This is a genomic window from Acetatifactor aquisgranensis (genome assembly GCF_943193215.1).
Classification (GTDB): domain Bacteria; phylum Bacillota; class Clostridia; order Lachnospirales; family Lachnospiraceae; genus Acetatifactor; species Acetatifactor aquisgranensis.
Genome location: NZ_CALPDH010000002.1, coordinates 1 through 115,343 on the forward strand (window position 1 = coordinate 1; position 115,343 = coordinate 115,343).

95 protein-coding genes, 1 tRNA gene, 7 pseudogenes and 1 riboswitch are annotated in these 115,343 nt (G+C 51.6%); of the genes and pseudogenes, 80 read left to right on the forward strand and 23 right to left on the reverse strand.

The window, feature by feature from the left end; translation table 11 throughout:
• Window positions 1–87 precede the first annotated feature (87 nt).
• The 20 genes and pseudogenes from NFS35_RS01705 to NFS35_RS01800 form a co-directional block, all read left to right on the forward strand.
• A complete protein-coding gene (locus tag NFS35_RS01705; RefSeq protein WP_251205421.1) occupies window positions 88–1,938 on the forward strand; it encodes a recombinase family protein in 1,851 nt (616 codons plus the stop codon).
• Window positions 1,939–2,041: 103 nt separating this feature from the next.
• Window positions 2,042–3,172, forward strand: a complete 1,131-nt coding sequence (locus NFS35_RS01710) for a hypothetical protein (RefSeq protein ID WP_330639939.1) — start codon at window positions 2,042–2,044, stop codon at window positions 3,170–3,172.
• Between the two features lie 134 nt (window positions 3,173–3,306).
• Entirely contained in the window at window positions 3,307–4,533 is a 1,227-nt protein-coding gene (locus NFS35_RS01715; protein WP_251205422.1) for a phosphoadenosine phosphosulfate reductase domain-containing protein, read from the forward strand.
• A gap of 28 nt (window positions 4,534–4,561) precedes the next feature.
• Window positions 4,562–4,915: a hypothetical protein gene (locus NFS35_RS01720; RefSeq protein WP_251205423.1), complete on the forward strand. Its 354-nt coding sequence runs from the start codon at window positions 4,562–4,564 to the stop codon at window positions 4,913–4,915.
• Between the two features lie 229 nt (window positions 4,916–5,144).
• Complete coding sequence (locus NFS35_RS01725) at window positions 5,145–6,089, forward strand: Rpn family recombination-promoting nuclease/putative transposase (RefSeq protein ID WP_251205424.1); 945 nt, start codon at window positions 5,145–5,147, stop codon at window positions 6,087–6,089.
• Window positions 6,090–6,229: 140 nt separating this feature from the next.
• Window positions 6,230–10,948: a DUF3849 domain-containing protein gene (locus tag NFS35_RS01730; protein ID WP_251205425.1), complete on the forward strand. Its 4,719-nt coding sequence runs from the start codon at window positions 6,230–6,232 to the stop codon at window positions 10,946–10,948.
• Between the two features lie 4 nt (window positions 10,949–10,952).
• Complete coding sequence (locus NFS35_RS01735; RefSeq protein WP_251205426.1) at window positions 10,953–11,159, forward strand: transposon-transfer assisting family protein; 207 nt, start codon at window positions 10,953–10,955, stop codon at window positions 11,157–11,159.
• Window positions 11,160–11,523: 364 nt separating this feature from the next.
• Window positions 11,524–12,183: a hypothetical protein gene (locus NFS35_RS01740; protein WP_251205427.1), complete on the forward strand. Its 660-nt coding sequence runs from the start codon at window positions 11,524–11,526 to the stop codon at window positions 12,181–12,183.
• Between the two features lie 188 nt (window positions 12,184–12,371).
• Entirely contained in the window at window positions 12,372–13,013 is a 642-nt protein-coding gene (locus tag NFS35_RS01745; protein WP_251205428.1) for a TetR/AcrR family transcriptional regulator, read from the forward strand.
• Between the two features lie 85 nt (window positions 13,014–13,098).
• Window positions 13,099–13,833: an ABC transporter ATP-binding protein gene (locus NFS35_RS01750; protein ID WP_251205429.1), complete on the forward strand. Its 735-nt coding sequence runs from the start codon at window positions 13,099–13,101 to the stop codon at window positions 13,831–13,833.
• Window positions 13,826–14,533, forward strand: a complete 708-nt coding sequence (locus NFS35_RS01755) for an ABC transporter permease (protein ID WP_251205430.1) — start codon at window positions 13,826–13,828, stop codon at window positions 14,531–14,533. The genes NFS35_RS01750 and NFS35_RS01755 overlap by 8 nt, the downstream gene beginning before the upstream one ends.
• A gap of 8 nt (window positions 14,534–14,541) precedes the next feature.
• A complete protein-coding gene (locus NFS35_RS01760) occupies window positions 14,542–15,162 on the forward strand; it encodes an alpha/beta fold hydrolase (RefSeq protein ID WP_251205431.1) in 621 nt (206 codons plus the stop codon).
• A gap of 78 nt (window positions 15,163–15,240) precedes the next feature.
• On the forward strand, window positions 15,241–15,702 hold the full coding sequence (locus tag NFS35_RS01765) for a MarR family winged helix-turn-helix transcriptional regulator (RefSeq protein WP_251205432.1): 462 nt from the start codon (window positions 15,241–15,243) through the stop codon (window positions 15,700–15,702).
• A gap of 23 nt (window positions 15,703–15,725) precedes the next feature.
• Window positions 15,726–16,904 (forward strand): alpha/beta hydrolase family protein, encoded by a 1,179-nt coding sequence (locus NFS35_RS01770; RefSeq protein ID WP_251205433.1) that lies wholly within the window; start codon window positions 15,726–15,728, stop codon window positions 16,902–16,904.
• 85 nt (window positions 16,905–16,989) lie between these two features.
• A complete protein-coding gene (locus NFS35_RS01775; protein ID WP_251205434.1) occupies window positions 16,990–17,376 on the forward strand; it encodes a tyrosine-type recombinase/integrase in 387 nt (128 codons plus the stop codon).
• A gap of 211 nt (window positions 17,377–17,587) precedes the next feature.
• Window positions 17,588–17,758, forward strand: a pseudogene (locus tag NFS35_RS01780) (coproporphyrinogen dehydrogenase HemZ); the annotation flags it as partial.
• Between the two features lie 152 nt (window positions 17,759–17,910).
• Window positions 17,911–18,242, forward strand: a pseudogene (locus NFS35_RS01785) (pyridoxamine 5'-phosphate oxidase family protein).
• Between the two features lie 27 nt (window positions 18,243–18,269).
• Complete coding sequence (locus tag NFS35_RS01790; RefSeq protein ID WP_251205435.1) at window positions 18,270–18,749, forward strand: GNAT family N-acetyltransferase; 480 nt, start codon at window positions 18,270–18,272, stop codon at window positions 18,747–18,749.
• Between the two features lie 319 nt (window positions 18,750–19,068).
• Window positions 19,069–19,203, forward strand: a pseudogene (locus tag NFS35_RS01795) (chloramphenicol acetyltransferase); the annotation flags it as partial.
• A gap of 512 nt (window positions 19,204–19,715) precedes the next feature.
• A pseudogene (locus NFS35_RS01800) lies at window positions 19,716–20,027 on the forward strand (hypothetical protein); the annotation flags it as partial.
• Between the two features lie 277 nt (window positions 20,028–20,304).
• Here NFS35_RS01800 and NFS35_RS01810 read toward each other — a convergent pair.
• Genes NFS35_RS01810 through NFS35_RS01835 form a run of 6 tightly spaced genes read right to left on the reverse strand, consistent with a single transcriptional unit; the run spans window position 20,305 to window position 24,918 of the window.
• Window positions 20,305–21,660, reverse strand: coding sequence for a sensor histidine kinase (locus tag NFS35_RS01810; RefSeq protein ID WP_251205437.1), 1,356 nt, complete (start codon window positions 21,658–21,660; stop codon window positions 20,305–20,307).
• The gene (locus NFS35_RS01815; protein WP_251205438.1) at window positions 21,651–22,310 is read right to left on the reverse strand and encodes a response regulator transcription factor; all 660 of its coding nucleotides are present in this window, start codon (window positions 22,308–22,310) and stop codon (window positions 21,651–21,653) included. The genes NFS35_RS01810 and NFS35_RS01815 overlap by 10 nt, the downstream gene beginning before the upstream one ends.
• Before the next feature lie 47 nt (window positions 22,311–22,357).
• Complete coding sequence (locus NFS35_RS01820; RefSeq protein WP_251205439.1) at window positions 22,358–22,717, reverse strand: YccF domain-containing protein; 360 nt, start codon at window positions 22,715–22,717, stop codon at window positions 22,358–22,360.
• A gap of 17 nt (window positions 22,718–22,734) precedes the next feature.
• Window positions 22,735–23,487: a lantibiotic immunity ABC transporter MutG family permease subunit gene (locus NFS35_RS01825; RefSeq protein ID WP_251205440.1), complete on the reverse strand. Its 753-nt coding sequence runs from the start codon at window positions 23,485–23,487 to the stop codon at window positions 22,735–22,737.
• On the reverse strand, window positions 23,480–24,211 hold the full coding sequence (locus NFS35_RS01830; protein ID WP_251205441.1) for a lantibiotic immunity ABC transporter MutE/EpiE family permease subunit: 732 nt from the start codon (window positions 24,209–24,211) through the stop codon (window positions 23,480–23,482). Before NFS35_RS01830 ends, NFS35_RS01825 begins: the two co-directional genes overlap by 8 nt.
• A complete protein-coding gene (locus tag NFS35_RS01835; protein ID WP_251205442.1) occupies window positions 24,211–24,918 on the reverse strand; it encodes a lantibiotic protection ABC transporter ATP-binding protein in 708 nt (235 codons plus the stop codon). Before NFS35_RS01835 ends, NFS35_RS01830 begins: the two co-directional genes overlap by 1 nt.
• A 175-nt stretch (window positions 24,919–25,093) precedes the next feature.
• Here NFS35_RS01835 and NFS35_RS01840 point away from each other — a divergent pair, with 175 nt between their 5' ends.
• From NFS35_RS01840 to NFS35_RS01865, 6 genes are all read left to right on the forward strand, one after another.
• On the forward strand, window positions 25,094–25,408 hold the full coding sequence (locus NFS35_RS01840; protein WP_251205443.1) for a hypothetical protein: 315 nt from the start codon (window positions 25,094–25,096) through the stop codon (window positions 25,406–25,408).
• Between the two features lie 411 nt (window positions 25,409–25,819).
• Window positions 25,820–26,419, forward strand: coding sequence for a recombinase family protein (locus NFS35_RS01845; RefSeq protein ID WP_251205444.1), 600 nt, complete (start codon window positions 25,820–25,822; stop codon window positions 26,417–26,419).
• 136 nt (window positions 26,420–26,555) lie between these two features.
• On the forward strand, window positions 26,556–27,818 hold the full coding sequence (gene hisS / locus NFS35_RS01850) for a histidine--tRNA ligase (RefSeq protein ID WP_251205445.1): 1,263 nt from the start codon (window positions 26,556–26,558) through the stop codon (window positions 27,816–27,818).
• A gap of 119 nt (window positions 27,819–27,937) precedes the next feature.
• Window positions 27,938–29,719: an aspartate--tRNA ligase gene (gene aspS, locus NFS35_RS01855; RefSeq protein WP_251205446.1), complete on the forward strand. Its 1,782-nt coding sequence runs from the start codon at window positions 27,938–27,940 to the stop codon at window positions 29,717–29,719.
• A 107-nt stretch (window positions 29,720–29,826) separates the two neighbouring features.
• Window positions 29,827–30,435, forward strand: a complete 609-nt coding sequence (locus NFS35_RS01860; protein ID WP_251205447.1) for a 4'-phosphopantetheinyl transferase family protein — start codon at window positions 29,827–29,829, stop codon at window positions 30,433–30,435.
• Window positions 30,436–30,479: 44 nt separating this feature from the next.
• Window positions 30,480–30,929 carry an 8-oxo-dGTP diphosphatase gene (locus NFS35_RS01865; protein WP_251205448.1) on the forward strand — a complete coding sequence of 150 codons (450 nt, stop codon included), beginning with the start codon at window positions 30,480–30,482 and terminating at the stop codon, window positions 30,927–30,929.
• 29 nt (window positions 30,930–30,958) lie between these two features.
• On the opposite strand, the gene NFS35_RS01870 is transcribed toward NFS35_RS01865, so the two are convergent.
• A complete protein-coding gene (locus tag NFS35_RS01870; RefSeq protein WP_251205449.1) occupies window positions 30,959–31,345 on the reverse strand; it encodes a hypothetical protein in 387 nt (128 codons plus the stop codon).
• 170 nt (window positions 31,346–31,515) lie between these two features.
• Between NFS35_RS01870 and NFS35_RS01875 the strand changes: the two genes are divergently transcribed.
• The 4 genes from NFS35_RS01875 to NFS35_RS01890 all read left to right on the forward strand — a co-directional run bounded on the left by NFS35_RS01875 (window position 31,516) and on the right by NFS35_RS01890 (window position 36,559).
• The gene (locus tag NFS35_RS01875) at window positions 31,516–33,336 is read left to right on the forward strand and encodes an ABC transporter ATP-binding protein (RefSeq protein ID WP_251205450.1); all 1,821 of its coding nucleotides are present in this window, start codon (window positions 31,516–31,518) and stop codon (window positions 33,334–33,336) included.
• Window positions 33,323–35,098, forward strand: a complete 1,776-nt coding sequence (locus tag NFS35_RS01880; protein ID WP_251205451.1) for an ABC transporter ATP-binding protein — start codon at window positions 33,323–33,325, stop codon at window positions 35,096–35,098. The genes NFS35_RS01875 and NFS35_RS01880 overlap by 14 nt, the downstream gene beginning before the upstream one ends.
• A gap of 293 nt (window positions 35,099–35,391) precedes the next feature.
• A complete protein-coding gene (locus NFS35_RS01885; RefSeq protein WP_251205452.1) occupies window positions 35,392–36,324 on the forward strand; it encodes a hypothetical protein in 933 nt (310 codons plus the stop codon).
• A gap of 25 nt (window positions 36,325–36,349) precedes the next feature.
• Window positions 36,350–36,559, forward strand: coding sequence for a hypothetical protein (locus tag NFS35_RS01890; protein WP_251205453.1), 210 nt, complete (start codon window positions 36,350–36,352; stop codon window positions 36,557–36,559).
• A 63-nt stretch (window positions 36,560–36,622) separates the two neighbouring features.
• Here NFS35_RS01890 and NFS35_RS01895 read toward each other — a convergent pair.
• Both NFS35_RS01895 and NFS35_RS01900 read right to left on the reverse strand, forming a co-directional pair.
• Window positions 36,623–36,695 (reverse strand) — tRNA-Gly (locus NFS35_RS01895).
• Window positions 36,696–36,807: 112 nt separating this feature from the next.
• Complete coding sequence (locus tag NFS35_RS01900; RefSeq protein ID WP_251205454.1) at window positions 36,808–37,836, reverse strand: acyltransferase family protein; 1,029 nt, start codon at window positions 37,834–37,836, stop codon at window positions 36,808–36,810.
• Window positions 37,837–38,081: 245 nt separating this feature from the next.
• Here NFS35_RS01900 and NFS35_RS01905 point away from each other — a divergent pair, with 245 nt between their 5' ends.
• The 5 genes from NFS35_RS01905 (at window position 38,082) to htpG (ending at window position 45,132) form a co-directional block, all read left to right on the forward strand.
• Window positions 38,082–39,683 (forward strand): MBL fold metallo-hydrolase RNA specificity domain-containing protein, encoded by a 1,602-nt coding sequence (locus NFS35_RS01905; RefSeq protein ID WP_251205455.1) that lies wholly within the window; start codon window positions 38,082–38,084, stop codon window positions 39,681–39,683.
• A 31-nt stretch (window positions 39,684–39,714) separates the two neighbouring features.
• Window positions 39,715–40,206 (forward strand): dihydrofolate reductase, encoded by a 492-nt coding sequence (locus NFS35_RS01910; protein ID WP_251205456.1) that lies wholly within the window; start codon window positions 39,715–39,717, stop codon window positions 40,204–40,206.
• A 77-nt stretch (window positions 40,207–40,283) separates the two neighbouring features.
• Entirely contained in the window at window positions 40,284–41,309 is a 1,026-nt protein-coding gene (locus tag NFS35_RS01915; protein WP_251205457.1) for a branched-chain amino acid aminotransferase, read from the forward strand.
• Between the two features lie 187 nt (window positions 41,310–41,496).
• Entirely contained in the window at window positions 41,497–42,615 is a 1,119-nt protein-coding gene (locus NFS35_RS01920; protein ID WP_251205458.1) for a peptidylprolyl isomerase, read from the forward strand.
• 336 nt (window positions 42,616–42,951) lie between these two features.
• Window positions 42,952–45,132: a molecular chaperone HtpG gene (gene htpG / locus NFS35_RS01925; protein ID WP_251205459.1), complete on the forward strand. Its 2,181-nt coding sequence runs from the start codon at window positions 42,952–42,954 to the stop codon at window positions 45,130–45,132.
• 451 nt (window positions 45,133–45,583) lie between these two features.
• Here the strand turns inward: htpG and NFS35_RS01930 are convergent.
• Window positions 45,584–46,168, reverse strand: a pseudogene (locus tag NFS35_RS01930) (peptidoglycan-binding protein); the annotation flags it as partial.
• Window positions 46,169–46,465: 297 nt separating this feature from the next.
• Between NFS35_RS01930 and NFS35_RS01935 the strand changes: the two are divergent.
• From NFS35_RS01935 to NFS35_RS01950, 4 genes are all read left to right on the forward strand, one after another.
• Window positions 46,466–48,214, forward strand: a complete 1,749-nt coding sequence (locus NFS35_RS01935; RefSeq protein ID WP_251205460.1) for a CHASE2 domain-containing protein — start codon at window positions 46,466–46,468, stop codon at window positions 48,212–48,214.
• 8 nt (window positions 48,215–48,222) lie between these two features.
• The gene (locus tag NFS35_RS01940) at window positions 48,223–49,020 is read left to right on the forward strand and encodes an MBL fold metallo-hydrolase (protein ID WP_251205461.1); all 798 of its coding nucleotides are present in this window, start codon (window positions 48,223–48,225) and stop codon (window positions 49,018–49,020) included.
• A complete protein-coding gene (locus NFS35_RS01945) occupies window positions 49,017–50,471 on the forward strand; it encodes an HD domain-containing phosphohydrolase (protein ID WP_251205462.1) in 1,455 nt (484 codons plus the stop codon). The genes NFS35_RS01940 and NFS35_RS01945 overlap by 4 nt, the downstream gene beginning before the upstream one ends.
• A gap of 319 nt (window positions 50,472–50,790) precedes the next feature.
• Window positions 50,791–52,491 carry a recombinase family protein gene (locus tag NFS35_RS01950; RefSeq protein WP_251205463.1) on the forward strand — a complete coding sequence of 567 codons (1,701 nt, stop codon included), beginning with the start codon at window positions 50,791–50,793 and terminating at the stop codon, window positions 52,489–52,491.
• On the opposite strand, the gene NFS35_RS01955 is transcribed toward NFS35_RS01950, so the two are convergent.
• On the reverse strand, window positions 52,418–53,161 hold the full coding sequence (locus tag NFS35_RS01955) for a carboxypeptidase-like regulatory domain-containing protein (RefSeq protein ID WP_251205464.1): 744 nt from the start codon (window positions 53,159–53,161) through the stop codon (window positions 52,418–52,420). The two genes, NFS35_RS01950 and NFS35_RS01955, sit on opposite strands and share 74 nt — an antisense overlap.
• A 184-nt stretch (window positions 53,162–53,345) precedes the next feature.
• On the opposite strand from NFS35_RS01955, the gene NFS35_RS01960 reads away from it, so the two are divergent.
• The 10 genes from NFS35_RS01960 to NFS35_RS02005 all read left to right on the forward strand — a co-directional run bounded on the left by NFS35_RS01960 (window position 53,346) and on the right by NFS35_RS02005 (window position 66,469).
• Window positions 53,346–53,726, forward strand: a complete 381-nt coding sequence (locus NFS35_RS01960; protein ID WP_251205465.1) for a GntR family transcriptional regulator — start codon at window positions 53,346–53,348, stop codon at window positions 53,724–53,726.
• Window positions 53,719–54,420 (forward strand): ABC transporter ATP-binding protein, encoded by a 702-nt coding sequence (locus NFS35_RS01965; protein WP_251205466.1) that lies wholly within the window; start codon window positions 53,719–53,721, stop codon window positions 54,418–54,420. Before NFS35_RS01960 ends, NFS35_RS01965 begins: the two co-directional genes overlap by 8 nt.
• Entirely contained in the window at window positions 54,414–55,226 is an 813-nt protein-coding gene (locus NFS35_RS01970) for a hypothetical protein (RefSeq protein WP_251205467.1), read from the forward strand. The genes NFS35_RS01965 and NFS35_RS01970 overlap by 7 nt, the downstream gene beginning before the upstream one ends.
• 118 nt (window positions 55,227–55,344) lie before the next feature.
• The gene (locus tag NFS35_RS01975) at window positions 55,345–58,917 is read left to right on the forward strand and encodes a DUF5717 family protein (protein WP_251205468.1); all 3,573 of its coding nucleotides are present in this window, start codon (window positions 55,345–55,347) and stop codon (window positions 58,915–58,917) included.
• Window positions 58,918–58,929: 12 nt separating this feature from the next.
• A complete protein-coding gene (locus NFS35_RS01980) occupies window positions 58,930–60,231 on the forward strand; it encodes a DUF5716 family protein (RefSeq protein ID WP_251205469.1) in 1,302 nt (433 codons plus the stop codon).
• Between the two features lie 30 nt (window positions 60,232–60,261).
• A complete protein-coding gene (locus NFS35_RS01985; RefSeq protein ID WP_251205470.1) occupies window positions 60,262–61,116 on the forward strand; it encodes a hypothetical protein in 855 nt (284 codons plus the stop codon).
• Window positions 61,117–61,129: 13 nt separating this feature from the next.
• Window positions 61,130–62,344: a hypothetical protein gene (locus tag NFS35_RS01990; RefSeq protein WP_251205471.1), complete on the forward strand. Its 1,215-nt coding sequence runs from the start codon at window positions 61,130–61,132 to the stop codon at window positions 62,342–62,344.
• Window positions 62,345–62,429: 85 nt separating this feature from the next.
• Entirely contained in the window at window positions 62,430–63,929 is a 1,500-nt protein-coding gene (gene purB / locus NFS35_RS01995) for an adenylosuccinate lyase (protein WP_251205666.1), read from the forward strand.
• Between the two features lie 107 nt (window positions 63,930–64,036).
• The gene (locus NFS35_RS02000) at window positions 64,037–65,443 is read left to right on the forward strand and encodes an amidophosphoribosyltransferase (protein ID WP_251205472.1); all 1,407 of its coding nucleotides are present in this window, start codon (window positions 64,037–64,039) and stop codon (window positions 65,441–65,443) included.
• 270 nt (window positions 65,444–65,713) lie between these two features.
• Window positions 65,714–66,469 carry a lysophospholipid acyltransferase family protein gene (locus NFS35_RS02005; protein WP_251205473.1) on the forward strand — a complete coding sequence of 252 codons (756 nt, stop codon included), beginning with the start codon at window positions 65,714–65,716 and terminating at the stop codon, window positions 66,467–66,469.
• Window positions 66,470–66,890: 421 nt separating this feature from the next.
• On the opposite strand, the gene NFS35_RS02010 is transcribed toward NFS35_RS02005, so the two are convergent.
• Together NFS35_RS02010 and NFS35_RS29575 are read right to left on the reverse strand one after the other, a co-directional pair.
• Window positions 66,891–67,766, reverse strand: a complete 876-nt coding sequence (locus NFS35_RS02010) for a phosphoribosylaminoimidazolesuccinocarboxamide synthase (protein ID WP_251205474.1) — start codon at window positions 67,764–67,766, stop codon at window positions 66,891–66,893.
• A gap of 431 nt (window positions 67,767–68,197) precedes the next feature.
• Window positions 68,198–68,347 (reverse strand): sensor histidine kinase, encoded by a 150-nt coding sequence (locus tag NFS35_RS29575; protein ID WP_334303546.1) that lies wholly within the window; start codon window positions 68,345–68,347, stop codon window positions 68,198–68,200.
• On the opposite strand from NFS35_RS29575, the gene NFS35_RS02015 reads away from it, so the two are divergent.
• Window positions 68,291–68,443, forward strand: a complete 153-nt coding sequence (locus NFS35_RS02015) for a hypothetical protein (protein ID WP_251205475.1) — start codon at window positions 68,291–68,293, stop codon at window positions 68,441–68,443. The genes NFS35_RS29575 and NFS35_RS02015 overlap by 57 nt on opposite strands.
• A gap of 229 nt (window positions 68,444–68,672) precedes the next feature.
• Here NFS35_RS02015 and NFS35_RS02020 read toward each other — a convergent pair whose 3' ends face one another.
• Window positions 68,673–68,960, reverse strand: a complete 288-nt coding sequence (locus tag NFS35_RS02020) for a hypothetical protein (RefSeq protein ID WP_251205476.1) — start codon at window positions 68,958–68,960, stop codon at window positions 68,673–68,675.
• 342 nt (window positions 68,961–69,302) lie between these two features.
• Between NFS35_RS02020 and NFS35_RS02025 the strand changes: the two genes are divergently transcribed.
• Both NFS35_RS02025 and NFS35_RS02030 read left to right on the forward strand, forming a co-directional pair.
• A complete protein-coding gene (locus NFS35_RS02025; protein ID WP_251205477.1) occupies window positions 69,303–70,181 on the forward strand; it encodes a hypothetical protein in 879 nt (292 codons plus the stop codon).
• Between the two features lie 127 nt (window positions 70,182–70,308).
• Window positions 70,309–70,483: riboswitch (Lysine riboswitch) on the forward strand.
• Between the two features lie 289 nt (window positions 70,484–70,772).
• Entirely contained in the window at window positions 70,773–72,362 is a 1,590-nt protein-coding gene (locus NFS35_RS02030; RefSeq protein ID WP_408629622.1) for a Na+/H+ antiporter NhaC family protein, read from the forward strand.
• 176 nt (window positions 72,363–72,538) lie between these two features.
• On the opposite strand, the gene NFS35_RS02035 is transcribed toward NFS35_RS02030, so the two are convergent.
• Together NFS35_RS02035 and NFS35_RS02040 are read right to left on the reverse strand one after the other, a co-directional pair.
• The gene (locus NFS35_RS02035) at window positions 72,539–74,422 is read right to left on the reverse strand and encodes a family 43 glycosylhydrolase (RefSeq protein ID WP_251205479.1); all 1,884 of its coding nucleotides are present in this window, start codon (window positions 74,420–74,422) and stop codon (window positions 72,539–72,541) included.
• Between the two features lie 112 nt (window positions 74,423–74,534).
• A complete protein-coding gene (locus NFS35_RS02040) occupies window positions 74,535–75,902 on the reverse strand; it encodes a family 1 glycosylhydrolase (RefSeq protein ID WP_251205667.1) in 1,368 nt (455 codons plus the stop codon).
• A gap of 210 nt (window positions 75,903–76,112) precedes the next feature.
• On the opposite strand from NFS35_RS02040, the gene NFS35_RS02045 reads away from it, so the two are divergent.
• A complete protein-coding gene (locus NFS35_RS02045; protein WP_251205480.1) occupies window positions 76,113–77,597 on the forward strand; it encodes an MFS transporter in 1,485 nt (494 codons plus the stop codon).
• Between the two features lie 11 nt (window positions 77,598–77,608).
• On the opposite strand, the gene NFS35_RS02050 is transcribed toward NFS35_RS02045, so the two are convergent.
• Window positions 77,609–78,829 carry a helix-turn-helix transcriptional regulator gene (locus NFS35_RS02050; RefSeq protein WP_251205481.1) on the reverse strand — a complete coding sequence of 407 codons (1,221 nt, stop codon included), beginning with the start codon at window positions 78,827–78,829 and terminating at the stop codon, window positions 77,609–77,611.
• A gap of 226 nt (window positions 78,830–79,055) precedes the next feature.
• Here NFS35_RS02050 and NFS35_RS02055 point away from each other — a divergent pair, with 226 nt between their 5' ends.
• From NFS35_RS02055 to NFS35_RS02065, 3 genes are all read left to right on the forward strand, one after another.
• Window positions 79,056–81,347, forward strand: coding sequence for a glycoside hydrolase family 2 protein (locus NFS35_RS02055; RefSeq protein ID WP_251205482.1), 2,292 nt, complete (start codon window positions 79,056–79,058; stop codon window positions 81,345–81,347).
• Window positions 81,348–81,454: 107 nt separating this feature from the next.
• The gene (locus tag NFS35_RS02060; protein ID WP_251205483.1) at window positions 81,455–82,330 is read left to right on the forward strand and encodes a sugar phosphate isomerase/epimerase family protein; all 876 of its coding nucleotides are present in this window, start codon (window positions 81,455–81,457) and stop codon (window positions 82,328–82,330) included.
• A 90-nt stretch (window positions 82,331–82,420) separates the two neighbouring features.
• A complete protein-coding gene (locus tag NFS35_RS02065; protein ID WP_251205484.1) occupies window positions 82,421–85,138 on the forward strand; it encodes a family 78 glycoside hydrolase catalytic domain in 2,718 nt (905 codons plus the stop codon).
• A gap of 48 nt (window positions 85,139–85,186) precedes the next feature.
• On the opposite strand, the gene NFS35_RS02070 is transcribed toward NFS35_RS02065, so the two are convergent.
• The 3 genes from NFS35_RS02070 to NFS35_RS02080 all read right to left on the reverse strand — a co-directional run bounded on the left by NFS35_RS02070 (window position 85,187) and on the right by NFS35_RS02080 (window position 87,792).
• Window positions 85,187–86,002 (reverse strand): ABC transporter permease, encoded by an 816-nt coding sequence (locus NFS35_RS02070; protein WP_251205485.1) that lies wholly within the window; start codon window positions 86,000–86,002, stop codon window positions 85,187–85,189.
• A gap of 70 nt (window positions 86,003–86,072) precedes the next feature.
• Entirely contained in the window at window positions 86,073–86,876 is an 804-nt protein-coding gene (locus NFS35_RS02075; protein ID WP_251205486.1) for an ABC transporter permease, read from the reverse strand.
• A gap of 79 nt (window positions 86,877–86,955) precedes the next feature.
• A complete protein-coding gene (locus tag NFS35_RS02080) occupies window positions 86,956–87,792 on the reverse strand; it encodes an ABC transporter ATP-binding protein (RefSeq protein WP_251205487.1) in 837 nt (278 codons plus the stop codon).
• Between the two features lie 540 nt (window positions 87,793–88,332).
• Here NFS35_RS02080 and araA point away from each other — a divergent pair.
• From araA to nrdG, 10 genes and pseudogenes are all read left to right on the forward strand, one after another.
• Complete coding sequence (gene araA, locus NFS35_RS02085) at window positions 88,333–89,820, forward strand: L-arabinose isomerase (protein WP_251205488.1); 1,488 nt, start codon at window positions 88,333–88,335, stop codon at window positions 89,818–89,820.
• 57 nt (window positions 89,821–89,877) lie between these two features.
• A complete protein-coding gene (locus NFS35_RS02090; RefSeq protein ID WP_251205489.1) occupies window positions 89,878–90,717 on the forward strand; it encodes a transketolase in 840 nt (279 codons plus the stop codon).
• A complete protein-coding gene (locus tag NFS35_RS02095) occupies window positions 90,705–91,643 on the forward strand; it encodes a transketolase family protein (RefSeq protein WP_251205490.1) in 939 nt (312 codons plus the stop codon). Before NFS35_RS02090 ends, NFS35_RS02095 begins: the two co-directional genes overlap by 13 nt.
• 28 nt (window positions 91,644–91,671) lie before the next feature.
• Window positions 91,672–92,094, forward strand: a pseudogene (locus tag NFS35_RS02100) (alpha-N-arabinofuranosidase); the annotation flags it as partial.
• 369 nt (window positions 92,095–92,463) lie between these two features.
• On the forward strand, window positions 92,464–93,405 hold the full coding sequence (locus NFS35_RS02105; RefSeq protein WP_251205491.1) for an ArsR/SmtB family transcription factor: 942 nt from the start codon (window positions 92,464–92,466) through the stop codon (window positions 93,403–93,405).
• Window positions 93,406–93,637: 232 nt separating this feature from the next.
• Complete coding sequence (locus tag NFS35_RS02110; protein WP_251205492.1) at window positions 93,638–95,167, forward strand: Y-family DNA polymerase; 1,530 nt, start codon at window positions 93,638–93,640, stop codon at window positions 95,165–95,167.
• Between the two features lie 22 nt (window positions 95,168–95,189).
• A complete protein-coding gene (locus NFS35_RS02115; RefSeq protein ID WP_330639955.1) occupies window positions 95,190–95,867 on the forward strand; it encodes a hypothetical protein in 678 nt (225 codons plus the stop codon).
• A gap of 125 nt (window positions 95,868–95,992) precedes the next feature.
• Window positions 95,993–96,451: a hypothetical protein gene (locus NFS35_RS02120; RefSeq protein ID WP_251205493.1), complete on the forward strand. Its 459-nt coding sequence runs from the start codon at window positions 95,993–95,995 to the stop codon at window positions 96,449–96,451.
• A gap of 267 nt (window positions 96,452–96,718) precedes the next feature.
• Entirely contained in the window at window positions 96,719–98,845 is a 2,127-nt protein-coding gene (gene nrdD / locus NFS35_RS02125; protein WP_251205669.1) for an anaerobic ribonucleoside-triphosphate reductase, read from the forward strand.
• A complete protein-coding gene (gene nrdG / locus NFS35_RS02130) occupies window positions 98,842–99,375 on the forward strand; it encodes an anaerobic ribonucleoside-triphosphate reductase activating protein (RefSeq protein ID WP_251205494.1) in 534 nt (177 codons plus the stop codon). The genes nrdD and nrdG overlap by 4 nt, the downstream gene beginning before the upstream one ends.
• A 63-nt stretch (window positions 99,376–99,438) precedes the next feature.
• Here the strand turns inward: nrdG and NFS35_RS02135 are convergent, their stop codons facing one another.
• Window positions 99,439–99,987 (reverse strand): TetR/AcrR family transcriptional regulator, encoded by a 549-nt coding sequence (locus tag NFS35_RS02135; protein WP_251205495.1) that lies wholly within the window; start codon window positions 99,985–99,987, stop codon window positions 99,439–99,441.
• Between the two features lie 195 nt (window positions 99,988–100,182).
• Here NFS35_RS02135 and NFS35_RS02140 point away from each other — a divergent pair, with 195 nt between their 5' ends.
• Window positions 100,183–100,506 (forward strand): HEAT repeat domain-containing protein, encoded by a 324-nt coding sequence (locus NFS35_RS02140; protein ID WP_251205496.1) that lies wholly within the window; start codon window positions 100,183–100,185, stop codon window positions 100,504–100,506.
• Between the two features lie 130 nt (window positions 100,507–100,636).
• On the opposite strand, the gene NFS35_RS02145 is transcribed toward NFS35_RS02140, so the two are convergent.
• Together NFS35_RS02145 and NFS35_RS02150 are read right to left on the reverse strand one after the other, a co-directional pair.
• Window positions 100,637–101,767 carry a hypothetical protein gene (locus tag NFS35_RS02145; RefSeq protein ID WP_251205497.1) on the reverse strand — a complete coding sequence of 377 codons (1,131 nt, stop codon included), beginning with the start codon at window positions 101,765–101,767 and terminating at the stop codon, window positions 100,637–100,639.
• On the reverse strand, window positions 101,757–102,311 hold the full coding sequence (locus NFS35_RS02150) for an RNA polymerase sigma factor (protein ID WP_251205498.1): 555 nt from the start codon (window positions 102,309–102,311) through the stop codon (window positions 101,757–101,759). The genes NFS35_RS02145 and NFS35_RS02150 overlap by 11 nt, the downstream gene beginning before the upstream one ends.
• A gap of 292 nt (window positions 102,312–102,603) precedes the next feature.
• Between NFS35_RS02150 and NFS35_RS02155 the strand changes: the two genes are divergently transcribed.
• From NFS35_RS02155 to infB, 13 genes and pseudogenes are all read left to right on the forward strand, one after another.
• Window positions 102,604–102,984 carry a metal-dependent transcriptional regulator gene (locus NFS35_RS02155; RefSeq protein WP_251205499.1) on the forward strand — a complete coding sequence of 127 codons (381 nt, stop codon included), beginning with the start codon at window positions 102,604–102,606 and terminating at the stop codon, window positions 102,982–102,984.
• A 219-nt stretch (window positions 102,985–103,203) separates the two neighbouring features.
• A pseudogene (locus tag NFS35_RS02160) lies at window positions 103,204–103,563 on the forward strand (hypothetical protein); the annotation flags it as partial.
• A 128-nt stretch (window positions 103,564–103,691) separates the two neighbouring features.
• Window positions 103,692–103,901: a FeoA family protein gene (locus NFS35_RS02165; RefSeq protein ID WP_251205501.1), complete on the forward strand. Its 210-nt coding sequence runs from the start codon at window positions 103,692–103,694 to the stop codon at window positions 103,899–103,901.
• Between the two features lie 13 nt (window positions 103,902–103,914).
• Window positions 103,915–104,136 (forward strand): FeoA family protein, encoded by a 222-nt coding sequence (locus NFS35_RS02170; RefSeq protein WP_251205502.1) that lies wholly within the window; start codon window positions 103,915–103,917, stop codon window positions 104,134–104,136.
• Window positions 104,137–104,297: 161 nt separating this feature from the next.
• Window positions 104,298–106,721 carry a ferrous iron transporter B gene (gene feoB / locus NFS35_RS02175; RefSeq protein WP_251205503.1) on the forward strand — a complete coding sequence of 808 codons (2,424 nt, stop codon included), beginning with the start codon at window positions 104,298–104,300 and terminating at the stop codon, window positions 106,719–106,721.
• A 242-nt stretch (window positions 106,722–106,963) separates the two neighbouring features.
• Window positions 106,964–107,686 carry a glycosyltransferase family 2 protein gene (locus NFS35_RS02180; RefSeq protein WP_251205504.1) on the forward strand — a complete coding sequence of 241 codons (723 nt, stop codon included), beginning with the start codon at window positions 106,964–106,966 and terminating at the stop codon, window positions 107,684–107,686.
• A gap of 385 nt (window positions 107,687–108,071) precedes the next feature.
• Window positions 108,072–109,130, forward strand: a complete 1,059-nt coding sequence (locus tag NFS35_RS02185; RefSeq protein ID WP_251205505.1) for a hypothetical protein — start codon at window positions 108,072–108,074, stop codon at window positions 109,128–109,130.
• Between the two features lie 39 nt (window positions 109,131–109,169).
• The gene (locus tag NFS35_RS02190) at window positions 109,170–109,340 is read left to right on the forward strand and encodes a chorismate--pyruvate lyase (protein ID WP_251205506.1); all 171 of its coding nucleotides are present in this window, start codon (window positions 109,170–109,172) and stop codon (window positions 109,338–109,340) included.
• A gap of 235 nt (window positions 109,341–109,575) precedes the next feature.
• Window positions 109,576–110,040 (forward strand): ribosome maturation factor RimP, encoded by a 465-nt coding sequence (locus NFS35_RS02195; RefSeq protein ID WP_251205507.1) that lies wholly within the window; start codon window positions 109,576–109,578, stop codon window positions 110,038–110,040.
• Between the two features lie 64 nt (window positions 110,041–110,104).
• A complete protein-coding gene (nusA, locus tag NFS35_RS02200; protein WP_251205508.1) occupies window positions 110,105–111,385 on the forward strand; it encodes a transcription termination factor NusA in 1,281 nt (426 codons plus the stop codon).
• Window positions 111,386–111,393: 8 nt separating this feature from the next.
• Window positions 111,394–111,666 carry an RNase P modulator RnpM gene (gene rnpM, locus NFS35_RS02205; RefSeq protein ID WP_251205509.1) on the forward strand — a complete coding sequence of 91 codons (273 nt, stop codon included), beginning with the start codon at window positions 111,394–111,396 and terminating at the stop codon, window positions 111,664–111,666.
• Entirely contained in the window at window positions 111,653–111,973 is a 321-nt protein-coding gene (locus tag NFS35_RS02210) for a L7Ae/L30e/S12e/Gadd45 family ribosomal protein (RefSeq protein ID WP_251205510.1), read from the forward strand. The genes rnpM and NFS35_RS02210 overlap by 14 nt, the downstream gene beginning before the upstream one ends.
• 19 nt (window positions 111,974–111,992) lie before the next feature.
• Complete coding sequence (gene infB / locus NFS35_RS02215; RefSeq protein ID WP_251205511.1) at window positions 111,993–115,214, forward strand: translation initiation factor IF-2; 3,222 nt, start codon at window positions 111,993–111,995, stop codon at window positions 115,212–115,214.
• Window positions 115,215–115,343 lie beyond the last annotated feature (129 nt).

The following is a 115,343-nucleotide window of genomic DNA, read 5'->3' on the forward strand; positions in this document are numbered from 1 at the left end:
CTTCAGCTATTCATCAGATATGACTTTGTAACTTATTAACTGTATAGCTCTTGTGGCTATATCATCATTATACTAGGAGGTATCACGATGGGAACGAAAAAAGACAGCACCATTTATGACGTGGCGATTTATTGCAGACTGTCAAAAGAGGACTTGAAAGAGAACGGCGACCGGGACGAGAGCGCCAGCATTGGGACGCAAAAGGCCATCCTCACCGACTATGTGCGTCAGCGGGGCTGGCACCTTGTCCAGACCTATGTGGACGACGGCTATTCTGGAACGAATTTCCAAAGGCCCGGTTTCCAGAGCATGATCCGGGACATTGAGGCCAAGCGTATCAACTGCGTCATCACCAAAGACCTGTCCCGGCTGGGCCGGAACTATCTGGACTGCGGGCTGTATCTGGAAGTGTTCTTCCCGGAGCATGGGGTGCGCTATATCTCTGTCAACGACGGGGTGGACACGCTGAACAAGAGCGCCATGGACATCACCCCGTTTCGCAATATCCTGAACGAGATGTACGCCGCCGACGTGTCCATGAAGGTGAAATCGGCCCTCCGCGCCAGGTTCAACAGCGGCTTGTATGTGTCCACCTCTCCCCCCTACGGCTACCTGAAAGACCCCGCCGACCACAACCACCTTATCATCGACGAAAAGGCGGCCCCGGTGGTGAAGCTGATTTTTCAAATGGCGCTGGATGGGGCTGGCATTGGCAAGATACGCAACCACCTCAACGCCAGCCATATCCTCCGCCCCGCCGCCTACGCCGCCGCAGAGCGGGGTGAGAGCGGCTATGAGCGGCACTTTGAGGGCAAGGAGGATAACCGCTACCAGTGGAGCAACAACAGCGTCAGGGCCATTCTACGCAGCCCTGTGTACGCCGGAAACCTTGTGGGGTATAAGCGGGTGGCGGTGAGCATGAAAAGCAAGAAGCGCCCCTCCAAGCTGCCGGAGGAATGGGAGGTGATACCCAACACCCATGAGGGCATTGTCACCCAGGCGCAGTTTGATACCGTCCAGCGGCTTATGACCAGCAGACGGCGGGACAAGGGCGGGAGCGGATTTGACAACATCTTTTCCGGGATACTGAAATGCGCCGACTGCGGCTACGCCATGCGGGCCATGAGCGCCAACCGCCGCAAACGGCCCGATCCCATCGACTGTGTGCAGTATGTGTGCAACAACTACGGCACCAACGGCACCGGGGGCTGTTCGGCCCACACCATCGAGGCCAGGGACTTGTTTGACGCTGTGCTGGCCGATATTCGCCATTACGCAAGGCTGGCGGTGGAGGGGGATGAAAAGCGGGTGCGCCAGCTTCAGCAGCAGCTATCCTCCATCGGGGCCACCGAGCAAAAGGCGCTGGAACGGGAGAAGCGCAAGCTGTCCAAGCGGCTGGGTGAGTTGGACAAGTTATTTTCAGCCCTGTATGAAGATAAGGTCATGGAGCGTATCACGGAGCGCAATTTTGACATGGTATCCCGGAAGTACGAAACGGAACAGGCCCAGCTTTCGGGCCGGATAGAGGAAATCAACGCTTCACTGGCTGAAAAGGAAACCTCCGACAATGGGGTAACGGACTTCTTCTCCCTGATTGCCGGGTACGCCGACGCCGCCGAGTTGTCCGCCGCTATGGTCAACGCCCTGATTGAGAAAATCACGGTGGGAGAGCGTGTCCAGAAAGAGGACGGCACAGTGGAGCAGACCATCAAAATCTACTACAAATTCGTTGGAGTTCTCTCCAACGAGTTACATATCAAGGTCACAAAACGCTATGCGGCCCCCCTCTCCCCCAGGCGGTGCCAATGCTGCGGGGCAGAGTTCACGCCCGGTTCAGCGGTGGCAAAGTATTGTAAGCCCTGCGCCAAGAAAATCCATATTCAACAGTGTTCGGAAAGCACACGGCACAGACGTGCCGCCGCCCGGAAAGCGGCATAGCAGATAGATTGTCCGCAAAGTCTGTCCGTCCGACATTGAACAGCAGGAGGGACGCATTTTAAGGCAGGGCAACCTTAATCCAAAGGTGAAGATCTTCCGGTATGTGACGGAAGGCACATTCGACAGCTATTCATGGCAGCTGATCGAAAATAAGCAGAAGTTCATCGGGCAGATCATGACGAGCAAATCCCCGGTGCGTAGCTGTGAGGACGTGGATGAGGCGGCGCTCACTTATGCGGAGGTGAAAGCCCTGGCTACCGGGAACCCCTACATAAAAGAAAAGATGGATCTCGACATTCAGGTGTCAAAGCTGAAGCTGATGAAAGGGAACCATACCAGCCAGAAGTACAAACTTGAGGACAACATCGCAAAGCATTACCCGCAGCAGATCGCCATCCTGAAAGAGCGGATCAGCGGCATGGAGGCTGACATTCAGACCGCAAAAGCAAACCTCCCGGCAGATAAGGAGCAGTTTTTGATGAAGGTCGGGGATAAGTTTTATACGGATAAAAAAGAAGCCGGGGCCGCACTTGTGGAGATGTGCAAGGAGATGAAAACGGTCAATGTACCCGCAACGATTGGCGAGTATGCCGGGTTTAAGATGGCGGTGTCCTTTGATTCGTTCAACCACAAATTTGTGATGAACTTAAAAGGGCAGCTTTCCCATAACCTTGAGGTCGGCTCTGACCCGCTCGGCAACATCGCCCGTATCAACCACGCCCTGGAATCCATGCCGAAGCAGCTTTCCGAAGCGCAGACGAAACTTGAAACGGTGGAGCGCCAGCTTGAAACCGCAAAAGTGGAGGTCACAAAGCCATTCACACAGGAAGCGGAGCTTGCGGAGAAGCTGGAACGCCTTTCTGCTTTAAATGCCCTGCTCAACATGGACGAAAAGGGCGATGATGCGCTCGGTATGGACGATGCGCCGGAGGAAGAAAACGAGGGGCAGGAAACTTCTGGACATGATGTCCAGAAGCCGGGACAGGAGGAAAATACTTCTGAAAAACCGGAAACAGGTGAAAAGGCCGCCAATGCACCGATACCCTACCCAGTAGAGAACGCAGGGCATGATTATACAGCGGACAGTAGAGGGTTGAGAGTTGTGGCGGCAATGGCTGACAAGCCTGTGCAGAGGACATCGTTAAAAGAGAAGCTGGAAGCGTTCAAAGTGAAAGCTGCGGGGGCTGAAAAGCAGGAGAACCATAAGGAAAAGGGGAAACAGGAAATTTTATAACAGTGTGGAGGACAGGCAGCGGATAAAAGCTGCCCGTTCCCATTTTTTCAGGGAAAAAGGAGATTAAGATGAATAAACATACAATCAGTGATCTGTACTAGATGCAGTCTCTCCCGCTTTCCGCCAAAATACGGATGACGCAGTACCGTATCCGGGAATGGGTGGACTATTATGGGGATGACGGCGTTTATATCAGTTTCAGCGGGGGCAAGGACAGCACTGTCTTATTGCATATCGCAAGGGAGATGTACCGGAACATTGGGGCGGTCTACGTGGATACCGGGCTGGAATATCCGGAGGTCAGGGAGTTTGTGAAGCAGCATGGGAATGTGGAGATCATCAAGCCTAAAATGAATTTCCGCCAGATCATCATAAAATATGGATACCCGATGATCGGAAAGGAAGTAGCCGCCTGCGTATATGGCGCAAGGCGGTATCTGGAAAAACTGGCAGAACAGGAGAAAAGGGCAGGAAACGGTGAGATCATTCCCAATTACAGCTATATGGCGGACTTGGTGGGCATAGACCGCCGGGAGGATAAAGGGAATACCGCATACCGGAGCCTGAGCCGGGGGGAGATACCGAGTACGGAGATTAAGATGCCTGTCCGTTACCTTATCCTGCAGGGGAAATATATACATAAAGAGAATGGGGTGGAAACATCGGAATATTCCAAAATGTATAACAAGGAGAGGTACAAGTTCTTCCTGGATGCGCCTTTTGAGATATCAGACCATTGCTGCTCCATTATGAAAAAAGCCCCCATGCACAATTACGCAAAGAAAACAGGGAAAATGCCAATGACAGCGCAGATGGCCAGCGAAAGCAGGCTCCGGGCGATGAACTGGCTGAAAAATGGCTGTAACGGATTTGACATGAAAAGCCCGATCAGCAACCCCATGTCATTCTGGACAGAACAGGACGTATTGGAATACATCTACCATAACCGTATCCCGATCGCGGATGTATATGGGGAAGTAGTGGCAGATCATGGGAAAGGGGAGGCGCAGGGCAATTCGATGGACTTGGGGATTTTTGATGTTGGCAAGCCTGTCTTTGAGACTACCGGATGCAACAGGACAGGATGCGTCTACTGCGGCTTCGGCTGCCACCGGGAGAAATCACCGAACCGGTGGGAGCTTGCCGAGAAGCTCTCAAACCCTGCAATCATAGATTATATGATGCGTGGAGGGGCGTTTGATGAAAAAGGCATCTGGAAGCCGGATAACCGGGGGCTTGGCTTCTGGTTTGTGGCAGAGTGGATCAACGTGCATGGGAAGCTGCATATTGTCGTGCCGCACAGGGAGGAATATCTTGGGCGGTATATGACGGAAGATACAGAGAAATATCTTGCAGCATAAAAATAAAGACATGGGAAGGAGAACCATAATGGGAAAAAAGAAAGCGGATCAGAAAACAATCCTTACATTTACAGTGGCGGAGTGCGGGGAATATCACAGCCTTGGAAAATACTATGAGGGCATTCAGACATTGGAGGAAGCAGTCAATCTATACCAGCGGATACCGCCGGAGCGCATGAACGGTATCCCTGCCTTTGGAATCAATCTCCATGTGGAGGGTACGGATAAGATGGAGGACGTGCAGGCGGACGTACTCTCCGGTGATGAGATAGACACGGGCTTTATCAGCCTGATACCGGAGCTTTGCGGGAATCCGGAAGTGCAGGAGGCGATAAAGGAGATCATCAGGAGGTTTCCGGATAAAGAAGTCATTGATTATTAAATCCAAAGCGCAGACTGGCAGAAAAAAGTGCTGGAGCCAGATATGGCATGGAGGGGAGAAAACGCAGTAATCGTCATAAAGTCAATGAAATCACAACAGTGTCCGGGCAGGCTTTTAAAAAAATCTGATTGATTTAGCCGGGATTTCGGGGTATAATGGCATTGAGGTCATATACCTTTTGGGAATGGCTTTTGCGTTTCCTACCATACAAAAAGGAGGTTTATGGCTGATGGATATGGAAATAAAAAATGCGGTCAGCGCAACAGACCAGGACGCACAGTATGATGATAAGGCAAAACGTCTGTTGGGAAATAAGATTATTCTGGCGCATATCCTGGTAAAGACGGTTGACGAGTTTCGGGGAATGAACCCGAAAGATGTGGTATCCTATATCGAGGGAGAGCCGTTTATCAGCGTGGTTCCGGTGGAGCCGGGGTTGACCAATGTGGAAAAAGAAGAAAACGGGCAGCGCATTGTCGGGATGAATACGGAAAATACGGAGATAAACGAGGGGCTTGTAAGGTTTGACATTATCTTTTATGTGCGCATGAAAGACGGTATTTCACAGGTTATCGTAAACGTGGAGGCACAGAAAGATGAACCGTCAGGCTACCATATCTTAAACAGGGCAGTTTTCTATGTGAGCCGCCTTGTTTCCTCGCAGAAGGAACGGGATTTTGTCAAGACAAACTATAACGACATCAGGCGTGTATTTTCCATTTGGGTGTGTATGAACATGGACGAAAACAGCATGGCTTATGTGCATCTTGCGAAAGATGATATTCTTGGTTCCTATCCGTGGAAAGGCGGGCTTGACCTGTTAAATATTGTCCTGATTGGTATATCAAATGAACTTCCGGAGCATGATGAAAAGTATGAGCTGCACCGTCTGCTGAGTACGTTACTTTCGGCGGAATTGACCGTTGATGAGAAATTAGGGATTATTAAAACTGAGTACAGTATTCCGGTAGATGAAAAATTGAGAAAGGATATGAACGCTATGTGCAATCTTTCACAGGGAATCAGAGAAAATGCAACAGATAACGCCATAACGGGCGTGATAATGACTATGTATGAGAATAACTTTACGCTTGAACAGATAGCCATTGCAACAAAAAAGAGCGTAGAGGAAGTTAGAACTATCATCAAAAAGCGTGAGCCTGTACTGGCATAATCACAGCAACTTAATAACACAAGCAGTAAAGCAGTGAATTGTTTTTATTAGAGAAAACAATTCGCTGCTTTTTCTGTTTTCGGAAAAAAGACAGTCGTAACAGATTGTCTTTTTTTCATGCAAAGAAAGGAAAATCAAATATGGCAGATGCAAAAACAGAAAAGCAGAAAGTAAAAGAGATCACGGACAAGCTGGAGGAAGGCTTAAAAGAGCTTTTTGAGAGCGAGAAATACAAAAGCTACCTCTCCACCATGTCAAAATTCCATAATTACAGTTTCAACAACACGCTTCTGATAGCCTTACAGCGCCCTGACGCCAGTCTGGTCGCAGGCTACCAGGCATGGCAGAAGAATTTCAACCGCCATGTAAACAAGGGGGAGAGGGGAATCCGTATCCTTGCCCCGGCCCCTTATAAGATCAAAGAGGAAAGGGATAAGTTAGACCCTGTGACCGGGGAGGTCATGCTGGATAAGGACGGTATGCCGCAGACGGAGGAAGTCGAGGTTAAAATCCCCGCTTTCCGTGCTGTGTCCGTCTTTGATGTCAAGCAGACATCGGGAGAGCCAATCCCGGAGCTGGAGGCAAAAGAGCTTCTGTCCACAGTGGAGGGGTATGAGGACTTTATCAAGGCAATCACCTATGTTGCCCCGGTTCCGGTCAGTTTTGAGGACATTCCCGGCGATTCCAAAGGGTTCTTCAGCCCCACAGAAAAGCGGATTGCGGTGCAGGAGGGCATGAGCGAGAGCCAGACCTTAAAGACGATGGTGCATGAAACCGCCCATTCCATGCTGCATGATAAAGACGTAAACAAGGATATCCTTGCGCCCGCAAAGGACAGGAACACCAAAGAGGTGGAAGCCGAGAGCATTGCCTACACCGTGTGCCAGCATTTCGGCATAGATACTTTGGATTATTCCTTTGGGTATATTGCAAGCTGGTCAACAGGGCGTGACATGAGGGAACTGAAATCTTCCCTTGACACAATCCGCAGGACTGCATCGGAGTTGATCACGGGGATTGAGGGGCAGCTCCAGGAATTGCGGCGTGACCGGGAACTGATGCAGGAGCAGGAGAAAGAGAGCCTTTTGCTGATACAGAACAGCGATCTGTCCGAGTACAGCCTTGTAAATGTCCGTGGAATGGATGCAGCGGAGGTTGTGGAGGCCCTGTCCGCCATGAATGACAATGACAGGCTGAATATTGCCGCATACCTGGAGAGCAGGGGCGCATGGACTACGGAGATTGCCAATCAGGATACAAAAGAGTTTGGGGAACACCATTTGGATGTCCGGTATAATACTGACACAAACGAAGTCATTGACATAAAGGCGGAAATGGAGCTGAACGAGAGGGCAAAGGAGCCTATTGGTGCGGATGATGTGATTTTGAAAATATCACATTCGCACGGTTTTGAGGTGGAGCGCATTACCAGCAAGACACCGGAGGAAGTGCAGGAGATCATGGCTGCGCTTACAAAGCTGGAAGATAAAAGCACGCAAAATATCCGTGACTGTCTAAAAAGCTGTGGGGCTGACTATATCCCTGTCATTGTAGGCGGCGGCAGAAATTCTGGTATGCCGCAGTTCAATGACTTTGAGATCGATCTGGATAAGAAAGAGGTAACCATGATGAGCCACCTTTCCCCGGCAAAGCAGGCAGAGGGCATCATCAACCGCCTGGAATTTGCCAAGACCGCTTTTTCCGATGATGAGCGGAACCTTATCGTGAATTATGCCTTTAAGTTGAATGACATGAAAAAGACAAGGGAGCTTGCGGAGCATATCTATTATGAGGAAACGGAAGGCAGCCAGGGAGCCGCCCTTGCAGTCATTGACGCACAGGCAGAGATTGACGCTCTCCCTGACCCGATGATCGGTTTATGGGAAATGGAGGAATATGGTTACACATGGGGTGAAATGCTGCCGCTGACGCAGGAGAAGGCATTGGAGCTTTTTGACCATGACCTGCCTGTGTACCTGCTCCATGAGGACGATTCAGAAACAACGGTGAATGACAGGAAGCAGATCATAGCCCATGAGGGTATTTTCGGTATTGAAAAAGGCGATTGGGAGAATGAAAAAAGCCTGCGGGCGTTGCAGGAGGAACTTGCGGAAGGAAGGGCGAATAAGGAAGCGCAGCTTTTATATGGGGATTCTGATAAGTATGGCATTTATCAGTTAAAAGATATTCCCGAAATGCGGCAATTCCAGTTTGCCGGCACGGAATCCTTAAAGCGCAGGGGAATTATAAAAGATAATCTCGATGCCATTAAGCCGGAGAATTACAACCTTGTTTATGTGGGTGAGCTTTCCGAGCTGCAAGGGCGGACGCAGAGCGCAACACTGGAAGCGGTCTATGAGAAATTCAATATAGACCACCCGGCAGATTATAAGGGGCATTCCCTTTCTGTCAGCGATATTGTAGTGCTGCATGAGGACGGGAAGAACAGCGCACACTTTGTAGATTCATTCGGCTTTACCGGGCTTCCTGATTTCATGCGGGAACTGGAAGGCGTGGAAGAACGGGAAAAGGGAGAAACAGAGCCGGAAGCGCCACAGGAGGAAGTACAGGACACTTCTGGACATGATGTCCAGAAGTCAGAAGCTGAAAAGGCAGAACAGAAAAGCTATCCGGATTTCTATGGGCATACCCTGGTATATGCGATGGAACATGGGGAAGTGGACAGGTATATGGATTCCCGGAAACTTGACAGGGAGTGCAAAGAAGCGGTTGAGGGAACAATCCGACAGAATTTTGACGGTATGCACTTAAAACATGATATTGTGAAGCCTTTAGCGGAGCAGTACGGTTCAGACCGTATCGCCTTTGTCCTTGCCAACACGCTCCAGCAGGAATCATGGGATGGACGCTTTTCAAGGGATAACAAAGCATGGGCGGAGGAGTTTTATATTCCGGAAAATCTTGTGCATGGGATAGATGTAAACCGTGAACTGATTGTAAGCAGCCACCCGGCAGTATTGGACGGTTTTATTGATATGTTCCGCAGGGAAGTTTTGGAGAAGGAAAAAGAAATGTCTGCCGCACAGGAGAAAGGGCCGGCCACTTCTGGACATGATGTCCAGAAGTCAGAACCGGGGCAGTCAGATATGGAACAGCCGAAGCCAGAACCAGCGCAAACAGAACAGGCAGAGCCGCAATCCGAACAGGATAAGCCGGAGAAAACGGATAAAACACAGCTATTTGAGGATTTGGAGGATGAGGACGAGATCATTGACCTTGGAGATGAAAAAGACCAGGTGCTTGCGCAGATGAAGAAATCCTTAAAAGGGGAGCAGGAAACAGAGCTTGCTTTCCAGATAGCAGACCGCTTCATCAGTATCCAGGAGGTTGACGGGGGCTATGATTATTCCATTATGGGCGTTGACTATAAGGAGATAGACGGGGGCGTATATGATAATCCCGATGTCAGTATCAGAGAAGCCCTTGACGTCATTCTGACGGATTTGAAAGAAAATCCTTTTGACAACGGCACAAGGGGAAATATCCGTGATAATGATGAGCTGATACCGATTGATTATGATGGATTGATGGAAAAAGTGGAAGCGGCAAACCGCATCGAACCGCAGGCACGGGGAAACGTGGTGGAAAATTTCAAGGCAAAGACCAATGAGCTGTTCCATGAGATCAGCGAAATGAACCCGGCAGAGATTGAAGAAACCGTAAAATGCCATGTGCAGGCGCAGATAGATGAATCCGGCATGGATGCGGAGATTGTGGACGTGGCAGTAGTGGGGAGCCGCTGCCGGGGATTGGAGCAGGAAGGCTCTGACCTTGACGTGGTGGTGGAGCTTTCCACAAGTGAGCGTGAGGATGTCCTGTTTGATACATTTAACGGGGATGCGCTCCATATCGGCGGTGTGAAAGTGGATATAAACCCGATCACCGCACAGCGGACGGGAACGCTTGAAACCTATCTCCCGCAGGTGGAGGACTATCTGGAGGGAGTGCGTGAAGCCAGGGAAAAGGAGCTTGTGACCTTATCCCAGGAGCAGGCAGAAACGGAAGTGACGCTGACCGTTGCGGAGTGCGGCGAGTTCCATAATTTAGGCGAGTTTTATGAGAATATCCCTACTGTGGAGGAGGCTGTCGCAATCTGGAAACAGATACCGCCGGAGCGCATGAACGGAATCCCCGCAATCGGCATCAATATCCATACGCCGGGAACGGAGGTATTTGAAGATGTGGAAATTGATATTTTAACCGGGAAGAGGATTGACCTTGACATTTTAGAGTATATCCCTGATATAAAGGGGAATCCGCAGGCAATGGAAATGATCACGGAGCTTGTGGCGAAGCTGCCGGAAATGGAGATAGACGGTCATCTGGACGAGGAAATGGAGGCAAAGGTATGGGAGAAGCGTATGCCTGACCTGACACCTGCAGAACGGCTTGCGGTGGAGATTGACCGTTTTATCTACGGCTATGACACAGCCCTCTACCATGACAATAACCAGAGCATGACGGAGAACGTATCCGAGATTGCGGAAGCCTTAAAGCAGAGGGATACTCTTGATATGGCGGTGTGGTTTGCGGAGGTGTGTGCGGATTCAACGGAGCCGGAAGAAAAACAGCAGGTCATGGAGATCGCTAAGAAGCTGGCGGAGTACAAGCCTCTTGCACAGACCTCGGAAATGGAAGAACAGAATTACAATATGGTCGATAATGTGCTGAATAACGGCGCAGGGGAGAAAGCGCAGAAAGAGGAAAACAAAAAGGCACAGGACAGGCCAGCAGCAAAACCGTCCTTAAAAGCCCGCCTTGCGGAGAAAAAGGCACAGGTGGCAGGACAGGGCAGGGAGCAGGAAGAAAATAATAAAAATAAGCAGAGGGAGATGTAAGGATATGGATACGAGGTTTACCGTGGAAGAAAGCAATTTAATCTGCATATTTGCAAGTGAAAGCAGGAGACAGGTCATAGAGGATATTGAGAGGACTTTGCCGTATCTGGAGGATATGGATATGCTGGAGCTGTCCGTCAGGGTAGTCGGAAAGCTGCGGGATATGACCGATGAAGAATTTGAACAGCTTGAGTTGACAGAAGCGGAATAAAACAAAGAAAAACAGGTTTTCCTTACCCGGTTTCCATACGGGCAGGGGAAGCCTGTTTTTTATTCATGACAATAGAAAATCCGAGAAACGTATTTTCTGTTGTATGCGTCAGCCGGGGTAGCATATCCGGCATAAAGAATTTCTAAAATAACCCACAGCTATCTTTGAAGTTTTGGCGGTTCACTGTATAATAGGTGCAGGAATGGAGGAATCTGCGATGTCAAAGAAGAAAAACCGCCCACACGGGCATTACTGTAAAATATGCGGCGAATATAAAGCAAATGAAAAATTTTCCGGGAAAGGCCACGCAGCTCATATCTGCAAAGCCTGCTCCCGTTTAAGCGCTGCGGAAAAAGCGGCGGCAATGGATATAAATAGGCTGATGAATTTCCCGATGCGTCGGCTTTCAGAGGGCGAGAAGAAATGGCTGAAAGCCAAAATGAAAGATGACTGCCCGGAAGTGGCGGACACGGCCAGGGAGATTTATAACGTATGCTTTCCCCATGCGGAGCGCAATGCCATGAAAAAGCAGCTTGTTATCAATACATTGTCTTTTGAGGTACATACAGAGGTTTATGATGGATACGGCGATATGGAGCTGGCAGATCGGCGTTTTACCATTGACTGGAAAAGCCGTGTGCTTACCATGACGGATTTTCATACAGGGGGTGTGGAGCAGTCAGTCACGCTGGAGGGCGGGCAGATAGCGAAGCTGCTGCGGTACATCGTGCATACATTGGAAATCTTTATGTGGGAGCAGGACTATTCCCTGCGTCCTGATGAGGGGGATTATGACCCGCTTTTTGACGGGGAAGAAGACTTTTTCATGGAAGATTTGGAGGACAGACTGGAAATTCAACTCCCAAAAGAGTCAGAGGGCAATCCGTCATGGCGGGTACGGGTGGAATACACAAACCATACAGAGCAGGATATTTGCAGCTATGAGGATTACATGCCAGATCGTCCAGAGGAATTATATCTTTCACTGTTAAAATATTTTGAGCCAGAGGAGGAAGAATTTTGATGTTCTGTTAATGAAAAGTCGGGGTGGCTGGAATTCCAGAAAAATAGTCGTTCCGTGCCAGCGGGTGAAAAATAGAAACTTTTTATATCTGATTGCTGTTTATAGTTTTACAAACCTCTATCTTGACAAAAGCCTTTATCATCGCTATACTTATACATACCGAATGAATGTATGGAGATGATTTGAATATGGCTCGCAACAAATATCCCGAAATAACAGTAGAAAAAATATTAGAGGTATCACAACGGCTTTTTCTTACAAAGGGATATGACAATACTACCATTCAGGATATTGTAGATGAACTGGGAGGGCTTACAAGGGGGGCAATCTATCATCATTTTAAGTCAAAAGAAGAAATCATGGACGCCTTAACAGATAAAATGTTCCGTGAAAATAATCCATTTGATACTGTGAAAAGCCAAAAGGATTTGAACGGGCTGCAGAAAATGAAAATGGCAATGTCATTGAACCAGTCAGATAAGGAAAGGGTGAATCTTTCATTACAGGCAATGCCTATTCTGAAAAATCCACGCATATTAGCTGGGATAATTGAATCTAACAGACAGGTGCTTAGTCCGTTTTGGCTGGAACTTCTCACAGAGGGCAACGAAGACGGTTCTATCCATACGGACTATGCCAGGGAATTATCTGAATTGATACCTTTGTTTGATTTATGGATGACGCCGTCAATTTATCCGGCAACCCCGGAAGAAATATATCATAAATTTGTATTTATCAAAGAATTATTTGATAAAATGGGGCTTCCGCTGATTGATGATGAAATCATGGAGGATGTAAAGAAAACATTGGTAAGCATGGGCAAAAACTAATCAGAAGAATAAAACCGCCTTTTTATGGGCAGTTTTATTTTTCACCATATACATACAATTAGTCGGTATGAAAAGGAGGGCAATTATGAGGAATGAATTAGCTGTATCAACAAGGCAGCTCACAAAAACTTTTAGCGGAACAGAAGTCATACGAGGTTGCAATATATCTGTTGAGAAAGGAACTATATACGGCTTTGTAGGGAAAAACGGCGCAGGAAAAACAACGATCATAAAAATTCTGCTGGGTTTATTGAAACCGACAACAGGAGAAGTTGCCGTATTAGGCCTTAACCCCGCCCAAAATAATCTGGAAGTGTTACGCCGTACAGGCAGCTTAGTTGAAACGCCGGTTTTTTATGAGCATCTCTCTGCTGCCAATAATCTACAGATACATCTTGAATATATGGGAGTGGGAGATACAGACATTGAACATATTTTAAAAATGGTAGGTTTAGTAAATGTAGGGACGCAGCCTGTTTCAACGTTCTCTTTAGGTATGCGCCAACGTTTGGGGATTGCAAGGGCATTGGTGCATAAGCCGGAATTATTGATTTTAGACGAGCCAATAAATGGTCTTGATCCTGTTGGCATTAAGGAAATGAGAGAGCTTTTTTTATGCCTTGCAAAGCAGAAAGGCATTACCATTTTACTGTCAAGCCACATACTGTCAGAAGTAGAACAAATTGCAGACAGAATAGGCTTTATCGTTGACGGAATCGTGGTGAAGGAAATAAGTCCTTTGGGAATCAGGGAGAACTATCCGGCAGGACTGGAAGATTATTTTATGCAGATTGTAAGTGGAGGAAAAGTAAATGAATAAATTAGCCCGGTTAGAATTAAAAAGAAACAGCTTGAAACCATACCATTTAGCCGTTAGCATCATCAGCGTTGTTATATTAAGTTTTTTATATTTGCTGGCGGTAATCCCCCGAATGGACGCAGCCGATGCGGACGCAGAAATGTTTATGTCATATGATTTTATCGTAGGGCTGGACAACATTGTCAGCATGGCAATCTTTTCAATTATGTCTGCCGCTATGGCTTCAAAATTTATTGTTGATGAATACGCAGGAGAAAAGGTAATCATGTTGTTTTCCTATCCCGTTGACAGAAAAAAGATATTAGACGCAAAAATAATCACCGTATTTTCCTATACCGTTATTTCCATGCTGCTATGCAACGGTATAGCATTCACTATTTTTTTGGTTACTGAAAGTTTATTTCCACTATGCCAGGATACGATAGATATAGGTCTGATATTGAATTGTGTATCGTCTATGCTTTGCTATTCGGTATCAGCCGGGCTGTTAGGGATTATTTCTCTCTGGTTTGGATTTAGGAAAAAATCTACGATTGTTACCATTATTTCAGCGTGTATTGTTGTATCAGTTTTATGTCAGGTTATCGCTATGACGCTTTTTGCTCATTTTGTCCTTATTATTATTCTTGCAGTAATTTTCCTGGCTGCAATGCTGGCATGGACAAGTCTGCGCTATCAAGTAAAAAACATGGAGGTATAAAACCGGAAATGAATGTGGTTTTTTTGCATGGGTTAGGGCAATCCCCCTCAAGCTGGAATGAAACAATTTCATGCCTGTCCGAAGATATAAAAGCATACTGCCCTAACTTGTTTGATTTCAGTACGGACAGAGCGATAACATACAAAAATATATATCTCTCCTTTGAAGAATATATTGATAGGTTTTCCGAACCTGTAACGATTTGCGGCATTTCATTAGGTGCGGTTTTGGCATTAAACTATTGCATTAACCATGCTGAAAAAGTTTTAGCTTTGATATTGATTGCACCACAATACAAAATACCAGGGCTGCTTTTAAAATTTCAAAATATTATATTCCGTATCATGCCGGAAAAATCTTTTGGGGGAAGCGGTATAAAGAAACAAGATATGATTCACCTGACCAGTTCAATGGTGACATTAAATTTTGAACAGGATTTAGGAAATATATTGTGTCCGACTTTGATTATTTGCGGGGAACGTGATTTAGCTAATGTAAAAGCAGCAAAGACACTGGCAAAAAATATTTTAGGCGCCAAATTATGTTTGATTGATAATGCCGGGCATGAAATAAATGTAACTGCTCCCAAAAGGTTGGCTAATGCCATGAGTGATTTTATGTCTCAATAGGCATTTCCTGTTAAGCTGCTTGACACTCTTCCTTGCCGAGGTTATAATGTTAAGCAGATTAACAGGAGGTGAGCTGCTATGGCAGGTGACGACAAGTTAGATGAACTTTGCGATTTATTTAACCAAATAGTAAATCAATATGGAAAATTTGAAAAGGAAGTACATGCTTTTGGTGCTGATATTCCATTGCATTTATCAGATACACATACGATTGTTGCCATTGGAAAACACTCGAATATCAATATCGTAAATCTCTCACGGCTGCAGGGGATATCCAGAAGCGCTGCTTCTCAAATGGTAAGTAAGCTGGTGAAACGTGGGTTTGTAAAAAAAGAGATTTCTCCCAAAACCGATAATGAAATTATATTGACTTTGACGGAAACAGGGAAAAATATTTATGATACCCATGAAAAGCAGCACCAGCAGCTAAAGGCAAAACTGGCAGAGATTTTCGAGAAATATCCGACAGGCACTTTGGACACATTGATGAAAATAGGCACAGACCTTATCAGCATATGGGAAACAGCATCAAAACAATAAAAAAATTTAGGAAAGAATATCTTATGAGTTATGAAAAGATCAATCCGATACGACAGTTTAATTTTCAAATTAACCGGATATTGACTTATGGGGAAGCTGCCGCTGATATCAATGCAGTAAGGGAAAAAACAGCGAAGATACGTACTTTTGATGAGTGGGAAAATGTATGGGACGATATGGGGAAACAGGCTGAACAAAAATCGGAATTTCTCCGGGCGGCTTATAGCTATCGTATGGCAGAATTTTTTTTGAAAGAGGACGATAGTAAAAAAGATTTACTCTATCAAAGGTGCGTCAACTGTTTTTATAAAGCTTTTGATATGGAATTACAGCTCGCTTATGAAAAATACGATATTCCATTTAAAGGAAAATATTTAAACTGTATAAGAATGAAAGCCCCACGCTCAAAAGGGACAGTTCTTGTTTGCGGTGGTTATGATTCATTTATCGAAGAATTTGTGATTCAGGTTCACCGTCTGGCATTGAAAAATTATGATGTTATCCTGTTTGAGGGGGGAGGACAAGGACGCTGTTTGAAACAAAACCTTTATTTTCAATACGATTTTGAAAATTTTACTTCTGCCATACTGGATTTTTTCAATATTGCGGAATGTGCCATAGTAGGCATTTCATGGGGCGGCTATTTTGCCATGAGAAGTGCCGCTTTTGAAAAGCGAATCAAAGCTGCTGCAGCCTATGACGTAATGGATAATGGGTTTGAAGTTATGACACATATATTTCCATCTGTTATATGCAAAATCATTCGGGAAGCATATGTTCACAAAAATGCAAAGGCAGTAAATGGGCTGGTGAACAAAATACGGAGGAAAAGTATTTTAGCGGATTGGGCTTTTTCACAAGGAATGTATATCACAGGAACGGCAACACCCTATGACTTTTATGCGAACATCTCCCGCCATACCTTAAATGGAATTACACCGCAGATCACGCAGGATGTCCTGTTGTTAGCAGGAGAAAAAGACCATTACATACCATCCCGGCAATTCTACCGTTTAAAGACAAATCTGCCGAATGCTCATTCCCTGACTTGTCGTATGTTTACCGAAAGCGAAGGAGGCGAACAGCATTGCCAGATTGGAAATCATCTTATCGCAATAAATTATATCATTGATTGGTTGGATAAATATTTCAAAGCAGGAATGCCCATATACGGTAAAGAAACAGCCGAAAAAGAATTATGAATTTTTTCTTAACACTACTGCAGTAGTGTTGGCAGCCCGGTAAAAAAGGCGTAATGTATAACCATGCACAAACTACTGCGGTCTTATGGAAAGGGAGGAAGAAGGAACGTTTTGTGTATCTGCGGTTGATGATATGTCGGGTTTTATCTTTTGCAACAGATTCCGTGAATTGTATGTGCCGGAGTCTATCAATAGAAATCTACGCAGAGTGATTGAAAATCATAATGCAATGGAAGAAGTCAGAGCTGCAAAGGAAAAGAGGGAGGCGGTTATTTTGCCTCAGTTCTCCTGTCACCATTTAAGGCATACCTTTTGTGCAAGATTGTGTGAAGCGGATGTGAATATCAAGGTCATTCAGTCAATCATGGGGCATAAGGATATTCAGACAACGATGGATATTTATGCCGAGGTTACCGGGGATAAGAAAAAGAAGTCCTTAGAACAGGTTTTTAATCAAATGAAGTTATTTTAATTCAATATTGAGTGAGAGGTTCCTTAGGGGGCTTCGAGATGGCATAAAGGTCGGGGTTCGATAAAAGGCTAGTCCAACACAAAATGAGCTAGTCCAACAAAACTCCAACAAATGACCTTTGCATGGTACAATATAATACTCAATAATAGAATTTTGAAAAAGTGGAAAAATCAAGTAATACACGATAATACACTGTAATGACCGATTTGGCGTTATTATGGAGGAGAAACAGACCATAGTCGCCTGCGGAGCTGGTAGTATCTCGAAAAGGGTATACCCTGACGGACGTATCGAAAGATGCGAAAATGTCAAGGATGTAACGTCTTTCATAGAAAGAATTGACGAAATGATTGAGAGAAAACGGAAACTTCTTGAGGATTAAAAAGAGTTTTTGTTGTACATCAAAATAGGGTTATGTATATTGATATATGCCGGAGTTTTCTTATGTAAGTATATTGTAGCTGTATGTATTGATTTATTTTTATAGAAAAGTACAGGATAATCTTAGAGATGGGCTGTCGGAAAGTGATGTGTATGAAAAAAATGTGTGAAGAAGCTGAAAAAATAATGACAGAGCGATTTGGAAAAGATATGGTGATTGCGCTGGCAACAGTAGAAAAAGGAGTTCCGAAAACAATCCTGTGATTGCAATAGCCGGTGAGTGGTTTACCGCACATGGCAAGGGGATAAATTTAGGTTATTTTGGAAAGGAAGAAAACCATAAGATTGCAAAAAGGCTGAAAGAAGTGTTCTCTGAATGGATTGATAACGGGCATACGGATCTTGAGGATGAGAACACGGTTATTTTATGTGTGGAATTGACAGACGGGCTTTTGCTTTCACATGGGACAAGGTACGAGTTTTAGGCTTTCAATTTCCGGAGGGATTTTATTATGAAATTTCAAAGAACAGATGGCAAAAATAAAGATTTTATAGAAAACTGCAGGCTTCTTGATATGGATTTGGACAGACGTGTCGGGAAGAAGATAGAAAGAGACAAATACAAAAAATATAACCAGTTGGATGAAATTAAGGAAGCAATCGTTGTGTATGAAGGGAAGCGGGTAATTGGCGGCGGAGCCATCAGAAGATATGATGATGAAACGATAGAATTGAAGCGGGTGTTTGTACATACGGAATATCAGGGACGGGGCATAGGCAGCAGGCTTGTCGCCCTTTTGATGGAATGGGCCATAGAACTGGGATATAAGAAAATGGTTCTTGAAACCGGGGAGTTATTGGCTGAATCCTGTGCCGTATATAAAAAGCTGGGTTTTCAGGTGATTCCGAATTATGGTCCGTATGAGGATATGCCGGAATCATTGTGTATGGCAAAGGATTTGAAAAGCTGGAGGCAGGCAGATGCAGGATAAAGATTTTGGTATGCGGCTAAAGCGGGCGGAATGTCCGGTAAAGGTTGCGTAAATCGTGGAGAAGACAATAAGGACCGTCTATCCCCATTATTATCCTTCCGGGGCAGTACAGTTTTTCTGGATTTGCATAACGAACAGAGGATATGGGAAGCGCTTGCCAGGGAAGATATTTATTTTGCGGAGGTGCAGGGGAAGATTGTGGGAACCGGGAGTATCCGGGGGAATGAGATCTGCAGGCCGTATGAGAGATGCTTTCCGGGGATTAAAGGAAAGCGGGAAACTGCATGAAATGTGTGGAAATGGAAAGGGAGGATCTGGAATGAATACTTATCAGGTGATAGACGAGAAAAATTGGGAGAGGGCCATGCACTGTTTGGTTTTCAGGGGAAGCGTGGAGCCTGCTTTCTGTGTGACATTTGAGGCGGATATCACAAATTTCCGGCGGAAAGTGAAGGCGCAGAAGTGCTTGCTTTTGACAGGGCTGATGGAGAATGGGAAGAAATAAGTACGCAGGCAATTCCTATCCTGAAAGACCCGCGCATTCTGGCGGCTGCGGTGGAGGCGAACCGGAGGGTGCTGACTCCTTTATGGCTGGAACTGATTGAGGAAGGACGGGTGACGGTTCTATCCGGACGGAATATGCAAAAGAGCTTTCCGAACTGCTGCTTCTTGTCAATTTCTGGCTGCTGCCGTCCGTGTTCCCGGCGGATGCGGAAGAAATCCGGCATAAGTGCAGGTTTGTAGCGGAGGTTCTTGCGGCAATGGGGCTTCCGATTATAGAGGATGAGATGCTTGGACGGACAGAGAGGATACTGGGAGGTTACAGGGGAGAAAGGAAGGAGTAGCGTTTGTTTGGCAATTATATCCTGCGTCAGCTGTGTTCGCAGGGATTTTATCTTTAGCGGCAATCCCGGCGATTCTTTTATCGCCCATTTATCGGCTTTTGCATATTTGTGGAAACAGAGAACAGGTGAGGATATTGAGCGGCTAAAGATAATACGGTCACTCCGATGTGCCAATTACTCACTGGAAGCAATCCTGCGGATGCTGAGTGCCCTTGAGCATGACCCACAGGCAGATATTGAACAGATGTTGAACACGCCGAAAGAGGACACCGATATTATTTCCGTTTGTGACAGGCTGATCGTATCTTTGCAGGCAGCCGAAAAGATGATAGAGATTCTTATAGATATGAAAAAGAAATTTTCTTATCTACATTTTAACACCACCCTTTTTTTCGCTGTTAAGATAAGAGCCACAACAGCAAAAGGAGGATAAGACAGATGAATGAAATCATCAGCGTAAAGCAGCTCTCAAAATCGTATGGCGGACTGACTGCTGTACAGAGTCTGGATTTGTCAGTCATGCAGGGGACGGTTTTCGGGCTGTTCATAGCGGCATCCTCCTATGTGCCGCCGGTGGATATAAAAATGGCGGCTTTGAATAATCAAAACCGCCGCTGGAAAGAGCGTTTGGACATGGGGAATCGGCCTGCCCAGCAGCGTTTTTTCTTTTCTGCCGCTGGGCAGATCATTTACTTTAGCCACCCATCCTATCAAAATGGAATTTTCAAAATTACTTTTGCACCGCCTGTACTTTTGGAGTTTTCTAAGACAAGCTCACCACTATGTTGTTCCATAATGGATTTTGCAATATATAGGCCCATACCAAAGTGCAGCTTTGAATTACGGCTTTGATCGTCCATAAAGAATTGTTCTTGCGCGTGCTGCAACGCTTCGTTAGAAAATCCTTCCCCCTCGTCCGTGACTGAAATTTCAACGAAATTGTCTTTTCCGCAGACATCTATATGAAGTGTTCCAGCTTGCGGGGAATAGTCCAACGCATTATTTACCACATTTTGAATAGCACGTCCTAACAAAACCTTATCTGCGGTTAGTTGCATCGGGATGTCCGACGTACTCATTCGCAAATGAATTTCTTTTGTCCTGCACAAAGCATCTATTGATACTTTCACTTGCTTTAGATAATCAGGAAGATGAAAGATTTCTTTATTCAGCTGATACCCTGTTGAAGCCGTAGACAGGTCTATCAGGGTTTTGACATAAACTTGCATCTGCGTATAGCTGTCTGTGATGTAGTCAGCACATTCCTGTTGTTCTATTGTTAAGTCAGTATCGTACAACAATTCCGTATTGCCTCGGATGATGGTTAGCGGTGTCTTGAGATCATGGGCTAATGCAGAAATCTGTTCTTGCCGCAGTTTGTCGGCCTGCCATTGCTCTGTAAGCGATTTTTTTAGTGCCAGTTTCATGTGATCCAGTGCGTCAAGAGTTAAGTCGATTTCATATAACTGGCTTTTTTCAACCTCAAAATTCAAATCCTGCTGTTCAATTTTCTTTACAGCAGTCAGCAATTTATCCATTTTGTTCCCAAGATATTTTCCGAATAGATATGACAAAACAATCAAGAGAAGCAGGATTTCCAATATAATGACAGCAATCAAAACCCAGTCTGCCGAAGGAAATATTCTATGCAGCAGTGGATTGCTGAACTGGGCTGTCATTCTATACCTTAAAATCAGTATTTCGTCAGTCCTGTCTATCACAGCATACAGATAAGGCTTGCTGCTTGTCTGATTGTTCACGATGCACATTTTCCAAACGGAAGCTGGTTCTTCCTGATCGAGCGAACCGCCAATATACTTTCCGTCTTTTGTGAAAAGGGCATATTCACAAAGGGGTGGTATTTCATTTTCTGTAATCCGATCTGTGGATTGTAAACTTCCCCTCGCATTTTCTATTTCTGCGCTCATTCTATTTATTGGGTATATAAATCCAATTTCAACGCCAAATAGATAGAAGGCTATGTTGACAAAAGCAACCAGAAAGACACCAAGCGCAAGAAATATCGCATACTTCATAAAAACAGTACGCAGTTTTCTTACACCCATTTATAGCCAACCCCCCAAATTGTTTCAATCGTTGACAAGTGAAATTCAGCTAACTTCCCGCGTATATTCTTGACGTGAGTAGAGATAACAGAACTATCACTTTCTCCGTCAAATCCAAAGACCGCCTCATAGATTTGCTCCCGCGTAAATGTTTGTCCATGATGCCGCGCCAGATATTCGCATATTTCGTACTCACTTTTTGTCAACGGAACCTTTTTTGAGTTGATTTCAGCTTCTTTTGCATTGAGGTGGAAAATGATGCCGGATATTGAAAAGCTGTTTTTCTTTTCTCTTACATCACGCCGCAAGTGAGCATTTACCCGCGCTCTAAGTTCGTTTGTCCCAAAGGGCTTCGTAATATAGTCATCTGCTCCAAGTCCTAATCCCTGAACAATTTCACTTTCCTGCGTTTTTGCAGTAAGGAAAATAATTGGGCAATCCACACGGTCACGGATTTGATTGCAGAGGTCAAAACCATCAATTTCCGGCATCATAACATCCAGCAAAATCAAGCCAAACTTTGAAAAATCCATTTCTGTGACTGCTTTGGCGTTTGATTGCAGTGTAACTAAATGCCGATCTTTTTCTAAAACGCGCCTGACAAGCTGGAGCATAGCCATATCATCGTCCACTACCAATATATGCGCCATTATCTCACCTCTTTGTTCTGATTTATATATTTGCGCTCCAAGGATGTCTACATTACTGTTGCGCCAAAAGGCATCAACGCCAGTTTTGCCATTTTGAAGCACTGTACTCCGAAAGGAATACCGATAATCGTACAACACAAAAGCAACCCATTCAGCAGCGCCACCAACGCCAAAGGGATACCGCTGATAAGCAGCCACAAGATATTGGCAATCGCAGACATAGCACCGCCGCCATAATTCACATCTTTTCCAAAAGGGAAGAAAGCAAGTGACGCAAACTTAAAGCATTGACGGCCAATCGGAATACCGACAATGGTAATGCTCCATAAAGCACCGGCAACCAGCCAGGAAATTCCCTGCCACAGTCCGCAGCAAAAGAACCAAATAATATTGCCCAACCAATTCATCCGTTCTACCTCCGCTCTCAATCGGCTGACCGATTTCCGCTATATCTGGAAAACCAGAGGACTGCAATTCCTATTATAGCACAAGTTGACAATATGCAAAAGAGGATGCCAAAATCCATACCTGTTCTGTCTGGCGGCATTAGGCCAAAGGTCGTTTCCAGAACGTAAGAAGAAAAACGAATACCCCAACCATAAGGGATGACGAACCAGATGCCCGTGCCCAATCCTGTTTGGAGAAGCGCAGCCAAAAGGCTCCCGAACACGCCAATCCCTATTCCCAAATTTTTACCAAATCGAATTGCTAATACGAAATGAATACCATACAGCAAAATGTTGCTGCCCCAAAGGACAAGGGGAATTACTGTATAAAATCCGGAAGGAATTTCTGTTGTGCCGCCAACCAGTGGAAATAGCACGCCAAATAGCACACTACTCAATACGGTTGCCAAAAGTCCGGTCACAAGCAAAATAGTCAATTTGGAAAGAGCGGCTTTTGGTCTGTACGGAAGTGTCAATATATTTTGAAAATGCCCTGCTTTTGCTTCCTGTTCTGCTGCAACATAGCAGACAATCCCGATTGCAAAGGGAAAAGCAACGGCCATGACCTGAAAATAAGCAGCCAGCTTATTGATGTCATCGCTTTGGGAAACGCCTGCATACAGTAACATCATAGCCGCCCCGCATACGGCAAAAATAACGTGCAGAAGGAAAAAGCAGGAATGACATAATTTGTATAAATCACTTTTCAAATAACAGATATAGTCAGCCATTGGACTTTCCCCCACTTCCAAGCAATTTAGAGCAAATCCAAAAGGCGGCAGCAGCTAATGCCAAGCTAATGGCAAGAGCGGGAAAAATATGCTCAACAGCCAATAATGGGGAACCGTCCTCAATGGGAAGTCCGTTAGGACGTATCTTGAAAAACGGGCAGACTACACGGGCCGGAATAGCGTATGGATTAAGAAAGAACCATGCTTTTTCTGCGCCAATAGTAGATGAAACAATATTTGCCACAAAAGTTATCAGCACAGAGGGAAGATACCCTGTTTTGCTTGCAATCAGCATAACAAAAGGAAGTTGCCACAAGCAAGTAAGGAACAGCAGCATACAGCCGATTATGCTGTCCAGCGGCGAAATGTTCATAGTCGTAAAACTGGCAATTCCCGTAGTAAATAACCACATGAGCAGATTGCTGATAAAAAGCACAGCAGTTAAGGCAAGTCCTTTGCCAATCCATATTTTCGCAGAAGGGAACGGCAAACAAACAATGTTTTGCAGCCCTGTATTTTTCTCACGGATCACAGTGCCTGCGGCCCACAGTGCGGTCACAACAGGAAGAAGCATAGTGTACCACCAGTTGTAAGCTGAATATTGTACTGCATGACTGCTCAATAAAAAGCCGACAAGTACAGTTGCCAACGGCGCACCAAAAATCAATTTCATCAAGAAGCTGTGCCGCATTTTAAGGAGTTCCGAACGTACAATTCCGAACATTATTTCTCACCCCTTTCCCTGTGTGCGCCTACAACATCCATAAAAATACGTTCCAGATCGTGGTTCTTATGGATTTCGTTTTCATAGCCTAAATGTCCGGCAGAAATAATGCCAATGTGGTCAGCGATTTGCTCAACTTCGGAGAGTATATGACTGGACAATATGACGGTGATCCCTTTTTGCGGAAAACTTCTGATAAGCTCACGCAAATCTTGAATACCAATCGGGTCTAACCCATTTGTCGGTTCGTCCAGGATAAGCAATTTGGGCTGTGACAACAGCGCCAGGGCAATTCCAAGCCGCTGTTTCATTCCCAGCGAAAAATGGCCTGCCCGTTTTTTCCCAGTATTCTCAAGCTGCACAATACCAAGCACCTGTTTGATGCGGCTTTCTGGAAGCCCCAGGGCCAGTGTTCGGGCTTTCAGGTTTTCATAGGCCGAGAGATTTTCATAGAGCGGAGGCATCTCAATCAAAGCGCCAATGTTTTCCAAATCCGCCCGGCTCCACGGATGGCCGTCAAATTCAATCGAGCCAGAGGTGGGACGGAGAATACCTGTAATCATTTTCAAGATGGTAGATTTCCCCGCACCATTCGGCCCAAGCAGCCCATAAATTGAGTTGCGCTGAATATTCAACGATACATTGTCTACCGCCATTTGTCCTTTGAAATTTTTGCAGAGATTTGTTGTTTGCAAAATATAACTCATATCAGACACATCCTTTCTTGAGATTGTGGTCTAACGATACCAAATGATTTTGAAGATTTCTTGAAGATTTGACAAAAACTTCGGAACCCTAAAAAGTGCCGAAGTTGCATTTTATCAGAGCAATTCTCAAAATTGCCTTAGATGTATATTATATTGCTTAACGATTTCACTTGCCGTGAAACCAATTGGTTGGTGCGGCGAAAGCCCGCAGCCCGGTCAGGATACCGATGTGGAAAGCGAAGAGGGGGATGGGACAGAAAAAAACCGGGCAGACGATGTGGGATTGTCTGATGTGGGTGCAGTGGAGACCAGAGAGGACTTCCTGAATCTTGACGCAGAAGCCGTGTTTACGGAGGAACTGTTGGAATCTATAGAAACGGCTGATATCGAAAATTTCCAACCCCATATGGCCGGATTCCCCATTTTACCGAGGGGAAACAGGCAAGCATTAACTTTGGCGTGGCAGACGGGGGTGGCAATCAACGGATAGGCTGACACAATGATGCGCCAGCCCTTTTCTGTCTAAAGAAATCCTACTGGTTTTACAGTTCCTCAGGCCCTTCATCCGCCCAATAGGAATAAAGCTGCGCGCGGCCTTATGCCAGTCACGGATGTCCCTGACAAAAATGATGTTGGCCTCCCTGGTGTACTCGGTGAAAGGATGAGCAAAGCAGCGTTCCCGGGCCGTCTTGATGCGGATGGACTTTCCGTTTTGAAAGATTGGGGGGTTTCATAGTATTTTCTTCCTTTCCATGTGTGCATCACCTAAACTCCCAGGCTTTTAGGTATGGTAGTGAGACTGGCTGCATGGGTTCCCGTCAGGTTGTTGACTTGCGGCCGGGAAAAAGGTAGTATACGTCCACCGATGATAGGAATCTGCGGGAATACAAAGGAGAAACATATGGGAAATCAATATGGATATGTACGGGTGAGCACAAAGGAACAGAATGAGGACAGGCAACTGATTGCCCTGAACGGGGCGGAAGTGCCGGAACGGAATATCTATGTGGACAAGCAGTCCGGCAAAGATTTTAACCGTCCCATGTACCAGAAGCTGCTGCGGCGCCTGCGGCCGGACGACCTGCTCTATATCAAGAGCATAGACCGCCTGGGCCGGGATTACAGGGAGGTGCTGGAGCAGTGGAGGATTCTGACAAAGGAGAAGAAAGTGGATATCGTGGTGCTGGATATGCCCCTTCTGGACACCAGGCGGGGAAAGGATCTGGTGGGGACCTTTCTGAGCGATATCGTGCTGCAGGTGCTGTCCTTTGTGGCGGAGAACGAGCGGAAGAATATCAGGGAAAGGCAGCGGGAGGGAATCGAGGCAGCGAAGCTGCGGGGCGTGCGCTTCGGCAGGCCCGAAAAGCCTCTGACGGAGAATTTCGAGGAGGTCTGCGGGAGGTGGCTGGCAAAGGAGATATCGGGAAAGGAGGCCGCAAGGCAGTGCGGCATGCCGTCTACATCTTTCTACCGTAAGGCTGAGAAGTGGAAGAATCGGTAAAGTGCGGGAGCGCAGGGATTTTCTTATGGCTTTCTTCCTTAGAAAGGATTGACAGTTATCCAAAAAAAATATATGATTATCCCTGTAAAGGAAAGCTGAGAGGAGGAAGTCGGGCCAAAGCGGCACGACAGGAATTATGGCACTGAGCAAGAAGCCTGTGACAGGCATGAGGGATATTCTGCCGGAAGAGATGCGGATCCGGGATTATGTGATCAGCGTGATCAAGGATACTTACGGCAGGTTCGGGTTTGCTTCGATAGAGGCTCCCTGTGTGGAGAATATCGCGAATTTGACGAATAAGCAGGGCGGAGACAATGAGAAGCTGATATTCAAGATTTTGAAGCGGGGCGAGAAGCTGAACGTGGCGGAGGCCGCCACGGAGGAGGAAGTGGTGGACGGCGGCCTGCGCTATGATCTGACGGTGCCGCTGGTGCGCTATTATTCCAATAACGCGGCGCAGCTGCTGACGCCCTTTAAGGCGTTGCAGACGGGCAATGTGTGGAGGGCTGAGAGGCCCCAGAGGGGACGGTTCCGCCAGTTCACGCAGTGCGATATCGATATTTTCGGAGAGGCCTCCAATCTGGCGGAAATCGAACTGATATTGGCTACCACCACCACCCTGGGGCGGCTTGGCTTTCAGGGATTTGAAATCCGTATCAATGACAGGCAGCTGCTGAAAGCCATGGCTGTGGCCGGCGGTTTCGCGGAAGAGGTCTGCGACAATGTGTTCATTACCCTGGACAAGATGGATAAAATCGGGATGGACGGTGTGGAGGCCGAACTTCTGGAGAACGGCTATGCAAAAGAGACGGTGGACAAGTATCTGGAGCTGTACCGGGGACTGGAGCAGGCGGAGAACGGCATAGCTTTCCTGGCAGGAAAGCTGGAGGGCGTGCTGGACGTTAGCCTCATGGAGGGGCTGCAGGAAATCATCGACAGCGTGAATGCGGCGAAGACGGCGGATTTCAAAATGGTATTCGATCCTACGCTGGTCAGGGGGATGTCTTATTACACGGGGACTATCTTTGAGATTGCCATCCCGGGTTTTGGCGGCAGCTGCGGCGGTGGCGGCAGGTATGATAAGATGGTAGGGAAGTTCACCGGCAAGGATGTGCCGGCGTGCGGATTTTCGATTGGATTTGAACGGATTATCATGCTCCTGATGGAGAGCGGATTCCAGATTCCTGACAGGCCGGCGAGAGTGGCTTATCTGGTGGAAAAAGGCGTAGAGGGGCAGGCGCTTTACGATGTGATGGCCAGGGCGCAGGCGGCCAGGGAGAGCGGCGCCCAGGTGCTGGTAGTCCGGATGAACAAAAACAAGAAGTTCCAGAAAGAGCAGTTGGAAGCCCAGGGGTATGAGGAATTCGTGGAATTCTATAAGGAAGCGCTGAAAAAGTGAGAGCCATGGAATTTGAAAACGGCCCCGCCGGCAGGGAGAGCCTGTACGGGCAAAAACAGACAGAAGACTACATAATAAAGAATGCCCTATAGAAAAAGGGACAGAAAACGAGGAACGATATGGCAGAGTCAATGAAAGGATTGAAGAGGACACATCGCTGCGGGGAAATTTCCGCGGCAAATGCGGGGGAGAAAGTCACCGTCATGGGCTGGGTGCAGAAGCAGCGCAACAAGGGCGGCATCATTTTCGTGGATTTGCGTGACCGGGCAGGCATCCTGCAGGTCATTTTCGAGGAGGCCGACTGTGGCCGGGAGAATTTCGCCAAAGCGGAGAAACTGCGCAGCGAGTTCGTAGTGGCAGTGACGGGCAAAGTGGAGAAGCGCGCAGGCGCGGTGAACGCAAACCTGTCTACAGGAGAGATTGAAGTGAGGGCGGATGGATTAAGGATTCTGTCCGAGGCGGAGACGCCGCCATTTCCCATTGAGGCGGATTCCAAGACCAAGGAGGAGCTGCGCCTGAAATACCGCTACCTTGACCTGCGCAGGCCCGATCTGCAGAAGAATCTCATGCTGCGCAGCAGGATAACGGCAGCAGTTCATGCCTTTTTATCGGAAGAGGGCTTTCTGGAGGTAGAGACGCCTGTTTTGAACAAATCCACGCCGGAAGGGGCAAGGGATTACCTGGTGCCCAGCAGGATTCATCAGGGCTGTTTCTATGCGCTTCCTCAGTCGCCGCAGATTTTCAAGCAGCTGCTGATGTGCTCGGGATACGACAGGTACTTCCAGATTGCAAAGTGTTTCAGAGACGAGGATCTGAGGGCGGACAGGCAGCCGGAGTTTACCCAGATCGACCTGGAGATGTCCTTTGTGGATACAGAAGACGTGATCGACGTCACGGAGCGGATGGTGGCGAATGTCTGCAGGGAGGCTGTGGGCCTGGAGGTGCCGCTTCCCATCAAGAGGATGACCTGGGACGAGGCTATGAACCGCTTCGGCTCCGACAAGCCGGATACCCGATTCGGCATGGAGCTGGTGGATGTGTCGGAGGCGGTAAAGGGCTGTGGATTCGGCGTGTTCACTGGCGCGCTGGAGGCCGGCGGCAGCGTCCGGGGCATCAATGTCAAGGGACAGGCCGAGATGCCCAGAAAGAAGATTGACGCTCTGGTGGAGTTTGCCAAAGGATACGGCGTGAAGGGACTGGCATATCTGTCCGTGCAGCCGGACGGCAGCTATAAATCCTCTTTCGCGAAGTTCATGACGGAGGAGGAGCTGAAGAAACTGGTGGCGGCCATGGCCGGTGAGCCGGGAGACCTGCTTCTCTTCGCGGCGGATAAATTGAAACTGGTATGGTCCGTGCTGGGCGCGCTTCGCGTGGAGTTGGCAAAGCAGCTGGGGATGCTTGATGAGAACCGGTACAATTTCCTGTGGGTGACAGAGTTTCCTGAGTTTGAGTGGAGCGAGGAAGAGGGACGGTATATGGCCATGCACCATCCTTTCACCATGCCCATGGAGGAAGATCTGGAATTCCTGGAGACTGAGCCCGGCAGAGTAAGAGCGAAAGCTTACGACATTGTAGTCAATGGAATGGAGCTGGGCGGCGGCAGCGTCAGGATTTTCCAGAGCGATGTGCAGGAGAGGATGTTCGAAGCTCTTGGCTTTACGAAAGAGAAAGCCCACGAGCAGTTCGGCTTCCTGCTGGACGCCTTTAAATATGGGGTTCCGCCTCACGCCGGGCTGGCCATTGGACTGGAGCGTTTCGTCATGCAGCTTGCTCAGACGGACAATATTCGCGATGTCATAGCGTTCCCTAAGATTAAGGATGCGTCCTGTCTGATGTCAGAAGCGCCGGGTACTGTGGATCCTAAGCAGCTGGAGGAGCTGCATCTGCAGGTGACGGAGTAGGGATGTATTCTGCGAAGTATCTCTTATCTATAGAAGAATTTGATGAGGCCCTCTTGCAGAGGGCCTTTTCCAGAGTGGACGAGGCGAGGCGGAAGAAGGCTGAGCGGATGAGAAATGCTAAATCCAGGGCGGCATGCCTGGGAGCGGGGCTTCTGCTGCAGCTGGCAGTGGGGGAAGCGCTCTGCGGGACAGGCGCGGACTTGAACTTCCTCAAAGAGAGGAGAGATGGTTTGCCGAATGGAATAAGATGTTATTCCGTGCGCGAATTGCTGGAGACTCTGGGGGAGACGCCCTGTATTCCCGTTAAATACAGATATAATAAGAATGGGAAACCGTATTTCGCGGAACTTCCGTTTTATTTCAATCTGTCGCATTCCGGCAAATATGTCCTGTGCGGGCTGTCTGAGGAGGAAATAGGCGCAGATATCCAGCAGCACTGTGCCTGCGACAGGAGACGGCTGGCTGGCCGCTTTTTCTCCGAGCAGGAAAAGGGGGCATTGGAGGCTTGCGGAGAGGAGGAAGCCTTGTTTTTTCGGATATGGGCGAGGAAAGAAGCCTATGGCAAGCTGACAGGAGAGGGCGTCGCGCATGTGCTGGACATGAATCTGATGATGGAAAAACGGATGGTTGTAAACGGCAGAGGAGTGGAGTTTGAGGAGATTGACGGCATTGCCGGATACAGCATTGCTTTCTGCCGATATTCAAAAATGGATTGACATGACCTGCCGCAAAAGGCGGGCAGAGGGGACATAGGAGAAAAATGGAACGGTCAGAAAATGTGATTCTTACGAATATGTGCATGGTCTGTGAGGGCAGGAAAGTGCTGGTGGAAGAGAAGATATTTGAGGACGGCAAGGGCATTGTCTTTCCCGGCGGGCATGTAGAGATGCATGAGCCCCTTGTGGATTCCGTAATCCGCGAGATTTACGAGGAAACGAATCTGACAATAGAAAGCCCGCGGCTTTGCGGCGTCAAGGACTGGGTGGAAGAAGACGGGAGAAGGTATGTAGTCTTTCTGTTCAAGACAGACAGATTCTCCGGGGAGCTGAAATCTTCTGATGAGGGGCAAGTCTTCTGGACGGATATCGACACTATTCTGGAATTGCCCGTCATATGGCATATGGACCGCATGCTGCGCATTTTTGATAAAGAGGAATTCGCGGAGCTGTTCCTTGAGGTGGAGAATGGCTGGAAGCCGGTGCTGAAATAAGGTGTCATTTCTCAAAGGAATTCGTTTCCCTAGTCAGCCGTGAACGGGTCGCCGACGTCCAGCCGGAAGGGCTGCGCGGAAGACGGACCATTGGCCGCCGGAGCGGAATCGTCCCTGGGCGGGACTGAAATGTCAGGTGCGGCCGTAGCCGGGGACTTACATGTCATCGGAACAGAAGCGGAGGGCGTAAGCGTAGCCGGGCGTGAGGGTTTCAGTGCGGCCGGTACGGACGGACAGGTCGGCGGTTCGCAGATTTGTCCGAACTGTCTGCCGAATTGCAGATTTGCCTGAATGAGATTATACTGCATCAGGATTTTCAAAGTCTGGGAAAGGCATTCCGGTGTATTGCAGTTCACCTCGCAGATATCTTTCAGGGAGTGTGAAAGGTTCAGGATATCCTGGGATGTAATCGCCATAACGGTCTCCGGCAGGATTCTTTTCTTTATATTATATTCCGGCAGAGCGTTTTGGTTACCGGGGAAGCGCGATGCGGGTACAAAGGAAAGAGCAGAACGCGAAATAGAATCAGACAGGCATGAAAGCCGGATAAATACAAGGAAGTAACGGAAAGGCATGGTAATGAAGTATGAAAAAGCTGATGAAATTCTTGAGCGACTACAAAAAAGAGTCTGTCCTTGCGCCGCTCTTTAAGCTGCTGGAAGCTTTCTTCGAGCTGCTGGTGCCGCTGGTGATGGCCAGCATCATCGACAGGGGCATCAATGTGGGCGGTGCCGGAGGGCCGGACACGGCCCATATCTGGCGGATGGGCTTATGTCTCCTGGCCCTGGCAGTGGTGGGGCTGGTGTCCTCCATCACGGCCCAGTTCTTCGCCGCCAAGGCGGCGGTGGGCTTCTCCGCGAAGCTCCGCCAGGCCCTGTTCGACCATATCCAGGGTCTGGATTTCACCAATGTGGACAAAGCGGGCACGTCCACCATGATCACCCGCATGACCAGCGATGTGAACCAGATCCAGTCCGGCGTGAACCTGGTGCTGCGCCTGTTCCTGAGGTCTCCCATCATTGTGTTCGGGGCCATGATCATGGCTTTCACCATCGATGTGAAGAGCGCGCTGGTGTTCGTGGTGGCGATACCGCTTCTGGCCATCGTGGTGTTCGGCATCATGATATGGACCATGCCTTTGTATAAAAAGGTACAGGCCAACCTGGACAGGGTGCTTGGCGTCACAAGGGAGAACCTTACAGGCGTCCGCGTCATCCGGGCCTTCCATCAGGAGGAAAAGGAAGAGGAGCGTTTCAGGGGGCACACAAAAGCCCTTGCGGACAGCCAGGTCTTCGTAGGAAAAATCAGCGCCGTGATGAATCCGGTGACCTATGTGGTGGTGAACGGCGCGATTATCGTTCTGATTTATATCGGCGCTCTTCAGGTGAACGTGGGGAACCTGACTCAGGGCGAGGTAGTGGCCATCATCAACTACATGTCCCAGATTCTGGTGGAGCTGGTGAAGCTGGCAAACCTGATCATCACGGTCACAAAGGCGCTGGCCTGCGCAGACCGGGTGGCGGGCGTATTTGAGATTCAGAATGAGGACTGGATGACCGCAGGGCGACAGGTTTCCGACGGGAAGGCACAGACGGTACAGCCTGGAAGCGGTACCGGCGAGACGCCTTTCCTGCAGTTCGACCATGTATCCCTGACATACGCCGGAGCGGGTGCCGAGACGCTGCATGACATCGACTTTACGGTAAACAAAGGCGACACCATCGGCGTCATCGGCGGCACGGGTTCCGGCAAGTCTTCCCTGATCAACCTGATTCCCGGCTTCTATCCCGCCACGGAGGGATGCATCCGGCTGGAGGGCAGGGACATCCGCCAGATGCCGGAGAGCGAGCTGCGCCAGATAGTGGGCATGGTGCCCCAGAAAGCCGTACTGTTCAAGGGAACCATCCGCAGTAATCTCCAGTGGGGCAAGCCGGACGCCACGGAAGACGAGATGTGGCAGGCCATCGACACGGCCCAGGCCAGGGAAGTGGTAGAGGGCAAACGGGACGGCCTGGACGCGGAAATCGCCCAAAACGGCAAGAACCTGTCCGGCGGCCAGAGACAGCGGCTGACCATCGCCAGGGCATTGGTGCGCAAGCCCCAGATATTGATTCTGGACGACAGCGCCTCCGCACTGGACTATGCCACGGACGCCAGGCTGCGGACAGCGCTTAAGAAAGTGGAGGGCGGCACCACCACATTCATCGTCTCCCAGCGTGCCTCCTCCATCCGCCATGCGGACAAAATCATCGTGCTGGACGACGGAGAGATGGCGGGCATAGGAACCCATGACCAGCTCCTCGAGAACTGCGATGTGTACAGAGAAATCTATTTCTCCCAATATCCCGAAGAACGCTTGAAAGCAGCCAAAACAGAGAAAGGAGGCCAGCAGCATGGCAGCAGATAAGGAACAGAAAAAGACGGCAAAGAAGAGCGGCCAGATGGCCGCCATGCGCCAGGTGCTGAACTACATCCGCAGATACTGGCTGATGGTAGGCCTGTCGCTGGCGCTGGCGGCAGTGACGGTGGTGCTGACCCTCTATATCCCCATCCTCACAGGGGACGCGGTGGATCTGCTCCTGGGGAAAGGCGCGGTGGACTTCGCGGGCGTCTTCTCCGTCATGAAAAAGATTGCCATTGCCATGATTATCACAGCGGTGGCCCAGTGGGTGATGAACACCTGCAACAACCATATCACCTATCATGTGGTAAAGGACATCCGAGAGGACGCCTTTGAGCGTCTGGAGAAGCTGCCGCTGAAATACCTGGACGCTCATGCTTACGGCGATATCGTCAGCCGCGTGGTGGCGGACGTGGACACCTTTGCGGACGGTCTGCTCATGGGCTTTACCCAGCTCTTCACCGGTGTGCTGACCATCATCGGCACCCTGATTTTCATGCTGATAACCAATGTGCCCATCGCGCTGGTGGTAGTGTGCATCACGCCGGTGTCTTTCCTGGTGGCGCGGTTCATCGCAACCCGGACTTACTCCATGTTCAAGCTCCAGTCGGAAATCCGCGGTGAGCAGACGTCCCTGATCGAGGAGACCATCGGGAACCAGAAAATCGTGAAGACTTTCTCCCGGGAGGAAGCAGTGAAGGCCCAGTTCGGAGAGATCAACGGCAGGCTCCAGGACTGCTCCCTGAAAGCGATTTTCTTCTCCTCCATCACCAATCCGGCCACCCGCTTTGTCAACAGCCTGGTGTACGCGGGGGTGGGCATCTTCGGCGCTTTCGTGGCCATCCGGGGCGGCATCAGCGTGGGACGGTTGTCCTGTTTCCTGAGCTATGCCAACCAGTACACCAAGCCTTTCAATGAGATATCCGGCGTGGTGACGGAGCTGCAGAACGCTCTGGCCTGCGCCGCCAGGATTTTTGAGCTGATAGAGGAGGAGCCACAGGTGCCGGACGCGGCGGACGCCAAGGTGCTGACGAACGCCACAGGCAACGTGGCGCTGGAGAACGTACATTTCAGCTATGTGCCCGACAAAAAACTGATTCAGGACTTTAACCTGACGGTAAAACCCGGCCAGAGGGTGGCCATCGTAGGCCCCACCGGCTGCGGCAAGACCACGGTGATCAATCTGCTGATGCGCTTCTATGACGTGGACAGCGGGCGGATTACGGTGGACGGCACGGATATCCGGGACATCACCCGGGGAAGCCTGCGGACCAGCTACGGCATGGTGCTCCAGGAGACCTGGCTGCGCAGCGGCACCATCCGGGACAACATCCGCATGGGCAAGCCCGAAGCCACGGAGGACGAGGTGGTTCAGGCGGCCAAGGCGGCCCATGCCCACAGCTTCATCAAGCGCCTGCCACAGGGGTACGATACCGTCATCACAGAGGACGGCGGCAGCCTGTCCCAGGGACAGAAGCAGCTGCTGTGCATCGCCAGGGTGATGCTCTGCCTGCCGCCCATGCTGATCCTGGACGAGGCCACTTCTTCCATCGACACCCGCACGGAGATGCGGATCCAGAACGCTTTCGCCAGGATGATGGAGGGCAGGACCAGCTTCATCGTGGCCCACAGGCTCTCCACCATCCAGGAGGCGGACATTATCCTGGTGATGAAGGACGGCAACATCATCGAGCAGGGGAACCACGAGAGCCTGTTGGCGAAGAAGGGATTTTATGCGGATCTTTATAATTCACAGTTTGCGATTTAGACGTCCTGTTGTGGGCGAATGCGCCATAGAACGATAGGGGGCTGACATCTCGGTTTTCTGCCGGATGGCTTTGGGCTGTCCGGCAGTTTTCGCGTTTCTGCCGGGGCGCTGTGAGGGGCGGAGGCTAATCCGTGTATTTTTCAAGATAATGTTTTGAAATATGAGAGACGCTTAAGAATCGACGCCAATCAGCCGATACATACCTATATAGGAAGCATCGAAACCGTTGTCGCTGGCAGCCCGGCATTTCGTATGTTTTGCTGTCAGTTGGAGAAAATAAGCGAGGGGGAGCCATGAACGTACAGAATAATATAACCGTTTTCAGCGGAGACACAAGGAACAACGCGCAGGCGGAGTGGGCGAATAAGGAAGCCACGGAGTCCTGCGACAAAAAGAGCAAGACCATATACGCGGGAGATTTCCTGAAGGAGTTCCCTCTGCGGGAGAGGATACAGCAGAAGAAGTCCGAAGCCCAGCAGCGGGCCCTGAAGATCGTGAGCGATGCCTGGGGCATGGACAAGCAGATTGACGATGAAATCAAGGTGCGCGAGGAGGAGTCCAAGGTGCTTCAGGAGGATAACCAGGAGGCCCTTGAGAACCTGAAGGACGTCAACCAAAGGATGGAAGAGCTTCGGGACGCTTTCGGCATAAGCCCGGACAGCGAGGAGCAGCAGGAGCTGGAGCGCATCATGCAAATGCGGAAATCCCCCACGGTGAGCCTGGAAGAGATGGAACTCACGGAATATCAGAAGCGCGCGCTGGCGCTGGAGGACGAGGCGACGTTTTACAGGAAGCAGATTGCGGCCAACAACGGCAAGATTCTGGAGAACAGCGAGGTAAATGCGGCTATCCGGAAAGAGCGCGTCAAGTCCCATGCCATGGTGGACGCCCGGAAGGACGCGGAGGAGGTCATGGACGCCTCACGGGATACCGCCATCGGCCTGGTGATGGAGGAGGCCAAGGAGCATCTGGACGAGGAGCAGGAGAAGCGGGAAGAGCAGGCCGAGGCCATCGAGGAGAAGAAGGAAGAGCAGGAGGAGATCCAGGAGAAGCGGGACGAGAGAGAGGAAGAGCTGGAAGAGCTGATAAAAGACATGCCCGTGGAGGAGATGACGGATCTGCAGCAGACCATGGATGAGGTCAAGCAGCAGATTCAGAAAGTCCTGAACGAAGTGAACCTGGCGGCGGAGGACATCAAAGGCGCGAAGGTGGACATGACGGTGTAGTGTAAGCGCGGCGTAGAGACGAGACGTGGAATCTCCGGAGAGGGACGGACTGGAAATACGGAATAACGTCACGATTTTTATGGGAGATGCGCATAGCGGCGCGGGCAGAGACAGGGAAGGAAAGCAGGCTTTCCGGTGGGAAGAGCAGGGGGTAGTCCTGAGAATGGGAAGACGAGCCGGAAGAACGAAATTCCTGAGTTTCAGCCCGCAGTCCGTGGAAATGAAAATGAGATAAAATGCATATAATAAAGAATTAAAAAGGAACCCCATTTTATGGGATTCCTTTTTTACTAACCAGAGCGATAGACGGGACTCGAACCCGCGATTTCCACCTTGGCAAGGTGGCGCTCTACCAACTGAGCCACTATCGCATTCATAAAACATATTCCCTACGAACAAAGAGAATTATACTATGGAAATATTCATCTGTCAACCGCTTTTTTAAAAAAATGATATAAAAGTATAAAAAAGTATATGCCTGTGTCAATGCAGGAGTTTCCTGCGCAGCCAGCCGGAAAACTGTTTTTCGATAAGCCTCCAGCTGATCAGAGACAGGCCTGTGCTGACAGCGAATGCCACGGTTACCCCCAGAAACGTCCATGGGCTAAGCGCTGAGAAATCGAACAGGAATCTGTCCAGCAGCATCACGGGGTAATAATGCACCAGATAGAGGGAGAAGCTGATATCGCCAAGCCGGACCAAAGGGCCGGGAATCCTGTCATGGTACAGACCTGTGAGAAAGGCGCATAATACAATCACCATGGCGGGCAGCCCCCATATGAGAGGTCTGTAAAAGCCAAGGACATTGATATAATTCTTGGTAATCACCAGCCCCGGAAATCCCGCCAAAAGCCCCCCGATTCCCAGAAAACTGCAAAATCCGGGCAGTTTTCCAGACTGGTATCGCCTGTACAGGCGTCGCGATATATAATAACAGAAAATGCCAAAGATAAACTCCAGCATCACAGGATTTCCATAAAAAGTTAAAAATATCGGAGGGGCAGGCACCAGGTGGGCAGCCGCGATGACTCCCAGCAGAAACAGACTGCAGATAAGACCTCTGAATTTGTGGCTGATCCGCATGGAAAGAAGAAACAATAGATAGAAGAAAATTTCACAGTTTACCGTCCACCCGATGCGCATCAGAGGCTGGATCGCCCCATTACCAATATCAAAAGGAAGAAACAGGAGGCTTTTCGAAAGAAAAGCCGGTTCAGCCTTTGTCTGCTGGAACATGCCCGGAAACAGCACCAGGAGCAGATAAGTGCCGATGGTCATAAGATAATAGAGCGGCAGGATACGGATCAGCCGTTTGCGCAGGAAATACCTGGTGTCCGTGTGGGTGGAAAACATAATCATAAAGCCGCTGATACAGAAGAAGATATCCACGCCGAAAGCGCCGCAGCCCAGGAACCGGATGTGCTCCAGCACGATAAAGAGGGCTGTGATACCGCGCAGCGCCTGAATGCTGTCAAAGTGTAATTGATGAAAATTTATTTCTTTGTCTATCATGAAATTCCTCTTCCTGCCCATTTGCTTCTTCTATTGTAGCACATGGAGGATAACAGGGCAATATTTTACTTTTCGGCTACTTTTCTCTTGCGATAAACAAAAGAACATACTAAAATGGAACTATACAACTTTATGAGGCTGTAATTGCGCCATACTGCGGACGGGATTCGCGGCAGGTTTTACCGGCGTGTGGTATCAATAAGAGGAGCGGTAGAGATGTGGTGCTGGAATAGGAGGTGTATTTTATGAAGCTGATTTTTGTAGGTGCGGACCATGAAGTGACAGGAAGCTGCCACTACCTGGAGGCAGGCGGCAGGCATATACTGGTGGACTGCGGCATGGAGCAGGGAGTGAATGTGTTCGAGAACGTGCCTCTGCCGGTGGACGAGGGGCTGATTGATTATGTGCTGCTGACCCATGCGCATATCGATCACACGGGCCTGCTGCCGCTTCTGTACGCGAAAGGCTTCCGTGGGCAGGTGTATGCCACCGAGGCCACGGCGGATCTGTGCAGCATCATGCTCCGCGACTGTGCCCATATCCAGATGATGGAGGCAGAGTGGAAGAACAGGAAAGCCAAGAGGACCGAGAGCCTTGCGGCAGTGGAGCCTCTCTATACCATGGAGGACGCGGAGGGAATCATCAAGCGGATTATTCCCTGCCATTATGATACAGAGGTGAAGATCTGTGATGAGATGACCATACGTTTTACGGACATCGGGCATCTGTTAGGCTCGGCCAGCATCGAAGTGTGGCTGACAGAAGACGGACATACGAAGAAAATCGTATTTTCAGGAGACGTGGGCAACAAAAATCAGCCTCTGCTCCGCAATCCGATCCACACGAAAGAAGCGGATTATGTGGTCATGGAGTCTACATACGGCGACAGGCTCCATGCAGCGGAGAATCCGGATTATGTGCATGAACTGGCGGCAATCCTGAAGGAAACTTTCGACAGAGGCGGCAATGTGGTCATCCCCTCCTTTGCTGTGGGGCGCACCCAGGAAATGCTGTATTTCCTGCGCAAAATCAAGGTGGCTGGCTTGGTGAAAGGGCATGAGAATTTCCCGGTGTATGTGGACAGTCCCTTAGCCGTGGAGGCCACGGAGATTTTTCAGGAGAACCGCATGGAATGCTTTGCCGGGGATGCCCTGGAGATGGTACAGGAGGGCATCAACCCCATTTCTTTCCCGGGCCTGAAGCTTTCCATCACCAGCGAGGAGTCCAAGGAAATCAACTTCATCGATACGCCTAAGGTCATCCTCTCGGCTTCCGGCATGTGCGAGGCCGGACGTATCAGGCATCATCTCAAGCACAACCTGTGGAGGCCGGAATGCACCATCCTTTTTGTGGGATATCAGGCGGTGGGAACTCTTGGACGCGCCATTGTGGACGGCGTGGACGAGGTGAAGCTGTTCGGCGAGTCCATACAGGTCCGTGCCGAGATAAAGAAGCTGGCGGGCATGAGCGGCCACGCGGACAAGAATGGGCTGATAGACTGGATATGCGGCTTTGAGGAGAAACCAAGGAAAGTCTTTGTGGTACATGGCGAGGACAGTGTGTGCGCGGGCTTTGCGGAATGCCTGAAGATTGAGTATGGGCAGCGAACCTGTGCGCCCTACAGCGGGACGGTATTCGATTTGCTTTCCGGCAAGCTGGAATATGAGGCAATGCCTGTGCCGGTGAAGAAGAAAGCAAAGGGCGCGCTGTCCACAGTCTACGCGAGACTGCTTGCCGCCGCCCAGAGGCTGCTTAACCTGGTCAAGAGGCTTGACGGCATGCCGAACAAGGATATGGGTAAATTCGCAGACCAGATTAACTCCCTCTGCGATAAATGGGAGCGGTAATCGGCAGGAAACGGGATAGGAGACATAAGGGATGAATATCATAGCGGCAGTAGACAGAAACTGGGCTATCGGAAAGAATGGCAGGCTGCTTGTCAGCATACCCAACGACCAGAAACGTTTCAGGGAGGAGACCATCGGCAAGGTAGTGATATTAGGCCGCAGGACCCTGCAGACCTTTCCCCAGGGAATGCCCCTGCAGGGACGGACGAACATCATTCTTTCTAAAGACAAGGACTACCGGGTCAAAGGAGCGGCAGTAGTCCATTCCATAGAGGAGCTGCTGCGGGAGCTGGAGAGTTATCCGCCTGAGGATGTCTACTGCATCGGAGGAGAGAGCGCCTACACACAGCTGCTGCCTTACTGCGATACGGCCCATATCACCATGATAGACCACGTTTATGAGGCGGATGCCCATTTCCCCAACCTGGACAGGGATCCGGAGTGGGAGATTACAGCCGACAGCGACGAGCAGACTTACTTCGATATCGCCTATACTTTTTTGAAGTACGAGAGGAAGAAATAAGGCAAAAAAATATTGACTTTTGGCCGGAAAAGTATAATAATTGTGTAAAGTAAAAATGTTGAAAGAAGGTACGGCAAGTGGAGAAGAAAAATATCGACTGGAGCAATATTGGCTTTGGATATATTCAGACGGAAAAGAGATATGTCTCTTATTATAAGGAGGGCGACTGGGACCATGGCAGCCTGACAGAGGATGCGAACATTGTCCTGAATGAGTGCGCAGGCGTCCTGCAGTACGCCCAGACCATATTTGAGGGCCTGAAAGCCTACACTACGGACGACGGGCGCATCGTGGCGTTTCGGCCTGACTTGAACGCGGAGCGCATGGCATCCTCCGCGGAGCACCTGGAGATGCCGGTGTTCCCTAAGGAGCGCTTTGTGGATGCGGTGACTGAGGTAGTGAAGGCTAACGCGGCTTATGTGCCTCCCTATGGCAGTGGCGCTACGCTGTATATCCGTCCCTATATGTTCGGTTCCAATTCCGTTATCGGCGTAAAGCCGGCGAATGAGTACCAGTTCCGTATTTTCTGCACGCCGGTAGGACCCTATTTCAAAGGCGGCGCGAAGCCCCTGACCATCTGCGTCAGCGACTTTGACCGGGCAGCGCCTCATGGGACAGGCCATATCAAGGCCGGCCTCAACTACGCTATGAGCCTGCATGCAATCGTGACAGCCCATAAGAACGGCTATGATGAGAATATGTATCTTGACCCCGGCACGCGCTCAAAAGTGGAGGAGACCGGCGGAGCCAACTTCCTCTTCGTGACAAAGGACGGAAAGGTAGTCACTCCTAAGTCGGACAGCATCCTTCCCTCCATCACCCGCCGTTCTCTCATGCATGTGGCGAAAGAGTATCTGGGCCTGGAGGCTGAAGAGCGCGAGGTGTATCTGGATGAACTGACAGATTTCGCGGAGTGCGGACTCTGCGGTACGGCGGCTGTCATCTCCCCGGTGGGCAAGGTTGTGGACCACGGCAGGGAAATCTGTTTCCCCAGCGGCATGACGGAAATGGGACCTGTGACCAGGAAGCTGTATGATACGCTGACAGGTATCCAGATGGGCAGAATCGAGGCTCCCAAGGGCTGGATTCATGTAATCGAATAGACAATGATGAGATAGCCCATACTCCATAAGGGGTTTCCCTGTTCTGTGCAGGGGGCTTGCGCGGGGTATGGGCAGATTTATCTGTAGCTGTCCGAACAGTGTCTTATGCGGGAGTCCGGGCGGCTTTTTTAGATTTTCTGTAAAGAGGTTGGTGTCACGGAAGATTTACTGAATAAGGATGATGCAAATGAATGTAGCAGACAGACATCCGGCAGGGGATGGCAGGCAGGGGCGGCAGAGGCTTGGCGGCAGATTGCGCAGACGGGCGGCCGCGCTGCTGTGTTGTACGCTTCTGGCCTTGGCGCCATTATCTGCCTGCGGGGATGAGAACAGCGCAAAGGTGGTGTTCACCACAGGCTTGGGCCCGGACGAGGTATTCCGCATCGGAAACGGTGTCTGCACTGTGCCGGAGATGATGGTATATCTGACCAATACCCAGAATCAATACGAGAGCGTCTACGGCGCGGAAGTGTGGAACATTTCCGTGGAGGGGGTCACGCTGGAAGAGAATGTGAAAGATACCGTGCTGGCCAAAATCGCGCAGATTAAGACCATGTATCTGCTGGCCCAGGACAGGGAGGTTGCCCTGGATGAGGCGGAAAGCGGCAGGGTGGAGCAGGCGGCAGCCGAATATTTCGCATCCCTGAATGAGCGGGAGGCGGAATTGATGGGCGTGGAGCAGAAGACTATAGAGCAGCTCTATGAAGAATATGCCCTGGCGGATAAAGTTTACCGTTATATCATACAGGATGTGACCCCGGAAATCAGCGATGACGAGGCCCGCACCATCACGGTGCAGCATATCCTGCTGCGCACCTCAACGGAGGACGGGGCAGGGAACAGGGTGGACTATTCCCGGGAGCGGAAACAGGAGATTTACCGGAATGCCTGTGAGATACGCAGGGAGGCGGCGGAGGACGAGGCGGATTTTGTGGATCTGGCCACCCGCTACAGCGAGGATACTACAATCAGCTACTCGTTCGGAAAAGGGGAGATGGACCTTGCTTTTGAGGAGGCGGCGTTCTCCCTGGAGACCGGGGAGGTCAGCGAGGTAGTGGAGACGGAGGCGGGATATCATATCATCAAATGCCTCAGCACCTTTGACAGGGAGCAGACGGACCTGAACAAGCAGCAGATCGTGGAAGAGCGGCGCAGGGAGGTTTTCGGGCAGGAGTATGACGCTTTTGTGGAGACATTGGCGCGGCAGCTGAATGAGAAGGTATGGGATGAGGTCGCCCTGCTCCATGACGAAGCCGTGGAGACAAAGAGCTTTTTTGATGTCTACGCCAAGTATTTCCCGCAGTGAGTTCTCAGAGATGGAAAGCCGTTTCCCGGAGGCTTGCAATGCTGTTTTCCGGTAGTTTAGAAAAATTTTAGAAAGCTGGAAATCCAGTGTTTTCAAGCATTTCCGGCATATTATTAGCACTCGTTTAAAATGAGTGCTAATTTTACCTTGACTTTTTTGTGCCATGGTCTTAAACTATTTTCCAGGATTTATATTTCATAACGCTGAATACTGCCTAATGTAATCATGCGATCGAACCAGTCAGCGTTATGCAGTCTGGTTTCATGGCAAGTGAAATCGTTAAGCAGTATAAGTTCGCTAAAATATTCAGAAGAATGAAGAAAGGGATGTTGTAAAATGGCAGCAAAAAGCGGTAATTTATCAATCAACAGTGAAAACATTTTTCCGATTATCAAAAAGTGGCTGTATAACGACCACGACATCTTTTACAGAGAGCTGATTTCCAACGGCTGCGACGCCGTGACGAAATTGAAGAAGCTGGACATGATGGGAGAGTACGCTCTGCCTGATGGCTATAAGGCAAGGATAGACGTCATTGTCAATCCGGAGAAGAAGACTCTGACGTTCACCGACAATGGCCTGGGCATGACCGCGGACGAGGTGGAGGAGTACATCAATCAGATTGCGTTCTCCGGGGCTTCTGATTTCATAGAGAAATATAAGGACAAGAGCAATGCAGACCAGATTATCGGCCATTTCGGACTGGGTTTCTATTCCGCTTTCATGGTGGCGGACGAGGTGCATATTGACACCCTGTCTTACCAGGAGGGGGCAAAGCCCGTGCACTGGGAGTGCGACGGCGGCACCGAGTTCTCCATGGAGGAGGGAGGCAGGACTGAGGTAGGTACGACTATCACTTTGTTCCTCAATGAGGACTGTCTGGAGTTCTGCAATGAGTACAAGGCCCGTGAGGTGCTGAAGAAGTACTGCTCTTTCATGCCCACGGAAATCTACCTCTCCAAGGCAGATACCACAGAGACCCAGATTATCAAGGAGGACGAGAAGCGCGAGGACGATGAGGTCCTGGAGGTGATTCAGCCCGAGAAGAAAGAGAAGCAGGAGAAAAAGGAGGATGCCGGAGAGGCGGAATCCGACGACGCGGCAGAAGGGGACCAGGAGGAACCGGAAGAGGAGCCTGTCAAGCTGAAAATCAGGAAGCGTCCGGAGCTCCTGAATGAGACTACGCCCCTGTGGGCGAAACATGCCAACGACTGCACTAAGGAGGAATACCTGGAGTTCTACCGCAAGGTGTTCCATGATTATAAAGAACCCCTGTTCTGGATTCACCTGAACATGGACTATCCTTTTAACCTGAAAGGCATCCTGTACTTCCCGAAGATCAACATGGAGTACGAGTCCATCGAGGGTACTATCAAGCTGTACAACAACCAGGTCTTCATTGCGGACAACATCAAGGAGGTCATCCCGGAGTTCCTGATGCTGCTGAAGGGCGTCATCGACTGCCCTGACCTGCCCCTGAACGTGTCCAGGAGCGCTCTGCAGAACGACGGCTTCGTGAAGAAGATTTCCGAGTACATCTCCAAGAAGGTGGCGGACAAACTGTCCGGCATGTGCAAGACGGAGAAAGAAGAGTATGACAAATACTGGGACGACATCAGTCCTTTCATCAAGTTCGGCTGCCTGAAGGATGACAAGTTCTGCGAGAGGATGAACGATTATATCCTGTTCAAGAACCTGGACGGCAAATACCTGACTCTGCCTGAGTGCCTGGAAGTGAAGCCTATCGACACGGGCGATGGCGAGAACGGAGACGGCGCGGAGAATGACGCGGCAGAAAACGGCGGCAGCGCGGTGGACGAGAACGGCGAGAAAGTGGAGGCCGAAGTCGTCGCTGACGGGGCGGATTCCGGGGCGAAAGACGGCGAAGAGACTGAGGAAAAGAAAGAAAAGACCATCTACTATGTCACCGACGAGCAGCAGCAGGGCCAGTATATCAAGATGTTCAGGGACAACGGCATGGACGCCGTCATCCTGACCCACAACATCGACCAGCCTTTCATCCAGCAGCTGGAGTCCAAGAACGAGGGCGTGAAGTTCCAGAGAATCGACGCGGACGTGACGGACGCGCTGAAGGACGAGACCGATGAGGAAGCGGCCAAGGAGCTGGAGGAAGAAGCGAAGGCCCTGGGCGAGATTATGAAGAAAGTGCTGGAGAATGACAAACTTGCAGTCAAGGTGGAGAAGCTCAAGGATGAGAAGATTTCCTCCGTGCTGACTCTGTCTGAGGAGAGCAGGCGCATGCAGGACATGATGAAGATGTATTCCATGCCCGGCATGGATATGGGCGGCTTCGGCGGCGAGGGCGAGACCCTTATCCTCAACGCGAACCATCCGCTGGTGCAGTATGTGAACGCCAACCAGGAGGGCGAGAACGTGGGGATGATCTGCGAGCAGCTCTATGACCTGGCGAAAATCCAGCAGGCCCCGCTGTCTCCCGAGGCCATGACCAAGTTCATCGCCAGGAGCAATGAAATCATGATGGTGTTTACAAAATAATTGACCGGATTCGGAGTTACTGATTCAATGGAATATGAGTGCAGATAGACGTTCATAAAGGCATCCCGGTCTTTGGATGGCCGGAAATAGCAGAATGGGCATGTGCCGTGGGGTGCATGCCCGTTTTTTTAGGGTGATTTATTGACTTTTCTGCTGCCTGTTTGCGGGCAGGAAAAGGCCAAATGGCTGAAAGAAGATTCGTCCGGGAAGCAAAGCAGGGAAGAAGGCAGGGGCTATTTGGAGGACTATTGCGCTCCTGAGAGCATTGAGATTGACGAGTTGCTGTATCTTGCCCTGAAGCATCGGGCGATGCCTGTCTGGAGGCGAGAAGAGGAAAGTGTGGTACATAGCCGGAAGAGACAGAAGCATAGAATAGGTGATGTAAAGTGTGACACCGAAACAGCCAACAATTCCGTTGGCTGTTTCGAGTCTGTTCCATGCAGGCTTGCGCTCATCCTCCCGGCTCCGAGATTCTGGACACCCCCACATAGATTTCCGACACCTCATACCAGGTAGGATAATCCGTAATACCGGTCTGCGGCAGATTGAATATTCCCTGAAAAATACGGACCGCGTTAGCAGTGGCAGGCCCATAGATGCCGTCCGCAGAGACGGTGGGAATAGCAGGATAATTCCGGGCTATCCGGTTCAGCTGTGTCTGGAGCTGCCTGACTTTTTCGCCGGAGGAGCCTACCGTCAAATCATAGCCGGGCCAGGAGGAGGGCACGCCGGATATGACTTCAGCCGTATTGATATACATGTCATTTCCATAATAATACCGTATGATCTCAATCGCCGAATACCCTTCCTCGCCCAGATACATGGAGCCCCACTGGCTCAGGCCATTGCATGTGACCCTGCGCCCGTCGCAGTAGGAGGTGAAGATGGGTTGGCGCACTCCGGGCCGTGAAAGATAATTTGCAAATACCGTATCCACGAGATAATCGATGTTCTTGAAGATATTTCTGCCATACACCCACTTCTGGTCATAGGCCGTGGAGGAGGTGATGGTGAAATTATAGCCCTGATTTCTGTACCCCGAGATCGCCGCTGACTCAGGGGCGATCTCGGGCTTGTATCGGACAAGCCGGTTATCAGGCTTTATGCCCTATCCTGTATAAAAAGCGGGATTCTTTTCGCTTTTTGTTGTAAAATCCCTGTATCCATGCTAAGATGGAAACGTTTAGAGAGGCTCTGCCGTAAAGAAGCAAATCAAAAGCATTGCTGGTTCTCTGCGGAACTGGCGATGCACATGCCATTATAAATGAGAGTAAATCTATCGGCAGGAAACAGACAACCTATGAAAAAAATATTTTGCTTGTTGAGTTGTTTTTTGGCAGCATCGCTTTTTCTGGCCATGCTGGCAAAATCCGGAATATTGAATCCCGTGGATGCATACATATCTGATGCGTTATATCAACAGCCAGTGGCGGTTGACGGGAATATCGTAATCATCGCAATGGATGAAAAAGCCATTGCGCGCTATGGCCTATACCAGGATTGGAATAGAGAAAAGATAGCGGAAACGATTTCTTTTCTGAGCAAGTCTGATGATTGTCGTCCCGCTGCGATTGGAATTGACATTCTTTACAGCGCGGAGAGGGCAGGAGGCGCAGACAGTTCCCTGGTTCATGCGGCAGAGGATTACGGGAATGTAGTCACGGCGTGCGCCGCGGCGTTTGATACCGGTTTTGTGGAAAAAGGAGACGGTTTCGTGCATGACAGTTTCCGGATGATTTCCTGCGAAGAGCCCTTTGAGGAATTGAAAGCGGTTACAAGCCAGGGCCATATCAATGCGATGCTGGATACGGACGGTGTATTGCGCCATCATCTTCTGTACTTTGCCTTGCCGGATGGAACGATAGTTCCGTCCATGGCTTTGGCCATAGCCCTTAAATATGATGAAAGCTTGAAGATGCCGGCTGTAAGCAGTCAGGGATTTTGGTATCTTTCCTACAGCAAAGAACCCGGGGATTTCGAAGCGATTTCCATTGCCGATGTCCTGGACGGCAGCGTGCCGCCGGAATATTTTGACGGCAAGATAGTCCTGATCGGTCCTATGGCCTCCGGCCTGCAGGACAGCTACATCACATCCATTGACCATGCTAGTCAAATGTACGGCGTCGAATATCAGGCAAATGCCATTGCGGCATTGCTGGAGGGCAGGTTCAAACAGGAAGTGGACGGCAATCAGCAGTTCACGGCGTTGTTTTTCATCCTCTTTTTTTCCTGTCTGCTCTTTTGGAGAGGAAACCTGAAACTTTCCACGAGCCTGTGGCTGCTGGTATCTTGCGGCTGGATTCTCTTCGGCAAATCTATGTACGAGCATGGCCTTATCTTTCATATCCTTTATGTCCCTCTGGGCATGACTGTTCTGTATATCGGAAGCGTGGCTGCCCATGCCGTACAGGAGAGCAGGAAGCGGCGGCAGATTACCCGCACCTTTGAGCGATATGTAGCGCCTGAAATCGTGAAGAAATTGCTGGGGTCAGATGCGGATGCATTGAAACTGGGCGGAAAGTCATGTAAGATAGCTGTGCTGTTCGTGGACATTCGGGGATTCACTGCCATGAGTGAAAAGCTGCAGGCAGAAACTGTAGTGGAAATACTGAACCAATACCTGACGCTGATATCTGACTGTATCTTGAACCACGGAGGAACGCTGGACAAGTATGTGGGGGATGCTGCCATGGCATTCTGGGGCGCGCCACTGCCCCAGGAAGATTATGTGATGAATGCCGCCAGAGCCGCTATGGACATGGTTTCGGGAGCCCGGAAGCTGTCTGAAAGATTGGAGCAGCAATATCGCCAGAGTCTTGCGTTCGGCATAGGGATACATGTGGGCAAGGCAGTAGTCGGCAACATCGGCTCTCCAAAGCGCATGGACTATACGGCGATCGGCGATACCGTGAATACGGCGGCAAGGCTTGAAGCCAATGCGCCGGGAGGGACCATCTATATCTCCAGAAAGACAGCCGATGCCCTGAAAGGAAGAATCATGGCCACACCGTTGGCCAATCCGCCGGAACTGAAAGGGAAGAGCAAGGGTTTTGAAGTCCTGACGCTGGATAGGATTTTATGAGGTGACCAATGGATAAAAATTGGAAAATCACGGTGTGGGGCGTCCGCGGCTCGGCGCCTGCCCCATATCAGGAGTTTATGGAATACGGAGGGAACACGTCCTGTGTGTCTGTAAGACGGAAAAACCATATGGTTGTATTCGACGCGGGAACGGGGCTGATTACCCTTGGCAGGGAATGGGACACGCAGACAGATATGCGCCTGGATATCCTCATCAGCCATCTGCATATAGACCATGTGATGGGCTTGTTTTTGTTCCAGCCGCTTTTTGCCGCTGATATGGAAATCCATTTATATGGAGGAACCGGCCTGGAACAGAAGATGAGGCAGCTGCTGTCGCCGCCATGGTGGCCTTTGGGGGTGCAGGATTTTAAGGCGAAATTATATTTTCACGAGATACAGGCCGGGGACAGCTTTGGACTTGGCGGTTTTGCCGTGTCCACCATGGCGGGGAACCACCCGGGAGGCAATATATTGTACCGCCTGGAAAGCGATGGAAAACGGCTTGTCCATGCGCTGGACTGTGAGAGCGATGAGGGAACTTTTGAAAGGATTACGGATTTTGCCCATGGGAGCGACTTGATCATCTGGGACGCGAATTTCACGGTGGAAGATTTTAAGGAAAGCTGGGGGCATTCCACATGGGAACAGGGACTGAAAGCAGGGCATGAAGCGGGGGCCGGGCGTGTATTGATGACGCATTATAGCCACGGATATACAGATAACTTCCTGCGGGAGCAGGAAAGAGAAGCCTGCAAAGATGCCCTGTGCATATTTGCGAAAGAAAGAATGGAGATAATATTATGACTCAGGATGAAATCAAAAAAATCTTAAATGTGGGAGTGCTGCTCTCGTCCGAAAGGAATCTGGACAGGCTGCTGGAGAAGATCCTTATCTCCGTGATGGAGATTTCAGGCTGCGATGCGGGAACATTATATCTGCTGAATCAGGACAGGCTGTACTTTACCATTATGCGCAATGATACCATGAAAGTCTACCAGGGCGGGGACGGTGAGCGTCCGGATATCCCGCCGGTTTTGTTAAAACGTGAGAATGTATGCGCCCTGGCGTTGATGGAGGGCAGGACGATCAATATCCCTGATGTAGCGAACTGCCATGAATATGACCTGACAGGGCCTGCCAGATATGATGCTATGACCGGGTACCATACACAGTCCATGATCGCGGTGCCCATGCAGAACCGCAGGGGTGAAAAGCTGGGAGTCCTGCAGCTAATCAATGCCAAAGATGCCGAGGGGAAGATATGTCCATTCCCCGATGAGATATCGCTTGTACTGGAGTCCGTGGCTTCACAGGCGGCGATTACAATCCAGAATGTCAGATATATAGAAGAGATTCAGGAACTATTCAATTCCTTTGTCCGTGTCTTCGTGTCAGCGGTGGAAGAGCGGAGCCCATATAACGCCAGCCATACAAGGCATATGGTTGAATATGGAGAGAGATTTTTGGACTATTTGAATGGAAAAGCTGAAAATGAGGGCAGGGAGATTCCTTTTGATGCAGAGCGATGCAAAGAGCTCATTATGAGCATATGGCTGCATGATGTGGGGAAACTGGTCATACCCCTTGAAATCATGGACAAACAGGCGAGGCTGCTGCCGGAACAGCGCAGCGCGTTTCTCCACCGCATGGAAGTGCTGCGTCTCCTTGGGCAGATCGACATGCTCTCCGGCAGGGAAAGCAATCTGGATGCGCTGCTTAAGGACATCAAAAATGCGGAGGAACTTGTGGAGTCGGTAAACACGGCAGGATTTGTCACAGATGAAAAGATAGCATTGCTGGGACAGCTTGCGGAGCGTACTTACAGGGACAGAGATGGAGAAGAAAAGCCCTGGCTGGCAAAGGATGAATATGAAATGCTGTCCATCCGCAAAGGAACTCTGTCGGAGGAGGAACGGAATGTCATGCAGTCCCATGCGGTCATGACCGATAAGATGCTTTCGCAGATTCACTTCAGCGCGGAGCTTTCCCATGTCCGTGAATGGGCGGCGTCCCACCATGAGTATCTGACGGGCGACGGATACCCTAAGCATCTGGCGGGCGATGAGATACCCCCGGAGGTGCGCATCCTCACTATCATAGACATATTTGACGCGCTCACCGCAGCCGACAGGCCTTACAAGCCCGGAATGCCGCCGGAAAGGGCATTGTCGGTCCTGAAAGACATGGCGGAGAAAGAGGGCAGATTGGACAAGGCGCTCGTGGAGACATTCATAGAAAGCCGCTGCTGGGAATAAACAGGGACGGGAGATGAAAGCCTGCTTTTGACACGGCAGGCCTTTTTGTCGGTTTTTAGTTGTATTAAATAAGGTTTGACACTAATCCTTGAAAATGCGAATGTGCCAGGCTGCCCGAAAATACTATGAATAGAAAGAGTATTGCTGTGGGGCATTCTGTGGAAGAAATAAAAAGAGAAGCGGAATATAAAAAAGGAAAGATGCAGGTGATTCTGCAATTCCCGGAGACATCAGACGAAACGGCTCGGATTGAAAAAGAGGTAAAAGAAATTCTGAAAGAGGAATTGCAGAAACAGATGAGGCACAGGAGCGACTTACCATGAAAAGGGCACGGATGTTATTGCGGGTCAGTTCCAACCAGCAATTGGAGGCGGATGGTGATTTATCGGTTCAGCGACGTCTTGTATTGGACTATATTCAGCTGCACGACGAGTGGGAACTGGACGGCAAGGAGTATTTTGAGGGCAGTATGAGCGGCTATAAAACCGCTGTCAGTGAGCGGGATACCTTACAGGAAGCGCTGGAAGATGCCAGGAATGGAGAATACGATATTCTGGTAGTATATAAAGATGACAGAATCGGCAGACGCATGTGGGAAATCGGCAGTTATGTCATGACATTGAAAAGTTATGGCGTGGATATTTATACGGTCAGGGACGGCTGTATTTCTCCCGACAGCAGTGATATCATGGGGCAGATGATGCTTGCGCTTAGGTACGGCAATGCCCAGAAAAGCAGCGCTGATACAGGGATGAGGGTCAAGGACGCTGCACAGAAGCTTGTCCAGCAGGGGAAATTTATGGGAGGGGCAGCCCCCTATGGCTATAAATTGGTCTTATCAGGCGAATTGAGCAAACATGGGAGAGCCCTGCACCATCTTGAGATAATTCCGGAGCAGGCGGAAGTGGTAAGGCATATCTATGCCTTATCGCTCCATCAGGAGTTCGGCTCCGCCAAAATAGCCAGACTGCTCAACGAAGATGACTATTACAAGACCATGGCGCCCAAAGATGTATGGAAGTCCGGTACAATCACAAGCATCCTGACGAACCCTGTCTATGCGGGACATGTGGCATATAAGCGCCGCGAACGGATAAACGGAAAGTATCACAGACTGGATCGTGCAGACTGGATAAAGTCAGATAATCCTGATGAAAGCATACGGATAATCAGCGGTGAAATGTGGGACAGGACACAGGACAGGCGGAACCGCAGGTCCGATAAGTACGTAAAGACACTGGAGCATAAAGGTATAAATGTGATAAGGAGGAACGACGGCATATTATCGCTTATTGATGTGATATATTGTGGATATTGCGGTAAAAAGATGACGAATGGAAGTAAATATAATTACTGGACGATAAAAGGTACTGGTGAAAAGAGGGCGAGCAAAATCCCTATATATCGCTGTCAGTCTGCTCAGGCGGGAATCCCCCATAATAAAGCGGCACAATTCCGCGCCGACTGGGTGGAAGAAACAGTATTTGAGTGTCTGACAGAGTATATAGGGCATTTGCAGGAGGATGAGAACATTTATGATGCCATAGCCAAAAGCCGGAATCAGGAAAAAAGGAAACAGGAAGCAGAGATGGCCAGGCTGCAAAGGGAGCTGGCAAAGATTATACAGGGACTTGAAACCATGGAGGGACACATTCCCGAAGCGATGACAGGGGACTGCGCTTTATCGCTGGATGAATTAGCATCTGCCATTCGTCAGCATAAAGAGAAAAAAGCGGAAAAGGAAAAGCAGATACAGGAGAAAAGGGAAAACTTAAAAGAAATTACTGTGGCAGCAGGCCAGTGGAAAGAGCTGAAAGCGAACGCGGACATTCCTACATGGCAGCAGGTGTTTAAAGAGGCGGATACGCAGACGCAGAGGGTGCTTGTAAACAAACTGATTGACAGGATAGATGTGACGGACGAACAGATTACAGTACGCTTTAGAATCAAACAAAACGGCTTCCTGCCACGAAACAGGGATGATTCCGATACCATTCCGTATAAACCCTGTTCAAAGTGAACGACTGAATGACCAGGATATTGGCATATATCGCGCTCTCAGGCCAGGTGGAATAAATTTCGCAGGAGGCCACGTTCTTGATGTAGTCTTTGTACCGCACCCAGTAGTTGGGGGCGGAAGGGTCGTTTGGTACGCCGTCGTGGACGATGACGTATTCCGGTATGACCACGCGGCTAAGGACGATTTCCCCGGTCTCTGCCATGGGCTTGATTTCATCCTCCGGTATCTTGGGAGGGAAATCCCCGTACAGGGTATGGTCCGGTATGACTACTATTTTTTCCTCATCCTGTGTGGCGGCCAGAGGAGTCATCTGCACGGGCTGGAGCGAAAGCTCTCCCGCCAGGATTTCCGAGCCGGATATCAGTACCGGCTCATAATCCGGGGCCGTGACGGTGATATTGTACTCCGAGTAAGGCTGTATCTCATTCTCCGGCTGCAGCGACAGCGCCAGGGGCGGCGCCGGAAGCTCTGTCACAGGGGTCTGTCCGGAACTGTCGGTGGTCAGTACTGTCAGGGGGACATCGGGCTCTCTGGTGTAGGCGATGGTGACGGTGGCGCCTTCCACGGGAACCAGCCCGATGGAGGAGACCACGCTGATTTTGATTGTTCCGGCATAGGAGGCTTCAGCGCTTTCCGGCTCCTGCGCATCGGTTCTATTGGTGTCGGGCATAATTTTCCTCTCGCGCCAGGCGGCGCATAGATTTGTTATGCTATATATATGCGCCGGAAAGCCAAAATGTTACGCGGAATCTATTGACGCGCGGCCCTGTTTGGCATATTATTGTATTATGGATTTGATACAATCACATGGCGACAGGACAGGAAATTTCCTGCCATAGAGAGGAGGAGGGCTTGTGGCTTGGAATTTGGACAATGACAGACCTATCTACGCCCAACTGGTGGAGCGTCTGCAGGTGCAGATTATATCCGGCGCCTACTTGCCGGGAGGGAAGCTGCCCAGCGTCAGGGAGCTGGCGGCGGTGGCGGCGGTGAATCCCAACACCATGCAGAAAGCTTTTGCGGAACTGGAGAAGAGCGGGCTGATCATCACCCAGGGGACCAACGGACGGATCGTCACGGAGGATGAGGGGCTGATACAGGACAGCAAGCGGGAACTGGCGAAGCGGCACGCGGATGTATATTTTGCCGGGATGGAGGGGCTTGGGTTTGACAGAAGCCAGGCCGTGAGCTTCCTGCAGGATACAGCAGGGAAAGGAGAGGCAGGAGATGAATAATCTGATTGAGATTCGGGGGCTGACGAAAGCCTACGACGCGAAGCATATAGCAGTCAACAATATCAGTCTGACCCTGCCCAGGGGGAAGATTATCGGGCTGCTGGGCCCCAATGGCAGCGGCAAGACCACACTGATCAAGATGCTGAACGGACTGCTTACGCCCACTCAGGGCAGCATCAGAATAGGCGGACAGCCCATAGGCGTGGAGACAAAGGCGCATGTGGCCTATCTCCCGGACAGAACCTATCTGTCAGGGAATAAAAGAGTTAACGAAATATTGGATTTCTTCTGTGACTTCTACGAAGATTTTTCCAGGGGGCAGGCAATTGGGATGCTGCAGAGCCTGGGGATAGATCCGGCCTCCAGGATGAACACGTTATCCAAGGGGACGAAAGAGAAGGTGCAGCTGATACTGGTCATGAGCCGCGACGCGGATCTGTATATTCTGGATGAGCCCATCGCGGGGGTGGATCCCGCGGCCAGGGACTATATCCTGCGGACCATACTGAACAATTATAATCCAAGCGCCACGGTGCTGATTTCCACCCATCTGATAGGGGATATCGAGCAGGTGCTGGACGAGGTGATTTTCATGCGCTACGGCTGTCTGTTGCTGTACACTTCCGTGGATAATGTCAGAGAGCAGCACGGAAAGTCCGTGGACGCTTATTTCAGGGAGGTGTTCGCATGTTAGGAAAACTGATAAAGCACGAGTGGAAGAGCACATACAAAATGGGCTGCCTGATGCTGGGCGCCATGGCAGTCATCACCTTTTTAGGATGGCTTTCTTTCCAGGCGCCTTTCTGGAAATCCCTTACCAGCACAAGCGGCTCCGTCAGCTGGCTGGACATCTTCAGTATGTTCACCATGATGATTTATGTGACGCTGCTGGCGTGCGTCATTTTTGGAATCAGGGTCTATCTGGGGGTGCATTTCTACAGGACCATGTACACGGACCAGGGGTATCTGACCCATACGCTGCCGGTGACGAAGCATCAGATTCTGGTGAGCAAGATAACAGTCAGCGGGCTGTGGACGCTGCTCGTGCTGATTTCGGTCTATCTTTCCCTGTTTATCCTGGCGTTTTCCATGGTGTGGGCAGTGGCGCCGGAGTGGTATGTGCCGGCTGATATCATGATGGGCATCTGGGATATTCTGCTGGAGATGGAATCGCTGTTCGGATTCCGGGCCACCCATTTCGTAGGCATGTGGATTGCAGTTTCCCTGATAGGGTCATTTACGTCGAACATGATTCTGTTCGGCGGCATCTCTCTGGGGCAGCTTGCATCCAGGGCAAAGCTGTTCCTGGGCATTGTGTTCTATATCCTCATCGTGGTGGCTGAGCAGATGATAGTTTCCCTGTTTCGCAGTTTTGCCGATTCTTTTGGCATTTATATGAACCTGAAAATGGATTTACAGTTTATCGTTGATTTGTTGGCGGCGGCCCTGCTGTATGCCGCGACATATATGATAATAAGCAAAAAGCTGAATCTGGTGTAAATCAGCTTGTTTTCTGGTGTTGCCCTATGACGGAAGATTTGATACAATAGAATCTAAGGGCAGATTCTATTGTCAAAATTTATAATCAGTCTAGTAGAGGTGCAAAGCAGGTGAATAAATGCAGATGCAGAAGATAATCGATCAGATTCTGGAGGGGAACTTCGACTATGAGAGCGGTTCTCTTGATTTTTCCTGTTCAAAAATAGAATTTGCCATCCAAAAGGGGCAGCAGTATGAGGGCTCTTTCCGGATTCATGGCCCGGAGGGGATGTTCACAACGGGGACCGTGCTTTCATCGGATTTGAGGATGGAATGTCTGACCGAAGAATTCACAGGTACAGAGGAGGAAATCGCTTTCTGCTTCCATGGGGAAAAGCTGGAGGAAGGGGACGTGGTGAAAGGATCCTTTGACATCATCAGTAACCGCGGCGAATACTATCTTCCTTTCGTGGTGTCCGTGGAGCATGATATGCCGGAATCCTCCGTGGGCACCATCAAGAATCTGTTTCATTTTGCGAACCTGGCGAAAAGCGACTGGAAAGAGGCTGTGAAGCTGTTCTACTCCCCGGAATTCCTGCGGGTATTCTCCGGCAGCGATGCCAGATACCTGGAAGATTACAGGGCCCTTTCGGCCTACCGGGGGAAAGAGCAGAATGTGGAAGAGTTCCTGATTCAGGTGAATAAGAAGCAGAATGTGGAGTTCGTGACGGAGGAGGCGGAGCTGAATGTGGAGCTGCCCGCCTTTGGGGCCACGGGAGTGATGGAGCAGAGCGTGACGATCCTGCGCAGCGGCTGGGGCTTTACCAGGCTTTCCATAGCGTGCGAGGGGGATTTCCTCTTTACGGAGAAAGAGACGCTGACAGACGACGATTTTCTGGGCAATCGGTACAGGCTGCCTGTGTTCATCGACTGTGACCGCTGCCGGAGGGGCAGGAACTTCGGAGGGATTCGGCTGTACAATTCCTATGTGGATATGAGGATTCCTGTGACGGCAGTCTTGGGCGGCGGTGCTTTTCTGGGCAGCACGGCGGCGGAGAGGATGCGCCATACGATTCGCCTGATGGAATGCTATCAGGCTTTCCGGCTCAAGAAACTCTCTACCTCCGCATGGATGAAAGAGACAGGGAAGCTGGTGGAGCGGCTGGTGGCCATGGATGAGAGCGATATCTCAGCCAGATTGCTGCAGGCCCAGCTGCTGATTACAGAGGAGCGTTATAACGAAGCCGGCTGGATTTTGGACCATGTGGTGGAAGAGCTGGAAAAGCACCCTTCCGATGATACGCTGGCAGCCTATTATCTCTACCTGACCACACTGATTCACGGGGACGAGGGATACGTGGAAAAGGTGGCCGGGGATGTGGAGCGGATGTTTTGCAGGGACGATTCCAACTGGCGGGTGGGATGGCTTCTGATGTATCTGTCGGAGGATTACTGCAGGTCCGACAGGGAGAGATGGGATTTCTGGGAGGAACTGTTCCGGAAAGGCTGCACCAGCCCGGTGCTGTATATAGAGGCTCTTTCCCTGATAAATGCCAACCCCGCGCTGCTCCGCAGGATGGGCAGGTTCGAGCAGCAGGTGGTCTGGTACGGCGTCAGGCAGGGCGTCCTGAAGCGGGAGGCTGTGGAACAGACGCTGTATCTGGCTGGCAGGTTGAAAGAGTATTCTCCGGCGCTTTTCGCGGCGCTGTCAGAGCTGTATGAAAAAAAGAAAGATGTGCAGCTGCTCCAGGAAATCTGCACCTTATTGATAAAGGGCGGAAAGGCCGGCCCCGCTTATTTTGAGTGGTACAGGGCCGGGGTGGATGCCCAGCTGAGGATCACGAATCTGTATGAATATTTCATGATGTCCCTGAACCTGGACAGGCCCCGGGAGATTCCCAAATCGGTGCTGAAGTATTTTTCCTATCAGAACAATATGGACTATGCCCATACGGCTTATCTGTACGATTTTATCTGTCAGCATCAGGACAAGCTGGGTGATATCTATGAGTCCTATCGGTTCAAGATAGAGCATTTTGTCACAGAGCAGATGAAAAGAAAACGCATCAATCGGAATCTGGCGAATTTATATAATAAGCTTTTGCGGCCGGAGATGGTGGACGAGCAGACCAGTGTGCCGCTTTCCAGGCTGCTGTTCGCCCATCTGATTCAGGTGGAGGATGACAGGCTGCGGAAAGTGTATGTATACCAGCCGGGGAATCTGCATCCGAGCGAATATATTCTGTCGGATAATCGTACATGGGTGTCCCTTTACGGCAGCAGATACACCATCGTCTTTGAGGACGGGGAGAAGAACCGTTTCCTGAAGAACGCGGACTACACCATGGAGAAGCTGATGATTCCGGGGAAATTCCTGCGCTGGCTCCTGCCTTTCGGGGAGCTGGGGCCGGAACTGGATTTCTATCTGTGCGACAGCGAGAGCGTGTGCAGGGAGGAACCTCCTGAACGCATCAAGAGGGAACTGCGGATTGCGGCCTCCGATGCCTCGGACAGGCAGGTGAGGCGGGAACTGTATCTGCGGATTCTCCAGTACTACTATGATACGGACGATATGCGGGCGCTGGACGAGTACCTGAAGAAGATTCCGCCGGAGGAACTTGACGCCTCGGAGAGGGCTTCTGTGGTGCGGTTCATGGTATTGCGGGGGAACTATAAGCTGGCCTGGGAATGGCTGGAGAGCTATGGGCCTTATTTTGTGGATGTGAAGATTCTGGTGCGGCTGGTGGGAGCCATGCTGGAGCGGTACGATATGGGGGAGAATCCCCTGCTGACTGCGGCTGCCGTCTATATTTTCCGAAAAGGGAAATATGACAGCACATTGTTGGATTATCTCGTGACCTATTATCAGGGCATGACGAGGAATATGCGTGAGATTTGGAGAGCCGCGAAATCTTTCGGCGCTGACTGCTACAGGCTCAGCGAGAGGATGCTCGTGCAGATGCTCTATTCCGGCGCTTTCGTGGGGGAGAAGATGGAGATTTTCCGCTATTATATCTCCCAGGGGGCGAAACAGGAGGTGGAGGAGGCCTTTCTGGCCCAGTGCTCCTACGACTATTTCGTTCGGGAACGTATCATGGAAAAAGAGGTATTCCATGAAATCCGGCAGATGTACCTGCGGGGGGAGCCGGTGCAGATGGTCTGCAAGCTGGCCTACCTGAAATACTTTGCCGAGAACGGGCAGGAGATGGAAGAGTTTTCCGATTCCATGGTACAGGAACTTTTGGAGGAGATGCTGGAAAAGGAAATTTATTTGGAATTCTTTCAGGACTTTGACCAGTGCCCCAGGCTGCGGAGGGAGCTTTCCGACAAGACCATCATGGAATACCGCACGAAGCCTCAGACAAAGGTTTGTGTCCACTATGCTGTCCTCGGGGAGAACGGGGAGGCGGAAGGATACCGCAGCGAGTACATGAGAGAGGCATACGGGGGAGTGTGCTTCAAGGCTTTCGTGCTGTTCTTCGGGGAGAGCCTGCAGTATTATATCACAGAGGAAGCGGACGGAAAATATCAGATAACCGGCAGCGGCACGATTCAAAAGAGCGACAGGCGTGCGGAGGAGGACAGCAGATATCAGCTGATCAACGATATCGCCACCGCCAGGGCCATGCAGGACTATGACACCATGGACGAGCTGCTGGAGGAGTACTATAAAAAGGATTTTCTGAACAGCAGATTGTTTGAATTGAAATAGAGGGCACAGTGTATGGGAATTCTGAACAGTGACAGACTGATAGTAGGATATGATTTGGGAAATGAATACTCCCAGATCAGTTTTGCTGTCTCCGAGAGCGCCGAAGCCCAGAGCCTTTCCCAGGTGGCCGGCGCCGAAGTCTATAATATCCCTACGGCCCTTTACAAAAGAAAGGGCACGAACCAGTGGCTCTTCGGCAGAGAGGCGCTGCGGGCGGACAGCGAAGAGGGCATCCTGGTGGAGAACCTGCTGTCCATGGCGCTGGGGAAAGAGCCGGTGGTCATAGATGGGGAGAACTTCGATCCGGTGGCGCTGCTGGCGCTGTTCTTCAAGCGCAGCCTGGGGCTGCTGTCCCAGGTCGGGAAGAAACTGTCGGCGCTGATGGTGACCTGCTCATCACTGAACCGGGACATGCTGGATGTGCTGCTGCGGATGGTGGAGGGTGCGCGCCTGAAAGCGGACAGGATTGCCGTCCAGAGCTATGAGGAAAGCTTCTACGGTTATATGCTGCGCCAGCCTAAGGAGCTCTGGGGAGGCGATGTGATTCTGTTCGACTATCGCAGGGGCGGAATATGCATGATGCGCATGGAATGCAACAGGCGGACCACTCCAATCGTGACTTTTGTGAAAGAGAAGATGTACGAGTTCCCCGAGGATGCGCTCCTGCGCTGGGGAGAGGAGAGCGTCCTCGGGGAGTTGAATCCCGAAAGACAGCAGGAACTGGACACGGCCTTTTTGAAAGTGGCACAGGAGGTCTGCGGGGAGGGAACGGCAGGCAGCGTATTTCTGATTGGTGACGGTTTCGCTCAGGAGTGGATGAAAGAATCCCTGCGCTTCCTGTGCAAGGGCAGGCGGGTGTTCCAGGGGAATAACCTGTTCAGCAAGGGCGCCTGCTGCGGGATGCAGGAGAGGATAATGCCAGGCGAGATGGGGAAGACCCATGTTTTTCTGGGAAATGATAAGCTGAAAGCCAATATCGGCATACGCCTGTTCAGACAGGGGGAGGAATCCTATTATGCCCTGCTGGACGCGGGAGAGAACTGGTATGAGGCGGAGCATGTCATGGAACTTTACCTGCAGGAGGGCAATGAACTTGCCCTGACGATCACGCCCCTTGCGGAGAGCCAGACGGCCGGGAGGAGCCGGCTGGTGCGCATCATTCTGGAGGGGCTGCCCGGAAAGGTCTCTCGGCTGGGAGCGCGTTTTTTCCTGAAAGAGGAGAACCGGCTGTCAGTGGAGGTAAAGGACCTTGGCTTTGGGGAATATCGGGTGTCCTCCGGGCGGGTGTGGAAAGAAGAGATTGAGATAGGATAATGTATTCGGTCAGGAGAGGGAGCGGCAACGATGCGTGTCAGTATCTGTGTGGGAAATTATGCCAAAATGCCATATTGTGTTCCGGGAATCGGGACGAATGTCTTCAGCATGGAAGAACTGTGCTTTTGTATGAAAGAAAATGCCTTTCTGCTGGACCTTTCTCTTTTGGATGACAGGCTGTTGGACTGGGTGGAAAAGGAATGCGGCCTGCGGGATCTGGCAAAGGCTCTTTATCCTCTTGTGCACAGACAGGGGTCTCTCAGCGCTTTCGTGCTGGCTATTCTGCGCTACGTGGGCTTTTTTGACGAGGCCGTGCTGGAGGAGACGGAAAACCTGCTGAAGCAGGGAGCGGGACTCACCGGCCTGGAGAAGCGCAAGAGCCAGATAGACTATCTGGTGCGGAAGAAGAAATACAGACAGGCCCTGCAGGGCTATGAGGAGCTGCTGCGGAAGGTGGAGGAGCATGGGAGCGAAGCACCGGATTCCGGGTCTCCCGGGGAAAAGGAATTTGTTGCGAAAATCTGGCATAATAAAGGTGCGGCGTTCGCAGGGCTCATGCTCTACGGGGAGGCCGCGGAATGTTTCAGACAGGCTTATGAATGGAACAGGATTGAAGAATATTGCGTAGATTATCTGTCGGCAAAGCGTATGGAGCTGCCAGAGGAGAAGTATGTGGCTTTTACGGCGGAGCACGGCGAGTGGCATATGAGCGCGCTGGAACTGGAAAAGAAGCTGGAACGCGCCGTGGGCGAATGGGAGCAGCAGCCGGATTACTTACGGCTGTGCAACCGCAGGGAATTAAGGAGCCGGGATAGGCGCAGGTTCGATGAGGACAGTGAGCGGCTGGCCCAGGCCTTAAAGGACGCCTACCGGGCGGGAATGTAAAGGAAAGTCAGAAATGGGATTTTGGTCAAAATTATTCAAGAAAAGAAAATATCAGGAGAGCGGTCCCGAGGACTGGGAAAACGTAGTCTATGACAGGGACGATGTGGACTTCGGCCAGGAGGAGGAGCGGAGCAGGTATATCACCAACTGCCTGGAACAGATGGGAGAGGCGACGAAAGAAATCGGCCTGCTGACGGGGGAATATTCCCTGATCACCTCCTATCTGACTGATATGGAGGAAATCGAGGCGCTGCCGGAGTCGGAACGGGAGGGCCTGGACAATATTGCCGGAAGGCTGGTGGCGCTGGAGCAGGAGAGCAAACGCTACCGGGGCAGGAAGAACCGCATGAAGGATGCGGATTATTACAGACTGCGGGAGCACGAGGGCGAAGTCAAAGAGGGAATCGCAAAGCTGAAAGAGTGCGAGGAATACGGTGGGAAAGTGAAGCAGGATCTGCAGAGGCTGGACAGGGAACGCCATGCCTATGAATACCGCAGACAAGAGCTGAACAATCTTATGGACAATCTGCGCGGGATGACGGTGATCTTCGTGACCGCTTTCGCCATGTGCATCCTGATGCTGGTGATTCTGCAGTTCGGTTTCCATATGAATACCCAATTAGGGTATCTGCTGGCGGTGGCGGCTGTGGCAGTGGCCCTGACGGTGACATGGGTGAAGTATACGGATGACGACAAGGAGCTGCATCAGGTGGAGATAGCGATCAACAAGCTCATTCTTCTGCAGAACAAGGTAAAAATCCGATATGTGAACAACAGGAATCTGACGGATTACCTCTATATGAAATACGGCACGAACAGCGCGGCGGCGCTGGGGCGGCTTTGGAAGCAGTATCAGAGGGAGAAGGATGAAAGGCGGGAATTCGCGGCAGCAGAGGGAAAGGCGGAGCATTACCGCAGGCAGCTTTTGAATAAGCTGTCCCATTACCGGATTGCCACGCCCGGCAGATGGGTGGATAAGGCGGCGGCCCTGCTGGACAAGCGCGAGATGGTCGAGATGCGCCATGAGCTGATTCAGCGCAGGCAGGCGCTGCGCAAGCAGATGGACTACAACAATAATGTCGCTGAGACTGCCAGACAGGAAATCATAGACGTGGCAGACAAGTATCCTGCCTATGCCGCCGAAATCATGGAGATGGTGGCGCAGTACAGAGGAATGGAGGAAGGAGGCTCTGTGGAAGAGGGGAATTCCGGGGATTCTGCGTATTGACTTCTGGTCTTTTGTAAGATATGATAAATGCGTCGGAAAAATCATTTATCATTTTCACCATAGAAAAAGGAGATTGTAGATGAATATGGAAGAGATACATTCCATGGAAGAAATACATTCCAGAGAAGAGAGGCAATCCATGGACAGATATGTAAGCCCTCTGTCTGAGCGCTACGCCAGCAGGGAAATGCAGTATATTTTTTCTCCGGACATGAAGTTCAGCACATGGAGGCGGCTCTGGATCGCGCTTGCGGAGACAGAGAAAGAGCTTGGCTTAAGCCAGGACGGAAAGCCCGTCATTACGGATGAGCAGATTGCGGAGATGAAGGCCCATGTGGATGATATCAATTACGACGTGGCAAAGGCCAGGGAGCGGGAAGTCCGCCATGATGTCATGAGCCATGTGTACGCATACGGACAGCAGTGCCCTAAGGCGGCGGGCATCATCCATCTGGGAGCCACCTCCTGCTATGTAGGAGACAATACGGACATCATCGTGATGACGGAAGGATTGAAGCTTTTAAAGAAAAAGCTGGTGAATGTCATCGCTGAGCTGGCTGATTTTGCAGAAAATTATAAGGCGCAGCCCACGCTGGCCTTTACCCATTTCCAGCCTGCCCAGCCTACCACGGTGGGAAAGCGGGCCACACTTTGGCTCCAGGAGTTCTATCTGGATCTGGAGGATCTGAATTATGTGCTGGACAATATGAAGCTGCTGGGCTCCAAGGGAACCACCGGGACACAGGCGTCTTTCCTGGAACTGTTTGGCGGCGACCAGGAGACCATCGACAAAATCGATCCTATGATTGCGGAGAAGATGGGCTTTAAAAAGTGTTTCCCTGTGTCCGGCCAGACCTATTCCAGAAAGGTGGACACCAGGGTGGCAAATGTGCTGGCAGGCATCGCGGCCTCCGCTCACAAGATGAGCAATGATATCCGCCTGCTCCAGCATCTGAAAGAGGTGGAGGAGCCCTTTGAGAAGAGCCAGATCGGATCCTCTGCCATGGCTTATAAGAGAAATCCCATGAGATGCGAGAGAATCGCGTCCCTGTCCAGATATGTGATGATTGACGCGCTGAATCCGGCGATTACCTCCGCCACCCAGTGGTTCGAGAGGACGCTGGACGATTCTGCCAACAAGAGGCTGTCCATTCCGGAGGGCTTTCTTGCGGTGGACGGCATCCTGGATTTGTGCCTGAACGTGGTGGACGGGCTGGTGGTGTATCCGAAAGTCATTGAGAAGCATCTGATGAGTGAGCTGCCCTTTATGGCTACGGAGAATATCATGATGGATGCCGTGAAGCTGGGCGGGAACCGCCAGGAGCTCCATGAGCGCATCCGGGAGCTTTCCATGGAAGCCGGGAAGAATGTGAAGGCAGAGGGCAAGGAGAACAATCTGCTGGAGCTGATCGCGGCGGATTCCGCATTTTCCATGACATTGGAGGAACTGCAGGAGTCCATGGATCCCGCAAAATATGTGGGGCGCTCCAAGGAACAGGTGGAGGCGTTCCTATCGGATGTGGTCCGCCCGGTTCTGGAGGAGAATAAGGAGCTGCTGGGCATGAAAGCCGAGGTCAAAGTGTGAAAAGATTTGCTAAGCGTCCGCCAGAGGCGGCAGGAAAGCAAAGATGGAGTTGAGTTCGCGGGTTTTAGGGATTCTGCGGAACGAGAATATTATTCAGGAGGCATGGAATGGGAGGTTTTTTTGGTGTCGCATCCAAGGAGGATTGCGTCTTTGACTTGTATTTCGGAACGGATTATCATTCCCATCTGGGTACCAGAAGGGCAGGAATGGTAGTCTATGGGAAAGACAAAGGATTCGACAGGGCCATACATAATATAGAAAACGCTCCTTTTCGGACAAAGTTCGACAAGGATTTCAATGAGATGCGGGGAAACATCGGCATCGGCAGCATCTCGGATTTCGAGCCCCAGCCATTGATGGTGCGCTCTCACCATGGCACATACGCCATTGCTACGGTAGGCAGGATCAACAATGCGGCGAAGCTGACAGAGGAGCTGCTTTCCAAGGGTCATGCCCATTTTCTGGAGATGAGCGGCGGGGATTTGAACGCCACGGAACTGGTGGCTTACCTGGTGGATCAGAAGGACAATCTGGTGGAGGGCATCCGGTATGCCCAGGAGTCCATCGAGGGATCCATGACCCTGCTGATCATGACGCCCAAGGGGATATATGCCGCCAGGGATCTGCACGGCAGGACGCCGGTGTCCGTGGGGAAGAAAGAGGGCGCATGGTGTGTTTCTTTTGAAAGCTTTGCCTATCTGAACCTGGGATATGAGTTCCAGAGGGAACTGGGGCCCGGGGAAATCGCAGTGGTCACCCCTGAGGGCGTCCACACACTGATGCAGCCTGGCAAGGAGATGAAAATCTGCACCTTTTTATGGGTATACTATGGATATCCTACCTCCTCCTATGAGGGAATCAGCGTGGAGAAGATGCGGTATAACTGCGGCGCGCTGCTGGCGGAACGGGATGATGTGAAGCCGGACATCGTGGCAGGGGTGCCGGATTCCGGTACGGCTCATGCCATCGGCTATGCCAACAAATCGGGGATACCTTTCTCCAGGCCTTTCGTGAAATATACGCCTACCTGGCCCAGATCCTTCATGCCCGCCGTACAGACCCAGCGGAATCTGATAGCCAAGATGAAGCTGATTCCCGTGAAAGATCTGATAGAGGGGAAGAGCCTGCTGATGATTGACGATTCCATCGTCAGGGGGACGCAGATGCGGGAGACCACGGAGTTCCTCTACCACAGCGGCGCAAAGGAAGTCCATATCCGGCCTGCGTGCCCGCCGCTTATGTACGGCTGCAAATATCTGAATTTTTCCAGGTCAAAGTCGGAGATGGATTTGATAGCCAGAAGAGTCCTGAAAGAGATGGAGCAGGAAGGGCGCGAGATTGATTTGAAGGCATATGTGGATCCCGATACAGCGGAGTACAAGGAGATGGTGGAGCGAATCGGAAAGCAGCTGAATTTCACCAGCCTGCGCTACCACAGACTGGACGACATGATTGCGTCCGTGGGGATTGACAGGGAGAAGCTCTGTACCTATTGCTGGGACGGCAGAGAATAGCGTGAGAAGAAGTTCTAGGCGGCCAAAGGACGCCCGCCAAGAACTTCTAGGCTCGCTTGAGCGAATGAATTCGCTCGCGGCCGTCTCACGCGGAAGAATGCCTGGAGGGCGAGCATTCTTCCAGGTTGTGGGGGTTCCAGGGTGTGATTTTTTCCAGGGGGTTAGGGGCTTCTGGAGTATGTTTTTTCTGGGGGATGTTTGGGTGTTGGTGGTTTGTGGGTTATAGGTGGAATTTAGGGGAAGAAGTTTTTTGAGTCTGGGGTGTTTGATGTGATCAGGATATGTTATGTGGTGGTGGTCTCTTTGCCGTTTGTGGTTTATTATATTTGCAAGGCGCATTATATTGAGCGGCATGGGGAGCGTTATTCGGAGGAGGAGCGCTATAAGATGGCGCGGAAGTGCATTCGCATCATGATGCGCAATGGGAGGATAGAGACGGAGAGCTTCGGGCAGGAGCTTTTGCCTGAGGAGGGCGGCTATGTCATGTATTCCAACCATCAGGGTAAGTATGACACGCTGGGAATCATGAGTTCTCACCCGAAACCCTGTACCATTGTTATAGATGCCTACCGCTCCAGGCTCCCTATCACGGATTCTTTCATTGATTTGGTGCAGGGCAGCAGGCTGGACAAGACCGATATGAAATCCCAACTTAAGACCATCCTGCAGATTGCCGATGAAGTGAAAAGCGGAAGACGCTATATCGTGTTTCCTGAGGGCGGCTATGACCACAACAAGAATGAGCTGCAGGACTTTATGGCCGGTTCCTTTAAGTGCGCCACCAAGGCAAAAGCTCCGATTGTTCCGGTGGCCATCATTGATTCCTATAAGCCTTTCGGAGTGAATTCCCTGCGCAGGGTGAAGACACAGGTACATTTCCTGACGCCTATCTACTATGAGGAATACGGCAGGATGAAAACGGGCGAGATAGCCGAGATGGTGAAAGGGAGGATTGCCGCGGTCATCGACAGGCAGCTGAACCGGCAGGGAGAGATGTGCGATGCTTCTGTGATGCATTGTAAATGATTTTGTGTAAGGTCGTACTTAAATGCGCAATACTTTTATTGGACACTCCTTTATCATAATTAATTTTGTCGTCATGATTGGAATGCAGTTAAAAGACTCCCCATGCCGGGTGCTTGGCGAAGGCGTGCAATATCAGTGGCATGAAAATGAGGATAAAATAGTGATTCCGGATGTCTCTGTAAATTGTAATATCAGAGCCGGAAAAATGTGTCATTGACGGGAATTCCACGGATGATTATGGAAGTCATCTCAGACTCCACGGAAAAATATGACCGAAAGCAAAGGAACTCTGCAGTTTGTCATGTTTCTGAATCTGAAGACAGATTTTGATGAACTGTTTGATATTTGACGGAAAAAGGACTGCCGCCCGGAGAGAATACCAGTTTGGCAGTCCTTTTTGGTGCTCAAATATACGAGAAAATTATAACGGTTTCCCGGTCAGCATCTCATATGCCTGGAGATATTTGTCGATGGTCTTCCGGACCACATCTTCGGGCAGGATCCAGTCGTTGCCGGGATTGGCTTTCAGCCAGTCCCGGGCGAACTGTTTGTCGAAGGAGGGCTGGCCGTGGCCGGGCTCATATTCATCCGCAGGCCAGAAGCGGGAACTGTCCGGGGTCAGCATCTCGTCTCCCAGGACGATGTTGCCCTCTTCGTCCAGGCCGAACTCGAACTTCGTGTCGGCGATGATGATGCCGCAGCCCAGTGCGTACTCCGCGCACTTTTTATACAGCGCGATGGTGTAGTCCCGGAGCTTTTCGGCATATTCCTGTCCCTTTCCAGGGAAGCGCTTCTCCAGGTAATCCACGCTCTGCTCAAAGGAGATATTCTCGTCATGGTCGCCGATTTCCGCCTTGGTGGAGGGAGTATAGATAGGCTCGGGCAGCTTGTCCGACTCCTTTAAGCCCTCCGGCAGACGGATGCCGCAGACGGTGCCGTCCTTCTGGTAGCTGGCCCAGCCGCTTCCGGTGATGTAGCCTCGTACGATGCATTCCACGGGAATCATCTCCAGCTTCCGGCAGAGCATGCTGTTGCCGTCGAACCTTTCCTGCCGGAAGAACTCGGGCATGTCCTTTACATCCACGGAAATCATGTGGTTGGGCAGGATGTCCTTTGTCATGTCGAACCAGAAACGGGACATCTGGGTCAGCACAGCGCCCTTTTTGTCCACCTTGTTGCCCAGGATTACGTCAAAACAGCTGATGCGGTCTGTTGCCACCATAATCAGGCTGTCGCCGTTGTCATAGATTTCGCGTACCTTGCCCTCTTTGACGGGCTTACATTCTTGATTGGTCATGTTCCTTTTGCCTCCTTTGCCTGTTCTAAGTCTTTTTGTCAATCGTCAGTTCTTAGCCTGACGTTTTTATGCTCTTAAGTTTAGCACATATGCCCGGAAAGCACAATAACGCAGAAGGAGAATCCGGCAAAAGAATTCATCCGCCGGTTGAGGAGGATGGAGCCTGCCGTGTCAGGCCGGGAATCGGGGAGGCTGTGAGGGTCAAGCTGCCCTCCAGTGGCCTGCGGGGCTCCAGCCCGTGGAATATTGCATTTTCCACCGGGGCTGCAGAAGGAATCGTGGCATCTGAAAATCTTCTATGCCATCGTCCATGTGGAGCCGGAAACGGAAACAGCCCGGCAAGAGCAAGTCTATGATCTGCAGATATTTCTCGATGCAGCAGAACTCATTTCTGACGGACGTCATGCTGTCCCCATTGATGTTGTAGCGCATCATGTAGGAGAGGGCGGTGACGGCGGTGCAGATTTCCGCAGTCTTTTTTGGTAAGCCATGCCCTGGATGGCGCTCAGTGTATTGTAGAGGAAATGGGGACTGATCTGGGGCTGGAGGGCCAGGAGCTGTGCCTGGTTCTGGAGAATCATGTGCTGGTCGGATTCGGCTCCGGCCAGGGACTGGCAGGCAGCATCATATTCCTGGAATTTAATACCTTGTTGCATTATTGCACACTGCGGATATAATTTAATATCTTACATTACAATGATTTATCCATATATAAACAAGTAAAATTGTTAATCGGAATATCTCTCAAGAACTGCACTAAAAAAATGAATATACCAATTAAAGTACCAATCTGCCATTTTTTGAATGCAGTCGAGAGGCAGCATCTGCGAGCGGAGGTACCCGAAATAAGCCCCGCCGGAACCGGACTGTGGGAGAACTATTCTTTTATCTATTCAAACGGCCAGCTTAAGGCAAAGCTGATGGTAAGAAAGGGATAAATCCCTTGTCTTCCCTGGAACTGATTTTTTTATTTGCAGCCAGCATCATGGGATGCTCCGTGATGCCGTAGACCAGGACAAGGCAGATGTCCTTTCCGGAAGCCGTGACCTGCACTTTTACATGGGAAAGATAGGCATCATGGTTTTTGCCTTTATAATAAAGCGGCATTTTGATCTTGCCCTTGTTGGAAATTTTATTAGAAAAAGTTAAAATTTCCCGTTTCAAAGTGTAGGTATTTGATGTAAAATGAGCCATAAGGAATCCTCCTCTTTTTGTTTAGTGGATAATTGTTGTGGTGACATTATTTTAATCAAAAAGGAAGAAGATTCCTTATATTTTTGGTATTTTCAAAAAATTGTGTATAGTGATGCAGACAGAATTGGGTTCTGCCAACAAAACTACGGAAACTCAAGGTAAGATATGATTGAAAAATCTTCTGCTTTATGATAGGATAAAGCCAGAGCAGATTTCTTCATTCCAGTTTTTCTGTAATCGATTCCATTCTTCATACAGATCGGAAAATTCCTGCTTCAATTTCAGCACGACCGGCGGGAGTTTTCAGAGGCTCCCACACAACTGAACAAGGGAGGCGGCAACATGGCGGAAAAAGACGTTACAGAGAAAATTCTCATGTCCTATGCCGATGTGTTCGCGGATTGCATCAACACATTGATATACCACGGCGAAAGGCAGCTGGATCCGGACGACACACAGCCTGCGCCTACGGAAAGCTTCTATAAGGGCGAAAAGGCGCACAACCAATTCTGTGATATCAGCAGGTATCTCACAGAGAAAGGGAGGATTGTCCTCCAGTATATTATTGAGAATGAGACGGAACTGGAGGAACGGCAGATTCTGCGGACGATATCTTATCAGGGCGGCTCCTATAGACAGCAGCTGGAGAGCGGCATCCCTGTATATGGGGTGATTGCGATTGTGATTTCCTGGACGGGGAAAACCAGCCGCATTCCCCGGAGCCTTCACGCGCTGCTTTTGAGAAACGGGGTGCCGCCGGAGAAGCTGAAGCAGATAGACGATAATAAGTTGACGGTTTACCATATGAATGACCTGCCGTTGGAAATCAGGAGCCGCTTCACCAGTGATTTGGGATTCGTGGCGGATTATCTCAACGAGGGGAACTTCGAGAGACGCAGGGGACAGGACATCGTCCATCTGGAGGCATTGTGCGATATGATGGAGGCGATTACCGGGGACATCAGATTTACGGAACAGGCAAATGAACTTTTGGCGAAAAAGAAAGGAAAGAAGATTATGATGTGTGAATACATCGATCAACTGGAGGCGCGTGGAGAAGCGAGGGGAGAAATGAACGGAGAGGCAAAACTGGCCTCTTTGCTGGAGCGGTTGTATGACCTTGGGAGGAGAGAAGACGCGGAACGTGCGGTGCGGGACATGGAAACCAGGGCAAGGCTGTACCGGGAATTCTCCGTTCCGGGCTATAGATATGAGCAATGAACTTTACCGACAGGCCTTAGAGAGCCTTAGCTTCAGACCGGCGATGGCCACATCCCAAGGACGGCAGTTTTTTGCTTTTTTCGTAAAAATAATTGACAAATATCTGATTATCATCTATGATTACACCTAGCATGATAGAGGCGCGGAAGACAAGAGTACGTTCCCTGACAGCCCGGGCAGCGGGAGGGGACGGAAAGGGGATTCCGCCGAGATGAAAAGGGCTGTGCCGGCCTTTCTCATCGGGCTGTGGGAGAATATCTCACAGACTGTCGTCCTTTCCGGGACGGAGCGCTGTTATGACTCCTTGAGCTTGTTTGCGAAGTCATGGCAGAGAGTCATGGCTTTTTCGATTTATGGCAATGGAATGTCCCATACAGCCCTGCATGCGGCCTGCCCGGCGGGTGCCGCAGGGCATTTAGCCTATGGCGGAGGAGGCGGCACAGGGATTCCATGTCTTACAGGGGGATGTTTTCCAAAGGGCTACCCTCGGATTCAGAAAGCGTGTGGGAGAAAGGGGCCGTTTCGGCAGCGCCGGTGCCCCGCGCGGCACAGACAGGAGAGGAGAAAGGTATGGACAAGAGAAAAGGGAACATGGTCAGAGGAATCCTGCTGGCGGTCATCCTGGTGGCTGCATTCGCGGCGCCGCTGCTGGCAGGGAACGGTGAGAGCGCCGCGGAGGGCGGCGGATTTTACGGCACGGTCTGGGCGCTGCTGCCGCCGGTAATCGCCATCGGGCTGGCGCTGATTACCAAGGAGGTGTATTCCTCGCTGTTTGTGGGGATTCTCATGGGCGGGCTGCTCTATTCCGCCTATTCTTTCGAGGGCACGGTGCTCCATGTGTTCCAGGACGGAATCGTGAGCGTGCTCTCCGACGGGTACAATATCGGCATCCTGGTATTCCTGGTGATTCTGGGAGCCATGGTGTCCCTGATGAACAAGGCCGGAGGCTCTGCCGCTTTCGGGCGCTGGGCGGCGCAGCATATCAAGACCCGGGTGGGAGCCCAGCTTGCCACCGTGGCGCTGGGGGTGCTGATTTTCATTGATGATTATTTCAACTGCCTGACGGTGGGCTCCGTGATGCGTCCTGTGACGGATAAGCACAAGATTCCCAGGGCGAAGCTGGCATACCTGATCGATGCCACAGCGGCGCCGATATGCATCATTGCGCCTATTTCCTCCTGGGCCGCGGCTGTAGCCAGCTACGTGGAGGACGGCAACGGCCTGACATTGTTCATCCGGGCCATTCCCTTTAACTTTTACGCCATCCTCACCCTTGTGATGATGATAGGCATGGCCTTGATGAAGCTGGAGTTCGGGCCCATGGCGAAATATGAGGAGGCGGCACGCTCCAAAGGGGATCTGTTCCACGGAAAGAATCCTTACGCAGGCATGGCCGCTGACAAAGAGGAGAAGAAAGGAATCGTGCCGGATCTGGTGCTCCCAATTGCGGTGCTCATCGTCTGCTGTGTCATCGGCATGATTTATTCCGGCGGTTACTTTGAGGGGGCTTCTTTTGTGGAGGCATTTTCCAATTCTGACGCGTCCATAGGCCTGATGCTGGGCTCTGTGTTCGCGCTGGCCTTTGCGATATTGTATTATTGCCTGCGGGGAACCATGACTTTCCGGGAGACCATGGACTGCATCCCCGAGGGTTTCCGGGCCATGGTGCCTGCGATTCTGATTCTGACCTTTGCCTGGTCCTTAAAGGCCATGACGGATTCCCTGGGAGCGGGAGAGTTCGTGGCAGAAGTGGTGAAAGGCTCTGCCGGAGCGTTCCAGGCTTTCCTGCCGGCGGTGGTGTTCCTGATCGGCTGTTTCCTGGCTTTTGCCACCGGCACCAGCTGGGGCACTTTCGGAATTCTGATTCCTATCACTTTAAGCGTCTTCCCCCTGACGAACCCTCTGGGCGTGGTGTGTGTCTCCGCCTGTATGGCTGGCGCCGTCTGCGGCGATCACTGCTCGCCCATATCGGATACCACGATTATGGCTTCCGCGGGGGCACAGTGTGACCATGTGGATCATGTGTCCACGCAATTGCCTTACGCGGTCATAGCGGCGGCCGTGAGCTTTGTGGCGTATCTCATCGCGGGCTTTGTGCCTAACGCGCTGATTGTGCTTCCGGTGGCCATCGTACTGATGGTGGGGACGCTGATTGGCATCCGGATGGTTGCGCGGAAGTAAGGATTCCGAAGCAAGGATTCCATAAAAGCGGAAAGAGAGGCTCTGCCAACGGACAGCGGGATTCCGGGGCAGGGCCTTTTCGCTTTTTATCAGGATGATAGATTCCAGGCGGGCAGAGCCGGATTTTCCGGTTCTGCCCGATGTTCGTCAAGATATAGTGCTGAAACGTCCATAGTTTACAGGGCGGCGTCCACAGGGAAGACTTTTCCCTCGGTGATGCCGCTTTCATTAAAGGCATCGATGCGGACATAGTACTGCTTCACGTTTGACATCAGAGCGCGTATCTCCACCTGATTTTTGCCGAACACCCGGTAGTTGTGGTAGAGCTTCTCGGGCGTATGCCCCCAGAGTACCTCATAGCCCATGGCGGGCTTATTCCAGGAAGCAATCTCATTGTAAGAGGAAACCTCTTTCCATGTGACTTTCATGGACATGCCGTCCAGGCGGGTCGCTTCTACGTCAGTCACTGGGGCGGGAGCGTTGCCGCAGCCTCTGCCGAATGCCCGCAGGCCGCTGATGCAGGCCGGTTTGTGGTAGGCTGTATCGATTATGGTAAGGCGTATATATGTTGCCGGGATGCCGTCCTCCCAGACTACCAGGTTGTGGGGCAGGTCTGTGTCAGTATTCCGCCAGTCTCCCAACTTGAACCAGCGCTCGCCGTCCGTGCTGGTCTCCAAAAACCACCTTGTGGCAAAGGAGCGCTCCTCGATGTAGCGGCCCCGGCCCGGGTCACCTGTAAGTTGGGCTCCCTCGGGCAGCCTGTCCGCCAGTTCCACGTCGTCCGCGAAATTGATCTGCACCGCATGCACCCTGCAGCACAGGCCCAAGTCCACCAGGAGCCAGGGGGCTTCATCCTCCCCGGCGGCTTTCCACCAGGTCTGGACATTTTCGTCCACCGCGTGGGAGGCGTCCTTTTCCTGACATTCGCAGCTGCTGGCGGAGGCTGTCTTCCCATAGCTTAGAAGCATCCACTCCGGGGCCGCCCAGGGATCCTGCCTGTGGCCTGTGACGGCCTGGGGCCAGTCGCCGTAGCGTTGATTGCAGAACAGTTCGCCGTCCGCGTCAAAGCCCGCGGGCCAGATGCCGATGCGACGCTCGAAATCGTGGTTCATGGAGATGCGCATGGTGCTGGCATGCCACCAGTTGCCCAATTTGTCCTCCATGGTGGAGCCATGGCCCGCGCCGGGCAGGAAACCGCCGGGAGAGTAGGAGTAGGGATTGTTAGGGCAGGCTGTAAAAGGCCCTAAAGGGCTGTCCCCCACACAGACGCCGTCGCAGTAGATATTGTACTGGGTGCCGGGGGCGGCGTACTGCAGATAATATCTGCTGTCATGTTTTGTCATCCACGGGCCCTCGATATAGGGATTGTCGGAGAGGGCGGCCTGGAGCATGGGACGGTAGCTCTCCGGGGTGGCCTGGATGGCGGGGGTGACATCCGTCACATCCTCGGGGCGGCACCCCATGGCCTTTGCCATCTGTTCTTTGAGAATCTGCATAATGTAGCTGCCGCTGGGGTCATAGTGATGGTTCTCGCCGGTGCGCTCGTAGCCGTATTCATTCTTGTGGTTCTCGATCAGCGCTACAGGTTCCCCTATGCGCTCCATGGTCTCGGGGTTCAGCTCCACGCCCCAGATGGGGGTCATGTTGCTGCAGCCCCAGTAGAAGTAGAGCCGTCCGTCATCGTCCGGGAAGAGATTGGGATCCCAGAAGTCGAAAGTGCCGGGAATCCGCTCAAACACGCCGCTTTCGGGGTCTTTCGTGCGGTAGAAATCGCAGATTTCACCCCTGCGGCTGGCGGAAAAGTACATCCAGTCCCCCAGGACCCGCACATCGGGGGCATAGTCGTACAGGGGCACGCCTTTCAGGGGACACTGCTGCCAGTGCACCATGTCCTCGCTGACCAGGAATCCTCTGGTCATGCTGGGGAACAGGTAATATTTTCCCCGGAACAGTATCATGGAGGGGTCGGCGGCCTCCCGGTTCAGGGAGAAGCCGTTCTCCTTTTGGTTGAACTGATACTGATAAGTAAAGTTGATCGGATTGCAGAAATATTGTTTCATTTGAGTTTACCTCCATAGAGTATCGGTGACCGGGAGCTTCTCATGATTAAGCCGGATATGGGACGGATGCCTGCCGCCTGACAGGAGAACCGGCCTTGACATAGTCCGGCAGTCAGCCGCGGAAACTGCCAAGGTAACCCAGGCTTTCCTTGGGATGCCGGGTCTGTGTGGTTCTGTCCACGGCTATCAGGCCGAAAGTCATGGAAAAGCCTTTCTGCCATTCAAAATTGTCCAGCAGGCTCCAGTAGAAGTAGCCTTTCATGGGGAGTCCCTCTTCCAGGCAGGACTTCACGCCGGCCAGGGCGGTCTCGATGAATGCGACGCGCCGGCTGTCGTCTGCTGTGGCGATGCCGTTCTCTGTCACAATCAGATCCCCTTTGAAATCCTCCGCCACCCGGCGGATGACGTTTGCTAAAGCCTGCGGATAAAATTCATAGTCCATCTGGGTCAGCTCTGCGCCCTCCGGAACAGGCAGGGAGCCGGAGGCATCTATACGGGTACGCGTATAGTTCTGTACGCCCAGGAAATCATCCCCCTGGATGGCAGGCAGATAGTGGGTGAATTCATCCGCCCATTCTTTCGCGGCATTCTCCTCGCCGCCGGGGAGGGCCTGGATGTCGTGAAGGCTTAAGGTCAGGCCTACCCGGATATGGGGCGCCAGCTCCCGGATGACGGCTCTGGCCGCCTTGTGGGCCTCCATGACCAGCTCGTCGCCGTGAGGCGTCCGGGGACTGGTGAAGCACTCCGTCCTGGTTACGCCGAAGAGTTCCATGCGCTCTGCCTCCGCGGCCTTTTGGTTGGCCATCATCTTTTCCAGATTCAGGCCCATCTGCACCGTGCCGTCCTGAGCAGCCTTTTCGCCGCTGTCCGTTGCGGCGGGTGACTTGCTGGCATCCGGAGAGGCTTTTCCGCTATCGCCGCCCTGCGCTGAGCCTGCGGCCTGCATCTTCGCCATCATCTGCTGCATATACCGCTTGGCGATGGCCGCCACCTGTATTCCCATATTCGCCTCATTGATGGTGCAGACATACTTCAGCTCGCTCCCCAGCCGCTCTATCACATAGCGGGTATAGCGGGCAAAATATTCCGGGGTCTCATCGGATTCCCAGCCGCCTTTGGAAATCAGCCATTTGGGGCTGGTGAAGTGCAGCAGGGTGACGATAGGCTCTATACCGTTGTCGCGGCAGGTGCGGATGACGTCCCGGTAATGGGAAATCTCCGCCTCGTCGAATTTGCCCTCTTCCGGCTCGACGCGGGCCCATTCGATGGAAAAACGGTAAGCGTTCAGCCCGGCCCGCGACATCAGCCGGATGTCTTCGCCGTAGCGGTTGTAATGGTCCACTGCCTCGCCGCTGGGCTCCAAAAAGTCCGTATGTACCATATGCTCCTGGACCCAATAGTCGCTGTGGATATTGTTCCCCTCCACCTGATGGGCCGCGGTGGCTGCGCCGATGAGAAAATCTTTTTCAAATGTCATAATACCAGACCTCCTTTCTTTTCATGAAAATATTATGTCATAAAAGACAGCCGCAGGATGGCCAAAAAATAGCGAACAGGGATAAAAATTTGTCCTCATACAGAACATACGCTAATTTTTGTACAATAGTACTGATTTTTATATTTCCGATAGCAGAAAAGCAGGCTATAATGATGTCACTGAACACGGATTCCAAAGAAAGGAGACAACATTATGTCCAAAAAACCTACTGCCAGCGAACTTGACGGCGTCCAATACCGCAAGGCAAAGCTCTGGCAAATCATCCTCTACGCCTGCAACGGACTGGTAGGCATGAGCGTCTACTCCCTGATTAATCTGGCAAGCTACAGCGCCAGCATCGGCTATGGAGTCACCACCATCGCCATCGGCTACATCCTGACCTGTACCCGCATCCTGGACGGGGTGACGGATCCTCTGCTGGCCTTTGTCTATGACAGGGTCAACACAAGGTTCGGAAAGCTGCGCGTCCTGCTGATTGCGGGATATCTGGTTGAGGCTTTGGGCCTGCTGTGCATGTTCGTCCTGTTCTCCAGCAAGGGCTTCGGCTGGATCGCTTTCACTCTGTTTTACATCGTGTATGTCATCGGCTATACCATCACCAACATGACGGCCCAGACAATCCCCGCCATCATGTCCAATGACCCCAGGCAGCGCCCCACAATCGGCGTCTGGACCACCGCTTTCAATTACCTGGTGCCCATGATAATGATGATGGTGCTGAATATGGTGCTGCTGCCCAGGTTCGGCGGGGAGTACAACCAGTCGTTTCTGTCCGCCGCCTGTATGGTCTGCCTTGTGATGGCGGCTCTGGGCACGGTTCTGGTCTGCATCGGCGTCACGGAGTTCGACAGGCCGGAATACTTCGCCGGACTGAAAAAGAAAGAGCCGCTGAAGCTGAAAGACATGGCGGAAGTGCTGGCCCACAACCGTCCCCTGCAATGCTACATAGCCTCCAACGCTTCGGACAAGATTGCCCAGCAGACGGCCAGCCAGGCTGTCATCACCACGCTGCTGTTCGGCATCGTCATAGGGAACATGGGGATTTCCACCCTGCTCACGGTCATCAGCATGATTCCCTCCATCCTGTTCGCGGCAGTGGGGGCGAAATACGCCGGGAAGCACGGCAGCCGGAAAGCCATTGTCACATGGACCTGGATCAGCATGGGCATTTCCCTGATTACCCTTGGATTCTTTATTATCATTGACACCAGCCAGATTGCGGTCATGATGAGCCCGGCCATGATTCTCTATGTGCTGCTGACGCTGGCCCAGAACGGGTCCAATATGTGCATCACCACGGCCAATACCTCCTTTATGGCGGACACCATCGACTATGAGCTGGACCGCAGCGGCAGATATGTGCCCGCGGTGGTGACCGGCACCTACAGCCTGATCGACAAGATCATTACCGCTTTCAGCGCCACGGTTGCCGCCGGTGCGGTGGCCATATTGGGCTATACCACCACCATGCCCCAGCCCGGGGAGACCTGCACCAGCGCCATTTTCTGGGTGACCATGGCAGTCAAGTTCGGCCTGCCCGTCTTTGGATGGATCTGTACGCTGGTGGCCATGCGCTTCTGCGGACTGGACAAAGAGGAGATGGTGAATGTACAGAAGCGGATTGCCGAGAAGAAAGAACAGGCCCGCCATCAGGTCATCATGGAAAATTTGCAGTAGGGAAAAGGGAATCACTTCTGTGTTCTGCCTGCCCTTTCCCGAAATTCTATGGGGGTGCAGCCCTCGATTTCGGAAAAGACCTGGCTGAAGTAATTCCGGCTGCTGAAGCAGAGGCGTTCGGACAGCTCCCGGACGGAGATGTTTGTGCCCCGCAGCAGAACCTTGGCATGAGCGATTTTGGCGTTCTTCACATAGTCATTGACGGTGAAACCGGTTTCCTCCCGGAATTTGCGGGTGAGATAATATTCCGTGTAGCCTGCCAGCTCCGCAAGGTCCCTGGCGCGGATTTTTTCCTCCAGATGGGTCTCGATGTAGTCCCGGCACTGGGCGATGGGGGCTGACAGATTCTTCCGCTGACGGACTCTGTATACCCTCCTTACAAAATCGTCGTACATGAGCGAGGGGATGGCGCGGATTTCATCGTAGGTGCGGGCATCCTCCGCGGACTGGATGTAGGAATCCCCCAAAGAATAAGCCTCCTCCGGCGACAGGCCGCCCTCTATGGCAGCGCGGCAGACAATGGAGGAGAAGACGATGGCAGAGGTTTTCGCCTGGCGCAGAGGGTCCGGCCCGCGCACGGGGACTCCTGCGCTGAGCAGCATGGAATCGTTCAGGGCGTCCTTGTAGTTCAGGTTGCCGGTGCGCACCATATCCAACAGCGCCTGCTCCGACATCCACACCCGATGGCGGTCCCGCTTCACGTCCGGGGGCGCGGCGTCGGAAAAGGATTCCTGAATGACCGTGTCGCTGGCGTCCAGTTTTTCGCCGGTGAGGCAGAAATGGAGCATCAACAGATACCGGGTAAAGAGGGAGTGCTGGACCACTGGCACCTTTTTGCAGGCTTCCAGCAGACGGCGCTTCAGGGCGAGGGGGATTTCACGTCCCGCGTAATGGCGCAGGCCATTTTCGATGTCCCGCATGGACACGTTGTGGGAAAAGGCAGGGCCGATTACGTAAATGTCTTCAAGCTGATCCCCCTGGCGGAGGAAGTCCACGCCCCATATCAGGCCGAAAGAGGTGCCCACGGCCTGGGGGGGCTGCTGGCTGCCGCCGCGGCCAAGCTCCAGCGCCCGCTCCTTGCAGCCGGGCAGGGCAAAAGCCGCGTCAAAGAGGGATTCTTCGGGGCAGTTGGAATAGAGCAGATGCCCGTCCGCATGGTAGCGCCAGGTGTATACATTGCCGCCGCAGCAGAGCAATTCCTGAAAAAGAGCCATGTTGTGCAGGATGTCCATGGGGCACCTCCGTTTCTTTCATGATAAAATAAGCATTCCATAATATCGTGCGCATAAGCGCACATGAAACCAGAAGGTGACACAATGTTTTTCTGTGTCAATATTGTACCATGACTAAAGTGCACTCATGGTATAGATGGCCATTCGGCCGTTCCATGCCACGAATATGGACTTATTATACCATATTATGTTAAAATTTTATATATCGGGAAAAGGAGAAATTTGTATGAGAAAAGTCATATCGTTGAATGAAAACTGGGATTTTTTCCAGAATGGTAACAGCACGCCGGTGACGCTGCCCCATACCTGGAACGCAGTGGACGGTCAGGACGGCGGAAATGATTATTACAGGGGCGTCTGCAGATATGTGCGCCGGCTGGAAAAGCCTGCCATGGAAGCCGGGGAGAGGGTCTTCCTGGAGATAAAAGGCGCCGCCATGTCTGCCCGGGTCATGCTCAACGGAGAAGTCCTGGAAAGCCATCAGGGCGGCTATTCCGCTTTCCGGATGGAGCTGACGGGACATTTAAAGGACCAAAACGAACTGGAGATTTCTGTGGACAACAGCGACAATGACAGCGTCTATCCCCAGAAAGCGGATTTCACCTTTTACGGCGGGCTGTACCGGGATGTGAATCTGATTATTGTGCCCCAGGTGCATTTTGACCTTTCCTACTGCGGCGCGCCCGGCATCAAGGTGACCCCGGTGGTGGATCTGGAGAAAAAGTCGGCCCATGTGACTGTGGAGACCTGGCAGACAGGGCCGGGGAAAGTGACAGTGACCCTGGAGGGAGGAGACGGGTCAGGCGCGGAGGGCCATGGAGAGAACGGGGAAGCGTGGGGCCGGACTGGCGGGAACGGTCAGGTGAAAGGCGGCAGGACTCAGATGGTAGTACCCGCGGACGGCCATGCCACGGCGGAATTTGAAATAGAAAACGTCCATCTCTGGGACGGCACGGAAGACCCCTATCTGTACAAAGTCACCGCGGTTCTGGACAGCGGTGATGAGGTGAGCGCCCGCTTTGGCTGCCGCTCCTTTGAGATAGACGCGCAGAAAGGCTTCCTGCTGAACGGACGCAGCTATCCCCTGCGGGGCGTGAGCCGCCATCAGGACTGCAAAGGGGAAGGCAATGCGCTGACAATGGAACACCACAGACGGGACATGGAAATTGTCCGGGAGCTGGGGGCCAATACCCTGCGCCTGGCTCATTACCAGCACGCCCAGGAATTCTATGATCTGTGCGATGAGAACGGCATTATCGTGTGGGCGGAGATTCCCTATATCACCATGCATATGAAGAATGGCCGGGAGAACACGCTGCGTCAGATGGAGGAGCTCATCGCCCAGTGCTACAACCATCCCTCCATAGCGGTCTGGGGGCTGAGCAATGAAATCACGGCGGCCAGCGCTGTCAATGAGGATTTATTGGAAAATCATAAATTATTAAACGATTTATGCCACAAAATGGACGCCACGCGCCATACCACCATGGCGAACGTGTTCATGCTGGAGACGGACAGCCCTATTTTGGAGATTCCCGATGTGAACAGCTATAATCTGTATTTCGGCTGGTACCTGGGCGAGCTGGAACAGAATGACGAATTTTTTGACGAATATCATGAAAAATATCCCAACCGTCCCATAGGCTTCTCCGAGTACGGAGCGGATGCCAACCCGGCGTTCCAGTCCGGCAGGCCGGAAAAGGGAGACTATACGGAAAGCTACCAGGCGCTGTACCATGAGCACATGTTGGAGATGATTGAAAAGCGCCCCTGGCTGTGGGCCACCCATGTGTGGAACCTGTTCGACTTCGCGGCGGACGGCCGGGACGAGGGCGGCAAGCACGGCGAGAACCAGAAAGGCCTGGTCACCTTTGACCGAAAGACGAGAAAAGATGCCTTTTACCTGTACAAGGCGGCATGGAACCCGGAGCCCATGGTGCATATCTGCGGCCGCCGGTATATAGACCGGGCGGAGGATGTGACAGAGGTCAAGGTGTATTCCAATGGAGAGGAAGTGGCGCTGTATGTGGACGGAACTCTTTTCCATACCCTGAAAGGCCGCCGGGTATTCCGTTTCCGGGTGCCCATTTCGGGAGAACACCGCATCCGGGCCCATGCCCGGTTCCGGGGAGATGCGGAGGAAACGGATGCCGTCACCGTGCGCAGGGTGCAGACCGAAAACCCGACGTACAGATTCGCGAAGAAGCAGGATGTGGTCAACTGGTTCGATCAGGATGAACTTGACCCGGAGTGCTTTTCCGTCTCCGATACGCTGGCGGACCTGCGTGCCAACCCGGAGGCGGGAGCTATCGTGAACCGGATGATGGAGAAAGGCGCGGCCTCCAGAGGCGATGTGGCCGCCGCCGTGAAAGACAATCCCGGATTGCAGCGGATGATGGGCAGGATGACTTTGATCAGCCTGCTGAAACAGGCCGGTAATATAGATGAGGAAAGCATCCGGCAGCTGAACCGCGTCCTCCAGGGAATCCGGAAAGCAGGAAAACAGGAAGACTGCTGAAATCAGGCCTGTGGCGCTTCCCGGATTGGCCCGCGTCCTTATGCATGGAGAAGAAGTTCTCCGAGACAGGAGATAGTGAACGAAAAAATGATGAGGAGGAAGCAGAAATGCCTATAAAAGCAGTACAACAGTTCATGCTGGGCACCGTGATGAACACGGAGGCCCAGGCAGCGGACACCATGCGGAAAATGAAAGCCGCCGGATATGACGGCATCGAACTGTGCGGCTTTATGCTGCATCCTGCCGGATTTCTGGTAAAAATGATGACAAAGGCCGCCGGGATGCCTGTAGGAAACGGCGGAAAGCTGGACTGGCCCGGACAGGTGAAAGAAAGCGGCCTGAAAGTGGTGTCGGTCCATCAGGATTTGGGAAGTGTGGAGCGGGATCCGGCTGCCGTCAGTGAGGAAGCCAGGAAATTCGGCACAGAAAAAATCGTCATCACAGGCATGTACCGGTTTTCCTATGGGGATGCCCAGGCGGTCAAAGGGCTGGCAGAGCGGCTGAACAAGGCTGGCAGGGCGCTTAAAAAGGAGGGAATCCAGCTGCTCTACCACAACCACAACTGCGAATTCCTGAAAGTCTCCCCGAAGCAGAACGCCTATCAGCTGTTATTGGAGGAGACGGACCCGGAGACCGTGAATTTTGAGTTCGACAGCTATTGGTGCGCCGAATGCGGGGAAAATCCTCTGGCCGTGATGGATATGCTGGGAAAGCGCATGAAGCTGTGGCATATCAATGACCGGGGAACCCGCATACAAGGTCCGGCCATGACGCCCATCCTAAAAAGCGACAGCATGGAGCTGGGATATGGGAGCATGCCCCTGGAGGCCCTTACAGAGAAAGCCGGGAGCATCGGTATAGATGCGGTGATACTGGAGAGCCACAGGAACTGGATTGACAAAAGTCCGGTGAAAAGTTTTGAGTACAGCGCTGAATTTTTGAACGCGCATTTTTATACCGAAGACCGCCGGAATTTACAGTAAAATAAGCAAAGGTATCTTGCCAGCGGTCTGTAGTCGGGATTCGCGGCGGATTTTACTGGCGCACAGCATAGAATCAGGAGGTAAGAAACGATGGATGCAATCCGTCTGAGAACAGAATATATGGAGAATCCTTTAGGCATAGATATCCGCAGGCCCTGTCTGTCCTGGAACTGCAGCGGCGGGATACGGCAGACCGCCTATGAAATCCAGGCGTCTTCCGGGGGCCGGGTCATCTGGGACAGCGGCAAGGTGAGCTCCGGCAGGATGCAAGAGATGTTTGGACAGGAGACGGAGAGCAGACAGCGCGTCTTCTGGAAAGTGCGCCTGTGGGATGAGGAGGACAGGGCAGGAGACTGGAGCGAAGAGGCATTCTTTGAGATGGGGCTCCTGGAGAGGGAGCAGTTTACGGCGAAATGGATCACCCCGGAGCTTGTCTGCAATCCGGAGGAGCACAAACCGGCAAGCTACCTGCGGAAATCATTCCTGGTGGAAAAAAAGGGGGAGGCCAGGCTCTACATCACCTGTCACGGCCTGTACGAAGCGGCCTTGAACGGAAAGCGGATAGGGGATTTCGTGCTGGCGCCCGGCACCTCCACTTATGATAAGAAGCTGGTCTACCAGACTTATGATGTGACAGAACTGGTGAGAGAGGGGGAGAATCAGGTACAGGTCATCCTGGGGGACGGCTGGTACCGCAGCTGCTCTGGCGTGGATGGGGACAGGAATCTGTATGGGGAGGACGTGGCCCTGTATTTTCAGCTGGAGATAGACGGCAGGCCGGTGTGCGTCTCCGACGAGAGCTGGGAGGCCTCTCAGGCGGGGCCCATTCGGGAAAACGATATGCAGCAGGGAGAAGTGGTGGACGGCAGATTGGAGGAAATAGAGGGCTACCACGGTGTGAACGAGGAAAATTTCGGGGTGGAGAATCTTAGCTGCTCTAACTGCGTGCCTGTGGTGGAGGCGGAGCGTTTTGAGGGACGGATCATTCGGACGCCCAATGGGGAGACGGTGATTGACTATGGGCAGAATCTGGCGGGATATATAGAATTTACCGTCAATGCCCATGCGGGAGAACGTATTGTGCTGACCCATGGGGAGACTTTGGATGAAAACGGCAATTTCACCGCGGAGAATTTTCAGGACAGGGAGCGCCACAAGGAAAACGGGGTCAGCCAGAGAGTAGTCTATATCTGCAAAGAGGGCCTGAACCATTACAAATCCAGGTTCACTATCTGGGGATTCCGGTATGCAAAAGTGGAGACGGATGCGGATCTGTCCTCTGCGAAGTTCGAGTCCATCGCGGTGTATTCCCGGATGGAGCAGCTGGGATATTTTACATGTTCTCATCAGGACGTTAATAAATTAGTGGAAAACAGTATCTGGAGCCAGAAGTCCAATTTCTGCGATGTGCCCACAGACTGCCCCACCAGAGAGCGGGCGGCCTGGACAGGGGATATGGGAGTGTTCGCCGACACAGGCATCTATCTGGAAGACTGCTATCCTGTAATACGGAAGTGGCTGGGTGAGTGCAGGCTGAATCAATATGAGGATGGAAAAGTGGCGAATATCGCGCCCAGGAATAATGTCCCCAGCTTCTTCTCGAAACTTCTGGCAGGCTCTGTGGGCTGGGGGGACGCGTGTATCATTGTGCCTTATACACTGTATCAGAGATATGGGGACGCCAGGATTCTGGAGGAGAATTACGACATGATGCGCAGATGGTACGCCTATCTGGAGAGCCGGGCGGGGCAGAAAGCAGCGCACGGGGCACAGGAATCTTCCGATTTACAGAATGCAGCCCAGAAGAGCGCAAGGCCTTTAGAGCCGGAACAGAAAGTGATGCCATCCTTTGACCCGTCGCAGATACCGGAGGAGTACCGGGCCATGGTGGCCAACATGCCGAAAGAGAAGCTGGCAGAGATGATGAAAAAGTTCCGGAAGACGGATGGGAAAGATGGGATGGACAAAACGGACAGAACGGCAGAAGAGAATCCCTTTGCGGCATATGCCATAGAGACAGGAGTGGACTACGGAGAGTGGTGCGAGCCGGATGTAGAGAGCACCGAGGTCATGCGGACGCCCCAGGGGAAAGTGGCCACGGCCTATTTTGCCAGGTCAGGGCGCATACTGGCTGAAATCGCGGAAATCCTTGACAGGAAAGAGGACGCGGACAGATACCAGGAGATTTCCGAAAAGGCGGCAGGCGCGTTCCGCCATATGGCTACGGAGAACGGCAGAATCCATTCCCGCAGGCAGGCGGAGTATGTGCGGGCTATCTCCTTTGGCCTATTAGAAGAGACAGAAAAGAAACAGGCTGCGGCAGATCTGAATGAGCTGGTGGTGAAGAATGATTATCATCTGAACACAGGATTCCTGTCTACGCCTTACCTCTGCGCTGTGCTGGCGGAGGGCGGCTATGTGGAGACCGCCTATAAGCTGCTTCTGCAGGATACCAGCCCCGGCTGGCTCTATGCGGTAAAGAAAGGAGCCACCACCATCTGGGAGACATGGGACGGTGCGGCCTCTCTGAACCATTATTCCTACGGAGCCATATGCGGCTGGCTCTTTGCCGGTGTGTGCGGCATCCGGCTGAAACAGGGAAAGATTACCATACAGCCCACGCCCCATAACTCACTACAGTACGCCAGGGCATCCTATCTGTCCCCGGTGGGAGAGATAATCAGCGCCTGGAGGTACGAGGGAGAGAAAGTGATATACGAGATAGAGATACCCTCCAATGCAGAAGCCGACGTGATTCTGCCGGACGGCAGGCAGGAACATCTGGCGGCGGGCAGGTATTGCCTGTAGAGCTTGTAAGGACTGGCAAAAGCGTGCATGTGCCATACCCCTTGGGCCTCACGACCCGCTGGATTTATAATGCCGAACTCCGCATCTCCAGAGCAGATAACAGGGAATCAGGAAAAGCGCTGCGGCAAAGGGCAGGAAAGCGTACCGGATTTCCTCCCGCCTGCCCAGCACGTAGAGGAGCGGATAATACTGCACCAGAGCGAAAGGGATGATGAAAGTCAGTACCCATAAGACGCCTTTCCCATAAATGTCCACAGGATACTTGCCGTGCTCGTTGAGCCCAAAGGTAAAGATATTGGTGAATTCCAGTCCATCCAGGAAGAAGAAGCTCAGCGCCGCCTGTATCAGGAAAATCCCGCTGAACAATGTGCAGCCTCCGGCCAGCATGAAAACCACAGTGGCAATCTTCAGCGGCGTCCAGCGGATGCCGCTGGCGGTAACGGCATAGACGAGGATGACCACGGCCTGTAGTACTCTGGTGAAGCGCTCTATATCCAGCTGGGTGCCCAGAATCTGCAGCAGCAGGCTGCGGGGGCGCAGCATCACCCTGTCGAACTCCCCCCGGCGGACCATGCCGGGAAAAGACTCCAGGCCCCTGGCGCAGATTTCCGCCAGGGAGAATGACATCAGCACGATGGAATAGCACAGGAGCACTTCCTGAAAGGTATAGCCCTTTACATGGGAAAAGCGCCGGAACATGAAAAAGACGCTTAAGAACACGGTAAAGGACGCAAAGAATGACCCCAGGGAAATCATGAAAAAGGATTTTTTATACTGCATTTTGCTCCGCAGGATAATGGACAGGTAGTGGCAGTACAGCCGCAGGGCGCCTGTCCCTTTTGTGTCTGTGTTTTTTGTATGCATATCGGCTCCTATCCGGGACAGTCAGTCCCTGTCTGAAATATTCTCGTATCGTTCGGAAAAAGGCTTGAAGTCATCCGCCCTGTATCATTAATTTCCGTTCGGCATTCCGGCACAGGATTTTTCCAATCATGACCATCGCTGCCAGCCAGAATATCTGTAACAATAGGGCCCTGTACATCGCTGCCCCTGCCAAATCACCGCTGTAGACCCGCAAGGGCACGTTCTGCATGGAGGCGAAAGGGAGCAGCTCCAGCATCCGCCGTATTGTTCCCGGGAAAAAAGGCAGTGGGATGTAGGCTCCTGTCAGAAAATCCATCAGAGAGGAGCACAGCCGCCTGAGTCCGTCGGAGGATACGGTGTAGAGGCCGGATATGTAGATCAACATGATAAAGGACACCGCTACCAGTACAGCCAGAGCCAGCGTCAGCAGAAAGAAGAAAAACTGCGGGAGGCCTGCGGGAGCGGAGAGCCGGTAAGACTTGGGCAGGAAAACGGCTACCAACAGGATAGGGATGCAGCGCAGCCCTGCGGCGGAGAGCCGCGAAGCGGTGCTCCGGGAGAACCACATGTCGTAGATGCCCACGGGCCTGCAGAGCTCATAGGCGATATCCCCGCTGCGCACGGAGTCCAGAATCTGACCGTCAAAGAGTCTGGCGGAGAGCATGGCGATGAAAGCCTGCTGGAACCAGATATAGGAACAAGTGGCCTCCATGGTCATAGGGTACGCGGCCGGGTTCGACTCGTGGAAAGCATGCATGGCTGCAATCTCCATGAAGCCCCAGAAGAACTGGGTGACGATTCCGCCAAAGGCCGCAGCCCGGTACTGCAGCCCCATGACGAGCCACATCCGGAAATAGCTGATATATTTTTTCATGATTTTATGATACCTTTCTGAAATATCTGGGAGAGTCACGATGTAGTCGGCTTTGTGCCGCGCCGGAATCTGTGCGGATTCAGGTGATTTCGTAGGATTTATAGAGTTGTGCCAGAGTCTCGTCCATGCTGGCGCCGCCTCTCTTGATATCCTCCAGCGTGCCGTCCATCAGTATCCTGCCTTTGCCGATCAGGATGATGCGGCTGGCCAGAGCCTCGATGTCCTGCATGTCATGGGTGGTGAGGATGACGGTGGTGCCGTGCTCCCGGTTCAGTTTCTTGACGAAATCACGTACAGCAAGCTTCGATACGGCGTCCAGCCCGATGGTGGGCTCGTCCAGGAACAGGATGCCGGGGCTGTGCAGAAGGGAGGCCGCAATCTCACAGCGCATGCGCTGCCCCAGGGAGAGCTGTCTGGCGGGAGTGCGCAGGAACTCTGTCAGGCTTAATGACTCAGTTAATTCCGCAAGGTTTTTTCGGTAGACCTGGTCAGGGATAGAATAGATATCTTTCAACAGTTCGTAGGAATCGATGACCGGAACATCCCACCACAGCTGGGAGCGCTGCCCGAAGACTACGCCTATCTGCCTGACATGGTCAATGCGGCGGTACTTCTCCTTTCCGGCTCCCAGGCTTCGGCCTTTGCCGTCCAGGTTCCAGAGAATCCGCCCGTCGATTGACACTTTTCCGCTGTCAGGTGTCAAGATTCCGCTCAGGATTTTGATCGTGGAGCTTTTGCCCGCTCCGTTGGGGCCGATGTAGCCAACCATTTCGCCGTCGCGTATGGTGAAGCTGATGTCGTTTAGAGCTTGGATTTCCTCGTACTCTCTGTGGAAGAGAGCCCTGCAGGCCGCTCCAAAGCCTGCGTTCCTTTTTGCAATCCGGTACGATTTGCATACATTCTCCATCGTAATCATTTTGCTTCCTCCTGGTAGTTATACTATCGCCGCATGACCGGCATTTCCATATCTTGCCAAGTAGGTCTTGCTCTGTCGGATTTTGCCGACAGATACCTGATAGGTAAAATATTTAGTTTTTTGAAACGAAAGGATTTATATTATAACATGCCGGGAGAAACAGGGCAAGCTTTTTTTGATCGAAGAGCGGCGGTAATGAAATAATGTTTAGATAAAACTAAATATTATATAATATTCAATAATATTTTATATAAGCATAAAATAAAGAATATAAATATAATTTGAATTAAAGTGATGGTTATACGTCAAAACATTCTGATAAATTCAAAATATTTTGCAGTATAAAAGAAAATAAACGAGATAAGGCAGAAAGTTGTCCGCTGAATTTGCATAAATTCCAATCATAAATTATTATACAAAAATCTAAAATAATAATTGACAAATCCCGAAAAATACCATACCATAGAAAGCAGATATGAGGACATGACAGAAAGAATGGATCGATATCAAATCATCATGAATAGAAAGGAGCATTACATTATGAAGAATTATAAGTTCTGGTTCGCCACTGGCTCACAGGATCTCTATGGAGACGAGTGCCTGGCTAAGGTTGCGGAGCATTCCCGGATCATCGTGGAAGAAATCAACAAATCCGGCATCCTCCCCTACGAGGTGGTGTGGAAGCCTACGCTGCTCACCAATGAGATGATCAGAGGGCTGTTCAACGAGGCGAACATGGACGCGGAGTGTGCCGGCGTCATTACCTGGATGCACACTTTCTCCCCCGCCAAGTCCTGGATTTTAGGGCTGCAGGAGTACCGCAAGCCTCTGTGCCATCTGCATACTCAGTTCAACATGGAGATTCCCTATGACACCATCGACATGGATTTCATGAATGAGAACCAGTCGGCCCACGGCGACAGGGAGTACGGCCATATCGTGACCCGCATGGGGATTGAGCGCAAGGTCATCATGGGACACTGGAGCGATGAGAAGATGCTGAAGAGGCTGGCCGGATGGATGCGCACGGCGGTGGGCATCATGGAGTCCAGCCATATCCGCGTGGTGAGAGTGGCCGACAATATGCGCAATGTGGCCGTCACCGAGGGCGACAAGGTGGAGGCCCAGGTGAAATTCGGCTGGGAAATCGACGCTTATCCGGTAAATGAGATTGCGGAATACGTGGCGGATGTCAGCGAGGGCGATATCAATGCGCTGGTGGAGGAATATTATTCTAAATACCAGATTCTGGACGAAGGCAGGGATGCCGCGCAGTTCAGGCGTCATGTGGCGGTGCAGGCAGGGATTGAAATCGGTTTCGAGCGCTTCCTGAAAGAGAAGAATTATCATGCCATCGTGACCCATTTCGGCGACTTGGGTTCCTTGAAACAGCTGCCCGGCCTTGCCATCCAGAGACTGATGGAGAAAGGCTACGGATTCGGCGGTGAGGGCGACTGGAAGACGGCGGCCATGGTGCGCCTGATGAAGATTATGGCAGAGGGGACCAAGGACGCCAAGGGAACCTCTTTCCTGGAAGACTATACCTACAATCTGGTGCCCGGCAAGGAAGGCATCCTGCAGGCCCATATGCTGGAGGTATGCCCTACCATTGCGGAAGGACCTGTCGGCATCAAGGTATGTCCGCTGTCCATGGGCAACAGAGAGGATCCCGCAAGGCTCGTGTTCACTTCCAAGGAGGGCAGCGGCATCGCTACGTCCCTGATTGACCTGGGCACCAGGTTCCGCCTGATCATCAACGAGGTGGAATGCAGGAAAGTGGAGAAGCCCATGCCCAAGCTGCCTGTGGCCACCTGCTTCTGGACACCGAAGCCCAACCTGACCGTAGGCGCTGAGAGCTGGATTCTGGCAGGCGGCGCCCACCATACCGCATTCTCTTATGACCTGACCACAGAGCAGATGGCAGATTGGGCGGATGCCATGGGTATCGAGACTGTAGTCATCGACGCTGACACGACTATCCGCGGATTGAAGAACGAGATGCGCTGGAATGCGGCAGCCTATCGTTGAAGCTATTGAAAAAGACAAGACCGCATGAGCGGCAATGCATAGAAAGCGAAGAAAAATATGGAGATTATAGAACTGAAAAAACATGCCAATGACGTCCGCAAGGGCATCATTGAGGCAGTGCACGGAGCAAAAGCCGGACATCCCGGCGGCTCCCTGTCTGCAGCGGATATTTTTACTTATCTGTATTTTGAAGAGATGAACATCAATCCTGCCGATCCCAGGATGGAGGGCAGGGACCGATTCGTCCTTTCCAAGGGACATACGGCTCCCGGCCTGTACTCCGCATTGGCCAACAGGGGATATTTCCCGGTGGATGACCTGCCCACTTTGCGCCATCTGGGCTCCTATCTGCAGGGACATCCCTGTCTGCAGCATGTCCCGGGCGTGGACATGTCATCAGGCTCTCTGGGCCAGGGGATTTCCGCAGCGGTGGGAATGGCTCTGGGCGCCCGGCTTTCGGGAAAGGATTTCCGGGTCTATACGCTGCTTGGAGACGGCGAGATTGAGGAGGGCCAGGTCTGGGAGGCCGCCATGTTCGCCGGCCACAGAAAGCTGGACAACCTGGTGGTGATCGTGGATAATAACGGACTGCAGATTGACGGGCGGATTGACGATGTCTGCTCCCCGAATCCCATCGACAGGAAATTTGAAGCTTTCAATTTCCATGTGATCAATCTGGAGGACGGCAACGACATGGAGCAGATTCGTGCCGCTTTCACAGAAGCCAAAAATACCAAGGGGATGCCTTCGGCCATCATCGCCCATACCTTAAAGGGCAAGGGCGTGTCCTTCATGGAGGGCAGCGTGGACTGGCACGGCAAGGCGCCCAATGACGCGGAATACGAGATCGCAAAGGCCGATCTGGAAAGGATTGGTGAAGCATTATGTCAGATGTAAAAATCGCTACCAGAGAGGCATACGGAAACGCGCTGGCAGAGTTCGGCGAGGCCTATCCGAATATGATAGTCCTTGACGCGGATCTGGCCGCGGCCACCAAGACAGGGGTATTCAAAAAGAGATTCCCCGAGAGGCATATCGACTGCGGCATTGCGGAAGCCAATATGATGGGTATCGCAGCGGGACTTTCCCTGACCGGGATGATTCCCGTGGCCAGCACTTTCGCCATGTTCGCGGCGGGGCGGGCCTTTGAGCAGGTGCGCAATTCCATCGGCTATCCCCATCTGAACGTGAAAATCGGGGCTACCCATGCGGGGATTACCGTGGGTGAGGATGGGGCCTCCCATCAGTGCAATGAGGATATCGCCCTGATGCGGACGATTCCCGGCATGACTATCCTGAACCCCTCCGACGCGGTGGAGGCAAAGGCCTGCGTGAAAGCGGCTCTGGATTATGAGGGACCTGTCTACATGCGGTTCGGGCGGGCCGCCGTGCCTGTGATCAACGACGGGGAGGATTACAGCTTCCGAATCGGCAAAGGCCAGGTGCTGCGGGAGGGCAGCGACGTGACCATCGCTGCCACCGGCATCATGGTGAATTCCGCCCTGGAGGCGGCAGCGCAGCTGGCCGGAGAGGGCATCAGCGCGGAAGTGATCAATATCTGTACCATCAAGCCTCTGGATAAGGAGCTGCTTGCGGCCAGCGCCGGAAAGACCGGAAAAGTGGTGACCGCTGAGGAGCATTCTGTCATCGGGGGCCTTGGCGGCGCGGTGTGCGAGGCGCTGGCGGAGTTCTGCCCTGTGCCCGTGTGCAGGATAGGCATCGAAGACGTGTTCGGCGAGTCCGGCTCCGCGGGGGCCCTGCTTGTGAAGTACGGCCTGGACGGAGCGGGCGTTTACAGGAAAGTAAAGGCGTTTCTGTCATAAAACATGCGCCGCGAAATGCCTTGCGGCAGGCAGAGGCATCTGCGAGGGACTGTTCGTGGGGGAGGATTCCGACATTCCCAACAGGAACGGCATGCGCACAGACGTGGTGGATGCGCTGAAAGAACTCCAGATTCCTGTGCTGCGCTGGCCGGGAGGCTGTTTCGCGGACGAGTATCACTGGATGGACGGCGTAGGCCCCAGGGAAAGCCGCAAAAAAATGGTCAACACCAACTGGGGCGGCGTGGTGGAGGACAACAGCTTCGGCACCCATGAGTTCTTTGAGCTCTGTGAGCAGCTGGGCTGCAAGACTTATATCAACGGCAATGTGGGCAGCGGCACTGTGCAGGAGATGTCCGAGTGGGTGGAGTACATGACCTTTGACGGCGTGTCGCCCATGGCGGAGATGCGCCGCAGGAACGGCAGGGAGAAACCCTGGAAAGTGGATTATTTTGCGAAAGAGAAATGAAATAAGGGACAAAACGGCAGAATGGTGAAATATATCTGTTCTGCCGTTTTTTTGGGAATGGTTTTGTAAAATGGACGGTAGAGGAGCAGGCTTATTGTTTTTCACAAAAACCCGCCTCTTCCTCTCCATCAATGCAATGGCGGGGAGGCGGATTACGCGGGACTTGCGGTGAAAAGCAGATGGCTTGAAACGGCCGTGGAGGGAAAATGTACAAATCGTATCAGGAAAATACGTAAATATAACCAAATCGGAAATCCGGGGCAAGAAAAAAGTTGCATGAAAGAAAAGAAAGGAATATAATATTTTAGAAAATACTAAAAAAGAATGGGTACTTTTGGAAATGGGTGATTGAGAATGCTGTATATCAAAAATCTTGAGGATGGAGTGGAGCTGTTCAAGGCATTGGGTTCCGAGGTGAGGGTGAATATCATTCAGCTGCTGCTGAAGAATAAGGAAATGAATATGAATGAAATCGCAGGCAGCCTGAACATCACCAATGGGGCGCTGACCAGCCATATCAAGAAGATGGAGGACGTGGGACTGATTCAGGTGCGGGCTGATTTCGCAGGGCATGGGAACCAGAAAATCTGCCGCGTGAAGCAGGAGAGGCTGCTGGTGGATATCGTCCCCACGGAGGAGGACGGCAACAGCGGCTTCTACGAGGCGGAGATTCCTGTAGGACAGTACAGCAACTATAATGTCTGTCCCACCTGCGGCATCGCTACCATGGATACCCTGATAGGGGAGGTGGACGATCCAAGATACTTTGCCCACCCGGACAGAATCAACGCGGGAATCCTGTGGTTTTCCAAAGGATATGTGGAATATCTGATTCCCAATGTGCTCCCCACCGCCCAGAGAATAGATGAAATCACCTTTTCCATGGAGCTTTCCAGTGAAGCGCCTGGGGTCAATAATGACTGGCCCTCGGATATATCCTTTATCCTGAACGACGTGCCCGTCGGCGTGTGGGTCTCTCCGGGAGATTTCGGAGATGTGAGGGGTATCTTCACGCCGGACTGGTGGTTCCCGAACTGGAATCAGTACGGGCTGCTGAAGATGCTGGTCATCAACAAGAGAGGGACTTTCGTGGATGGCCTGAAGATATCGGATGTGACGCTGGACAGATTCCGGCTTGACTACAAGAGCACCATACGATTCAGGATGGAAGTGAGGGAGGATGCCGCCCATGTGGGGGGCCTGACCTTGTTCGGGAACGGCTTCGGAAATTACGGACAGGGCATCAAGGTGCGCATGCGTTACAGCCCTATGGAGAATGCGGTGCAGCAGGCATAGGAGCGCGATTGCCGGGATATCCGTCATCATGGGCATCTTCGGATACTGCTTTGCAGTATTCCCGCTTATTGCTCTCTGTCATCTGATTTGCGGCTGCACATTATGGACGCAGGCGCACAACAGGATGCCGTTGACGACAGTGTATACACTAAAGTTTGGAAAAAACCATTGAAAAAGAACAAATGTTCTGCTATAATGGCATTCAGATAAGATGGGACAGGAGGGGAGGCAGATGGCTGGGGAGAATCATATCTATATTGCAATCGATCTGAAATCATTCTATGCCTCTGTAGAGTGCGTGGAGCGGGGGCTGGATACCCTGGACACCAATCTCGTAGTGGCGGACAGCAGCCGCACAGAGAAGACTATCTGTCTCGCGGTGTCCCCCTCCATGAAAGAATACGGCATCCCGGGCAGGCCCAGGCTCTTCGAGGTGGTCCGGAAGATAAAGGAGGCGAACGCCTATCGTCTGGGCAGAGCGCCAGGGCAGGTCTTTTCCGGCAGCTCCTGCCATGCCTCTGAGCTTCTGGCGTCCCCGGAGCTTGCGGTGGACTATATCACGGCTCCGCCTCGTATGGCGCTGTATATGGAATACAGTACGAAGATATACGATATTTATTTAAGGCATATGGCGCCGGAGGATATCCATGTCTATTCTATTGACGAGGTGTTCATAGACGCCGCCCAGTATCTGGAGGCCTGCCATCTTACCGCGGCAGAGTTCGCGGAGCGGATGATACAGGAGATCCTGAGAGAGACGGGGATAGTGGCCGCGGCCGGAATCGGCACGAATCTGTATCTGTGCAAGGTCGCCATGGATATCGTGGCCAAGCATGTGGAGCCGAACCAGGACGGAGTGCGGATTGCCGAGCTGGATGAGATGGAATACCGCAGGCTCTTGTGGAGCCATCGTCCCCTGACGGATTTCTGGCGGGTGGGCAGGGGATATGCCAGGAAACTGGAGGAGAACGGGCTGTATACCATGGGGGACATAGCCAGATGCTCCCTGGGAGGGTGCTCGGACTATCACAATGAGGAGCTGCTCTACCGGCTCTTCGGCGTGGGCGCGGAACTGCTGATTGACCACGCCTGGGGATATGAGCCCTGTACCATTGCGGATGTGAAAGCATACAAGCCCGATGGGAGCAGCATGGGGGCCGGACAGGTGCTGCAGTGTCCCTACGATTTTGAAAAGGCAAAGCTGGTAGTCCGGGAGATGACGGATTTGCTGGTGCTGGATCTGGTGGACAAAGGTCTGGTGACGAACCATATGGTGCTGACCATAGGCTATGATGTGGAGAGCCTGACGAATCCGGAGATACGAAAGGCGTACAAGGGCCCTGTCACCACGGACCGATATGGGAGGAAAGTCCCGAAACATGCCCATGGTACAGCCAATATCGGCAGATGGACATCCTCCACCAGACTGATCATGGATGGGATGATGGAACTGTACGACAGGGTTGTAGACAGAAGCCTGCTGGTGAGGCGGGTCACAGTGACGGCGGGGCGGGTGATGAAAGAGAGCGAAATCGTGGCGGAGGACTCCTATGAGCAGCTGGATATTTTCACGGATTATGAGGCGCTGCTAAGACAGCGGGAAGAGGAGGAGGCTGCTCTGAAGCGGGAGCGGAAAATGCAGGAGGCTATTCTGTCCATCAAGAAGAAATTCGGCAAGAACGCCATCCTGAAAGGGATGAACCTGGAGGAAGGGGCCACCACGGTATCGCGCAACGGGCAGATCGGGGGGCATAAGGCTTAGCGCGGCTGGGGACGGCGCAAGAATGGAACCGCGATACAGCGACCGGGAAGGGCATAGGGCGACACGGCTGAGGAGTTATAGCAGGACAGGGGAGACGGAATGGGGACATATGAGAGGGACGGAAAATAGGATGGCGGAAAATGAGCCGGCGAGGACGATGCCGGATGAAAAGAGGGCGGCAGATAACGGGGTGGCGGGCATGGCGGCAGCAGGGGAGAGTACAGCAGATGCAGCGGTTGTGAGAAAGATAGAGACAGCAGGGGACTGGGCGGAGGACAGCCACCGATATGACGATATCATAAATTTGCCCCGCCATGTCTCTGTGAAGCACCGTCAGATGCCGGTGTCCGACAGGGCGGCGCAGTTCATGCCTTTTGCGGCCCTTACCGGATTTGGGGATTCCATCCGGGAGACAGGACGGCTGACCGATGAGAGGATGGAACTGGAGGAGGACGTCATGAATAGCCTTGACGGAAAGCTGCAGTATCTAAGTGAGCGGCTCGGCGGCTGTCCGGAGATTTCAGCCACCTTTTTTCAGCCGGACCTTAAAAAGGCGGGCGGCGCCTATGTCACTGTCACAGGACGGATAAAGAAGATAGATTTGTATGACAGAATCCTCCTCATGGAGGACGGCACGGGGATTCCCATGAAAGATGTGGTGGAACTGGAGGGCGAAATATTTTCCGATTTGGACAGATAGGGCGGCGAAAGCGGTTGTTTTTTCCCTGATTTTGTGGTATACTTGCACAGGTTTTTATGCAGAAAAGATACAGGTAAAGTCGCAGATACGACAAAAGAATATATGGGAAAGCGTTGGGATGACAGATGGAAAGCAGAATCCGGGAGATATCCGCAATTCGGGTCACGATAGGGCGGGCGAAGCTGGCGAGAGATGAAAAAAGCGTCCAGAAGATATTTGAGGTGCTGGAAAAGTGCCTGATTCCCTGTGAGTGCATGGCAATCAACATCGACTGGCTGGCAATTGTGATAAGGAAATCGGAGGGCGGAAAGATAAACCGCTTCATCGCCATGCTGAAAGAGGAGCTGGACGGAACCAGTATCGAGGTGAACGGGGAACTGAGGCTGCTCTATATTGAGCAGGGGCATTTCACAACCCGGAGAATCGGCATAATCGTCTCCAGTCTTTCCATGCAGGATATAGAAATCAACATGCAGCGCTATGTACGGTGCGAAGACAGGCTTGTAATCGGCGTGTCCGTGGAGGATGTGAGCAGGGCGCACCGGATTATCAGGGGGATTCTGGATGCGGATTATCGAATCTGAACCCCGTGTGCGGCGGGATGTTTAAAGCCGCGCATCAGCTCAGGCCGCTGTCATACTCCGTGACGGACGATATCCGTATACGGTTCTGCGATACTTTCTGATATAGGATACAAGAACTCCTTGCTTTTTCCCGGACAGTCTATTATAATAGAAATACAAAATATAGGCAGAATAATCAATAAGAACACAAGATATAGAATTCAGCCGTATCCGTTGAGCTGACGGTGCGGCTATCTGTATGTCGAGTGGGCGAGGAGCGATGGTATGATGAGGATTCAGAAAAGAGACGGACGCGTGGTGCCTTATGAGGAGGAGAAGATTGTAGCCGCCATTCAGAAAGCCAATAACGAGGTGGAGGAGAAAGACAGGGCCGATCAGGCGCTGGTGGAGGAGATACTGGAGGCCGTGCAGGGAGAGGAACAGGAGCTGCAGGCCGTGGAGCATGTGCAGGACATCATCGAGAGGCATCTGGTGCAGCACAATAAGTACGCCCTTTCCAAGAAGTACATTGTATACCGCTATCAGAGGAGCCTTCTGCGCAAATCCAACACCACGGATGAATCTATCCTGAAGCTGATCCGCAATGAGAACAAGGAGCTGGCGGAGGAGAATTCCAATAAGAATACCCGTCTCGCCTCCACCCAGCGGGACTATATCGCCGGGGAGGTCTCCCGGGACGTGACCAGGCGCATGCTGCTGCCGGAGCACATCTCCATGGCCCATGACAACGGCGTGCTCCATTTTCATGACGCGGATTACTTTATCCAGCCTATCTTCAACTGCTGCCTGATCGACATCAAGGATATGCTGGACAATGGAACCTCCATCAATGGGAAGATGATAGAGTCCCCCAAGAGCTTCCAGGTGGCCTGTACGGTCACCACCCAGATTATCGCCGCCGTGGCCAGCAACCAGTATGGCGGGCAGTCGGTGAACATCAAGCATCTGGGGAAATATCTGCGCAAGAGCAGGGAGAAGTTCCGTGCCCAGCTGGATGAGGAATTCGGAGGTTCCCTTGACGAGGCCGCAAAGGAGAAAATCGTGGAGCTGCGCCTGCAGGACGAGCTGCGCTCCGGCGTCCAGACCATTCAGTACCAGATTAATACACTGATGACTACAAACGGACAGTCGCCTTTCGTGACTTTGTTCCTGCATATCGACGATGAGGACGAGTATGTGGAGGAGACGGTTCGGATTATCGAGGAAATCCTGAACCAGCGCATTCAGGGAACCAAGAATGAAAAGGGAGTCTACGTGACACCGGCATTCCCGAAGCTGGTGTATGTGCTGGATGAGAACAACTGCCTGAAAGGCGGAAAATACGATTATGTCACCCGCCTTGCCGCCAGATGCTCGGCGAAGCGCATGTATCCGGACTATATTTCGGCAAAAAAGATGCGGGAGAACTACGAGGGCAATGTGTTCTCCTGTATGGGCTGCCGTTCTTTCCTGTCCCCCTGGAAGGACGAGAACGGAAACTATAAATGGGAGGGGCGGTTCAACCAGGGCGTGGTCAGTCTGAACCTCCCACAGATAGGCATCATCTCGGGAGGGGACGAGGAGATTTTCTGGAAGCGGCTGGACGAGCGGCTGGAATTATGCTATGAGGCCCTGATGTGCAGGCATAAGGCCCTGCTGGGTACTCTGTCCGATGTAAGCCCCATCCACTGGCAGTACGGGGCCATCGCCCGGCTGAAAAAGGGAGAGAAGATTGACAAGCTGCTCTACGGCGGATATTCCACCATGTCCCTGGGCTATATCGGCCTCTATGAGCTGACCTGGCTCATGAAAGGCTGCAGCCATACGAAGCCCGAGGGCAAGGAATTCGCCCTGCGGGTCATGGATTACCTGAAAGAGGCTGCCGCCGGATGGCGGGAGGAGACGGGAATCGGCTTCAGCCTCTATGGGACGCCTGCGGAGACATTGTGCTACCGCTTTGCCCGCATCGATAGGGAGAAATACGGCGACATCCCCAACGTGACGGACAAGGGATATTACACCAATTCCTATCATGTGGATGTACGTGAGCCAATAGATGCATTCACGAAATTCCGATTTGAGAGCGAGTTCCAGAACAAATCCCTGGGCGGCGCGATTTCCTATGTGGAGGTGCCCAATCTCCTGAACAATGTGGAGGCCGTGGAGGAAGTGATACGTTTCATCTACGACAATATCCAATACGGCGAGTTCAACACCAAGTCGGACTATTGCCATGTCTGCGGATATGACGGGGAAATCATGGTCAATGAGGACAATGAGTGGGAATGCCCTCAGTGCCGCAATAAGGACCATTCCAAGATGAATGTCACCAGGCGCACCTGCGGGTATCTGGGAGAGAATTTCTGGAACATGGGCAAGACAAAGGAAATCAAGTCGAGGGTGCTGCATCTATGAATTATGCGACTATCAAGAAGACGGACGTGGCCAATGGCCCCGGCATACGGGTGTCCCTGTTCGTCAGCGGCTGTACCCACCGCTGCAAGGGATGTTTCAACAGCGAGGCCTGGGATTTCGGCTATGGACAGCGCTATACGAAGGAGACGGAGCGGGAAATCCTGGAGGCCCTTGCGCCGGAGTATATCCGTGGACTGAGCCTGCTGGGCGGGGAGCCTATGGAACCGGAGAACAGAGGAACGGTGCTGTCGCTGGTGAAAAAGGTGCGGCAGACGTACCCCGGGAAAGATATCTGGTGCTACACAGGGTATGACTATGAGAAAGACCTGCTGCAGTGGGCGGAGCGGGAAACGCCGGACGAAAGCCATGAAGCGCAGACGGCAAGGCTGCTCTCCCTCATTGACGTGCTGGTGGACGGAGAGTTCGTGGAGGAGAAAAAGAACCTCCGCCTGGCTTTCCGGGGGTCGGAGAATCAGCGGCTGATTGACGTGAAAGAGTCTCTGCGCCAGGGCAGGACCGTGTGCCTGTGAAGCCTGTAACGGTTTCTTGTAAGGAGCTTTCCGGCGGGAAAGCTCCTTTTGTGACGGCAATTTCTATGACAGACCGTGTGAAATCAGGCGGATGGTGAGCTGAATCATGTCCTCCATGGGCTCTTTCCGTCCGCCTTTTACCCATTGCCTGTAGATCCCGGTGAGGCAGTTATTGATATAGATAATCAGATAGAGCCTCTTGTCGGGAGGGTATTGGTCATAATCTTCGTCAAAGCAGAGAATGTCTTCGCTTTCAGCCTGCGTTTCAGCAATAGGGCAGTGTCCCTTGCTGTTCAATATCTTTTCATCCAGCTTATCTGCGGATTCCGAAAATGCATAACAATTGCGCACGATTTTTTCCAGGTCGGCGGGAAACTTAGCATCTTTGACCGGTTCCAGAAAACGCTTCATTGTGTCCGTCTGCATCTTGTGCAGCAGATTATCCATGGAAGCATAGTGCAGATAGAATGTCTTGCGGTTGATTTGGGCCCGCAGAGACAGTTCTTGTATGGTAATCTGCTGATAATCCATTTCCGCCAGCATCTCCCGGAAATTTTTCTGTATCAGAGCCTCTGTTTTCTGGTAACGCAAGTCCTCCTGCTTTTTTCTCATACGAACCTCCCTGATGCTATTCCGGAACATTCTGTGGTTTCGATTAATCTACATTTTCTGGAGAATGTGGATTAAGTAACAAATTCTGACAATTGACCATTGATATGCCGATTCGATTTGAATTATAATACAAAAGTGAGTAATAAGCAATAAAATATGAGCAAAAGCTGAATCTAAGGAAAGTGAGGAAAAAACATGGGAAAACTCGAAAAAATTGAAAAACTGGCAAGTAAGGGCAAAGCAGATAAGTTGCTGGGATTTGTAGGCGACAAGGATAAGGAAGTGAGATTGGCGGCAATTGCCAGTGTCTCCGGCATGATAGAAAATGAGGATGTCCGCAATACTGTAGTCGGACTGACGGAAGACGCGGACCCGGATATCCGCAAGGCTGCTATAACGGCTCTGGGTTCCGGCCGGGGCAGCTATGTGGAAACCAGACTGAGGTACTGTCTGACTCATGAAAAGGACGAGAATGTGCTTCAGGCTGTAAGGGCTGCATTAGAAAATATTAAGAAATAAAAAAGCTGCTGCCCGATGCAGAATCCATTGCGCGGGTTCTGCATTTTGCGGCAGCTCTTTTTAAGATATGTGCAAGTCTGTGCCGGTGAATGGTTTGAGAGTGTCATGGCGCTGTAAATGCATCTGGGATTCAGGGCAGGCTGTCGATCAACCGGTTCAGCTGGATGAAAAATTCATCGGATTCCACCAGCTTCAACTTATCGTAATAATATACGGCGTCGTAGACAGAAATCATAAGCGTGCGCCATTCCGTGGTGATGAGGCCGTTTTCTCCCGCCGGGTTCTCCGGGTGGTATTCCACAAGGGTGTTCTCCGGGATGTCCAGTTCCACATCTAAGGCATTGTCCGGGCAGAGAGTATCCCAGTCCGTGGTGACGATGTAATCTCCGTCCATGGTGACCTCAATCTGGGGATGGTGCGGGTAGAGGGTGGTGTAGCGGCCGTCCCTTGTAAGGTCGCCGCCTGCGTATTCTTCCCATATCTGCAACTCGCTGTCCAGGTCACAGACAGGGATGACATAGCTGCGGCCAGCTTTCAGGGAAAAATAGGAATCCATCAGATAGGTGTCATCTTCTATCAGGACGGAGGTGTCGGACAGAGATTCATCTCCGTACCATACACGGTCTACCGTCAACTTGTACACTACGGAAGAGGACTGGTTGTGGTACAGCTCCTTAGGGCCGAATTTGTCATTATAGGTATCGTAGGTGTATTGTTTGAGATATATATCTGTAATCGTTCCCTCTAAAATTGCGCTGGATTCAGACAGCATGTCTTCGCTGAACGGCAGTATTTCCGCGGTGGACTGGCTGACTGCGGAATAGTGTGACAGAATCTCCGGCCTGATTTGGCCCTGGGGGAGGGACAGGGAACTGTAGCTGACAGGGAGGCTGGCCTGCTGCTCTGTGCTGCGGCTGACTTCGCCGCTGTCGCTGCCCGCGGAAGAAGCAGCGGCAGAAGTGATTGCTTCGCCTGCGTCTTGGGGCAGCGGGGCCCCGGTATTGCTGTTGCTGTTTTTGGCAAGAGCATTGGGATTGTTGCTGTCATCGAGAGCGACAACCGGATTACTGCTTTCAGCTCCGTCTGCAGAGGTATCGAAAGCAGAGATATCATTCTCAGCCTGCCATATCCTGATACTAAATACGGCTATAAGGCATAGGGCTGCAGCCTGAGCGATGCGCTTCCTCCGTTTCCGCCTGGCCATTAAAATAGCATCCCGCCGTTCCAGTACGATTCTGGCGATTTCTCTGTCATTCTTCATATACAAAATCCTCCTTTTCCAGCTCCTGCCGGAGCGATTTCTTTGCCCGATAAGCAAGGTTCTCAATCTGCCGTTTGCTTTTTTTCATGATGACAGCCGTCTGGGAGTTATCGAAGTCTTCAAAGTAGAGCAGGTACAGAACCTGACTGTACTCCGGCTTCAGCCTGTGGAGCGCCCTGTGCAAAATGATGCGCTCCTCTGTCCTGAGATAGGACTGTTCAAGGCTTTCCTCATCGTCTGCCAGCTGTTCCAGATTCTCCGGGGACAGCTCTTTGAACCTGGAACAGCGCCTGAGATAGTCTGTGGCCACATTCCGCCCGATGGTATAGAGCCATGTCTTAAAAGTGCATCTGTGCCCGAAACCGGGCCTTTTGGTCACCAGCTTTACAAAGGTCTCCTCCATCAGCTCCTCGGCAAGGCATATATTTCCCGTGAAACTGTTCAGATACAGGATAAGGCCATCCTTGTAATCCCCTATGAGTTCCACAAGGCCCTCGTCATCACCTGCAAGGAAACGGCGGTAGCTGCTTGCACCGTTATCCATGTTCATGCCCCCCCTTCTGTCTATTAGACGCGTGAAACGCGGAATTCTCTCAGTGGAAATTAAATTTATCTGTCCTTTATGCTCTATTCTATATGATTTGATGGCAGCATGCCATTATAAAAGCTGAGAATTGGAAATTGTCCAATATTATATTTGCTGTTTGGACGTGGTCATAGTATAATAAAATTGTATTTATATATGGGTGTAAATGACAGTATAGTAGCACATAACGGCGTTTCATGCTATAATAAGAACCAAAACAACGAATTGAAAGGAAAGCGAGGAAATAACCGTGACTATAAATGAATCAGCGGAAAACTATCTGGAAACGATTCTGATACTGAGTAAAAAACTTCCCGTGGTTCGCTCTGTGGACATTGCCGAGGAGCTGGGATTCAAGAAACCCAGCGTCAGCGTGGCGATGAAGCATCTGCGGGAAAAAGAGCACATCATCGTGGACAAATCCGGCTTCATCACCCTGACACCTGCCGGCAGGGAGATTGCAGAGATGATTTATGAACGCCACCAGCTGCTGTCCTCCTGGCTGATACAGCTGGGGGTGCCGGAGAAGACCGCGGTGGAGGACGCCTGCAAGATTGAGCATGTCATCAGCAAGGAGAGCTTTCGGGCAATCAAGGATTATGTGGGGAATATAGTGGCCGAAGAAAAGTGACAGGACTCATTCTTTTTGGGCAGTCGTTCGTCAATAGGGAGTCATTCCGACAAAACAGTGCCAAACGCTTCTCTCCGTGCTGAAGTTGCGGATATATGCCTGTTTCTCATCCATACTGACAGCTTTGTGAAAAACGCAGACAGAGTCTGCTGAAATATCCTCTTGCAAAATAGTAAAAAATAATTACAATAGAGGACAAGACAAAAGCCCGCGGGAGAGCGGCTGGATCCGGAGAGCGTGCGGAAATCCTATGAGCTGGGCGCTGAGTTTTTCGGGGAGAGGTTCCGGGTAGACCCGGTTGTCTTCGTATGCCATTCATGGCTGCTGTTCCCCCGCAACAGGGAGGTGCTCTCGCCGGATTCCAACCTGTATTCCTTCATTTCGGACTATGATATTCTGAAGACAGAGGAATATGACGATTATTCGGAGGCCTGGAGACTGTTCGACGTAAATTATGAGGGAGACGTGGAGAAATTGCCGCAGGATACCTCATTCCGGCGGGCCTATGCGGAATGGATTCGAAAAGGGGAAAGGACGGGCGGCGCCTACGGCGTACATATGTTGCAGGACAAAACGTAAATTTTTTAAAAATAGTTATTGACAACAGACATTGGTTAGCATATACTAACAATCAGAGGGGATGAGAATCATTCTCAAACAGAGTGATGATTCATCCTCAAAGAGTTCAAAAGAAGGAGGATGCGTATATGCCGTTGTCAATGGCCCATGCGGGAGAGAGCAATGTAATCAAAAAGGTAGGCGGCAGGGAGGAGACCAGGAAATTCCTGGAAAACCTAGGGTTCGTAGTGGGAGGAGCCGTGACCGTTATCTCCGAGGCAGGCGGAAATATCATCGTCAATGTAAAGGAATCCAGGGTAGCCATAGGCAAGGATATGGCCAACAGAATCATGGTTTAGGAGGAGCGTGGCAATGAGCACATTGAAAGATACTGCCTGCGGGCAGACTGTAAAGGTAAAGAAGCTGTCCGGTGAAGGGCCGGTCAAAAGGCGCATCATGGACATGGGAATCACGAAGGGCGTGGATGTCTATGTGAGAAAGGCAGCTCCCCTGGGAGACCCCATTGAGGTGACAGTCAGAGGTTACGAATTGTCCCTGCGCAAAGCGGATGCAGAAATGATAGAGGTGGAGTGACCCCGGCCCATACTGCATCATTTTTTAGGGCATACGGTTAGTTTATGCTAATGAAAAGTAGCTGCAACAAATCAAAATCAGAAAAGCAGCATCTGCCAGGAATCCACATCGTGAAGCGGTGACAGAGGCAGATGCGCACTGAAATAGGAGGAAGCGTTAAAATGGCAATCAAAATCGCGCTGGCAGGCAATCCCAACTGCGGCAAGACAACATTATTCAATGCTCTCACCGGTTCCAACCAGTTCGTGGGGAACTGGCCCGGTGTGACGGTGGAGAAGAAAGAGGGCAGGCTGAAGAAATCCTACTGCGCCGGAAGCACGGAGGAAGTCATTATTATGGATCTCCCGGGCATCTATTCCCTGTCCCCCTACACCCTGGAGGAAGTGGTGGCCAGGAACTATCTGATTAACGAAAGGCCCGATGCTATCATCAACATCGTGGACGGCACCAACATCGAGAGGAACCTGTACCTGTCCACCCAGATTATGGAGCTGGGCATCCCCGTGGTCATGGCGGTGAACATGATGGACGTGGTGGAGAAGTCAGGGGACAAGATACATACCGACAAGCTGGCCGGGAAGCTGGGATGTGAGGTGACTGAGATTTCCGCCCTGAAAGGAACCGGCCTGGAGACGGCTGCGAAAAAAGCCATAACAGCGGCCCGGAGGAAAGCGGCTGAGACGCCTGTGCATGAATTTGCCCAGAACGTGGAGTCAGCCATCAGAGCCGTAGCGGCGAAGCTGGGGAACGGTGTGCCGCAGGAGCAGAAGCGCTTCTTTGCCATCAAGCTTCTGGAGAGAGACGACAAAATAGACGCCATGATGAGCAGCGCGCCCGATGTGTCGGCTGAAATCAAGAGTCTGGAGGATGCCTTTGACGATGACACAGAGAGCATCATCACCAATGAGAGATACGAATACATTTCTTCTATTATAAAGGAGTGCTATACGAAAAAAGGAAAAGAGAAATTGTCCGTGTCGGATAAGATTGACCGCATCGTCACCAACAGATGGGCTGCGCTGCCTATCTTTGCCGTGGTCATGTTCATCGTGTACTACATCTCCGTCACCACAGTGGGCACCATCGCCACCGACTGGGCCAATGACGGCGTGTTCGGAGATGGCTGGCATCTGCTGGGCATCGGCGGTTCTGCCTATGATGCGGCGTGTGAGGAGTTCGCGGAGGCTACCCTGTTCACGGACGAAGTGAAGGCCGCTGTGGAAGCGGCGTCCCGGGCCGGGGTCATCGGCGCGGAGGATGTGCTGGGGGCTATAGAGGAAAATGACTTCGGCGGCTTTGACGAAGCCTACGGATCCTACGCGGACGCGCTGGCAGAAGCCGGCTTCGACCTGTCGGAAGTGGTGGATCCCCTGCTGGAGGAGGCTCCCGACCCTGCGGACTACGGCGTGTGGGTGCCCGGCATCCCCGTGCTGGCGGAAAACGGGCTGGAGGCAGTGGGCTGTTCCGAATGGCTCATGAGCCTGATCCTTGACGGCATCATCGGCGGCGTGGGCGCAGTGCTTGGCTTCGTGCCCCAGATGCTGGTGCTGTTCATCTTCCTGGCATTTTTGGAAGCCTGCGGCTATATGGCCAGAGTGGCGTTCATCATGGACAGGATTTTCCGCAAGTTCGGCCTGTCGGGCAAATCCTTCATCCCCATGCTGATCGGCAGCGGCTGCGGCGTGCCCGGCATCATGGCGTCCCGCACCATCGAGAACGACAGAGACCGCAAGATGACCATCATGACCACCACCTTCATCCCCTGCGGCGCGAAGCTTCCCATCATCGCCCTGATAGCCACGGCCCTGTTCGGCGGCTCCGGCCTGGTGGCGGTAAGCGCGTATTTCCTGGGCGTGGCGGCGATCGTCATCTCCGGTATCATTTTAAAGAAGACAAAGATGTTCGCGGGAGACCCGGCTCCTTTCGTCATGGAGCTGCCTGCCTACCACTGGCCTACCGTGGGCAATGTGCTCCGGAGCATGTGGGAGCGGGGATGGTCTTTCATCAAGAAGGCCGGTACCATCATTCTGTTGTCTTCCATCGTCATCTGGGCGGGCTCCTGCTTCGGCATGGTGGACGGGAGTTTCGGATTCAGCACCGAACTGGAGCTGGCGGACAGCGTCCTGGGCGCGATTGGGAACGGCATCAAATGGATTTTCAGGCCGCTGGGCTTTGACGATGCCACGGCTGCGATTGCTACCATCATGGGCCTGGTGGCCAAGGAAGAGGTGGTAGGCGTGTTCGGCGTCCTGGACTTTGTCAGCATGACCAAGGCGGCAGCCTACGCGTTCCTGGCCTTCAACCTGCTGTGCGCGCCCTGCTTTGCTGCCATCGGCGCCATCAGGCGGGAGATGAACAGCGCAAAGTGGACCTGGTTCGCCATCGGATATCAGTGCGGATTCGCCTATGTGGTGGCCCTGATCATCTACCAGCTGGGAAGCCTGTTGGGCGGATACGGCAACGTATTGGGAACCATAGTGGCGCTGCTGCTGATTGCGGCTTTGGTATATCTGCTGGTGCGCCCTTACAGAGAGAGCGGTACTTTGAAAGTGGATATGAAAAGGCTGTCTAAGAGTAAGGCATAAGATAAGCTGGAAAGATTGGATGAATTTTGCAGATAAGTGACATACACATACTATAGAAAGAAATGCGCAGACTCCTATACGGGGCTGCGCATTTCCCCTGTTCCTTATGAAATCTGAATAAGCCAGAGCTGCACACTTGACACTGACGAAGAGATAGTGTAATTTAAATTATATATTTGTATTTAGAAGTATACTTTTGACGACGAAGTCTGAGAATGACAATGTACGTTTTGGAGGATAAAGTGATAGATACACTATACATAGTGATGCCTGCTTACAATGAAGAAGAAAATATCGGAGAGTCGGTAAAGACGTGGTATCATAACCTCGAAGGAAAATCAGAGGATTCCCGTTTGGTTGTCGCAGACGGCGGCAGCACAGATGATACACACAAAATTCTTCTCTCGATGCAAAAAGACTATCCTCAGCTCGTGATTATATCGAATACCAGAAAAGAACATGGCCCAAAGTTGATTGCGTTATATAAATATGCGATAGAAAATGGCGCTGACTATATCTTTCAGACAGATTCCGACGGTCAGACAAATCCGGATGAATTCTATGCTTTTTGGAAAGAACGTGAGGCATATGACGGGATATTCGGAAATCGTCCGGTGCGCGGAGATGGAAAGGCAAGAGCACTTATAGAGAAGGTAGTCTGTATGCTGCTGAAGGCCTTCTTTGGCGTGAAGATTCCGGATGCAAATGCACCTTTCCGGCTTATGCGGGCAGAGCGTTTAGGACGATATCTTGAAAAACTGCCAGAGGATTATAATATCCCTAATATTATGATGACAACATATTTTGTATACTATAGAGAACGCATAAAATTTATCGAAATCTCGTTCAAGGCCAGATGTGGGGGAACAAATTCGATTCATTTGTGGAAAATAGTCAAAATAGGGTGGAATGCCTTGAAAGATTTTGCGGCATTCAGAGGGGATATGCGGAAGAATGAATATTAAGAAATACTCAAACCTGATTATTCTGCTGGGGATATTTGCGGCAGCACTCGTTTTTATGTCACAGAGCCCGTTGAATATTTTGCTCTTAAATGGAAATTCAGGCATAGATTCCAGCGTATTCCGAACGATTGCCATGCAGATGGAAAGGGGGCTGATGCCATATAGGGACAGTTTCGATCACAAGGGGCCGCTTCTCTATATTTATAATTATTTAGGCCTTTTGATAAAACGTCACAGGGGAATCTGGATTATTGAATTTATTTCCGCGTTTGCGGCTTTTGGTCTGATGTATAAAACAGCAAGACTAAAATGTGACAGAATGCGGTCCTTTTTTGTTTTGATAATTTGTGTGGCTCCACTGTACTCATATTTTGAAGGCGGAAATATGACAGAGGAGTATGCATTACCTTTTATTATGTCCGCAGTCTATATTTTTGCCGATTATTTCATGAATGACAGAATTACCAGGATGAGACTGGTGATTTGCGGACTTGGATTCGGGGCAGTATGTATGCTGAGGGTGAACATGATTGCCGTATGGATTGTGTTTTGCTGCGCGGTATTATTGCGAAGTTTTCGGGAGAAACGGTTGGAGGAAATACCACGATTTTTGCTGTATTTTTTGATGGGAGCCGGAATCATCGTGCTTCCGATATGTTTTTGGCTGATTTTCAATAATGCGTTTGTGGATTTTATAAAGGATTATTTTGTATTCAATATCATGTATACAAAAGATGCGTTCAGGGCTACGGCATTGAATAAATACAATTCATTCAGCGGCTTTGCCAATAATATCTATGTGCTGACTTCTATTGTGGTTATCTGCCGTGCCTGCAGGGACAGGAGTCTTTTCCATATTGCTTATCTGGGCTATGAGATAGCCGGGCTGCTGATGATCTGTATGTCAGGGCAAGGCTACGCACATTATGGAATGGTTCTGGTTCCCGCGCTGGTCTATCCGTTTTCACTGCTTTTGTCGAAAGAGACCATAAGGGAAGAAACATGGATATTGGCCTTTGTCCTCTATTTCTCGGTGTCAAGGGTGATTCCTGTCTGGATAGGAGGGATTGATAAAACGGCAGAGTATTTATTGATGGAGAACAGGACAAGAGAACGGACGGATGCGGTCGGGCAAGTGTGTACTTATATAACGACAAACACGGATATAGATGAGAAAATTATTGTATGGGGAAATTGGAACATTATATATGTGGAAAGTGAAAGGCTTCCTGCATCAAAATATTCTTACCAGCTGCCGATAGGCAATGTAGATGAAACAATCATGACAGAGTTCTTTGGAGAGTTGAGCGAAACGCTTCCCCGTATAGTGGTAATCTCACAGGATGAAAGGATTGAGGAAATATTGGGTTTTCTCAACGAACATCAGTATGCCTGTACCTTTGAAGTGGATGGATTCGCTGTGTATAGTCGGGGACTGTATTGATGGGAAAGCAGAAAAAATTTTATTCAGGAGGAAGATACAATGAACCGTTTTGAATATGTCATAGTATCGATTGACGGAGATTATGCCAATCTGAAGCGCACGGACATCGAATCCGACGAGCTGAAGCTGGTGGCCAGGGCGCTTCTGCCGCCGGAAATCACAGAGGGGACGAGACTCCTCTACGAATGGATGAGCTACAGCATCCTGTAATTCTTTTTTGCGCCGAAACCGGTCTCTTGCGTAAAAGACGCAAAGAACTTTACAAAAATTTAAGAAAACTATTGACAATTCCCACATTTGGGTCTACACTGAACTTGTAAATGATGATTATTAAGGTAAGAGTGGCTTGCAAGCCACTCTTACTTGCATGTTGGAAGAGTTTTACGAGAGAGCGCTTTACGGCATTTCACAAAGGATGCGGAGAAAAGCGCAACGGAGGTTTGGAATGTCACGCAGAGAAGACTATGAGATCAGGACACAGGCCTTGCTGGAGCCTATAGCAGAGGCTAACGGCGTGTCCATCTATGATGTGGAATATGTAAAGGAGGGCGCGGATTACCATCTGTGCGCCTATATCGACAAGCCTGAGGGCGTGAACATCCAGGACTGTGAGAATGTGAGCCGTGCCCTGTCGGACGCCCTGGACAGAGAGGATTTCATCGCGGACGCCTATGTGCTGGAGGTCAGCAGTCCGGGACTGGGCCGCGCCCTGAGAAAGGATAAGCATCTCCAGGCCGCCATCGGTGAGGATGTGGAAATCAAGCTGTTCAAGCCCATTGACAAATGTAAGGAGTTTTCAGGTGCGCTGGAACGTTTTGACGGTGAAAGCGTTACCATCCTGGAGGGAGAGACGGAGAGGACTTTCAAGCGCGCGGATGTGGCGCTGATTCGCCTGGCAGTGGATTTTTGAGGAAGGGATTTACTTACTATTTTGGAGACAAAAGGATTGGCAAATAGCCGGAACGGAGGAAATGATGAACAAGGAATTGATGGAAGCGCTTGACATTTTGGAAAAGGAGAAGGAAATCAGCAAGGAGACCCTGTTCGAGGCAATCGAGAACTCGCTGTTGACTGCCTGCAAGAACCACTTTGGCAAGGCGGACAATGTGCATGTGGAGATAGACAGGGAGACCTGCGATTTTCTGGTATATGCAGAAAAGGAAGTAGTCGCCGCCGAGGAAGAGGTGGAGGACGACTGCCTGCAGATATCCCTGGAAAATGCAAGAGAGATTTCCTCCATGGCGAAAGCGGGCGATATGATTCATGTGGAGATCAAATCCAAGGAATTCGGACGTATCGCCACCCAGAACGCCAAGAACGTCATCTTACAGAAAATCCGCGAAGAAGAGAGAAGCGTTATCTATAATCAGTATTATGAGAAAGAAAAGGATGTGGTCACAGGTGTGGTCCAGCGGTATCTGGGCAGGAACATAAGCATCAATCTGGGCAAGGCGGACGCCATGCTCAGCGAGAGCGAGCAGGTGAAAGGAGAAAGCTTCCGGCCCACGGAGCGCATAAAGGTGTACATCCTGGAGGTGAAGAACACGCCCAAAGGCCCCCGCATCAATGTGAGCCGCACCCATCCGGAGCTGGTGAAGCGCCTGTTCGAGTCCGAGGTGACGGAGATTAAGGACGGCACCGTGGAAATCAAGAGCATCGCCAGGGAGGCCGGAAGCCGCACCAAGATTGCCGTGTGGAGCCACAACCCCAACGTGGATCCGGTGGGAGCCTGCGTGGGCATGAACGGAGCCAGGGTGAACGCCATCGTGGATGAGCTGCGGGGCGAGAAGATAGATATCGTGAACTGGGATGAGAACCCGGGCAACCTGATTCAGAACGCCCTGTCCCCCGCGAAGATAGTGGCAGTGTTCGCAGATCCCGATGAGAAGACAGCAAAAGTAGTGGTGCCGGATTATCAGCTGTCCCTGGCCATCGGCAAGGAGGGCCAGAACGCAAGGCTCGCGGCCAGGCTGACCGGCTATAAGATAGATATCAAGTCCGAGACCCAGGCCAAGGACGCGCCGGGATTCCGCTACGAGGATTATATAGAGGAAGACTACGAAGACTATGAGGAGTACGAAGATGGCGCGGAGGAAGGGGACGCAGAAGAGTATGCAGAGGAAGAGGACGGCGGGTATGGGGAACCGGACAGCCTGACGGAACCGGAAAGCTATGAGGAAACTGCGGAACCGGACAGTTACGAAGAGGACGGAGTATATGAGGAAAGCGGGGAAGATCCCGTATATGAGGAGTAAGGATTCATATGGCAAAAAAGATTCCTTTGAGGCAGTGCGTGGGCTGCGGTGAGATGAAAGGGAAGCGGGACATGATGAGGGTCCTGAAAACAGCCGAAAATGAGATATGCCTGGACATAACAGGCAAGAAGAACGGAAGAGGCGCATATGTTTGTAAGAGCAGGGAATGCCTGCTCAAGGCCAGAAAGAACAAAGGTCTGGAGCGCTCCTTCAAAATGAGTATTCCGAGTGAAGTATATGATACTTTAGAGGGGGAGTTTGAAAAGCTTGAAGCAGAATAAGATTTTATCGCTTTTGGGAATCGCCATGAAAGGACGCAATCTGGTCAGCGGCGAATTTCAGACACTGGATGCAATCAGAAGTGGCTCCGCCATGCTGGTGATCATTGCGGAGGACGCGTCGGGCAATACCAGAAAGTTATTTACCGATAAATGTTCCTACTACGGAGTCCCGGTGGAGATATTCGGGACAAAGGCAGAGCTGGGGAGAGCTATCGGTAAGGATTTCAGGTCATCGCTGGGCGTGTGCGACGCGGGATTAGCGGATGTGATAAGCAGACAACTGAAAGAGAGGGAATCAGCCGTTTAAGGCAGAAATGGAGGGAAGCATGGCGAAGATAAAGGTACATGAGCTTGCAAAGGAACTAGAGGTGCAAAGCAAAGATATATTGAGCTTTTTGCAGGGAAAGGGAATCGAAGCGAAAGCTGCTCAGAGCTCTATCGATGAAGAGGCCTCACAGCTGGTGCGCAGCGCTCTCGGCAAGGGAGCAAAGAGCGCGCCGAAAGCGGCTGAATCACCTAAAAAGAAAGAATCGGCAAAGGAAGAGACGGCAAAGGAAGAAATGGTGAAAGAAGAGACAGCCAAAACACCTGAAAAGGATAAGGCAAAGCCTGCAAAGGCGGCGGATGCACAGACGAACGGTGCACCGAAAAAGAAGAAGACAATCATCGTCGTGAACAATCCCCAGAATTCGAGGATACAGGGACAGCGCTCCGCGCAGGGACAAGGCGGCGGAAATGCTGCCAGACGTCAGAACAATCAGGGGAACCAGAACGGTCAGGGAAGGTCCCAGGGCAACCGCAATAATGACCGCAGGACTCATGCACAGGCGCCAGTGCGCCCTATCAAGCCTCTGACACCTCCTTCGCCAACGCCTTCCGTACAGATGGTGCCTCCGAAGCCGCCGCAGCCCAAGGCGCGTCCTGAGCAGGCGGAGAACCGTAAGCCCCAGACAACGGCGCGCGAAGCTGCCGAGCAGAAGGCACAGGTACAGCAGACTGTAAATGAGCGGCCCCAGACTGAGGCGGTTCAGGCCGAGCGGCCCCAGAACGACAGGGTACAGCAGCCTGAGAGGCGTTCCGAGGAACGGCCCAGGAATGACAGGCCCCAGGGGGAGCGCAGCCAGGCTGAGAGACGTCCGGAGAATCGTTCTCAGGGCGGCAGGACCCAAAATGACAGGCCTCAGGGAGACCGCGGACAGGGCGGTAGATTCCAGAACGGGGGGAACGGACAGGACAGACCTGCAAGAGATGGCCGTTTCCAGGGCAACCGCAATCAGGAAGGACAGTCCCAGGATAACCGCAGCCGTGACAATCGCGGCTACAGGGACGGCCAGGGCGGAAACAGAAGCGCCGGTCAGGGCGGCCAGGGAAGAACGGACCGCGGACAGTTCCAGTCAAGAGGAGGCAGCGGCCAGAATGGCAGACCACAGGGAGACAGACAGAATGGATTTCAGCGAGGCGGCCGGCCGGGTGCTGGCGGCGGTATGGGCGATCGCCGTGGCCCGGGCGCTGGTCCGGGAGGCAACCGCAATTGGGGCGGTGGCGCGCGCGACGGCAGAGGCGCTGGAGGACAGGGAACTGGATTCAGAGATAATAAACCCAAGAGCTTTGCAGGAGAGACTCCGGGCAAGGATATGGAGAAGAAGCGCGAGGAAGAAAAGAGGCGCGCCAACAGCCAGGAGAAAGGCAAACGTTCCAGAAAGGACCATATCTACGAAGAGGATGAGGCGGTAAGGAACAAGCCGGGCAGGTTCATCAGGCCTGAAAAGAAGAAGGAAGAGGCAGTAGAGGAAGTCATCAAGGTGATTACTCTGCCGGATAGTATAACCATCAAGGAGTTTGCCGAGAAGATGAAGGTGCAGCCTTCCGCAATCGTGAAGAAGCTGTTCCTTGAGGGCAAAATCGTGACGGTAAATCAGGAGATTTCCTACGAGGACGCAGAGAATATCGCCATGGAATATGAAATTCTCTGTGAACGGGAAGTCAAGGTAGACGTTATCGAAGAACTGCTGAAAGAGGACGAGGAGGACGAGGCTTCGCTGAAAGAGAGGCCGCCGGTCATTTGTGTCATGGGTCATGTAGACCACGGCAAGACCTCGCTTCTGGACACCATCCGGAAGACTCATGTCATCGACAAAGAGGCCGGAGGTATCACACAGCACATAGGTGCGTATACTGTAAATGTTGACGAGCGCAGGATTACTTTCCTGGATACGCCCGGACATGAGGCGTTCACCGCCATGCGTATGCGCGGCGCCAACGCAACGGATATCGCGATTCTGGTAGTGGCGGCGGACGACGGCGTTATGCCCCAGACTGTAGAGGCTATCAGTCACGCCAAAGCCGCAGGCATCGAAATCGTGGTGGCGGTGAACAAAATCGATAAGCCTTCTGCCAACATCGAGCGTGTGAAGCAGGAGCTGACAGAGTATGAATTAGTCGCCACTGACTGGGGCGGCAATACGGAATTCGTTCCCGTGTCGGCCAAGACCGGCGATGGCATCGAGAATCTGCTGGAGACCATTCTGCTGACAGCCGACATCATGGAGCTGAAAGCGAACCCGGAGAGACGCGCGAGAGGCCTGGTTATCGAGGCTGAACTGGATAAGGGCAGAGGACCCGTGGCCACGGTCCTGGTACAGAAAGGTACGCTCCATGTGGGAGATTTCATCTCCGCAGGCGCCTGCTTCGGCAAGGTCAGGGCCATGATCGACGACAAGGGCAGAAGAGTGAAAGAGGCGACACCCTCCATGCCTGTGGAAATCCTGGGACTGTCCGATGTTCCCAGCGCCGGCGAGGTGTTCCTGGCCCATGAGAATGATAAGACGGCCAAGTCCTATGCCGAAACTTATCTGGCACAGAACAAAGAGAAGAAGCTGGAGGAGACCAAGACAAAGATGTCTCTGGACGATTTGTTCTCGCAGATCAAAGAGGGCAATCTGAAAGAGCTGAACCTGATCGTAAAAGCGGATGTACAGGGCAGTGTGGAGGCTGTGCGCCAGTCGCTGCTGAAACTGTCCAACGACGAAGTGGTGGTCAAGTGCATCCACGGCGGCGTAGGCGCAATCAACGAGTCCGATGTGACCCTGGCCAGCGCTTCCAATGCAATCATCATCGGCTTCAATGTAAGGCCGGACAGCACTGCCAAGACTACGGCAGAGCGTGAGGGAGTAGACGTTAGACTGTACAAGGTCATCTATAAGGCAATCGAGGACGTGGAGGCGGCCATGAAGGGCATGCTGGATCCAATCTTCGAGGAAAAGGTCATCGGACATGCGGAAATCAGGCAGATATTCAAGGCTTCCCAGGTGGGAAATATTGCCGGTTCCTACGTCATGGACGGTATCTTCCAGAGAGGCTGCAAGATTCGCATCACCAGAGAGGGCACTCAGATTTACGAGGGCGCGCTGGCTTCGCTGAAGCGTTTCAAGGACGATGTGAAAGAAGTGAAAGAAGGCTTCGAGTGCGGACTTGTGTTCGAGGGCTTTGACCAGATTCAGGAGCTGGATATGGTAGAGGCGTATATCATGGTCGAAGTGCCCCGCTAATACGCTGAGGAGTTCTGCTAAGGCAGGAAAGGATCCTGCCTAAGTAGAACCAGAGCTCAGCGGGAAAATGCCAAAGCGAACAAGGTTCGCTTTGGGCAGGCATTTTCCGGTAAGCTGTCAGGGCGCTTT

Bases quoted from the DNA above. Each gene is read 5' to 3' on its own strand.
- aspS (WP_251205446.1), top strand. From the start codon at position 27,938: ATGGCAGAGTCAATGAAAGGATTGAAGAGGACACATCGCTGCGGGGAA.
- NFS35_RS01955 (WP_251205464.1), bottom strand. From the start codon at position 53,161: ATGCCCGACACCAATAGAACCGATGCGCAGGAGCCGGAAAGCGCTGAA.
- NFS35_RS02065 (WP_251205484.1), top strand. From the start codon at position 82,421: ATGGATGCAATCCGTCTGAGAACAGAATATATGGAGAATCCTTTAGGC.
- NFS35_RS29575 (WP_334303546.1), bottom strand. From the start codon at position 68,347: ATGATTCTCCAGAACCAGGCACAGCTCCTGGCCCTCCAGCCCCAGATC.
- NFS35_RS01885 (WP_251205452.1), top strand. From the start codon at position 35,392: ATGAACGTACAGAATAATATAACCGTTTTCAGCGGAGACACAAGGAAC.
- NFS35_RS02060 (WP_251205483.1), top strand. From the start codon at position 81,455: ATGCCTATAAAAGCAGTACAACAGTTCATGCTGGGCACCGTGATGAAC.
- NFS35_RS02025 (WP_251205477.1), top strand. From the start codon at position 69,303: ATGGCGGAAAAAGACGTTACAGAGAAAATTCTCATGTCCTATGCCGAT.
- NFS35_RS02015 (WP_251205475.1), top strand. From the start codon at position 68,291: ATGGGGACTGATCTGGGGCTGGAGGGCCAGGAGCTGTGCCTGGTTCTG.
- NFS35_RS02190 (WP_251205506.1), top strand. From the start codon at position 109,170: ATGAACCGTTTTGAATATGTCATAGTATCGATTGACGGAGATTATGCC.
- NFS35_RS01990 (WP_251205471.1), top strand. From the start codon at position 61,130: ATGGGATTTTGGTCAAAATTATTCAAGAAAAGAAAATATCAGGAGAGC.
- NFS35_RS01750 (WP_251205429.1), top strand. From the start codon at position 13,099: ATGAGGAATGAATTAGCTGTATCAACAAGGCAGCTCACAAAAACTTTT.
- NFS35_RS02010 (WP_251205474.1), bottom strand. From the start codon at position 67,766: ATGACCAATCAAGAATGTAAGCCCGTCAAAGAGGGCAAGGTACGCGAA.
- NFS35_RS01830 (WP_251205441.1), bottom strand. From the start codon at position 24,211: ATGTTCGGAATTGTACGTTCGGAACTCCTTAAAATGCGGCACAGCTTC.
- NFS35_RS01870 (WP_251205449.1), bottom strand. From the start codon at position 31,345: ATGGCGATTACATCCCAGGATATCCTGAACCTTTCACACTCCCTGAAA.
- NFS35_RS01965 (WP_251205466.1), top strand. From the start codon at position 53,719: ATGAATAATCTGATTGAGATTCGGGGGCTGACGAAAGCCTACGACGCG.
- NFS35_RS01940 (WP_251205461.1), top strand. From the start codon at position 48,223: ATGGATAAAAATTGGAAAATCACGGTGTGGGGCGTCCGCGGCTCGGCG.
- NFS35_RS01720 (WP_251205423.1), top strand. From the start codon at position 4,562: ATGGGAAAAAAGAAAGCGGATCAGAAAACAATCCTTACATTTACAGTG.
- NFS35_RS02020 (WP_251205476.1), bottom strand. From the start codon at position 68,960: ATGGCTCATTTTACATCAAATACCTACACTTTGAAACGGGAAATTTTA.
- NFS35_RS01705 (WP_251205421.1), top strand. From the start codon at position 88: ATGGGAACGAAAAAAGACAGCACCATTTATGACGTGGCGATTTATTGC.
- NFS35_RS02090 (WP_251205489.1), top strand. From the start codon at position 89,878: ATGGAGATTATAGAACTGAAAAAACATGCCAATGACGTCCGCAAGGGC.
- NFS35_RS02080 (WP_251205487.1), bottom strand. From the start codon at position 87,792: ATGATTACGATGGAGAATGTATGCAAATCGTACCGGATTGCAAAAAGG.
- NFS35_RS01880 (WP_251205451.1), top strand. From the start codon at position 33,323: ATGGCAGCAGATAAGGAACAGAAAAAGACGGCAAAGAAGAGCGGCCAG.
- NFS35_RS02035 (WP_251205479.1), bottom strand. From the start codon at position 74,422: ATGAAACAATATTTCTGCAATCCGATCAACTTTACTTATCAGTATCAG.
- hisS (WP_251205445.1), top strand. From the start codon at position 26,556: ATGGCACTGAGCAAGAAGCCTGTGACAGGCATGAGGGATATTCTGCCG.
- NFS35_RS02150 (WP_251205498.1), bottom strand. From the start codon at position 102,311: ATGGATAACGGTGCAAGCAGCTACCGCCGTTTCCTTGCAGGTGATGAC.
- feoB (WP_251205503.1), top strand. From the start codon at position 104,298: ATGGCAATCAAAATCGCGCTGGCAGGCAATCCCAACTGCGGCAAGACA.
- NFS35_RS02135 (WP_251205495.1), bottom strand. From the start codon at position 99,987: ATGAGAAAAAAGCAGGAGGACTTGCGTTACCAGAAAACAGAGGCTCTG.
- NFS35_RS02195 (WP_251205507.1), top strand. From the start codon at position 109,576: ATGTCACGCAGAGAAGACTATGAGATCAGGACACAGGCCTTGCTGGAG.
- NFS35_RS01810 (WP_251205437.1), bottom strand. From the start codon at position 21,660: ATGGGTGTAAGAAAACTGCGTACTGTTTTTATGAAGTATGCGATATTT.
- NFS35_RS02095 (WP_251205490.1), top strand. From the start codon at position 90,705: ATGTCAGATGTAAAAATCGCTACCAGAGAGGCATACGGAAACGCGCTG.
- nrdD (WP_251205669.1), top strand. From the start codon at position 96,719: ATGAGGATTCAGAAAAGAGACGGACGCGTGGTGCCTTATGAGGAGGAG.
- NFS35_RS01760 (WP_251205431.1), top strand. From the start codon at position 14,542: ATGAATGTGGTTTTTTTGCATGGGTTAGGGCAATCCCCCTCAAGCTGG.
- NFS35_RS01815 (WP_251205438.1), bottom strand. From the start codon at position 22,310: ATGGCGCATATATTGGTAGTGGACGATGATATGGCTATGCTCCAGCTT.
- NFS35_RS01745 (WP_251205428.1), top strand. From the start codon at position 12,372: ATGGCTCGCAACAAATATCCCGAAATAACAGTAGAAAAAATATTAGAG.
- NFS35_RS01905 (WP_251205455.1), top strand. From the start codon at position 38,082: ATGAAGCTGATTTTTGTAGGTGCGGACCATGAAGTGACAGGAAGCTGC.
- NFS35_RS01735 (WP_251205426.1), top strand. From the start codon at position 10,953: ATGGATACGAGGTTTACCGTGGAAGAAAGCAATTTAATCTGCATATTT.
- NFS35_RS01845 (WP_251205444.1), top strand. From the start codon at position 25,820: ATGGGAAATCAATATGGATATGTACGGGTGAGCACAAAGGAACAGAAT.
- NFS35_RS01820 (WP_251205439.1), bottom strand. From the start codon at position 22,717: ATGAATTGGTTGGGCAATATTATTTGGTTCTTTTGCTGCGGACTGTGG.
- NFS35_RS02105 (WP_251205491.1), top strand. From the start codon at position 92,464: ATGCTGTATATCAAAAATCTTGAGGATGGAGTGGAGCTGTTCAAGGCA.
- NFS35_RS01865 (WP_251205448.1), top strand. From the start codon at position 30,480: ATGGAACGGTCAGAAAATGTGATTCTTACGAATATGTGCATGGTCTGT.
- NFS35_RS01920 (WP_251205458.1), top strand. From the start codon at position 41,497: ATGAATGTAGCAGACAGACATCCGGCAGGGGATGGCAGGCAGGGGCGG.
- infB (WP_251205511.1), top strand. From the start codon at position 111,993: ATGGCGAAGATAAAGGTACATGAGCTTGCAAAGGAACTAGAGGTGCAA.
- NFS35_RS01755 (WP_251205430.1), top strand. From the start codon at position 13,826: ATGAATAAATTAGCCCGGTTAGAATTAAAAAGAAACAGCTTGAAACCA.
- NFS35_RS02165 (WP_251205501.1), top strand. From the start codon at position 103,692: ATGCCGTTGTCAATGGCCCATGCGGGAGAGAGCAATGTAATCAAAAAG.
- NFS35_RS02170 (WP_251205502.1), top strand. From the start codon at position 103,915: ATGAGCACATTGAAAGATACTGCCTGCGGGCAGACTGTAAAGGTAAAG.
- NFS35_RS01740 (WP_251205427.1), top strand. From the start codon at position 11,524: ATGGATATAAATAGGCTGATGAATTTCCCGATGCGTCGGCTTTCAGAG.
- NFS35_RS02140 (WP_251205496.1), top strand. From the start codon at position 100,183: ATGGGAAAACTCGAAAAAATTGAAAAACTGGCAAGTAAGGGCAAAGCA.
- NFS35_RS01775 (WP_251205434.1), top strand. From the start codon at position 16,990: ATGGAAAGGGAGGAAGAAGGAACGTTTTGTGTATCTGCGGTTGATGAT.
- NFS35_RS01770 (WP_251205433.1), top strand. From the start codon at position 15,726: ATGAGTTATGAAAAGATCAATCCGATACGACAGTTTAATTTTCAAATT.
- NFS35_RS02110 (WP_251205492.1), top strand. From the start codon at position 93,638: ATGGCTGGGGAGAATCATATCTATATTGCAATCGATCTGAAATCATTC.
- NFS35_RS01910 (WP_251205456.1), top strand. From the start codon at position 39,715: ATGAATATCATAGCGGCAGTAGACAGAAACTGGGCTATCGGAAAGAAT.
- NFS35_RS01730 (WP_251205425.1), top strand. From the start codon at position 6,230: ATGGCAGATGCAAAAACAGAAAAGCAGAAAGTAAAAGAGATCACGGAC.
- NFS35_RS01715 (WP_251205422.1), top strand. From the start codon at position 3,307: ATGACGCAGTACCGTATCCGGGAATGGGTGGACTATTATGGGGATGAC.
- NFS35_RS02120 (WP_251205493.1), top strand. From the start codon at position 95,993: ATGGAAAGCAGAATCCGGGAGATATCCGCAATTCGGGTCACGATAGGG.
- nusA (WP_251205508.1), top strand. From the start codon at position 110,105: ATGAACAAGGAATTGATGGAAGCGCTTGACATTTTGGAAAAGGAGAAG.
- NFS35_RS02030 (WP_408629622.1), top strand. From the start codon at position 70,773: ATGGTCAGAGGAATCCTGCTGGCGGTCATCCTGGTGGCTGCATTCGCG.
- NFS35_RS01970 (WP_251205467.1), top strand. From the start codon at position 54,414: ATGTTAGGAAAACTGATAAAGCACGAGTGGAAGAGCACATACAAAATG.
- NFS35_RS01765 (WP_251205432.1), top strand. From the start codon at position 15,241: ATGGCAGGTGACGACAAGTTAGATGAACTTTGCGATTTATTTAACCAA.
- htpG (WP_251205459.1), top strand. From the start codon at position 42,952: ATGGCAGCAAAAAGCGGTAATTTATCAATCAACAGTGAAAACATTTTT.
- NFS35_RS01945 (WP_251205462.1), top strand. From the start codon at position 49,017: ATGACTCAGGATGAAATCAAAAAAATCTTAAATGTGGGAGTGCTGCTC.
- NFS35_RS01790 (WP_251205435.1), top strand. From the start codon at position 18,270: ATGAAATTTCAAAGAACAGATGGCAAAAATAAAGATTTTATAGAAAAC.
- NFS35_RS02075 (WP_251205486.1), bottom strand. From the start codon at position 86,876: ATGAAAAAATATATCAGCTATTTCCGGATGTGGCTCGTCATGGGGCTG.
- NFS35_RS01900 (WP_251205454.1), bottom strand. From the start codon at position 37,836: ATGATAGACAAAGAAATAAATTTTCATCAATTACACTTTGACAGCATT.
- nrdG (WP_251205494.1), top strand. From the start codon at position 98,842: ATGAATTATGCGACTATCAAGAAGACGGACGTGGCCAATGGCCCCGGC.
- NFS35_RS02000 (WP_251205472.1), top strand. From the start codon at position 64,037: ATGGGAGGTTTTTTTGGTGTCGCATCCAAGGAGGATTGCGTCTTTGAC.
- NFS35_RS02055 (WP_251205482.1), top strand. From the start codon at position 79,056: ATGAGAAAAGTCATATCGTTGAATGAAAACTGGGATTTTTTCCAGAAT.
- NFS35_RS02115 (WP_330639955.1), top strand. From the start codon at position 95,190: ATGGAACCGCGATACAGCGACCGGGAAGGGCATAGGGCGACACGGCTG.
- NFS35_RS01725 (WP_251205424.1), top strand. From the start codon at position 5,145: ATGGATATGGAAATAAAAAATGCGGTCAGCGCAACAGACCAGGACGCA.
- NFS35_RS01825 (WP_251205440.1), bottom strand. From the start codon at position 23,487: ATGGCTGACTATATCTGTTATTTGAAAAGTGATTTATACAAATTATGT.
- purB (WP_251205666.1), top strand. From the start codon at position 62,430: ATGGAAGAGATACATTCCATGGAAGAAATACATTCCAGAGAAGAGAGG.
- NFS35_RS02185 (WP_251205505.1), top strand. From the start codon at position 108,072: ATGACAGAGGAGTATGCATTACCTTTTATTATGTCCGCAGTCTATATT.
- NFS35_RS01835 (WP_251205442.1), bottom strand. From the start codon at position 24,918: ATGAGTTATATTTTGCAAACAACAAATCTCTGCAAAAATTTCAAAGGA.
- NFS35_RS01860 (WP_251205447.1), top strand. From the start codon at position 29,827: ATGAGAAATGCTAAATCCAGGGCGGCATGCCTGGGAGCGGGGCTTCTG.
- NFS35_RS02145 (WP_251205497.1), bottom strand. From the start codon at position 101,767: ATGAAGAATGACAGAGAAATCGCCAGAATCGTACTGGAACGGCGGGAT.
- NFS35_RS02050 (WP_251205481.1), bottom strand. From the start codon at position 78,829: ATGGACATCCTGCACAACATGGCTCTTTTTCAGGAATTGCTCTGCTGC.
- NFS35_RS01975 (WP_251205468.1), top strand. From the start codon at position 55,345: ATGCAGATGCAGAAGATAATCGATCAGATTCTGGAGGGGAACTTCGAC.
- NFS35_RS02070 (WP_251205485.1), bottom strand. From the start codon at position 86,002: ATGCATACAAAAAACACAGACACAAAAGGGACAGGCGCCCTGCGGCTG.
- NFS35_RS01875 (WP_251205450.1), top strand. From the start codon at position 31,516: ATGAAAAAGCTGATGAAATTCTTGAGCGACTACAAAAAAGAGTCTGTC.
- NFS35_RS01985 (WP_251205470.1), top strand. From the start codon at position 60,262: ATGCGTGTCAGTATCTGTGTGGGAAATTATGCCAAAATGCCATATTGT.
- rnpM (WP_251205509.1), top strand. From the start codon at position 111,394: ATGGCAAAAAAGATTCCTTTGAGGCAGTGCGTGGGCTGCGGTGAGATG.
- NFS35_RS02045 (WP_251205480.1), top strand. From the start codon at position 76,113: ATGTCCAAAAAACCTACTGCCAGCGAACTTGACGGCGTCCAATACCGC.
- araA (WP_251205488.1), top strand. From the start codon at position 88,333: ATGAAGAATTATAAGTTCTGGTTCGCCACTGGCTCACAGGATCTCTAT.
- NFS35_RS01950 (WP_251205463.1), top strand. From the start codon at position 50,791: ATGAAAAGGGCACGGATGTTATTGCGGGTCAGTTCCAACCAGCAATTG.
- NFS35_RS01980 (WP_251205469.1), top strand. From the start codon at position 58,930: ATGGGAATTCTGAACAGTGACAGACTGATAGTAGGATATGATTTGGGA.